This is a genomic window from Mesorhizobium sp. CO1-1-7 (genome assembly GCF_020164885.1).
GTDB lineage: Bacteria > Pseudomonadota > Alphaproteobacteria > Rhizobiales > Rhizobiaceae > Mesorhizobium > Mesorhizobium australicum.
On record NZ_JAIUHA010000007.1, the window covers coordinates 1 to 115,343 of the forward strand.

Consider the following 115,343-nt stretch of genomic DNA (forward strand, 5'->3'; position numbering starts at 1 on the left):
GAAGGCGGGCGATTTGGCTCGCAAGCACGGGGTCTCGGAGGCGACGCTGTATAATTGGAAGGCGAAGTATGGCGGGACGGACGCGTGAAGCTCGGATAGGCGATGGCACGCTTATTCGTTAGCGATGATCTGGACAGCTATGAACATGTGCCCAAAGTGGTCGTCCTGTGATGCTGGCACAATCAGGGGCCTGAGTGATTATCCTGTCCAGTTCCTCACTAAATGCTGTCCGGCCTGCACGTTTTGTGACAAACTCGACTTCCGGCCGTGCCGGTCGAATTGTCTCGGGCCGCAACCTTCAGAAGCAACACGAGCGTTTGGCTGTTCGGATTGAGCCTTCAATGTGTCAAGGAAAGATCGGCCCATGGCAACTCTTCCCAGCGCAAAGCATCTTTTTGGTATAATTGATCATATCTTAGAAGAGCCGAGCGTCTGGTCGTTGTCGTTTCGCGAGATGAATGAGGTGTTTATAACATTTTTCCAATCAACGTACGCTGAGATTTCGGCAAATGAGGGTCGGGCGTCGGTGTTGGCAATCCAGGCAATCGAGAGAGCGGTTGTAACACTGGACGAGTTATACGAGATGGTGCGCGCTAAGTCTAATTTGTACGACAAACGTTTTATCTCGCTAAATGAATTTATCGAGGGTCTGACAACCTCTCTAGTTCACAACTTTGGAGGAATGATCAAGTCTGACCAATTGCGGTTTGACACCTTTACGGGACTGCTGTCAGAAAGCACGAATCACCCAACGGTGGCTAATATTTTTTATTTTTTTATGACAAAGGGATACTTTACAACATGCACTCCGGAATCCGTCAAACGGCTGGTTTCAAGATTCTGGGATGTAGCCATGTCTGCGGAGGAAATACAGGCGTTTAGAAACAGCGGTAAAGCGCTCCCTTGGTATATGAGGCGAGTGGAAAAAATACTTGAGGAGCGCATTTTCGGAAGCGAATCGGAATTTCGTAATCGGTTCGAGTTGATCAGCAAAGAAGTCGCCGCGGAAAGTGATGTGGTCAAGAGCAACCGTATCCTGCATACTATGAGTATTTTTGGTTTTTCGTGGGAGAACGGTGCGTCGTTTCAAACACTGGCCACCCATGACCATCGGGTCCCCACAGGAAAGATTGGCGCTCTCGATGGTGGCGAGCATTCAGTTCCAGCCAATTTGTCCAGAGCAAAATCGATAATGTTAGGCATTGTACAGTTGGTCATTCGGCCGCTATTCCGGCACAAAACGTGACGTTAGGGTATCGTTGCCCCTTGAAGCGTACGTAGGGAGAGCAAAAACCCACTGTGTTGGCGAACTGGCAAGCGTTGTGAGTGCCACGCGATGAGCGGCTTCAAGCCGTGAGCGCTTCGAAAGGAGCCCTCAATGAGCGGAGCGATGCCAAGGGTATCGAAAGTGAGCGCTGTTGCGGCACCACCTTTCGCGCGTGGTCGTGAGCCACGATGCTCGGAGCCTTTGAGGGCTTCGACACATGACGATTTCAGAGCTTACGCTTAAGTCCAGGGACGAGGAGCCGGTTCGACGGCTTGAGATATTCACGGGTTCTGGACGGCGGCGCGGATGGTTGCCGGAGGAGAAGGCGCGGATCGTGGCGGAAAGCTACGATGCTGGCGAGACCGTGAGCGCGGTGGCCCGGCGATATGCATTGTTCCCGCAGCATTTGTTCGCCTGGCGCCGGTCCGCGCGGGTGCCGTTGGCGAATGCGCCGGCATCGGAGCCGTTGTTTATTCTAGCAGTGGTCGCGGCACAGGAGCCCGAACCAGGGGGGAAGCGCGCGAGATCGAGCTGCAGATTGACGGCGTCGCCATGCGGGTCGGTCGTGGCGCCGACGCCAGGACGGTGGCGGCGGTGATCCGTGCGCTGAAGGCGCCGTCGTGATTGGGCCGACGGGTGTGGTCAAGGTGTTAGTCGCGACGAAGCCGGTGGACTTCCGCAAGGGGGCCGAGGGTCTGGCGACGCTGGTGCGCGACACAATGGGCGCTGATCCGTTCTCTGGGCGGTCTACGTCTTCAGGGCCAAGCGCGCCGACCGGGTCAAGCTCGTCTACTTCGACGGCACCGGCGTGTGCCTGCTGGCGAAGCGTCTGGAGGACGGGAAGTTCTGCTAGCCTGCCATCACCATGGCGTGGTGAGGTTGTCGGCGGTGCACTTGCAGGCGCTCCTGGAAGGGTTGGATTGGCGGCGGGCTGCTTGGGCACCAGTCCGAGCCACGCGGAAAATGACGGCGTTTGCGGTCGGCCGGATCACGCATGGACGAAACCAAGGCACTCGCGGTGACAACGCCAACCCCGGGTATGGTCATCAATCGCCTGCAGGCGCTGGAACCTCTCGCGACGGCAACCAAGTTGCTGTCGATCCGGGCGAGTTTGGTCTTCACCTCTCTTAGTTGTTCGACGAGATAACGCAGCGCATGCCGCGCCACAGCCGGAATACGCGCTTCCGATTCATCTTCGATCAGAACGGTGAGAAGGCCGATGTTGTGTGCCCGGTTCGGACCAATTACCCCGAATTCGGCCAAGTGACCGCGGATCGCGTTGATCAACTGGGTTCTCTGGCGGATCAACATCGCCCGAACTCGGTGGATGACCAGGATCTCCTGCTGCATCTCTTCCTTGATGGGAACGAAGCGCATCGTCGGTCGCGTGACTGCTTCGCAGATCGCCTCGGCATCGGCGGCATCATTCTTATTGGTCTTTACGTAGGGCCGAACGTATTGCGCAGGGATCAAGCGGACCTCGTGTCCCATACTGCGCAGCAGCCGACCCGAGAAATGTGCACCCGGGCAAGCTTCCAGCCCAACCAAGCAGCTCGGAAGGACGCGAAAGAATTGCTCCACGTCATCACGCCTGAGCTTCCGTCGTACAATTTCTCTCCCATGCTGGTCAGCCCCGTGAACGTGAAAGACTGATTTGGCAATGTCGAGGCCGACCACGTGAACTTCATCTCGCATGGCAGTCTCCTTCTGTTTGACCACGCCCCATACTCCTCGCCACAGGACGGAAGCGGAAGGGGGAGTCCATGCCATCATGTGCGCCGCCGCTTTTACGAACTGGCCCAGTCCGGACCCGCGCCGATCGCCACGGAGGCGCTCCAGCGTATAGCCGAGCTCTATAAGATCGAGAGCGAGATATGGGGACGCTCGCCCGAAGAGTGGCGCACCGCCCGGCAGGAGAGAAGCCGCCCCGTCATCGATACCCTCCAGCCATGGCTGCGCGAGAAGCTCGCCCTGGTTAGCCAAAAGAGCAAGCTCGCCGAAGCTATCCGCTATCCGCCCGTGCGCTGGACTGGACTTGGCCGCTTCCTCGATGAAGGCCGCGTCGAGATGTCGAGATCGACTCGAACGTCGTTGAGCGCTCGATCAGGCCAATCGCCCTCAATCGCAAGAATGCGCTCTTCGCCGGTTCCGACGGCGGTGGCGAGCACTGGGCGACCATCGCCTCGCTCGTAGAAACCGCGAAACTCAACGGCGTCGACCCGTACGCCTAGCTCGCCGACATCATCACCCGCATCGTCGCCGGCCATCCGCAAAGCCAGCTCGATGACCTGCTGCCCTGGGCCTATGCCCCCGCGCCACTCAAGGCCGTGGCCTGAGAACAGCGGTTACACAAAATCCCACATCGCGTTCCGAAATTCCTCCAGCTACCCGAGTTACGAACGACCAGGACCAGGCCAATCCGGACGCCGAGCACTTCCCTGGTTCAAAGTCGAACGCTCAGGCTTGTCGGGAGGACCAATGAGCAGCGTGCGGGCTGCTTTTCTAACTTGGGGCTGGACGCTCCCTCAACGAATGGTGGCAGTGATATCGAGGGTGTCGCCGTTGGCCTTCTTCGACGCATTGTCTGCAAGTGGTGCGACAGAGCGGGCCGCTCGATTGGAAACCGGTCGTCTACGTGAGACACCCTCTCATTGCGCCTTCGCCACCGCAGGCTGTGAAGGCGTATCGTCCAACCCGATCGATTTGCGATATTTCTTTATATTCGCTTCTCTAGTGGCCGAAGCCACCTGCGCTCGCCAGGACAGAGAGATCTGCTCATTTTCGACCCTTGCTCTGGAGCCGTAGCCGATGCCGGCCGAAAATGATACGCAAAGCATCACAACAGACACGGCCGATGTGATCGCGGATCGTCCTCCCCTTGACACGAGGTACACTCCAACGCCGCCTACCAAGCTCAAGATGGCGGGGAGTACGGCGCCGACGGCTGACTCTCGGCTTAGGCTTGTCACAAAGCCTACCGTGACTCCGAGGACAGCAAAGGGGAATCCGAAAAACAACGCTTGCGCCAGTGCGACCTTATTGACATCCCGCCAACGCAAGAACAGGCCGACGACCCAAAACAGCAGCAAAATAATTGCAGCAGAGACCAGAAAACTACACAGCGCAACAGCTATCATTATCAACGCCGACGTCGCTGCAGAGTAGCTATAGTCGATCATTGTCACCCCGAAACAAGGTTGTTCCAATTCGTGCTGAGATCGCCAAATGGGCTCAGGTGTAAATAGTTTTTGGGAACATAGGCTTCGCACAGGGCACCCGGTGCACAAATGGGGCCCAGGTTGTCGCATTTGCTAAGATTTTGCATCTCATCGTTAGACAGTACGACGTTTTTGTCCATTTTCTGCTGCAGCGAGGCGCATTGGACCAGTTCTTGCTGATCCACTTTCGGTGCGGTTTGGCCCGGTCCGGTTTGCGATGTATCTTGGGCACACGCGCCGGCTATTGAAGAGAAAAATACTATCGCTATGCCCACAGTGCGAAGTTTCATGGCTGCCCCCAATAAACTCGGTCGACGCCTCTTGCTATTGTTGATCAGATTTTAGCAGATTAGGTGCTTGGATGCCAGGCATGGGGTGGATGAATCATGACGCCATCAGATATAATGGCGCTGCGAGACCGCCGAAGGTCTACTCCCCTTCGACCACTATAGCCGCAGGGCCGTAGCCATTGGACGATCAAAAAACGTCAGTGTGAAAGACTAATTTCACACTGAGAAGCGTGAGACAGACGTTCGCGGTCGCTTCAGACGGTGTGATCCTGAAGCAGTGGGGTAATTGCGGCGTCGAGATCTAGGACGGCTGATTTTAGCTGATCGCGCTCGACCGTTTTGGTCCAGTAACCGTCCTCAATAACAAATCCCTCTAGCACTAGAAGGTCTGCCACAGATTTGGCAGGTGATTCAGGATCGTAAAGCCAAAGATGGTATGGGCCGTCTTCCTGCTTCGACTCCGCAAGAAAGGCGTACTCGATGTCGCCAATCTGCGCATTCAGCCCAAGTTCCGGTTCATCCGCTGAGAAAGTTTCGTAGTAGTCGGGTTTTAAGGAGATCGACTCTCCCATTGCGGTCAGATCAGCGTGCAGGCAATACGTGTATAACTCCGCATGCGCCCCGTTCATCTGTGACCTTCTGAGCGGATAGATACCTTCGTCGTTGAATCGGATCATTCGCTCACCGCAATATTGGTAGATCGCCGGAGTATCGATGATGGCACGACGCCAATCGTCCACATCAGGTTGACTGTCGATGATCTGTTTGAGCATCGCCTGTGCATCGGTTGGCTCATCCAGCCGATCCCATAGATCTTTCAACACATCGCCTTGATAGTCGCCAGCACCGGCCAGTCGCAGGAGGCGCTTCCAACTACCCGGTCCTTCTTTCAGTCCAGGGAGTGCATGATTCCTGCCCACGGGCAAAAGAATGTCGCCCACCGCCAGCAACGCAAGTTCCCAAGCTCGTCCCGCTGCCCCCGCAGAATGGAGGTCCTTCAACATTTGGCTGGCGCAGGCAAAATAATGTTCGAAGCTTGGCACAACCTCTTTCGCCCTCGATAAGTCGAGTGAAGCGACCTCGGTACGTTCATCATCAAAACCCAGCTCGGAAAACCTGAGCAGGAACCCGATTTGCCCTTTTAGGTAATCATGCCGCTCGGCTCGCATTATACGGCTAGACCACCCGTCGCCTAGGTTGATTAAATGGGCCTTGAGCCGCTCTTCGGCCACTTGTGGTTGAGAAAAGCCCCTGATGTCTGCATCTGGTTTGACCAGGAACGTGTTGATCTTGGTCATCCATGGCTTCAGATCCGCTAGACCCGAAAGACTACGTCGCAGATCGTCGGGGCGGTTGTAATCGGTATTGATCACGAGATTGAAGACCACCCGCATCCAGTCCCCGAAGGCGTTCTTGTCTATTTCCTCTCCATAAGCGACGATAAACTGAACGTAGCCTGCGAAGAGGGCGAGATCCTGGAAGGTCAGTCTGGCTGGGTCGCCGATCATTTGCTTGAAAATCGCCGACAGATCGAAGGGGCTATCATCCGGCAGATGCGCTGGCAGTTTACCACCCTGCTTGCTCCAACTTTCCAGAAGGGAGATCAAGGCGACAACAAAATTTCGGTCGAGCCAGTTCTTCTCGTTGAACGCGGTAAAGGTATTGGGGACCGAGCCCCTGAGATCAGCGATGTCGGCATTGGTGGGGTCGATGATCTCAGGGTCGCGAGTCACGAGAATGACCACCCGCAACACATTCATGATGGCATTGTCGAATGTCGCCGTGGCATCATCTTTGTAGGGCCAAAAGAAGTCCGACCATTCCTTGTCCATGCGTCTGGCAAAGAAGTCGGCGAGCGGCAAAGAACCGCATAAGGGCAGCTGCAGGCTACTGAAATCGCCCTTTAGACGCTGCTCGAACCGGGCCTTGAACGTCTCAAATGACGTGAGTGGTTTCCCGCGCGCATTCATCTTGATGTAGAGCTCATCGGAAAGATCGAAGCGCTGCAGATCAAGGAGTTGAAAGGTTATTGCTGGGTTTTCGTCGTCAACGAGCCGGTCATAGAGTTCGGCTGGCTGGCCGAACACTTCATGCATTGCCCCAAGCATTTCAAGCGCCGAGCGAATTGTCTGATCGAACTGCCAGCTTCGAACGTACCATGGCTGGTCCTTGATAAGGGCAACTAGGTCGCATTCAGCCATAAACTGCCCAGGATCGAAATGGGCCATCTCATCGACAAAGTCCTTACTGCTGGGACGCACTTGGTAACCGAAGCGCGACTTTCCGCCCTCCACGAGGCGCTTGCGGAAGTCGGCGAGCTTTCCGTCCACCCATGCAAGGTACCAGTGCAGCAGAAACAGCGTGGTCAGCCGCTGCTGCCCATCGAGCGGCTGGAAAGCGTTGCCAACGACGCTGCCGTAGACGAAGTCGAGGTCGAGAGGCAGGCGCGGATCGTCAGCGGGAAGCAACAGCGCGCTATGCAGAGCTCTGAGGAATTCGTTGCGAACCTCCTTTTGATCAGCCCGCCCTTGGGCGTAGTCCCGCTGAATGATCGGGATCTGTACACGCCCATGGTGTGCGATGAATTGGGTGAAGGTAGTCCTCGAGTCCATCACACGACCTCCGACAAAACCAGAAACCTGGTCAGCGTGTGGCAAATTGCGTTGAAATAGGCGTTGGCGTCGTCCTTACTCCAGAAGGTCACGTTGCCGACGGCCGAGCTGTAGCATTTGAGGAAGACGTTCCGGGTGCAGAGGGGCACGAAGGTCCCCGCCTGATCGTTCTTGAGCAGGATATCGCGTTTGACGGCAAATACGGAATTCCTGTAGCCCCTGTTGGTCCGGCTATCGAGAAGGGTAAGGTTTGAAAGCGCGTTGTCGCCCCCCTCCTGTCCTTCCTTGAAGTAAGACAAGATCGCTCCGTCGATTTTTTCGAAGGTCAGCTCAGCCGGCCTAATGGTGTCTTCGTCGAGGTATTGAGAAATCGCATCAGCCAGTTCCGCTGCTTCAGCGGCGTTATCCGTGCGCAGATAGGCCAAGCAATGCTGCAGCCATGCCTTCTGCGCTGGGGGATTATCCGGCCTCTCGCCGCTGACCGAGCGGATATGCTCGATGTCCCACGTGTCTTTCTTGAAGTTATCGAATTGAAATCTGATGTTGGATTTCTCATTCTCTAGCAGCGTAGCGATATTGAAGAATAGTAAAAGCTTTCGAGCCTTTTGCAGTTTTGTGTAACTCACCGTCCGGCATTGCTCGTCCACCTCCTGCCTGATCTCACTGGTCGAGAGGTCTCGGCGATTGTCGAATACCAACCTAAGGACGTGCTTTCGCAAGCCTGATCGGAAATTCCGCTTGGACGACTGGCGACTGTCTTCCAGGAGCGCTCCGATCTCCATCTCGCTACGAGGGCTGTGATGAAGAATGAAGCCAATTACATGATAAAGGTATCGGTCCTCATACCACTCCTCGAGCGCCAGAAAGATGTCGTTGATCCTTTTCCAGTTTTCTTCAGCGGTTCCGTCGCCCTTCAACGCGTCGGCGAAATGGGAGAATGCGCTGTGATCATCGCCGACATCCGGGCGGTTCCAGAGTTCGGAAGCCAGATTAAAGATGAGGCCGATTCGGTTCGCCGTCGTGCCAGAATTCTGCAGGAAATACCAAAAGGCGTCATCCTGCAGACTGTGCTCGATGCGGTCCCATTGATAGGCAATACGCAATTGAAGGCTACCAGTGGGATCATCCTTGGCTGCCCGCCTCAGAAACAGGGCACGGATCAGTTCGGCTTCTGTAAGGGGAATCTTGCCCACATTGAGTCGCGTGAAGGCCGCAACAGCGTCATCTTCGGGGGTAAGCTCATACCAGATCACTTTCACGTTCTGACCAATTTCGTCGTCATTCAGAAGATGTTGAATGAGCTTAAGCGCATGTGGCCGGCCGTGCTTGGACACCCATTCGTCAACGGCGCGCAAGGCTTCGCCAATGTGGTAGAAGTCGACATTCTCTCCGGCCCGACCCAGATCGATAGCACGCAGGAAGGTTGGGTCGCGTGTTTCATAATCGATTTGGAAATTGGATTTGTCCAGTATGGCGACAATGTCCTTGAGGTAGGACAGGATGACATGAATTGTGGTCAGGCGTTGCTGGCCATCGACTACCTCGTAGCGCCCGTCATTCATTTTTTTTACGACAAGCGGCTGCAGACAGTAGAATGAGGATTTGGGTCTGCCGTCGCTGGCCTGAATGAATTCCCAGATATCATCCAGCAGCTGAAATACCTGGATCTTGTTCCAGCGATATCCCCGTTGGTATGAAGGAATCCAATATTTCGCCTGGTTGCCATTTTCATCCGTCAACAGCCGACCGACCGACCGCAATTCAATGGCTGCATTTGGATCAGGCATATGCGGACTCCGAACGATAGGCGTTTTCATTTGGCGGAGTTTAAGGCGCAGTGCAACCGGGATGTTTGTCTTTCGGACGGCACGTCACCTATCCCCCACAATAAAAAACCGTCCGGCCGAAAATAGTCCATTGTGCGCTGTCTCAACTCCTTCTGCAGATCGCAAGCGTCTTGTCTGAAAGAATGAATACCAGCTCGACGAAGATGAGAGGGCGGCCGCCGATCAGCTGCTGGCAGATGATTTGCGTCGACATTTTTGGAATTCAGATATGTGCGAAATCGACATCAAAAAAAGCTACGGTCCCGTTTGCGGCTCCGCTTGGTCATCCGCGCGTCGCTGACCACGGGATTTGTCGGCACAGCGTGTAACGTCTTAAGTAGGAGGAGGGACGTTCAGTGTGAAAACCCAATTTCACACTGAGACCGTTACTCTGCCGATCGAAATGATCGTGGTTGAACAGGGGCCTTTGTTAAGGGTCTGCTACCATCTGTGATTCAAGCAACGTTAAATCCGGACAATTGATTTTCAAATACGGTTTCCGAACACCGAAGGCCTACGCATTGCAGCTGAATTGCACTCTTTGACGGTTGTCCTGTAAACAGTCGAACGTCTCCACAGCGCGGCAACTGAAGCGTAGCTGTGTGGTATGGCCGGCTTGCGCGAAGGTCATTGGCGACTTCGCCCACGTTCCTTTGCGTCATCGCGTCTACGAAAGCGGCGGGACGACAAGTTCGTTGCAGCAACGTGTTCTGTGCCTTGGCGAGCTCTAAAAGTCTCCGTAAGCGCCGATTAGGCAACTTGAACTGCGAAAGGCTTGCTTTGCGCACGGGCGGCATAAGTCGCTATTGGTTTCGTTGGCGGCGTAACGGAGTTGCCTATCCACTCTGAACTGTGAAACATTTCACTCAAGCGGGTCGCTGTCGAACTGCGTAGAACAGCGAAGAGGCTCTGGGCCATTTGGTAAAGACACATGAATATCCCTTCATCCCGTTTGAATGCCATTTCTGCCGGAGCGCACCTCACGACGCAGCCCGAGTTTGAAACTCGCACGGACGTTGTTCCTGAGCTATGGCAGTTCATTAACGGGCTTCGGTCTGATGATCTGGTCGCGGAACTGATCCAAAATGAAATCGATGCGGGATCCACTCACACGGTCCTCACATTCGAGGAGGATCGCTTCCTCTGTAGCGGAAACGGGAATCCCGTTGACGAAGATGGGTGGGAGCGGCTGAAATATCTCCGCGGTGCTGGCGATCTCGTGCCTCGTAAGCGCAGCATGATTGGCGTCAAGAACCATGGCTTGAAGGCCTGTTTCAAGATCGGGGATGACATTTTTATCCGATCGAATGGTCGCTATGCTCATCAGACGCTCTACAAAAACGGGCACGATAAGCCAGCGATACCGGCTGCTAGCCAAAACTATATGGCGGATCCGACAGCACCTCCGGGCCGTGGTACCGTGATCGAAGTCCGCTATCGACTGCGTAAGATAGAAGTTCAGCAGGGTGAGCCAATCATACTGGATATCTGCAGTCCTGAATTGTTGGCGAATATTTTCGTGGCGGCGGCCTCAGATATCCCAGCTCGTTTCATGGGAACGACCGTCCCGGGGCTACGTCCCAAATATACGCTCGACCTCGTTCACCACTCGTTTGGGAGAGTGCAGTTCACTTTCCAGGCCGGGCGGCCGACCGCTAGGCGTGGGCTTAAGATCTATAAACGTACATGCATTATCGAATCTGACGCGCCGATGGTGGCGAGCAGATCATTCCACGAAAGGGTAGTCTCGACTGAGTTGCCGGTTCCAAAGTCCGGCGGCGACTTTCCGGACTTTTATCGGGAAGGAAAACGAATTCGAATAGAAGTTGCTTGGCAAGAAGGTTCCGCAGGGAGGCCGGTTCCCACGCAAGGACATTTCCGATATCCCATAGCCTATGCCGATACTGGCGCTTCTGCATTTACTGGGATCGGTGCGCACTATTCGGCGCCCTTTGTTTCCGACACGGAGCGGCACGGCCTCGCTGAGGGCGCGGCCAAGCGAAATGGCGATCTCGTCGATGCCTGTGACCGGCTGTTAATCCGCGCGATCCGTGAAGCTCTCCCGAAGGCAGGACCTCGATCCCTTGACCTGTTGATCGACCCCGCTCATCTCTCATTGGAGCGTACTTCTATCCTGGTCGCCCTGGCGCTCGAGGAAAAAGCGTTCCCGACCTTGGGAAGGGCTGGCCCGCGACATCGGAAGCCGACGCCTCTTCAGCTCGTGGTGCCGATTGTCACCAGCGACGTCCTTGTCATCGACAAGGATTTGGCGAGCATCGTTCCTCGGGAATTCGAACAGCTCTCTCCAGGGGTACATCCGGAAATTGTAGGCCTTCTCACTTCGCGCACCATGAGCGGATATGGCGAGACACACATCGTTTTTGATGAGATGGACGCCTTGCTGCGCCTGCGAACCCAATTGGATGCGAATCCACGATTCCCCTGGGCGGACAAAGCCGCGTATGAGAAGGCAATCGGGGACCCGACCGTTGCTAAGATACACTTGGACGTCATATGGAAGCCTGTGGCGGCGAAACGAAAAGCCACGAAGACCAAGGTGCGGGTACCGAAGCTTCCCGACACGCTAGCTTTGCCGGGTGCGGACGGAAAGATCTACCCGGCCAATTCGATGTTCATTGGCTCCGATGTTCCCACTCGCCTCCCGGGAAACTTGGTACCTCGACTCGTCGATCCGACCCTGGCTGCACACCCTTTACTTGGACGAAACGGTTGGAACCAGCCAACGTTCACGTTTGATGAATTCCTGCTTAGTTTCTCGGGTGCGGACCGTCCCGCTGCGACACGTTTGGCGATGTTTGTGTGGGTTCGTCAGAACTTGAAGAAATTACAATCAACCGCATGGCCGGCCATTCGAAAGCTAGCGATCTGGCCCGACGCTAATGAAACACCCCTCAGGCTCGAAGATCTCTGTCTACCTGTCGACAGGGCTGTGGACAGCGTCCTAGGTGGTGCAATCCGGAGGCCTTCCAAGAACCTTCTAAGTTTCGCCTCGGCCGTAAAGCAACGGAAACTCGGTTTCTCCTTCCGGCAGCACCCTACACCCGAGGAAATCGGGGTTTGGATTGACGAAAAGATTCAAGATCTGCCCAGGGATCGTCCTCTCAATCCAGCCGAGCGAACCAAGTTCCGCAACTTTGAGGACGACCTGGTCCACCTTCTGAGCAGCGCCAACATCGCTGACAGCTTCCGTCGAGTGGCCGATCTGGTTCCGGCTTTGAACATGGACGGGAATCTGGCTCGATGCTCTGAACTTGTCCGCGATCACGGCACCGTCACATCTCTGAAGCTGCAGGCTTGCCATCTTATAGATCGCAAGCAGGTCAGCTTGGACAAGTACCTCCCGCCTTTGGACGGGCCCAATTCGGAGATGGTCAGGCTCGCACTCGATAGCGACCCACATAATTCCACCGCGCTCATCCCACGGCTTCGGATTCTGGGTGAAGGCGGGCAGCCTGACCTCGGCGTCAGCCATCTGCAGTGTATCCCGGTCCATGGTGAATTCCGGCGACCGAATGAGTTGGCGTTCAAGGGCAACAAGGGAAACTTCTGGGGCGATTGGCGAGATCAGATTGGCGGCACCGGTCTGTCCGATGTCGACCAGCGTCTCTATAGACGCGCTGGGGTGATTTCATCGGATCCGACTCCAGATACCTCGTTGGCGTTTTTTCGTTGGTTGGCAATGGATCCGTCCCGGGCGGCTCCGCACCTGCCTCAAATCATCAGACATTTTGCCAGCGAGAGTGGGCCTCGAGCATGGTGGGAGATCAATGACGGAGTACCGTGCCTGCCGGTTTATGGTCCCGGCGGGTATCGCGTGGTCAGCTACGGGGAGGCCACAAAAAAGAACTCACTGTGTTTCGTCGACGACTTCCTTGAGCTGGGAGAGGCGCTTCAGCTAGGAAAGACTGCGGTCGACTTGGTCGTGACACAGAGCGAGGGAGTTCGCATGTCGATTGCCGAGCACCTCCTCCAAGCGGGTGTGAAATCTCTGAGAGCCGCAGCAGGTCAGCCGAAATCGGTCAGGGGTTCCGGGTCGAGAGCTGCTCCTGATTGGGCAATGGACATCTTGAGGGAGTACCAGTCGCGTCGTGTAGCCGAAGATCTACAGAAAGCGTTGGTCGGGCTGGGCGTATCCTCCAGTCTCATTAACACTCGCTGGTACGGCCACATAGGATCAGTGAAGCAGGTACTCGGCGCCACGGAAGTTATCGCCACATACAAGTTTGGCAGGATCAACGCCTTTGCCTCAGTCCGACATGCATTCGACCCGGATTCAGGTACGCTTTGGCTCGCTGAGCGCGACGAGATCGAGATGGAGGATGCTTTCTTCGACGCCCTTGCGGAACGAATATTCGTCCCGAACGCGCCAGGTTACTGCGCTACCACATTGGAGCGTGCTCTCCGCGCAAGAATACGGCAAGCCGAACGTCTGCAAAGGCCTTCGTCAGCGGGAGAAGACGATGGCGACCCCATAGAGCAAGATGACGAAGAGGTGGGCGAAGCCCCCTCGGCTCACTACGACTGGAAACCGGACCCGTCCAAGAATGTTCCCAAGTCAGGACCAATTTCCAAAAATCCCGGAAAACCACAGGCCAGCACGAATCCTTCTTCGGGGTGGCGGCCCCAGAGGGCGCCGGTTCCTAATGAGGCGGAGCAGATCCAGCAGCTTAAGGAACGGTATGCGTGGCACTGCCAGGCAGCGCTGGCAACTAAGATGCCGGCTGCTCTCGCACCCGCCGGAAGCTACGTGGAGTACCAGGAAAACCGGAAACGCCTGATCGATGCGCACCATCCAGATCTGGTCGAAGCCGGCGGGGCTAGGCACGCGGGAAACATCATTGTTCTGTCCCATATGACTCACCATCAGTACGGGCGCCATCTCAGTCGTCAGAAAATCACGGACGCCTTGAGGGCGGGAGGAGTACCAAGGCAGATTAAATTTGGGTCCGGTAAGGATGTTGCAACCGTAGATGGCGTGGTTATCAGCATAAATCTGGCGACAAACTCATCTTTGTCCCTATATTTCACTGATTGGCACCGCAAATACTGGCTCGAAAAAGCTTGAAGTTGGGTCAGGGCTAGACCAATGCGCTGGCCGCACTCCATCTGTCACTCACATAGATCTACAGAACGTCTGGTTCTGGCGCAACGGGCTCGTTCTTGCAGTTGCAACGAACGGTCGAGGCTGGCAGCCTTTCGGGGCCTTCCGACGGTCCTACCTTTGATTGGGCATGCGCAATTGTACCCGCCTAAAACTTCAGCCGGCCTAACCTCTTGGCCACCGTGACCATCTGGCCGTCGTCGCTCATAACAAGATAGGTGTTCAGTCGATCGGCAAGCTGCGCGTATTGTCTTCCAAGATCGTCCTGAGCGCGAGCGCGAGACCGGCTGTCCATAAAGTAAACATCTGCGCCATGCCGACGCCTGCGCCGGCCGTATGCCAGGATCGCGTCCACTACTTCAGGTCTTATACCTCTCTGTTGGCATCGAGCTTCGGCATGACGGGTGTACATTTGGTCCTCCTCATTCAGCGATATCTGAAGGATAAGAGGGGAAGGCGACAGAACCTGTCATGCAGCAACCTCACCAGGCGCGAGCAAAGCGTTGAGGGTGCCTCCGGCCGACGGTCCAAAAGCATCGAGCGCGCAGAGGGTGTTAACTAAACGCATGTCGCTCACACTTGTGCATGGCACTTCCAGAAGCTTGGGACTGGCGAAGACCAGCGCAAGAATTTGGGCTCGCGAGATAGCGACGTTGATCCGATTCAGGCTGAACAGAAAGTCAACTCCGCGCGGAATGTCGTTGGGAGAAGAGGTTGTCATTGACACGATGCACACCGGCGCTTCCTGGCCCTGAAACTTGTCTACCGTCCCAACTCGCGCTCCGTTAGGAAGCGCAGCCTTGAGCGCGTTCACTTGGGCGTTGTAAGGCGCCACGATCAAGATGTCCTGAAGGGTCAGGGATCGTTCATTGCCGTCCCGATCGGCGAACTTCTCACCCAATAGGCGCCTCATCTCGTTGTGAATGGCAATAATTTCTTCGCGCGAGGATTGGCGGTTTCCCGCGTGAGTAACTTTGACCAGATGCACACCCGACGCACGTGCCGAGTCAGCTAGAAGGAGTCGCTGCCGAGCTGCGCGTTCATCTGACGTTAGGCGGCTCTCATAGACGTTGTCCGAGATGAACCGGCAAACCTCGGGGTGCATTCTGCGCGACACCGGAAGAAAGATGCCCCTGTCAGGTGGAACGGTGTTGTAGCCTGTGAGAAGATATTCGAGCGCCGACAGACCACTTTCATCCGGATGTGCGCCTTGTATCGGCTGCGGCAATTGCATGGGATCGCCGACGAGGACTACGTTCTTCGCGCAGGTTCCCATCGCCACGACGTTCGCAACTGAAACCTGGCCCGCTTCGTCAACGAAGAGATACTCGAAACTCTGCTCGAAGTCGGGGCGGGCAAACAGCCAAGCGGTACCGCCGACAACCGATGCCGAAAATAGCTCAGCGTCATCGTTCTTGGACGTGTGGTGAATTGCAGATTGATACTCTGGGCTGAAGCCCTCCCCGCCCTTCTTGGCCACGCTTACTGACCTGCCGGCTTCCTTGGCTCGGTCCAGGACAGCGCAAAGAAGATTGTCAACCGCTTTATGGCTATTGGAGGCCACAGCAACACGCTTCCCGCGGACCACAAGATCGAGGATTGCGCATGAGCTGACATAGGTCTTGCCGGTACCCGGCGGGCCTTGAATGGCCAAGCTAGTACGATCCAAGTCACGGATCGCGGCCACGGCTTCGGGTACCACCCCAAGGGCGGGATCAATTATGCTGGCCAGCCTGCCGTTACCCAGGAAACGGGGTTTCGACCGGTTGAGAAAATCTGAAATCGCGGGATAGCGCCTATCATTGGAAACAATGGAGTCGACGACACGGCGGATAGCCCCCTCGATCACGCGCGTGTCCAGTGGTCCGGACGGCAACAGCGAAGTTGTCGCAGGAGCAACGTCAAACTTGGTCTTCGAGAATTTTACCTGTGCCGTTCTGGCAGGCCGACCCAGATCAACCACCGAAACGGATACCGGATATCCCTCGACTTCGACGTGACAGCCTCCCAGGTCCAGCTTCGTCTCCTGTTCAGGGAACGAATAGGTGCGCTGCCAATAGTTTCCATCATCGATTGTGGCCGAAACCGCTGTGAGTGCCCCGATGCATTCGAGGTCCTCAATAAGCTCCTCGGGGTCCTTGCCCATCTTGTCAAAGATCGACCACCAAGCAGGTTTTTTCTCTCGCGGGTGGAAATAGCTCAGATCGAAGAGCAGGTCGGGGAGCCTGTCGCCGCATCGGGCACGCACCGCATGCAACCTTCGGCGGAGTTCATCAGCTTCGGTTTGTTCTGCAGCGACACTTTCGAGATTGAAACCCGAGCTTGCATCTGCGGTCCCAAGAGGCCGCCAGGACATGTCTAATGGTCGCACCGTCGAGACCAGCCAGTCGCGGAGCATCTGCGTGGAGATGCAGTCGATCCGGTTGTAGTCTCGGATTTCATCTAGGATCTTCCGGTCGTTGGTCTCCCGCCATTTTTCGTAGGCAACCACACTGCCTCCGGCGGTGGTCACCTCGCCGGTCCGTGCTTCCATGTAGAAAACTTCCAGGTTCTTCAGCGAGTAGCGCGGTTCCGACGCAATCAATCCGCCGGACACTACGCTGTAGAGATCAACGAACCTGCTCTCCCTTAGCATCTGATCCAGCAGCGCTTCCCCTACGCCGTGACTGCTCGTGAGCTGACGCAGCGCAGAAACCTCATACGCAGCGTAGTGATAGATGTGGGCGTTTGGAAAATACTGTAGGCGGTGCTCGAAGAAAGCCATCAGCTGCCGCAGCGCCTCTTTCTCTTCGGCTCGATCGTGCGCCCAGAAATCTCTGAACTCCGCGATACCTTCGTTGTCGAGCCAGATCCCGTGGAGATATTCCAGTCCGCCCTCGTAGAAGGGGTCGCCTTCAATGTCATAGAACAGGTCTCCGGGGTCCGGCTTTGGAAGCAGAGCCAGACCCCGACTCGGGTCTAACTGCTTGAGCTCAAAGGAGGGTGGACCTCCAGCCCGCCGAGCCGTCTGCAGTCTCGCCTGGGTTGTCAGCCTACCTAGTGTGGTTTCCGCCATCTTCGGCACCCGCTCTTCACGCCGCCCAAGCGCAGCCATAGTGAGGACACCCGCATCAATCAGCTTGCTCCGCTGGCTCCTGGAAATGCCGGCTACAAGAGCAAGGCTGTCAGCTTCCTCCCAGTACGATTTGCAAACCTCGCGCCAGCGGCACAGGCCACACATCTTCACTGGATCAGGAGATGTTTCGTGCGGGTCGGCGACCTCCAGCCGTCCCCGCGCATGGCGGACATAGGCGGCGTAATCCTTGAGCCTGAAGGAGAAGCGCTCACCATTGCCCAACTGGATATGCGCAAATTCAGGCTCGATGCCTTGGGCTTCTGACAGAAGGTCCGAATACAGAACAAGCTGGAGGATGTGCTTCGGGTCGGGCTTCCGCTTCAGCTTGGTGTCCACGACTTCATACGAGAACGGACCGAGCAGCGACGGCTTGTCTATTTTGATAAGGAAGTCAGACCAACCACCCCACGGGGGAGAGAAGAAGGCGCCTTGGAACAGGACGTCAGCACCCTCGTAAAGGGCCGCCTGGGTCGCCTTCGCCGCAACTGATAAGTCCATGTCGCGATTGAATTCGATAGTGCGTAGGCCTTCGCCACGGAGCTTCGAAAGATAATCCGCTTCGTGTGCATCACCGTAGCGCTGGAGTATCTTTGCGTCTTCGGTGTCCTCTGCCGGCGCCAACGGCTCGCCCCGCAAGTAGCGCAGGTCCATCGCCGTCGCGTGGTTACAGCCCATGAACCGCATCAGGTCCGATGCGGAAAGCAAAATCTCCGAGCCTTTTTTTCTACTCCCCGCTCAATCCTAATAGAACCGTAAGCACTGATCGTGACAATAGCTGTCACCCGGATCGGTGAAGATCGTGTCATTTGAAAAGGCACAGCAATTGATTGAGCTCGCAACGTTTGTTGCGGCTCGAAGAATGGGCGTGACACTTGACGATGTCGGCGATCGGTTCTGCGTCTCCAAGCGCAGCGGATGCTGCACACTCTCGAATTTCAGTTTCCTGACACTCGACCCAGCGTAGATGAAGATGGGCGTAAACGTTGGCGATTACAGACAGGGGCGTTACGCGACCTGCTTACGCTAACTCCTGATGAACTGGCGGCGATGGACCTATCGATCGAGACCCTGGAACGGAATGCTCAAGGGCTGGAGGCAGACCACCTTCGTTCTCTGCGAGAGAAGATATTGGCGCTGGTGCCGGACAACCGGATCGCCCGCTTGGAAACTGACTATGAAGCGTTGCTTGAGCCCAAGGTCTCGCAGCGCGCCCGGGGCCTACGACAAGGCTGGCGCCGGGAGTAGGATCCACCATTGCTACGGCGCTGAAAGGATCGCAGCGGCTAAAGATCGTCTACCAATCCCGCGGGTCGGCAGCATCAAGCGAGCGAGTGGTTGAGCCTTACGGAGTCCTGATCGGAATTCGGCGGTACCTAGTGGCGAAGCCAACGACCGATCCCGCGGGAACGCTCCGGCATTATGTGGCTGAGAAGATCGAAAGTGCGGAACTGACAGGGGAGGTCTTTGAACGCGACCCCGGCTTCGACATCCACGCGCACGCAAAGAAGGCGTTCGGGGCTTTCCAGAACGACAGTGAATTTGGGGAAGTTGTCTGGAGGTTCAAACCTGACGCAGCTCCGCACGCGCGAAGTTTCCTGTTCCATCCGGATCAGGTGCTGGAGGACCAACCTGACGGCTCGCTCATAGTGCGCTTCTCTGCGTCGGGGCACCTCGAGATGTGCTGGCATCTTTATATGTGGGGCGACAAGGTAGAAGTGATAGGTCCCCAAGCCCTGCGTCAGATGGCGCAGGAGTATCGGCGATCGGATTTCCCGTCGTTTCCATAATCTGGCGATCTATCCTTCCGAATCATGCAACGTGCATGTCCAGTAGCTTGTGACAGGTTTTGTCACGGGACTATGGCAATGAGCACGCTCCTGGCTGTTTCGACGGCGGGCGTGTCAAGGAGCATTGAGTTTATGGTTTACGAGAGTGTGCTAACCTACGGGAATTTCGGGAAATCTGTTGCCAACAACCACTTCTATATAACTAGCTTCATTCACCAGCTGCCTGCTGACGTGTTCGGCGGCAGCACCAAGGATAAGCCGGCGCCGCGCAGGATGCTCCTTGAGTACGGCTCCCTTCAAACGGAAACCGACGTGCCTACTACCAAGGCCGGCAAGCCACGGCTCTTCTTTCGCGATCGAGCGTTCGTCGCCGACTTCTTTCGGCACACTATGGCAGAGCCGGGCGATGTAGTCGTCCTGGAACGGCTATCTGACTATCACCTGCGGTTGTCCCTGAGGAAGCAAGGCTCAGCCGCAGCGTGAGAAAGCGGTTGTAGAAAAGGCTCGAAGGAAAGGGAGGGCAAAATGGAACCGACGATCTGCTGTCCGAAATGCAAGACGGAAATCAAGTTGACGGAGTCTTTGGCGGCCCCATTGATCGACGCCACGCGGCGGGAATTCGAAGAGCGGCTGGCAAACAAGGATTCCGAAATCGGAGCGCGCGAAGAAATGGTCCGGCGACAGTTGGAAGACGTCGCGATTGCCAAGGAGTCTGTTGATGAACAAGTGGCAGCAAAGCTTGCTGCCGAATGTGAGCGGATTGCGGCGGAGGAGGAGAAGCGCGCCACACTTAAGGTTTCATCGGACCTGGAGCAGCGTGCAAAGGAAATTGGCGATCTGAAGGAACTGCTCCAGCAGCGCGATAAAAAATTGGGGGAGGCGCAGAAGGTCCAAGCAGAGACGCTCCGCAAACAAAGGGAGCTCGATGACGCTCGTCGCGAATTGGAACTAACTGTCGAACAGCGTGTGCAGGACTCGCTAGTCAGCGTTCGCGACAAAGCGAAGAAGGAGGCGGAGGATGGCCTTCATCTAAAGGTCCGCGAGAAGGAGGAGCAAATCAGCTCAATGCAAAAGCAGATTGAGCTTTTGAAGCAGCGAGCCGAGCAAGGATTGCAACAGCTGCAGGGTGAAGTCCAAGAAGTGGAATTTGAAGCGCTGCTGCGAAAAAAGTTTCCACGTGACGAGATTGAACCGGTGGGAAAGGGCGAATTTGGTGGCGACATCATCCAGCGGGTGATGGGACCGACGTCGCAGCTGGCCGGCACGATCCTATGGGAGATCAAGCGCACCAAGAACTGGAGTGGCAATTGGCTGGCAAAACTGCGGGACGACCAGCGCGCCGCCAAGGCAGATGTGGCGCTTATTGTGTCGCATGCCCTTCCGCAGGGATGGAGAATTCATTCGACCTCATTGACGGCGTTTGGGTGACCGAACCGCGGTGTGCGGCCCCAGTGGCCATGGCGCTGCGTGAATCGCTCATTTCCTTGCTTGGCGCCCGCCATGCCGGCGAAGGCCAGCAGACCAAAATGGAGATGATTTACGAATATCTGACCGGTCCGCGTTTTCGGCATCGCGTGGAAGCAATCGTCGAGAAGTTCACCGACATGCAGGAGGATCTCGAAAGGGAGCGCAAGACCATGACGAGATTATGGGCGAAGCGCGAGCAGCAGATCCGCGGCGTGGTTGAGGCTACGGCCGGGATGTATGGTGACCTTCAGGGCATTGCGGGGCGGAATCTCCAGGTCATTGAAGGACTCGATCCGCTGATGATCGAGAATTCGCTTGTGGGCGAATTTGAGTAGAGTTTCTGGCGATGGGCAGATATAGCATTGCGGCGACAATATGTACCGGGGGGTGCGCACACGTGTCAGGCAATCAAGAAGAAATCCAACGTGTTTCTGAAGACACGCTAAACATCCTTGAGAGGATTTCCTCGGCGGCGAAGAAAAAGCTGGGTGAGCCATATACAACAGGGCCATCGGCACTCGCGAACCTCAACACCTTGACGTCAAGCGAGGCGATTAGGGCCCTCGGCGCCATAGATGGCGCGAGTCGGCGCAGGCTGGAGACGCTCGCGCGCGAGCCTGCCATTGCCCGCGTCGTGGTGCTGTCGGACGAAGAAGAAATCCTGATCTATTATATTTGCCGAGACACTCCGGACGATAGTCCTGGCAATGGTAGGAAACTCGCTGGCCGCAATTCGCCGGCCGGCCGGTTGGCGTCGCTAAGTGTGGGGCAGCAGTTCGAAATCTCTACGCCGGGCGGCGGTATTTCTGGAGAAATCCTCGAAAAGGCCATCCTTCATCCCCTTTGGGCCGATAGCCTTTGGGATTCCCGCCAATCGATTCTGGCTGGCAAATCCTACGGACCTGTCACGGTTACTTCGATGCGCGATGCGTTAGCGCGAAGCGCGCCTACAGATGGTGACGATACGCTGCTGATGGAAATCATCGCAGCCGATGAACGCGCTACTAACATCATCGACGGAATTCGTCGCAGCGTTATCACAAAGATGGGCCTTCGGGATCAGCCGATCCTTGATCACTATCAAGATGAAATATTCAGGCTCCCACTCGACACACAACTCCTGATCGTCGGCCCACCTGGGACTGGAAAAACGACGACCTTGATACGCCGCCTCGGACAGAAGCTTGACCACGAATACCTTGACGACGACGAACGTCAGCTGGTCGAAGCTACTCGGACAGCTGGGACTCCTCATCACGCTAATAGCTGGATGATGTTCACGCCGACTGAACTCCTGAAGCTATACCTTAAGGAGGCATTTGCGCGGGAGAACATAGCAGCACCCGATCAAAAAATTTCAACCTGGTCACGATTTCGGTTGGACTTAGCCCGGAACCGTTTTCGGATTCTGCGAACGTCGAACGGCGGTGGTTCCTTTGTTCTCAAAGAACACGAGTCGTTCTTGCAGCCGAAGGTTATTGCGCATCAGACAAGTTGGTACGACGAATTCGAGGCTTGGCAACAGGAAGAATTTTGGAGCGATCTACGAGACGCAGCCAAGACATTGAAATGCGCTTCTAATGCGAGCGCACTACGACTTTCAGCATCGCTTTCGACAATTGCCACAGGTTCTCAATTAACTTCGATCGCTCGGGGTATCGGGGCGCTGGTCGGATCTGCCCCTACAGTTGATGAGCTCTTGCAAAGCTTGAAAGGAGAGACAACAAATGCGCTTCGTCGCAGCCTCACGGTGCAGCTGAATCGGAATCACAAGTTCCTCGATGAGCTAGCGGTGTTCCTGAATGGGTTGAGTTCCGCTGACGAGGAACTCGAGGAACAGGATGGAGAGGATGAGGATGATCAGACGCAATCGCCACGCACGGCGATTGCGGCGGCGGCAGCCGCCTATATGCGCAATCTTCGTGCGCAAGCCCGAGCAAAGTTCGCGCGCCGTGTCCTGAGCAAGACTTCGCGTACCGGGCTTATCGCAGATTGGATTGGTAAACGCGCTCTATCTGAAGCCGACTTGCGTCAGGTTGGTGAAAGTCTCCATACTCAAGCGGCGCTGCGCAAGTTTACGACCCCAGTTCGCCGGTATCTCGATGGGGTTGCAGGGCGGTATCGCCGGTTCCGGCGCCTACGCCAGACCGAAGGCAACTGGTACGTCGATAAAATTCAAGCAAACGATGTGGATCCGCTTGAGGTCGATCTGATGCTGCTCTGCATTATGCGCGCAGCGTCTGATCTGCTGCAGGACCGCTCGATCCGCCGCAATATCGGCGATCCAGCATACGTTTTCCTAAAGGACTTCATTGGCCTAACGCGTAATCAGATCATGGTCGATGAAGCGACTGATTTTTCACCCGTTCAGCTTGCTTGCATGGGTGCGTTGTCCAACCCAGACATTCAGTCTTTTTTTGCCTGCGGTGATTTCAACCAACGCATTACCAGCTGGGGCAGCCGGTCCATCGACCAGGTACGTTGGGCTTTGCCACACATCGAAGTCAGACCGATCGAGGTCAGCTATCGCCACAGTCGCCAACTCAATCACCTTGCAAAGGAAATTGTGCGACTTTGTTCGGGCGAGTCCATTGATGTGATCTTGCCCTCGAATGTCGACAACGAAGGCGTCGCACCTGTGCTCGGGACGGGGCTCAGCCAGCTCGACGATGTCGCCGATTGGCTTGGCACCCGAATAGCGGAAGTCGAGCAGTTCACAAAGCCGTTGCCATCCGTCGCCGTACTTGTGAACTCGGAGGCGGAAGTTGGCCCGTTGGCGGACAAGCTACAAACCGTGCTCTTGGACCAAAACCTAAACGTCGTCGCATGCTACAAAGGCCAGCTTGCCGGACAGGAAAACGACATCAGAGTCTTTGACGTTCAGCACATCAAAGGGCTCGAATTTGAGGCGGTATTTTTTGTCGGGATAGACACGCTGGCTGCAATGCAGCCAGAGCTATTTGACAAATACCTGTATGTTGGCACTACGCGTGCGGCCACGTATTTAGGGTTGACCTGTGAGGGGTCTGAGCTTCCAACAAAGCTCCAGCCGTTGAAAGATGCCTTCATCAACAACTGGTGAGCGATTCGGTGCGACGCTTTGGCCTTGGAGGGACGCTCCAGTGGTGGCTCGCGGCGAGCTGCGACTGGTTCCTCGGCTCGGGCGAGAATAAAGTCAATTCCACTCAGGGGTGGCCGATATGAAAAATGATGCATCCAGTCAAATCGAGACTGTCTCGCTACCCAACGTAGAATCGCTGACCAGCCAAGTGCACGGAGGCGTCTGACAGCTGATCGTGGGACTTCTGCCGGGTAAAATGCTCATAAAGTGGGCGGGGGAGCTTAGCTTGTCATACGTTCGGAATTTATCGATCCGCGTGCTTAGCGCGGCTGGAAGTGGGATGGGCATGTTTGTGATAATCCGGAAGGCAACAGTGCTTGCCTCGCGATCCGCCGCCAATCCTTCGAAAGTATCGAGTCGCAGGAGCGGACGCCTTGCCTTCGCTCCAGCGCGACGTTTTTGAGCGTGCGGGCGCATAACGCATAACTTTGAAAGCTTGATGGCCTATGATCATCGAATCGCCCATTGGTCGCATTTTGATTGCCGACGAGGTTGCTGAACGATCGGGAGAAAGAAGATCCTCGGCAGCAGCATATTATCGCCTCGAATAGCGACGAGGTGCAGCGAGCGCTCGAGCTGACGAAGTTGGCTCAACTAGGACCCAAAGAAGCGATCGAGATCGCCAAAGTTGAGTAGGGGACGGTGGAATGCGGGAGTCTCATCTTTCGACATTGCTGCACACGAGGTTGCTCGTCGCGTACCTGGGCGAGCGCGCTCAGTTCGCCTGGTGGCCAACAGCGTTCTATGAGCCTTCGGGACGGCTCTTTCTCGAACCAGTCTTTCCGAGGACGTCGCGGGTCGCACAGTATCATGGAGTCGTCGAAGCCGCCCGGCGACTTCACGACGAGCATTTGAGCGTCGGGTCTTACCATCTGTTCCGCATGCCCGAAGAGGTAGAGCAGGACCTGCACGGCCTGATGCAAAGTGGTCCTGACCAGGCGCCTGCCTCTAATGCTCTTCGAGACAAGGAAGCTGCTCTCGATGCACTGAGCACGCTAGCGGGCGCGAATGCACCTGATGGCGTCGGGCCCATCTTGATAGGAAATGTTCGGGACGTCAGCTCCGCAAGCGTCGTGGAGGCGATTGCCGCCATTTACCGCGCGGCCTTCTCACGCAATGCAAAAGCTTACCCCTACCTCGTCAGATAGAATGAGCGATCACGCACCCTACACGACACAGTTGCAGGCAGGCCTCGGCCTAGTAAACGAGACCAAGGCCCTGCTTGATCTTTGGGCGCCGGGCATGTCGGCGGCTCAACTCCATCGGATCGCGTTGGATTCCGGCCGATTCCCGAATGTCACAGCGCGCCGACTCCGAAACATCGTGGCCGAATGCTTCGCTCCTCGCTATCTGGTGGCAGGTGCTGCCCCTGCCACACATTTGAAGCAACTCTCGGGCTCGCTTGCCGTCGGCGAAGTAATGCAGCTGATGCTGATCTTCACGAGCCGTGCCAACCTCATCCTCGGAGACTTTATTCGCCAGGTCTATTGGCCGCGCTACGTCGGCGGGTACGGTGAAATCACCAATGAGGATGCGCGCGCCTTCGTGCAGCGGGCGATCGACGATGGGAAAACGTCCAAACGCTGGTCCGCGACGACCGTGCGCAGAGTTTCCGCCTATTTGACCGGTTGCTGCGCGGACTACGGCATGCTGGAGCGAGGCTCTCGCTCGGGCCGTCGCATACTGCCGTTTCGGATATCTACGGCGGCGGTCGCCTATTTGGCGTACGATCTGCACTTTTCCGGCATAGGAGACAATGCCCTTCTGGCCCATGAAGACTGGCAGCTCTTTGGATTGGCCCGTGAAGATGTGACGGAGGAAATGAAGCGCCTTTCCCTCAGGGGCCTTGTGATTGTCCAGGCCGCTGGCGACATCGTTCGGATAGGCTGGAAACAACCGAGCATGGAGACACTTTGCGATGTCCTCTCTCAGGGCTGATTTCGACGAGCTTCGCGAACGCGTTCGACATGGCCGCGAGCTTGGTCACGCTAGCTTCGAGCCCGTCTATTACCTGATCTTCCCTCCCGACCAAATTCTCGAGGTGAAGCGCCAGACCCCCGCTTGGGAGGCGAAGCTCCATCAAGAAGGGTGGGATGTACGCGTCTTTTCGATTGCGGATCAGCTTTGGGCCATCCTCGAGAGCGATCCATTGTGGTCGCTGTGCGTCTCGGAAGACAAAGCCTCTCCGCTGGATTGGGCGCGCACGAACAAATCCTTGGCCGATATCGTGACCTCTGGCGGAGGACTGCGGCGGCGGCTGGAAGAGACCCTCGAGCCACTCCAAGGAAGGCCGAATGCGCTTCTCCTGGTGACTGACTTGGAAGCCCTTCATCCGTTCCTGCGCATCGGCGTCATAGAAAGCCAACTCCAAGGGCAATTTCATGTGCCGACAATATTCCTGTACCCAGGAGTTCGAACCGGCAAGACACGGCTAAAGTTTCTCGGTTTCTATCCGGAGGATGGTAACTATCGCTCCGTACACGTTGGCGGTTAGAGACCGAGGAAGTTCAAGGACAGTACAATGAATATCAGATCGCTTTTCGATCCTACCAAGGACATCCACAGGACCATCGAGAAGGTTATCAGCTATGGGGCTGCACAAGAAGGGCGACTGAAGTCCGAGATTTCCGAATATTGGGTCACCGAGAGCATCGAGGAACAATTCCGAAAGCTTCTCGATCTCATGCAACGAGCAATGGAGTCAGGCGGGGAGAATGAGGTCGGCGTCTGGGTGTCGGGCTTCTATGGTTCGGGCAAGAGTTCTTTCACAAAATATCTTGGTTTCGCGTTTGACAACCAGCGAACGATCGACGGCACGCCGTTCATCAAATACCTGCAGGATCGCCTTCATAAGCCGCAGACGAAAGCGCTCCTAGGCACGGTGGCACAGCGCTTTCCTGCTGCCGTGGTCATGCTCGACTTGGCAAGCGAAATGCTCGCCGGCGCCACGATGGAAGAGGTCTCGACGGTCCTCTATTTCAAGGTACTTCAGTGGGCAGGCTATTCACGAAATCTCAAAATAGCAGCGTTCGAACGCATGACCGAGAAGGACGGGCGAACCGCTGAGCTGCATCGGCGCGTTGCCGAGGCGTTGCCCGGGGCGACGTGGGATCGCGTCCAGAACAATCCTCTCGTTATCGATGGGCTCCTTCCGAAGGTCGCACACGAAATGTATCCGGCCCTTTTTCCGGATTCGAAGTCGTTCTCGTCCAGCACCGAGGGCTTCTTCCAGTTCGAGGACCAGCGCGTCACCGAGATGATCGATATCGTCCGCGAAAAGAGCGGCAAGCAGAACATCATCTTCATCGTTGACGAGGTCGGTCAATATGTCGCTTCTCGCGACAACCTGATCCTTAATCTCGACGGTCTCTCCAAGAACCTCAAGCGCCTGGGCGACGGCAAGGTCTGGATCATTTCCACCGCGCAGCAGACGCTGACCGAGGACGATCCTCGCGCTGCCTTAAACTCCGACAAGCTTTATAAGCTAAAGGACCGTTTCCCTATCCAGATCGATCTCGAGTCCAGCGACATCAAGGAGATCTGTTACCGCCGCTTGCTAGGAAAATCGCCGTCGGGAGAAGAACAGCTGGGCAAGCTGTTCGACAGCAATGGCCAGGCGCTCCGCCACAATACGAAACTCCAGGACGCCAAATACTACGATGCCGACTTCAGCCGTGAGACGTTCACAAATCTCTATCCGTTCCTGCCCGCCCATTTCGACATTCTCCTGCACTTGCTCGGCGCTCTTGCGAAGTCGACCGGGGGCATTGGGCTTCGCTCTGCCATCAAGGTGATCCAGGATGTGCTGAAAGGCGAAGGCGGCTCAAAGGCCATGGCTGATCAGCCAGTTGGCTGGCTCGCGACCACCGTCACTCTCTACGATGAACTGGAGAAGGATATCGGTCGAGCCTTTTCATCCATCCACCAGGCAATCGGAAAGGTTTTGATCCGTTTTCCCGACAGCCCTCTGCATCAGGACATCGCGAAATCCGTCGCCGTCTTGCAGGTACTCGGCAATTTGCCAGTCAACGTGCAGAACGTCGCCAGCCTCATGCATCCGTCAGTCACCGCGGCCTCGCAGCTCGATGCGATCCGCAAGGCCGTCGAGGAGATGCTGAACGACGTTCATGTCCCACTTGGAGAGAAAGAGAGCAACCTCGTCTTCCTTAGTGAGAAGCTGCGAGACATCGAGCAGGAGCGCGGGGCCGTCGCTCTGCGCTCGGTCGACGTGAGGCGCATCTTGAACGACGCCTTGCGAGGGACCTTCGACCCTCTGCCGCGCGTGAGCCTACACGGCACCCTAGCTGTGGCGTCGGGTCTCAAGGTTCAGGCCGGCAGTGCAGTCACCAGCTTGGCCGGCGAGCCAAACGCCATTCAGACCGTTGTTGAATTTGTGGCGACCGGCGACTATGACGCGGCACGCAATCGCATTCTCGATGAGTCTCGGAGTCGGACTGGCCACAATGTCATCGGCCTAATCGCACGTTCGAACCCCGACCTTGACGACCTTGCCAACGAAATCTACCGCAGCCAGCGCATCGCAGAGCTTCACCGCAACGAACCTGATCAGGAAGTCAGGGACTATTGCGCCGGGCAGCTCGATCGGGCGGCCAAGCTTGCGTTGCAGCTTCAAGGCAAGCTCCGGCAAACGCTACAGGGCGGGTCATTCGTTTTTCGGGGTAACGCCACTGCCGTCTCGACCCTCAACCCGGATCTGCTAGAGGCGGCAAAGAAGCTTCTGACCGACGTCTCGGGTCAAGTGTTCGATCGCTACGTCGAGGCTCCGGTTCGGGCCGCGACAGACACGGCCGAGAAGTTTCTCAAAGTGGCAAACCCTGCCGCGATTGGCAGCAGCCTTGATCTTCTCGGCCTTATCCAAATCGTTTCCGGACGCGCGTCCTTCAAGACGGATCATAAGGCCATGGTGAGTATCCGCGACTACATCGACAAGCGCGGCACGGTCGATGGCAAGCGCCTCCTCGAGGACTTCAGCAGCGATCCTTTTGGTTGGTCGCCGGATACCACGCGTTACATTCTTGCAGCCATGCTAATGGCGGGAGAAATTAAGCTCAAGGTCTCCGGTCGCGAGGTCACTGCCGCAGGCCAACAGGCGATCGACGCTCTCAAGACTAACAATTCGTTCAAGCAGATTGGCGTGGCGTTGCGTGACGTGCGCCCATCTATCGAAATGCTGGGTCGGGCCGCTGAACGGCTGACTGAGCTCGTCGGCGACGTAGTCATCCCACTGGAGCAGGAGATCAGCAAGGCCACCGCGAAGCATTTTCCGCGTTTCCAGCACGACTATGGCTCGCTTGCTGAAAGGCTCAGTGGTTTGGGCCTCTCCGGAAGCCAACGCATCCGGGCCATGAACCAGGACATAGCGGATGTGCTGTTCACGGACGCTTCCGATGCAACCCAACGGCTGGGCGCGGAAAAATCGGCCATCTATGACAATTTGAAGTGGGCACGAGAGGTCCAGCGGGCTTTCGATGGGGGTCTCGACATGACCCTCCGCGAGCTCCAATCCCACGGCCGGGAAATCGAAGCCCTTCCGGAAACAAGTGTGCCTGGGGAACTGCGCCGTCAGCTGGGTGATGATCTCGCGACCCTGTCGGAGCGTCTGAAGCAAGACGATTTTTTTAGGCATAGCGCCGATTTCAACTCACTCCTCACGCACATCAAAAGCCGTGTGCGTGATGCGGCGATTGCCCTGTCGGAGCAGCAGAAGCTTCGCCTGAAGGAAGGCGCTGATGACATGCAACTGCTTCCTGAGTGGGCGGGACTCATACAAGAGGACCGGGGCAATGCCGTGGCACGCCTGGAAGCGCTGGAGCTTGCAGCGTCGCACGATCTGTCGGGACTGAAGCGGCTTCTGGCGCGAGACTACGAGATAAGTAGCACGATCGAGGAATTGAAGCGCGCGATCCATCGCCAGGGGCAGGAGAGACAGCGCCAAGAATTTGAGGAGGAGGCGGAGAAATTCAAGGAGCAAAAGAGCGGCAAGCTTTCAAGATCAATCGCGGTGCCGCCAATAATGTTGACGGTTCACGAGCTAGACGCGCTGATCGCCGAGCTCAGCGAACTCAAGTCTCAGCTCACGCTGTACGATGAGATCGAGGTGTCCTTCGTTGTCGCCGGGAATGAGTGACGATGGCGTTCGATCAGCCCACTCGTAACCGATTTCAGCGCTTCGTTACCGACGCACGACGTGCGCTGGAAGAGGAGTTCACCCGCCAACTACAGAATGACTATGGGCTCGATCCGGTTTCCGGCACGATGGCGCCCTTGGAGAGTCTTCGCCATCTGAACGACCAGGGGCGCGAGACTGCGCGGATTCTGCGCGACACTCTTGCCCACTACTGCGCCGACCCAGGCACTGACGCCAAGTCGGGGCTGGATCGCATCGTTCGGGAGCAGGCGTTCACGGTGCTCAACCGCCTCGCGGCCCTTCGGATGGCCGAGGCGCGCGGGCTTCTAATCGAGTCAGTCGGCAACGGCTACCAGGCTAAGGGCTTCCAGCTCTATGCACGCTTGGCTGGCACCGGCCTGGGCGAGACGGGCGATGCCTACCGCGTGTACCTACACGGCGTCTTCGACGAGCTTTCGGAGGACCTGCCCAGCCTCTTCGATCGCTACTCGCCTCAAGGCCGGCTATTCCCCCGTGAGGCGGCGCTGATCCAGGTCTTGGATCTCATCAACCACGGCGAGATCGAGCGGTTGTGGGCCGAGGACGAGACGATCGGCTGGATCTACCAGTATTTCAATTCGAAGGACGAGCGGAAGGCGATGCGCGATGCCTCACAGGCGCCGCGCAACAGCCGCGAGCTGGCGGTGCGCAATCAGTTCTTTACCCCGCGCTATGTGGTGGAATTCCTGGTCGACAATACGCTGGGACGGCTCTGGTTCAACTGGACCGGCGGGCAGACGGGCCTTCGCGACCTTTGCCAATATCTGCTTGTGAAGCCGGACGAGAAGCCTGAGCCCGCCAAGCGCCTGCGCGATCCGCGCACTATAAAGCTGCTTGATCCGGCTTGCGGTTCGATGCACTTCGGACTCTACGCCTTCGATCTTTTCTTGGAAATTTACCGCGAGGCATGGGAGTGGCAGCAGGCCCACGGCTCGGGCTGCCTCGATACGGAAATCGGCGGCAGCGCCGATATGAAGCCGCTCAGCCAGTGCTATGCTGATCAGGCGGCGTTCACGCACGATGTGCCGCGGCTAATTATCGAGCACAACATCTACGGCGTCGATATCGATCCGCGCGCTGCACAAATCGCCTCGCTGGCCCTTTGGTTGCGGGCGCAGCGGGCCTGGTATGAGGCGGGCGTGAAGGCGAAGGACCGGCCGCAGGTCGGCCGCGGGCATGTGGTGGCGGCTGTGGCTCCGCCGGCCGAGGTGGAACTGCGCAAGCGGTTCATGGAAGAGCTCGCCCCCCTGGATGCAGAGTTGTTCGAGAAGACGCTGTTCCTACTCAAGGGCCTTCCGGAGCTTGGGGTTCTGTTGCAGGTCGAACAAGAGCTTCCGGCCCTCGTCCGCGCGGTCTTTGGCGAGCATGGCGACCTCTTCCGCAAAGAGGACATGGTGCAGTGGCACAAGGCCGAGGCGCGGTTGCGGGAGGCGCTGACAGACTATGCCCGAGCGGCGCGGTCCACGTATCAGGGGCGGCTGTTTGCCGAGGATGCGCTTCAGGGCCTGCGGATGATCGACCACTGCCGCGAGGTGTTCGACGCGGTGGTAATGAACCCGCCCTTCGGCGCGCTGGCGGCGGGAACCAAGGCGCAGCTGGTCAAGGCCTATCCGCGCAGCAAGAACGATCTCCTGGCGATGTTCGTCGAACGTGGGCTGGACCTCATGCGCCGGGGCGGTCGGATCGGCGCCATCACCTCGCGCACCTGCTTTTTCCTCTCCAGCTTTCAGAAATGGCGTGAAGAGGTGGTGCTAGGCATCGCCCGGCCTGAGGTCATGGCCGATCTGGGGTACGGCGTCATGGATGACGCGATGGTGGAAGCCGCAGCTTACGTGCTGGAGAAACAGGCATGACTACTTTTCTGCGCCTGCTGGCGGATAAGGACAAAGGCAGCAATCTGCTGGCCAGTTGCACGGCGTTGCGTGCCAATGCCGACGAGGCTCGGGTCTTTCAGGTGGCGCCAGAATCCTTCCGCACCGTGCCGGGGGCGCCGTTTGCATATTGGGTAAGTGAGGCTGTGCGGGAAGTTTTTGAACGGCTGCCAGCGCTGGAGTGCGATAAGCGCACGGCACGACAAGGGCTGGCCACAGCTGACGATTTTCGCTTTGTCCGTGCCGCTTGGGAGGTCGAAGGGAGCCACGAAGGTTGGTGGGGCTTCGCAAAAGGCGGAGCATTCTCGCCATACTACTCGGATATCTACCTGGTTGCTAACTGGTCCGACGATGGAAAGGAAATGAAGGCATGGGCCGATCCTCTCTACGGCAACTCGGGATGGTCGCGAATACTCAAGAGCACTGACTGCTATGCTCGTCCGGGCCTCACCTGGCCGCGGCGTACGCAAGGCGGCCTTAGCCTGCGCGCCATGCCTCGAGGCTGCATCTTTGCCGACAAAGGCCCGGCCGCCTTCGTCGCGAACGATGCCCCCGACGCATTGTTGGCACTCCTTGCGATGGTCAATAGCCAAGCGTTCCGCCTTCTAGTGTCGCTGCAAATGGCGTTTGGCTCTTATGAAGTCGGCGTTATCCAGAAAACCCCCGTTCCCGACCTCACCGCCGACCAGGAAGCTACGCTCTCCTTGCTGGCCCGCCGCATTTGGTCGCTGAAACGCACCCTCAATACGATCGAAGAGACCTCACACGCCTTCGTGCTGCCCGCTGCGTTGCGCGCGCGCGCGGGTAACTACGACCCGCGCGCTATCGAAGCTGAGCTTTTGTGCATCCAGGCCGAAATCGACGCCATGGCGTACGACCTCTACGGCTTCAGCGAGGCGGACCGCACCGCCACGATGAAGGGCCATGGTGCCACGATGGAGAAGACGGCAGGGGACATTGAGGCGGCGGACGACGACGTCGAGGATGAGGACAGCGCCACCCCCATCGACCAGACGACGGGCTTGCTCAGCTGGGCCGTAGGTGTCGCTTTCGGCCGCTTCGATTTGCGGCTGGCCACCGGCGAGCGCCCTGCGCCGCCCGAGCCTCACCCTTTTGACCCGCTCCCAGCAAAAAGCTCGGGCATGCTGCCTGGCGGCGCAGAGCCGTTTTACACGCATCCCGGCATCCTTGTGGATGACCCCGGCCACCCGCACGACCTTGCCAGGTTGGTTGAGGAAGTTCTCACTCGCGTCGAGGCCGCCGTGCCATCTGACGTGCGCCGTTGGCTGCAACGCGATTTCTTCTCCTTCCATCTGCAGCGCTACAGCAGGAGCCGTCGGAAGGCGCCGATCTATTGGCCGCTCTCGACCACCTCGGCCAGCTACACGCTCTGGCTCTACTATCCCAGCCTGACCAGTCAGACGCTATACACCGCGGTCAACGACTTCATCGAACCGAAGCTGAAGCAGGTGGGCCAGGATGTCGCCGCGCTACGCAATAAGGGCAGCGCCCGCACCCGCGACGACGAGAAGAGCTTTGAGGCGCTCCAGGTTCTCGATCTCGAACTAGTCGAACTGCGTGACACCCTGTTGCAGATCGCCCCGACCTATCGCCCGAACCACGGCGACGGCGTGCAGATCACCGCCGCCCCGCTCTGGCAGCTCTTCCGCCAAAAGCCCTGGCATAAGGTGCTGAAGGACACCTGGGCCAAGCTGGAAAAGGACGACTATGACTGGTCTCACCTGGCCATGGCGTACTGGCCCGACCGCGTGCGAGAAAAGTGCAAGACTGACAAATCCCTAGCCATCGCGCATGATCTCGAACACCTCCATGTCGAAGCCAAGCCTGCAGCGAACAAAAGGTCGCTGCAGAATGGAGGCGGATTATGAGCATCGCCGGCTTCATCCGCGACATAATACTTAGCCCCCGCTTGCTGAAGGCAGGTAGCCTTGTCGTGTATGACCCGGACCGTCGCTATCAAGCGCTTTGCATGGGCCTGGAAGGCGACCGAATACGCATCATCGACGCTTCCGAGAGCGGCATCGAAAGCCGCCACGCCGCGATGATAGCACTGCGCGAGGTCGGCCGGCCGCAAAGCCAGCTCGACGCCATGCTGATCTACGTGCCCGCCAGGCGACCAGCAACCGACGAAAGTAAGCAAGTCGATCCGTTCTCCATCTATGCGGAGAGCGGCGCTGCATTTCCCAATGACGACGGCGATGAATATTTGAGCCTGTGCCTTCGCGCCAAGCCGGACCACGCGACCGAAATCCGCCGCGTCTTCGCCGGGTCGCGCGACGGTCCCTCCTTCTCCGTCATCGACGCGATCGGGAGCGGAGCCAGCTGGCCGCAGCTGCGAGCGGCGCTGAAGGTGGAGTCGGGGCGCGAAATCCTGACTGGCCTTCTCGCCCCTGCCGAGCGCCAGGCAGAAGCTCTCAAGGCTCAGCACAGCTGGATCGATGAGGCTCGCGAGTTTCTCCGAGCCACATTGGGAATGGACGTCAAGACGCGGGGAAAGGGTTGGAGTTCTCTCGCTGACGAGCTCTGGCGCTTTGTGCTCTTTAGCGAGTTCGTCTTCGACCTGCCCGAGGCGCTGCCCGAGGCGCTGAAGGGCGTACCGCACGCGCCGGTCGAAGCAAGGCCGATCGTGGAGGATGTGTGCGAGCGGCTTCGCACTGATGCCAAATCGCGCAACGTCTACATCGATCGCGCCGAGAACATCGAAGCCGAACTCGATTTGGCGGCGCAGTGCCGCGCGATCGAGGACCTCGGCGAGCGGGACACTTTCCCATTCGAGGAACGAACGTTCTTCCAGGCGGCGATCAAGGGCATCAAATCCAGTGACACCGACATCACGCGCCGGGTGCTGGCGCGCCACAAGAATTCCGTCTGGCTCGGAAAGGGAGAAAGCCAAGCACAGTGGGAATTGGTGCGCGCCGGTCTCAGTCTCATTGAGGCATGCGAGGATCTCGAGCGCCAACTACCTGAACACGTCCGAACCCAAGCCAACTTGCTGGATTTCTATCTCGGAAGCCTGCGCGAGGCAGATCGCCTGCAGCGCGAATTCGAGCAGGCGGTCGGGGATTTCCTCGACCCGCATGACTTAATGCACGAGGTCATCGATCAGGCGCGCGCTCGCTACCGCCGTCTCGCCGAAAAGGTGCAGACCATTTTTGTCAAACACATCGAGACGACGGGCTGGCCGCCGGCAGGCCGGTTTGCCAATGCCGATTGCTTCGATCGTCTTCTTGCCGGCCGCCTCAAGGAGAGCGGACGTCGCGTGGCTTACCTGATGGTCGATGCATTGCGCTACGAACTGGGAGTGTCTCTGGAGAAGCTGCTTGCCGAAGACGGCCCGGTCGAGCTGCAAGCCGCCTACGCCCAATTGCCCACAATCACACCGGTGGGAATGGCAAGCCTGCTGCCAAATGCCCGCACACACCTGACACTAGAGGTTGACGCCGGCTCGCTCCTTCCGAAGTTTTCCGGTGTTCCAGTCGGCAATGTCAGCCAACGCATGGAGATTTTGAGAAAACGTTTCGGTGACCGCTTCGCCGAGATGCCTCTCAACGATTTCGCGCGGGGAAAGCCGAAAATTCCTCCGACCGTCGATCTTCTGGTCCTCCGCTCGACGGAAATTGACAGCCATCTGGAAAGTAATCCCGAGACCACTTTGGGATTGATTATCGGGACGCTTAAGCTGATCCGGGTGGCGCTTCACAAGCTTCGCAAGGAAGGCTTCAAGGAGGCGGTCATCGTGACCGACCATGGCTTCTTCCTCAATGCTCAGGCCGAAGCTGGCGATGTCTGCGTCAAACCACAAGGCAAGTGGCCGGTCAACGCCCATGATCGGATGTTGCTGGGCGACGGCACAGCCGACACCCACAGCCTCGTCGTCAGCGCAGAGAAGATCGGCATCAGAGGTGGCTTCTCCCAGGCCGCTCTACCCCTGAGCATGGCGCCCTATCGCTCTGGACACCTGTATTTTCATGGCGGCGCGTCCCTTGCCGAGGCGGTCGTGCCGATTTTGGTGGCTCGCCTGGATACGAAAGAACAGAAAGCCACGGGCAAGGTGACGGTTGAACTTGCCTACAAGAGCGGAGCGAAACGCATCACCACGCGCGTCCCGGTGCTGGACGTCATTTTGCTTTCCGATGACATGTTCACACGCGACCTAGGCATTGAGATTCTCCTGGAGGCACAAAACTCCAACGGAGACGTCGTCGGTGAGCTTCGCCCCGGAGGCGACGTGAACCCAGCTACGCGAACGCTCTCATTGGCTCCGGGCCAGCGCAGGCAGATCGCCCTGCGCATGGACCCTGACTTCGAAGGCAAATTCACGGTGAGAGCGCTCAACCCCACCACTTTGGCGAGCTACAGCATGCTGCCCCTCGAGACGGACTACACCGTATGAGCGAAATGGATGAACTAGACCGGCAATTAACCACCGCGTTCGACGGAAAGGTCGTTCGCAAGGACCTGCTGCATCGAATCAAAAAAGGGACGAACGTGCCGACTTTCGTCTTGGAGTTCCTGCTTGCGCGCTACTGCGCCAGCAACGACCAGGCAGAAATGGACGCCGGGATGGAAGCGGTCCTAGCTACTTTGCAGGACAACTATGTGCGCCCGGACGAGGCGAACGCCGCGCAGTCGAAAGTTGCCACCAAGGGCAAGCATCGCTTTATCGACAAGGTGCACGTTCGCTATGTGGAGAAGGAAAAACGGCACTGGGCCTCACTGGAGAACTTCAACTCGCAGCGTATCGCCGTTGGCGAAAAGTTCTATCGCGATAATGATCGCCTGCTGGAGGGCGGCATTTGGGCTGAAGTGACACTGGCGCATAACAACATCGAGGAAGACGACTATGCTTTCTATATCGAGGAACTGCGCCCCATCCAGCTCTCCCGGTTCGATTTTCCGCAGTATGCTGAGAGCCGGAGTGCTTTCACGCGCGATGAATGGCTGGACGTCATCATGCGCTCGGTTGGACTGGAGCCGTCGAAAATCACCCAGCGCGTCAAATTGCACTACATCGCCCGGTTGGCCCCGCTGGTCGAGCCGAACTACAACTACATCGAGCTTGGTCCCCGCGGCACGGGCAAATCGTACTTCTTCAGCGAGTTTTCGCCCTATGCAACGCTGATCTCCGGCGGCCAGGCGACGAAGGCCACGCTCTTCTACAACAATGCGCGCCGCAAGGTCGGCCTAGTCGGTTACTGGGATACTGTTGCCTTCGACGAAGTCGGAGGGATCAAGGTTCGCGATCCGGATACGATTCAGATCATGAAGGACTTCATGGCCAATGGCCGCTTCTCGCGTGGCGCTGAGGTCATTGCCGATGCCAGCATGAGCTTCGTCGGCAATATCGACCTGTCGGTGCAGCAGGTTGTGAACTCCACTGAATACGATCTTTTCCAGCCGCTTCCTCCCGAGCTAGATCTGGCGGTGATGGATCGTTTCGCGGCCTACATCCCAGGCTGGGAGATGCCCAAGAACAGCAGTGAGTTTCTGACCAGTCGTTACGGATTCATCACCGACTATCTCGCTGAGGCCTTTCATCACCAGTTCAAGCACACCAACCGATATGAAGAGGTCAGCCGGCGCGTTCGCCTCGGTAAGGCGATCGAGGGGCGAGATGAAAAAGGCATCAAGAAGACAATCTGCGCTTTCCTGAAGGTCTTGCATCCAAAAGGACCGCCGACCGACCACGAGTTCGACGAGTACGTCTCCTACGCGATCGAGTGCCGCCGCCGCGTGAAGGAGCAAATGAACAAGCGCAAGCCGGATGATGAGTTTGCGCGAATCGACTTGTCATACTTCAAGACGGATGGGCAGGAGGTTATCGTCTTTTGTCCGGAGTCGAAGGACGCAGCCGCTACGCAGGATCCTACTCGCCGCAGAATCAGTCGCCAAGCAGGAGGGTCGGCAACGACTGCAGCAACCGGATCGCTCGCTGAACCCGCTCCGAGTATGGCGGCCCAGCCCACCCCTCCTGCGCCGCCCGCCCTTCCGACAACGGGCTCCGAGACGGCTGAGCCGGGTGAGCAGCATTTCACGATTTTGTACGGTGACACCGGGCACAGCTACGAGTCGATCATGGGACCGTATCTCTCCGGCACCAAGGAAATTGTGATCGAGGACCCATACATCCGGGCTCAGCATCAAATTCAGAATTTTGTTCGTTTCTGCGAGACGGTGTTGAAGTCGGGCTCGGTGAGAAAGATAAATCTCATCACTAGCTACGACGACAAAACACAGTTCGCCGATGTCGCACCGAAGTTGGAAGACCTCAAGCAAAGCCTCCTCGAATTGGACGTCGTTCTCGACGTGAAGCTCAACGCGAACATACACGATCGGGAAATTCGCCTCGACAACGGCTGGGTGATCAAGATCGGCAGGGGTTTGGATTTCTTCCAGAGGCCTAACAGCTGGTTCGAAGTGGGCGCAAATGACCTCAGTCTGCGAAAATGCCTGGAGACTAAGGTCGACATCTACCGGACAATTTGAAATCTCCTCGGCCGACGGGCTATCGTTTCACCCGCGACTCGCAAAGCGCCAATTGCCCACCAGGAAGCGACTCTGAATGGTTCAGAATGTGAAAGAACTCACTTGGAAAGCAGACGTCGAGCGCGCCCTGCGGGAGATTGGTCGTCCCGCCACCATATCTGAGATCTTTAGAGTCGTCCGAAAAAACCGACAGCTTGAGGGTCGTCAGATCACTACGCACTCTCGACACGGCGTCCGAAGAATATTGCTGAATGAATTTGAAATTGTTTCTTCAGCTAAATCTGAGACTATATTTTGGCTTAGAAATACAAATCTTTTGTAGATCATTCGGTTTATCGGAGTTGAACTTAAAATGTCAAAGACTTTAGGTGCTACGACACGGGTCAAGACGAGCCGCTAGCTGCCTAGCCAGAGGCCGGGCTTGTCGTGGTAGCAGCGCCGGGGTGGCTCGAGCTCGAGCCTGAAGGAGGCAATCATGGCAAGCGAAACGACAATTGCATCGGCCGCCATCGTGGAACGGGGCAAGATCGCGAGGAACAGGAAGGAAATCGGACCGGCTTTGCTGCCGGTGGAAAACGGCGACGCAGCACCCCTGGATGACTTGGTCCGAACGAGCGGCCTAGAGACTGAGGCCAAAACTTAGGCTAGAGAGTCGCGAAAATCGGTCTGCGCGCGAAATTTGTGATGCGAAATAACAACCTAAAGTCTATGAAATAACGAGGATATAAGGCTTATCACAAGATCTTCGAAAAAGGAGCGTGGTGGCTGGCTGGCCAAGCGTGTAGGGAGCCGGATCAGGCGCTAGTCCCAGCTCACGAGGTCAACGTGTCTAGTCTGTCCATCAGTGTAAAATTCCAGTTCACACCTAGGGTGTCCTAGCGGTCTCCGCGACGGGAATGTTGAGATGGTCGAAGAGATAATTCTGCCGAGGGGCGATAGGCATGTTCCGTATCGTTCGTTTGGGCCGAAGGGCAATCGGTGGGGCAATGCTGATTGCAGCGCTTGTTGCCTTCTTCTCCTCAAACAAATTTGCCGCCCTAGAGCTGGCATTTAATTTTTGGGATCCGTTCGCGATCTCACAATATCGTCTGAGTCGTCTTTCCACTCACGACTATGAGGTATCCATCGAACAAGCGCTGGAAGAGGGGGATGTTTCTGAGGCTAACAGCCTTGTGAAGCTCGCCCAGGACAACGGGATCCAATTGCCACCGGATCTGGTGGACCGGGCACACGAAAGCCCTTTTGAATTCGGATTGCGGAACAGCAAGGATTTCCTGGACGGCGCGATTACCGGACAAGTGACGACTCCAGCCTCTATCGGTGGTGTTCTGGCGGCCGATTACTTCGGTGTCGGCGATATCCGCGATGCAGTTATCCAAGGCAACCATCTTATCCGTAGAGAAGACTACGACAAGCTCACACTTGGGCTTTCCCTGGTCGGTCTAGCGACAAATGTCCCAGGTTCCGGACCGATCGATATCGGGTTCTCGCTTTTCAAAAACGCAAACAAGGCCGGGAAGCTGTCGAAAGCGCTGCGCACGCGCCTCGGAGCCATATCCGCTCGTCTGGTTGACGTTGACGGCTTGAAACGAGGACTTTCGCGGACCTCACTGCCCTCATTCAAGAGTCCTTCGGTAGCGGCCGTTCGCGCAGCATTCAGCGAGATCGATTGGCGCCGCGTCGCGAAGGGCGACTTCTCGGGATTCAGAAAACTGATCTCCGAAATGATCCCTGTCGACATCAAGGCTGCAAAAGAAGCCTTTAGCGGCGCGGTTCGCAAAGAGGTGGTGGAGGAGGTCGGTTTACTTGCGAGTTCTGCAACCGGAATAGCGTCGAGCGGAGGAATAAAGGCGACATTTCGAGCGCTGGAATATGCCGACGACGCCGAGGACCTATCCAGGTTCCGGTCCTTGGCAAGGCGTATGGGTGAGAAAACCTCTGCAGTCCTGAAAATGCTAGGCGAAGGAGCGATCAGGCTTGGGGAACTGGTTTATTTGGTCGTATCGGTTTTGATTGCGGCGATAGGTTGGGTCGCTGGCGCCTTGTGGTTCGTGTTTTCTCTGATCCGGACCTATTCAGCTTAGTAAAAGGCAAGGGGGCTAGCACATGAATTCGAAAGGACGTTCAAGACTGGCGTTGGTGGCGGCAGGGATCGGTGGGACAGCTGTCGCGGGGTTCGGTTTCGCGTTCGGCAGTGACATCTACAAGAAAACAAAGAAGAACGTCGAATTGATCGCGCTCGTTTTGGCAACAGTTTTTTGCCCGTTCATCGGCGGACGGGGTCTCGTCCGAGGACATGATCGAGGGATATTCGAAACCATCTTCCTGACCGTTCTTGCAAGCCTCCTTCTGATCGCGGCAGGCCTGTGCGCCGCCACCCTCCTGATGTTAGGGGTCCTCATGCTTGTCGCCGACGGCAAACTTGACAGCCCCTTCCTGCTTGCGCTGTTGGGCGGGTTTGTGCTGACCACGCTCCTGGCGGGAATGGGGATCGTGGTTGGCCTTGTTCAGCGACCTAAACGGCTTAAGGCAATCGCGGTTGGCAAGTTCAACGAGCGCTTCCTGGACGAAAATGGGTTTCGGGAAACAGACGGAGACGACGTCACTCACTATGATGACAGCGGCCAAGCGTTGCGCTTCCTTGAGGCTCACCAAAATCGTCTCGTCTTCATGGCTGTTGGCCGGCGCGGGAAACGGGCGTTTATCGATCTCGACCAAGACGGCCGGATGGTAAGCTACTCTGGCGTCAAATAACCAGCATTGAACCCCGGAGAGGGGTAACCGAGCTGCGTAAGGACTCGGTTGGGGAGAGGCAAATGAATGTCGTCGAGCTGCGGAATGCCATGAATGAAATCGAGCTTTTGAGAGAGCACCAAATCCGCAAAGTCCTGGTCGGCGCGGAAATTTCGCAGCCCCTGGGGGGATACACTTCGAGTGACAACCTTGGGTGACGAGTCGGCTCCCGAACCAAACATGCGCGATTTGATGGCCGCAGTCGCATATGTGCTCTTGCATTGGGGCTGGCTGGAAGAAGAAGTCCGCGCGCGTATCAAGGCAGTCGAGCCAGAGCGCCAATTGTCTGAGGGATCATTGTGGGTTCACTGGCGCGAAGTCGAGCCAGAGGCTTGCCGGCGGCTCCGGAGCAACATTCAGACGCTTGTCGATGTCCGAAATTGCCTTGCGCATGGGCTGTGCGGGGCAAAAGCAGACCTGCGCTCCGGCAGCGAGCCGCACGTTGTCTGTCGAACAGGGGCAGGCAGGCGCCAATTCAACATTTGCGAGTTGGAGCGAGTGGCTGACGCGCTCCACGTGGCAAGGAACGAGGTGCGCGACAGTCGCGTTTGATTGCACTGGTAGGAAAGCCGCGCCAGCGGAAACTAGATGTCAGAAATCCAGGACTTTGAGGGGTTTACTGACGGAGAGAGCGGGGTTGGAACCCTGACAGTCGGTTCCGTCAGTGTAAAATACCCATTTCACACTTATCCAGCACAGCCCAGTGCATTCGTGAGGTTGTGCTATTCTTCAGCGGGGTTGGTCGTTTGTAAGCTTACTCCCTGGATCCAGCGCGCGCGTTTACTCCGGCGTTCGTGTATCGCCAAAAACAGCGGTCGTCCGCTACTCACCAAGGCGAGCGCCTCACTAGCAAAGAGCGGGGAAACATGAAGCCACGCCATCCAACGTGGCTCGCCACGTACCTTGTCGATGAGTCCCATGCCTGAAGGAGGATTGTAGATAGGGATCTGCCTACCTCGGTAGGAACGAAACTTTAGCGATCCATGTTCGTCGCGTGCCTGTACGTCTTTGACCGTTGCCTTCATGCGCTGGCGGTCCGAATTCGATCCATAGATCGTCAATTCATAAGCTTCGCCCCCCGGCCTTCTGGATAAGTCGCTACGCCGGTGAATGTCAGTTGGGTTGTGGTCCGATACAAAGGGGCGTCATCATCCAAATCCCAAGCATATTGAGGCTGATATATTCCGGATTCGATGCGAGTTTCGACGCTCGCCTCGTGGTGCTCCACTTTGATGGCGAGATGCGTATATTCCTCTCCGGGTCGGGGCTTCCTCTTAGGGGGCACCGGATCGTTCGCCTCATTGGATTATGGTCGCGCGGTCGATGTTAACCCCGATATGGTCCTTCTGAGGGCAAAAGTTCGTATGGCGGATCTCCCGTGTGGCCTCTTTCCGCATGGTGGCCTACACGTTTTTGCCGAGACGCGTCGTCGCTGCCGTAACTACGATAGTGCTCGTCTTGGCCATGGCGAGTTGGCCCTATGGGCTGTTGAGGGTCATCGTTGCCGGGCCACTGCGGTGTGGAACTTCGCCGATCGCTGGTTGCGGATAATCAGCGCCCCGTCCGGATGCTCTTTGCGGCAGCATTCATCCTCAACCTCTTCTTTCGGTATTTCTATCCAGAGATGTTTGGGCGGTTTGGACCCTTCACGCCACAGGGGCTTGGACGGGCAGGAAGGGGGTATGCACCCCCTCTTGCAACGGATGGTTGTTTGGGATCCCGACATGCTTCCTCTGGCGCTCTAGGGTGTCATGCCAGTCAGTTTTCGTCTGCGGGCAATTGCGACCCGAGCCGCTTTTGTCGCCAATGAAGTAGATGAACAGGAGGTGGGCCGGGACGTTCTGTTCATGGAGGAAGTTTAAGACCGCAAGTCGGTTGCAATACTGATAGTAGCCCTTGAGCCAATCACGTTCAGGGCTTACGCCAAGAGCCTGCTTCGTGGCTGCTAGGGTCACCGCAATCTGAGCCCGACTGTGCTCGCTTGAGGCCGAGCACGAAGAAGCCACTTCCCCTTCATGCGCTTTGGCCTCTACCAGTAGCCATTGCCATTGGCCACCTATCCGGACCCTGCCAACACCATCCCAATTTGGGGGATTGCCGGTGCTTGGCCAGATTTTTCGCCACGCGCTTTGCAACGGAACATCATGACTGAGGAAATTGAGGCCTTTCCATTCCCGGAGCTTCCCTGGATTGTGCGGATCGGGCGGTCCGGGGAGCCATTCAACATCGTCTGAGCCGGTGGTCATTTGAATTGCGCTGTTCAGACTGACGCGATCAAATTCCAGATACCGGAGCAAATGAAATTCGCTCCCGTATCCATTGCCCAACTTGCCCATCTTTGCTTCCAACTGTGGCGATATCCTTGTCTAGGCTGGCGGTATCGTGGTGACGAGCCCTGCGGGCTGCTCCATGACTGCTTTGTGCGCTGTGAAGGTTTCGCCCTCCCTAGCTCGCATCGCAGCGCTCAAAATCGACCACGCCGGGCTTCTTATCAAGCTTCATATACTGATGATGCGCCCAGTCCAACTCCAGATGCCCCGATGAACGACCTCGTGATTGACCGGCGAGGGCCTCCAGATGCCCGGGCTCCAGCGCGATTGCGCCGGAGCGGAGGTTCCAGTCGAATCTGGACCGCGGACGGTCTGGTCAGCGGGGTGGCGCGCGACGCGGATTGGTTGGAACATGAGCGCTGATTTCTCCCAACGCCGCCTGAAGATGGTCGTTGGTCAGGTCCGCACCACCGACGTAACCAGCGCACCGCTCATCGACGCCATGCTGGTGACCCCGCGCGAAGCTTTTGTCCGCCCCGGGCAAGCCGATCTTGCCTATATCGATGAAGACATCCGCATCTCGGACGGCGCCAGCGGCGGCGGTGCGCGCTTCACGTCTGGGCATCCGGCATCCCTTCTCGTACTCGTTTGGCGACGGCGTCGTTTTACAATGACGCCGAATTCTTCAACCGCACGACGGGTCCAGCTCACACGCGCGATTAGCGAAATCGACGAAATGCGGGAGACGGGTCACGAGCTGATGTTTGCTAGCAGATAAGCTACATCATCAAGTTCGAAGAACACATCTGGCATGTTGTCGAGAGACTCTCTGCCCGTGCTGCCCCGTGACCGGCCGCCCTGGAAATCCCAAATGTCATGCCAAAGTTCCTCAAGCTCCCACGTCAGCCTGAACCAATCGCCCCGAACCCGGTCCTTGGCAAAGCGGTCGTTGACCATTTTTTTGGCTTCGAAATAGAAGTGGAACACCTCTTGAACGGATAGCTTGTTGACGTTCCCGCTGTTGAGCGCGGCGATCCGGCCATAAACATTTGTGGCGAAGCCGATCTTCACGAGTTTGCCGCACATCGCAAAATAGATGTACCCGCGCCGATTGCCGGCAACCGGCTCCGGCGAGGCTGGCCGCCACTCCCTAGCCTTCGGATCGAAAACTGCTGATTTGGTCGATTTGATAAGGTTTGGCGTTGACCTAATTTCAGTCATCCGCTGTTTAAAATATCGGCTCATATCTAACCCCATTTACGAAGTGCTCTTCGGTTCAATGAACCTGAAAAGCCGAACACAGGCAGAACAACATGCCTAAAACCGCATATTGCGAAGTGCTCTTTTCCCGGATTTCCAAGGGTTTCAGTGGGGAGCCCACCGTTTACACCGAAGATGTCGGCGGTTCGAGCCCGTCATCGCCCACCATTCAAACCCACATTTCAAGTCAGCTGAGACCCGGCCGCTAGCGCAGCGCGATATCACGGCGGCACCATCCGGAAATCCTTGCCCTCCGGCAGCAACTGCCCGCCATCGACCACGATGGTCGTTCCCGTGATGTAGCTCGCATCGTCCGAGGCGAGGAACAGGAAGGCGTTGGCCACGTCGCGTGGGCTGCCGAGCCGGCCGAGCGGGATGGAATCTTCCATGTTCTTGATATAGGCGGCGCCGCGATGCTCCTGGATGGCTTCGGTGAGGATATTGCCGGGTTCGACGCCGTTGACGGTGACGCCGTAGGCGGAGAATTCCAGCGCCGCGGCGCGAATGAAGCCGTTGATGCCTGCTTTCGTCGCGGAATAGTGGCCATGGCCGGGGCTGGTGACATGCGGGCCGGTGATGGAGGAGGTGTAGAGCATGCGGCCAAAGCGCTGCGCCTTCATCGGCACCAGGGCCGCGCGGCTGGCGTTGAAGGTGCCGCGCAAATTGACCGCCATGACGCGGTCCCAGTCGTCGGCGCTGGTGTTCTCGATCAACTGCCAGGGATAGATGCCGGCATTCTGGACGATGACGTCGAGGCGGCCATGGTGTTTCAGCGAAAGCGCCACGGCGGCCTCGGCGTCGCTCATTTGCGAGATGTCGGTGCGGATGAAGGGGACGCCAAGCTCATCCGCACTTGCCCGCCCGGCCTCGGTCTCGGAGTCGGCGAGCACCAGCCTTGCACCTTCCTCGGCGAAGCGCAGCGCGATGCCCTTGCCGATGCCGCGCGCGCCGCCGACGATCAGCGCCACCTTGCCTTCCAGTCGTCCTGTCATGCGAGCCGTCCTGTCACGCCAATCCCCGTCTCACGCCAATCTTTGGCGAATGGTTTGCTTGAATGCATCGAGCAGCACGGCCGCCAGCACCAGCAGGCCATGGATGACCTGGGTGAAGTTGGCGGGCAGGCCCATCAGGTTAATCGCCGTGTTGATGGCCGAAAGCAGGAGCACGCCGGCGTACACGCCGGGCAAGGTGCCGACGCCGCCCTTCAGGCTGACGCCGCCGATAACCACGGCCGCGAAGGCGTTGAACAGAAGGCCGACGCCCAGATTGGCGGTGGCGCCCGAGGTGCGGATCGCCAGCAGCCAGCCGGCCAGCCCTGCGATGGCGCCGGCGAGTACGAAGGCGATGATCAGGTTGCGGTTCACCCGGATGCCGGCACGGAAGGTCGCGGTTTCATTGCCGCCGATCATCACCAGGTGCCTGCCGAACGGGGTCTTGGCCATGATCAGCGAAAACACGACGAAACAGGCCACCGCGATCCAGGCGGTAAGCGGCAGACCGATCAGGCGCTGGATGCCGAACCAGCGGATGGCGGGTGCCAGATCCTGCGCCGAGCGGCCGCCCGAAATGACCAGCACCAGGCCGCGCACCCAGATGTAGGAGGCGAGCGTGATGATAAAGGCGCTCATCTTGACCTTGACCACGAGATAGCCGTTGAAGGCGCCGATGAGGCCGCCGACGGCCAGCGCCAGCAGCAGCGAGACCGGAACCATCAGCCATCCCGGGTGCAACTGCACGCCGAGGCCAATGCCCGAGGAACAAAACAGGATGCCCACCGCCATGGCGCTGAGAGCGGCGACGGATTCGACCGACAGGTCCATGTGCCCGGCAATGATGACCAGCGCCAGGCCGATCGACATCACGCCGAGCACGCTCGACGCCTCGATGATGTTTGCGAAGATGCCGAGCTGGAAATAGTTCGGGATGAACAGCGAGAAGACGACCAGGACAAAAAGCAGCATGAACCAGACGAGGTTGTCGAGGACGAACTCCAGGGCGTGGCGTGTGCGAGGGTTCATGTGTCGATCCGGTTGGCGTGCGGGATCAAGGCCGCGGCAGGTTGCCTGCGTCTCGTTTCATGCGGGCAGGGCAGGGCTCCGGGCCTGGTATGGCCCGGAGCGGTCGGGCCGCCTGTCTATTCGACCGGCTTGACGGTATCCGTCGGCGGCTTCTGGTTGCCCCAGAAAGCCGGGTTGTCGACGTTTTCCTTGGTGATGGCGGCACCCGGGATCTTGATGTTGGGGCCCCAGGCTTCCTTGGTGAGGGTCGATTTCAGGCCAAGCACATCGTATTCGCCGGGCTTGATCTCTTCCTTCTTGACGACCTTGTCCATGAACATGGCGACGGCGGCGGCCTGTGCGTAAAGCGGCTGCTCGACCTCGACGTTGAGCCAGCCCTTGCGGATCAGGTCGAGGCCGACCGGTGCGCCGTTCGAGCTCATCAGCATGACGTCGCCCGGCTTCTTGCCGGCGGCCTCGAGCGAGGCGACGGCGGCGACCGACAGGTGTGCGGCATGGCTGAAGATCAGGTCGATGTCGGGATTGGCCAGCATCTGGTCGGCAACGATGGTGCCGGCGTTGCTGGCCTCCCACTGCATGGCCGGCAGCGAGATGATCTTGACGTCCGGGAACGCCTTCATCTTCTCCTCGAAACCCTTCTGGATGTCGAGCGTGTAGGGATCGCCGGGATCGCCAAGTACCTGCAGGACCTTGCCCTTCACCGAGCCGTTCTTGGCTTTCAAAAGCTTTTCGGCCTGCTCGGCGGCGACGTAGCCGATCTCGACGGTGCCCGCGACCGACGTGAAGTCGGACGGTGTCGACGTGATCTGGCGGTCGAACTCGACCACCGGAATGCCGGCCGCGCGCGCTGCCTCGATCGATGGTTTCAGCGCATTGAAATCGACGGCGGCCAGGATGATCGCCGCCGGCTTCAACGCGATGACGTCGTTCATCTGCGATTGCTGCGCGTCGGTCTTGTTGTCGGCGTTCAGCGTCTTCATCTCGTAGCCGGTCTGTTTCAGGAACAGCTCCAGCGCGCTCACCGAGCCGGTCTGGAACTCGTCGAGCAATGTCGGCACCATGTAGTAGACGATACCCTTGGACTGGGCGAATGCCGGCGTAAGCGTGGCAAAGGCCAGTGCCAGGATACCGAAGACAGCAAGAAGTATTCGCTTCATGTGGTTGGCTCCCTGTTAAGCCGGACCCCTCTTTGTCCCTCAGCCCGCCGGTCCGGCACCGGCAAGCGTCTCTCCGGTGATCATGTTGATCACCGCATCGGGACTTGTCTTGTTGCGGGCGACATCGCCCGCCACGACGCCTTGCCGGATGACCACGATCCGGTCGGCGACCTGAAAAGCCTGCTGCATGATATGGGTGATGATGACGACGCCGATGCCCTGGCTCGCCACCTGGCGGATCATGTCGAGACCGCGCCGCGTCTGCTCGACGCCAAGTGCGGCGAACGGCTCGTCGAGCAGCACCAGCTTGCCGCCCCAATGCACGAAGCGGTTCAGCTCGATGGCCTGCCGCTGGCCGCCCGAGAGATGCTCGACATTGGTGCGCAGTGAAGGAATGCGGGTCCCGGCGCTGGCCAGCGCCTTGCCGACGACGGCTTCCATGGCGCGCTCGTCGAGCACCGGAATGCCGAGAACCTTTCTGGTGATCTCGCGGCCCATGAAGAAATTGGCCACCACATCGACATTGGTGCACAGCGACAGGTCCTGGTAGACGGTCTCGATGCCCGCCGCCTTGGCTTCCGCCGGCGACCGGGCCAGGAATTCCTTGCCCTCGAACAGCATGCGGCCGGAGGTCGGTTCGAGACCGCCAGCTATGATCTTGACCAGCGTCGACTTGCCGGCGCCGTTGTCGCCGAGCAGCGCCACCACTTCGCCCTTGCCGATGGAAAAGCTGATCCCCTTCAGCGCTTCGATCGCGCCGTAGTTCTTGGTCACGTTGTCGAGCACCAGCAGGGGTTCGCTCATGCGGCAATCTCCCTGGCCGAAAGTATGTCGCGGCCGCGCTCGCGTTCGGCGGCGAACATCTGGCCGAAGCGTGGCGACAACACCCCTGAAACGGCGAGCGCCGCCGCGCCGCGCAGCACGGCATGCTGGCCGCCGCTGGCGACGATGACGCGCGGCGTCTTGCGGTCCGCGCGGGCCGAAACCGAATTGTGCAGCGGTTCGGCCGCGTCCGCCAGGCGCTCGAGCAGTTCCGATGCCGCCAGGCCGCCGAGCACGACCGTCTCTGGATCGAAGAGGTTTTCGATGATGGCGATGGTGTTGCGGAAGATCGGGCCGACTTGCGCCACCCAATCGGCGTCGCTGCCGGCCCGGCGGCCTCGCGCCTCGAGCGAGAGGTAGCGCTCGAGGCAGCCTCGGTTGCCGCAGGGGCAAAGCTCGCCATCGGGGACCACGGGAATGTGGCCGATCTCGCCCGCATTGCCCCAGGCGCCGCGCAGAACGCTGCCGTCATGCATCATCGCGCCGCCAAGCCCGACGCCGAAATAGAGATAGTAATAGTCGGAATGGCGGGCTCCGATGCCATAGAGCCGCTCGCCCATCGCGGCCGCGGCCATGTCGCTCTCGAAGAACGCCGGCAATCCTGTCGCGGTCGTCAGCCGCTCACGCAGCGCCACATGCTTCCAGCCGGTCATCGTGGTCGGGCCGACAAAGCTCATGGAGTCCACATCGAACGGGCCGGGAAGCGCCATGCCGACGCCGATGACGCGGCCGCCGGGCCGCTTGCCCGTGAGGTCGCGGACCATGGCGCCGATCTGGTCGAACGCGTGATCGGGCGTCGCGTTGGACGCTTCGCGGCGTGAACTCTCGATAACGTCGCCGCTGAGATTGATCAGCGCGGCGTCTATTCCAAGCGGCGTCAGGTGGATGCCGACGGCATAGCCGCCTTCCGGGTTGATACGCAGCGTCGCCGGTGGCAGGCCACGTCCCTTCGGCTCTTCGCGCACGGACAGGATGTAGCCCTGTTCCTCCAGTTCGCGAACGATGGTCGACACGGTCTGCACGGTGAGCCCGACGTGCCTGGCGATGTCGCCGCGTGCAATCGGGCCATGACGGCGGATGGACTCAAGCACGATGCGCCGGTTGTATGGCCGCCCGAACTCCTGATTGGTCCCCCGCAATGCCATGCCTTGCGCCCCCACCTGACGTGAGGTTCGCATCAAATATTTATTCAGTCAAATGGAATTCAAAAATAATCCGGAACGCGGGAGGAGCCGCGATCCTATGGCGGTTTACGGGGTGCGGGATACCGCATGACGAGGAGAGGTGTGCTCGACCGGGACCGACGGCTCCGGATTCAGCAAGCGAGCGGTTGATCTTCCTAGAGGTACTGGGCGACTTTCTTGCCGACGGTCAAGAAGCGCAGCGGATCGATCGCCTCGCCATTGTGGCGCACTTCATAGTGCAGATGCGGGCCGGTCGAGCGCCCGCTGCTGCCGGTCTTGCCGATGACGGTGCCGGCGTCCACTTTCTCGCCTACCGTCACGTCGATCTCGCTGAGATGTCCGTAGCGCGTGGCAAAGCCATTGCCATGGTCGATCTCGACCATGCGGCCATAGCCGCCATTCCAGCCGGCCTTGGTGACGATGCCGGGCGCGGTGACCTTGGCCGCCATGCCGATCGGTGCCCTGAAATCCATGCCCGAATGCAACGCGGCCGTGCCGAGAATGGGATCGGTGCGCACGCCGAACGGACTGGTGACGGAGTGGCCAGGGGCAGGGTTTGCAAGCGGCAACCGGCGCGCTTCCTTCTTGAGGTGATCGAGCGTATCCAGCGCCTCGTCCAGTTCCTTGACCTTGCTGTCGAAGATCATCGACGAGTCGAGCGGAATCAGCGGTCCGCCGACATCGCTTTCGTTCTTGCCGAAATCACTGTCGACCGGCAGTCCGGCCGTCTGCAGCGCCTGCTGGATGGCATCGGCGCTTTTGTAGGCATTGTCCGCGAGCGTGTTGATGCGGCTGAGCTGTTCATTCTCGATGGATTTCAGCGACTGGTTGATCGAGACGAACAGCCTGTCGGCGCGATCGGCGGCTGAGTCGCTGGGCAGCGGATCGGTGCGGGTCGACCACAAGGAGAAGGGCCTTGTGTCGGCGGTGCCGAGGTCCGCGCCCAGGCTGGCAACCGCGTAGTTCCGCGCTGGCTGGCTGATGCCGCCGGTCACCTCGGCGCGCTTGTCCGGCTTGGCGGGCGCGGCCGGATCTTCGGCGGGCACCGTTCCAACGTCACTTTCGGCGCGTTCGAGCAGTGGGCCGAGACGGCCATGCCGCTGGCTGAGCTGCGTCTGGCGCTCGAGCAATTCGCTGACTTTGGTCTCCATCAGTTGCTGGTCGAGCAACTGCCTGCTGGTGATGCGGTCGACCTGGGCGCGAAGCGCCGAAATGCGGTCCTCGTAGGCCTGCTGCATGCGCGCCTGGCGCGCCGTGGTGGCGCCGATCAGGTCGTCGCGCAGCACGAGATAGGATGTGGCCAGGAGGTAGCCGATGGCAATGGCGGCGAGTGCTGAACCGATGAATGCCGCCAGCCAGGGACGGATCGTGAAGTGCCTGATCTCGTTGCCCCGGGCGATGATGATCGTGTGCGGTTCCTTGCGCCTGCCGAAGACTGCGGACTGACCGGTTGCGTTCACGGGACCAAGCTTTCGTTACGACACCACGACCGCCTGATTACACATTATTAGGGTTAACAAAGGCTTGCCGTATCGGCAGCGCGACGCCGAATGCACGCAATGCAGGCGAGAGGTTGCATGGAAATCGCCAGCTACGGCCGCTACGTCGCGAAATCGTTGGCGAGGAGCACCAATGTTCCGCCAGCAGCGGTCAGTCACGCGCTGAGCAAGCTCCAGGTTTCTTAACTGTATTCGATTGCATTTAATTGACTCTTTTCGAGTAAAGACCTGCTGGTATTTCGGATTCACCGTGGCGGTAGGAATGCTGGACGACCTGGTTGGCAAGATCCTCGACAAGATTTCGGGCACCAGTCTGCTGGCGACCGGGCTTTTGCTGCTGACGGCCCTTGTCAGCGCGCTCGTGGCTTATTGGCGCACGGTCGAGGAGAAGAGCTGGAAGGAATTTTTCGAGTTCGTCGTCCCCCATGAGGTCATCACCCATCCCTCCGCGAAGGCCGACCTGCTGTTCTGGATCACCAGGAAGGCCCTGATGCCTTTCCTGATGCTGCCCGCCGGAATTGTCTTCGTCACGGCGGTGGGCTACGGGACCAACTGGCTGTTTTCGACACTGTTCCAGTTTCAGCCGCCTCTGATCGAGGGGCCGGCAGGACCGGTGACGGTGCTGATCTTCACCATCAGCATGCTGCTCGCCTACGACTTTTCCTATTATCTCTATCACGTCGCCCAGCATCGCTACCCCCTGCTTTGGGAATTGCACAAGGTGCATCACTCGGCCGAGGTGCTGGTCGGGATCACCAAGGACCGGGTCCATCCGCTCGACGAGTTGATGAACCGAGCCTGGGACGGGCTCATCGTGGGGCTGTGCTTCGGCATTTGGTCGCTGATTTCGCTGAACCTTGTCGAACTGACCGTCTTTGGCGTCAACGTCTATGTCATGCGGAACATCCTGATGATGGATTTCGTCAGGCACACGCATTTCAAGATCTCGTTTGGCCCGCTCAACAACTTGATCCTGTGTCCTCATTGGCACCAGCTGCATCACAGCGTCGATCCGCGCCACTACGACAAGAATTTCGGACTGCTCTTCTCGTTCTGGGACCGGCTCTTCGGAACATTGTGCGTGCCGAGGCCCGACGAGGACTTCAAGTTCGGACTGGTCGACCGCGATGTGCGCGACTACCAGTCGCTCGCCGGCCTTTATGTCATGCCGCTGAAGCGGATGTGGGGCCATGTTGCCAGGCGCATCCGGCCTGGAAAGCGACAGCCACGGACCGAGCGACCATCGGAAGGGACACGGCCATGAACGCTCCCGTCACGCTCTCCATCCCGCGGACACGCACCTTCGAAATCGTGACATCGGCGGTGCGCCTGGCCGAGATCGCACCGGCCTGGAGCGCGCTCTGGCAGCGGGCTGGCGGGCTTGTCTTCCAGCATCCCGACTGGATCGCGGCCTGGTGGCGCACCACCCCGCATCAGGAGCGGCGCGCCCTCAGGATTGGGCTTGCCTGGAACGGCGACCGGCTCGAGGGCGTGATAGCGCTCGCGACCTTCAGGCGCTCCGGCATCCGCATGCTCGAATGGGCGGCGAAGGATCACAGTGACTATGGCGACGCGCTGGTTGCACCCGACAGCGACCCGCAGGCGATCTCCCGCCTTTGGCAGCATGTCTTCGATCAGGGCGGCTTCGACCTGATCTACCTCAACCGTCTGCTGCCGGATGCCGGGGTTCATGCCCTGCTGCACCCGGCCCATGGCAAAGCGCTTCGGCCCAACCACCGCGGTGAAATCAGCTATCGTGTCACTGGTCCCTGGCAGAGTGGGGCGGAATGGTTCGAGACGTTGTCGAAAAAGGGCCGGCAGAACTATCGTCGCGGCCGCAAATTCATGGAAGAGAGCGGCGCATTGCGTTTCCGCCTCCTGGATGCGGATGACCCGCGCGAGCCGGTGCTCGAGCGGGTCGCGACGCTGAAGCGGCTCTGGCTCGTTCGGCATGGCCGCGCTTCGGATCTGTTCGATGAGGGCTCGCCGGTTCTCGCCGCGCTTATTTCCGTGCTGGCCGACCTCGGGCTGTTGCGCATTTTCGTGCTGGAGCTTGACGACACGATCATCGCGGTCTCGATCAACTTCGAGCAGCACGGCACGATGATGGCTTTCGTCACCACCTACGATCCCGAACACGAGCGCGCCTCGCCGGGTATGGTGCTGATGATGGACTATATCCAGTGGTCGCTCGACCGTGGCCTTGCCACGATTGATTTTCTCTGCGGCGGCGAGGATTTCAAGCGCCGCTTCGCCACGCAATCAGTCGCGCTGTCGTCGATGATGGGTGCGCGCGGCTTGCGCGGTCATCTCGCCGCACTGGCCGATCATGTGGACCATGTTTCGAAGTCCTGGAAGACCCGGCGGCAGCCGAAAGCCGACGCGGTGCCTGACGAATAGCGCCACGATCGTCGTTTGCGTCGTGTGCTTTGGCGACGCTCAAAGCGCGCGAACGGCTTCCAGAACGGCCTCGGCATGGCCCTTGACCCGGACCTTGCGCCAGATCTTGGCGATCCGTCCGTCACGGCCGATCAAGAATGTCGCGCGCTCGACGCCCATGTATTTGCGGCCATACATCGATTTCTCGACCCACAGGCGGTAGGCCTCGATCACCTTGCGCTCCTCGTCGGCGGCAAGATCGATGGTTAGATCGTATTTCGATTTGAACTTGTCGTGTTTCTTGGCGCTGTCGGGCGACAGGCCGATGACGACAGCGCCGGCCTTCTCAAATTCCGGCTTCAGCCGCGAGAAGCTGATCGCCTCTTGCGTGCAGCTTGTCGTGTCATCCTGAGGATAGAAATAGAGCACGACTGGCTTGCCGGCGGATGCGGCCAGGCTGAGCGATCCGCCGCCGTCCCGCGGCAGATCGAATTGCGGCGCGGGATCGCCTACTTCGAGGTCAGCCATATCGATGCCCTTGTTTGAGGTTACGCGCGAAGCCACACCGATATAGTGTCGACCGGGGATTCGTCCACGAGCGAGTTTGTACAACGGAAGATTGCGTGGATCAGGAGCAACCGCAGCACGAGAAGATCCGGTTCAGGCGGGACGAAATCACCGACCTGGGGGCCCTGCCGTCCGCGTGCCGCGTCCCGCCTCTTGGCCAGGCGGCGATCGGCCGCGGCTTTCGCATCCTTTCGCGAGTGTTTGCCGGCGTGGTCGCGTTCATGCTGCTGGCCGCGACGGCGGTCTATCTCATCGGCCTTTCCGGCATTGGTTCTGACCGGCTGCGCGTCGAGGCGGAGAGCGCCATCGAGAGGCTGGCGGGCGTCGACGTCAATGTCGCTGTCGGGCCCGCCCGCATCACGCTCGACAGTTCGAGCTTCGTGGCGCTGCAGGTGAGCGATGTCAGCCTGAAGACATCGGACGGCAAACCCATGGCCGATGCCGGGCGTGTGCGCTTCGGCATCCGCCTGGTGCCGCTTTTGTGGGGCGAGGTGCGGCTGACCAGCGCCAGGATCTCCGATGCTCGCATCGTCATGGCGGCGATGCCGTCCGGCGGCGACTGGACGGCGGCACTGCGCAACGAGAACGGCCTCGTCGATCCGGAGAAGCTGTCGGACGCGGTGTTCGGCTACATCCATCGTGCGCTCGACGCCGTGCGGGAAGATTCGATGCGCCGGATCGATCTCAGCAATGTCGAGTTCGTGTTGCCCGACGCTGGATCGATCAAGCTGGTCAAGATCGCCGACGCCACCGTGGTTCAGTCGGGGCCGGGCGGCATGGAGTTCACCTCCGACGCGGACGTCGACGGCAGGACAGTCACCGTTGTAGCTTCCGCCACCCGTAACATCGCGGCGCATCGGGTGACGGCGTTGGATGCCAGCATCAATCTGGCGGATGCCGGCGCCACCGCTGCCGGTTCCGGCAAGCTTGGTGCCGTCGCGCTGAAGTTGACAGGATCGGAGGGGTCAGGTGCCACCGCATCACGCTTGACCGCCGCCCTTTCGTCCACCGGGTCCGTGCTGGATCTTGGCACACGCGGGCTGCTGCCGGCGGATGCCGATGTCAATGCGACGCTTGTCTATGGCTCCAACAAGATCCAGGTGGACAGGCTGCTCTTGAAAACCGGCAGGTCTTCATTCGATTTCGGCGGCTCGATCGGGCCAAAACCAGCAACCGGGGTGGCTGGTGAGGAACCCTCCTACCGTTACGATCTGACCAGCGACGGTTCGACCCTGGCGCCATCGGAATCGCCTGAGCCCGCGCTGATGTTCCTGGCGCGCATCGCCGGCGTCTACCAGCCGCAAAGCCATAAACTGGTGGCCGAGCAGATCGCGGTTCGGTCCGCCGGGAGCAGCGAGGTGCTTGGGACCGCGGCTGTGGAATTCGTCGAGGGCAAGGCTCCCGGGGTCAATCTGGCGCTCAACATCCATGACATGCCGGTCTCGCACGTCAAACAGCTGTGGCCGTGGTTTTCGGCGCGCAATGCGCGGCTCTGGGTGCTGAACAATCTGTTCGGCGGCCGCGTGGTCGACGCCAGCCTCCAGTTCCAGGTGGTGCCGGATCGCCTCGGCAATGGCGTGCCGCTTTCCGCCGACGAGGTCTTCGGCCGTTTCCAGATCGAAGGCGCGCGTTTCGACACTGCCGGCCGCATCCCACCGATCCGCGACGCGGTGGGCGTGGTCGGATTCCACGGCAACGACGTCGACGTTTCCTTGTCGTCGGGCACCGTCTTCATGCCGAGTGGCCGCACGGTGGCGGCCAGCAACGGCACGCTGACGGTCAAGGCCGCCAACCGTCCGCCGGTCATCGGCGCACTCGACATCGATGTCGAGGGGGAGGCGCCGGCCGTCGCCGAGCTTGCCTCCTACGAACCGATCAACGCCATGCGCCATGTCGGCATCCTGCCTGAGGATCTTTCCGGCAGCGTCACCGGCCACGTCAAGGCGGACATTCCGCTGCAGTCGGGCGTCGATACGGCGAAGCTCGATTGGCTGGTGTCGCTCGACTACACCGGCCTGTCCCTGGCCAAGCCGTTCGAGGGGCAGGCCGTGACGGACGCGGACGGCTCGATCACGGTCGACCCGCAAAAGGCTGTCATTTCGGCCAAGGCATCGCTGAACGGCATTCCGGCCGAACTCGATCTCGTCGAGCCGTTGACGGATGACGGGCCGGCGCGCAGTCGCAAAGTCGCCCTTGTGCTCGACGACAAGATCCGCGCCGCCGCCATGCCCGGCCTGACGCCGCTGCTTGGTGGAACGGTGAAGGTCGCGATCGACAAGAGCGGCAGCGGCAACCAGAACGTTTCGGTCGACCTGACCAATGCCAGGCTGGACATTCCCTGGGCCGGCTGGAGCAAGGGGGCGGGGGTTCCCGCCAGCGCCACCTTCGTCATGACCAAGGCCGGCGACACCACGACGTTGTCCGACTTCGACCTCGGTGGCAAGACATTCTCCATCGATGGCGGCATCGTGCTGGTCAACGGCGCGCTGTCGTCGGCCAAGTTCAGCAGGGTCACCCTGAACCGGGGCGATGATGTTTCCGTGTCGGTGAAGCGATCGGGCAAGGGCTATGCGGTCGGCATCAATGGCAATGCGCTTGATGCTCGTTCGTTGATCAAGCAGTTCACGTCCGATGTGGACACCGCGACCAAAACGACAGGAACAGACAATATTTCAGTCAGTGCGGACGTCAATCAGCTCACCGGTTTCCACGACGAGCAACTCTCCAACCTGAAGCTCGACTACAGTGCGGCCGGTTCGCGGGTGAACGGACTGAAGGTCAGCGCGACGGCGAGTTCGGGTGCCGCCATCGCCATCAGCAACACCACCGGCGACGGCAGGCGTTCGCTCAATGTGCAGTCGGCGGACGCCGGCGCCATCCTGCGGTTCCTCAACATCTATGAGCACATGGAAGGCGGATCGATCACGCTGGCGCTGACCGGGGCCAACGACGGGCCGATGAAGGGCAAGGTCGACACCAGCAACTTCTTCATCGTCAACGAACCCAAGCTCGCCTCCATCGTCTCGACCACGCCGGCCGGCGACAGCCGCAGCCTCAACCAGGCGGTGAAGGGCAAGCTCGACACGTCGCGGGTGAAGTTCGAGCGCGGCTATGCCGAAATCGACAAGGGCAGCGGCTATCTCCGGCTGACCAATGGCGTGCTGCGCGGCCCGCGCATCGGCACGACCTTCCAGGGCATCCTCTACGACCAGAACAACAATATGGATATGACCGGCACCTTCATGCCGGCCTATGGCCTCAACCGCATCTTTGGCGAACTGCCCATCGTCGGCGCGCTTCTGGGCAACGGCCGCGACCGCGGCCTGATCGGCGTCACCTACCGCCTCAGGGGCAATGCCAACAAGCCGGTGCTCGACGTCAATCCGCTGTCGGTGATCGCGCCGGGGATATTCAGGTCGATCTTCGAGTACCGCTAGAGCGAAACGGTTTTCCGCCCGGAATTGCCTCAAGACACATAGTTGGAGCCGTTTCCGGGAAACGGCTCCAAGGGCCTTAGGCCGGCCTGACCAGGATGTGTTTTTTCCTGCCCAATGAAAGCTTTATGACGTTTTCCGGACTCAAATCCTGAAGCGTCACCAGTCGGCGGTCGTCGCTGACCGGCTGGTCGTTCAGGCGCACGGCGCCGCCCTGGATGTGCCGCCGTGCCTCGCCATTGGATGATGCCAGCCCGGCGCTGACCAATAGCGACAGGATGCCGACACCGGCTTCGAGCGCGGCCTTGTCCGCCTCGACGGTCGGCAAAGTGTCGGCGAGAGCGCCTTCCTCGAAAGTCTTTCGCGCCGTCTCGCTGGCCTGTTCGGCGGCAGCGCGGCCATGCAGATGGGCGGTAATCTCGGTCGCGAGAATCTTCTTTGCCTCGTTGATCTCGGAGCCGCCCAGCCGCTCGAGCCGTGCGACCTCGTCCAGCGGCAATGTGGTGTAGAGTTTCAGGAACCGGGCAACGTCGGCATCCTCGGTGTTGCGCCAGTACTGCCAGAACTCGTAAGGGCTCAGCATCTGCGGATCGAGCCAGACCGCCCCCGACGCCGACTTGCCCATCTTGGCGCCGGACGAGGTGGTGAGCAGCGGCGTGGTCAGCGCATAGAGTTGGGCATCTTCCATACGGCGGCCGAGATCGATGCCGTTGATGATGTTGCCCCATTGGTCGGAGCCGCCCATCTGCAGGCGGCAGCCGAGGCGCTTGTAGAGTTCGACGAAATCATAGGCCTGCAGGATCATGTAGTTGAATTCGAGGAACGAAAGCGATTGCTCGCGATCGAGCCGCAACTTGACGGAATCGAACGCAAGCATGCGGTTGACGGAAAAGTGCCGGCCGACATCGCGCAGGAAATTGACGTAGTTGATCTCCATCAGCCAGTCGGCATTGTTGACCATGACCGCGTCGTTCGGGCCACTACCGAATTTGAGGTAGGGCATGAAGTTGCGGCGGATGCCGGCAAGATTGTCGTCGATGTCTTGCGGCGTCAGCAGCTTGCGCGCCTCGTCCTTGAAGGAGGGGTCGCCGATCATCGAGGTACCGCCGCCCATCAGCGCGATCGGCCGATGGCCGGTCTGCTGCAGCCAGTGCAGCATCATGATCTGGATCAGCGAGCCGGCATGCAGGCTCCTGGCTGTGGCGTCGAAGCCGATATAGGCCGTCACCGTCTCCTTGGCGAAGAGTTGATCGAGACCGGCATCATCCGAGGTCTGGTGGATGAAACCGCGCTCGCTCATCGTGCGCAGGAAATCGGATTTGAAGGCAGGCATGGTTTTTTCCCGAAAGCGTGTGCCCGTCCAGCGCGGGCATATGTGAACGCGCGCGTTTAGCACCCAAGCGCGATCAGCAAAAGTGGAATCCGGTTTTGCGGCCGGCGCGGATGGCATTTGCGAATCCTTGCCTCATCCATGCCGCTGGCGTAATGAGGCGCCGCGCAAGGGCAGCGCCCGCACGCCGCGACGGGGTCGTCCCGCAGATCAGATCCGGAAAGCTCCCGCGATGAACAGAAACTACCTCTTCCTCTTTCTGTTCAGCTTGGTGATGAGTTTCAGCGGCTTGGCGAGCCTTCCGCCGATCGACCGCGACGAGTCCCGCTTTGTCCAGGCGACCAAGCAGATGGTCGAAACCGGCGACTATATCGACATCCGCTTCCAGGATGTCTCGCGCTACAAGAAGCCGATCGGCATCTACTGGCTGCAATCGGCTGCCGTCGCATTGAGCGGCGAGGGCGCGGCCGCACCGATCTGGGTGTACCGCCTTGTCTCGATGCTCGGAATCGCGCTCGCTGTCCTGGGCATCGGCTGGACGGGCACAAAATTGTTCGGCGCCAATGCCGGCCTTGCCGCCGGCCTGATGATGGCGGCGATCTTCGCAACCGCGTTCGAGGGACGCGACGCCAAAACCGACGCCATGCTTCTGGCCTGTTGCGTGGCCGCGCAGGGCGCGCTGGCGCAAGTCTACCTGGCGTCGCGCCGCAACGAGCCGGTGGCCGGCCATCTGCCGTGGATATTCTGGTTCGCGCAAGGCGTCGGGATCCTCATCAAGGGGCCCGTGGCCCCGCTTCTGTCACTGCTGACGGCGGCCGCGCTGTTTGCTTTCGAACGCGACTGGCGCTGGCTTTTGAAGCTGAAGCTCGTGCGCGGCGTCGCGCTCGTTTTGCTCATCGTGCTGCCCTGGGTCGCTTTTATCGGCTGGAAGAGCGGCGGCGCCTTTTTTCAGGAAGCCGTCGGCAAGGATATGCTGAACAAGGTCGCGTCGGGAGAGGAATCGCACGGCCTGCCGCCTGGCTTCTACATGCTAACCTATTCGCTGTTCATGTGGCCGTTCGGCCTGATCGCGGTCGGCGCCGGCCTGCAGGCCCTCAATCGTGTGCGCGACGATTTCAGGCTGCGCTTTTGCCTGGCATGGTACATTCCGTTCTGGCTGGTGTTCGAACTCATCCCGACCAAACTGCCGCATTACGTCCTGCCGGCCTATCCCGGCATGGCGCTGCTGATCGGCTGGCTGCTGACGTTGTCGCCGCAGGACGCCAATGCGCCGCTCAAGCGCTGGCAGCAGTGGTTGTGGTGGTCGACCGCGTTCGGTCTGGTGGTGGTCAGCCTCGGGCTGGCCGCGGTTTGTATCGGGGCACCGATCTACCTTACGCACAGTTTCTCCTGGTGGAGCATTCCTGCGGCAGCGTCAGCGCTGGGCGCCGGTTATCTCGCATTCTCCAGGCAGTTGCAGGTGCCGCTGCCTCGCATTGGAGCCACCGCCGCCTGCGCGGGCATCACCTATGCCTTGCTGTTCGGGGTCATCGCGCCGTCGCTGAAGCCGATGTGGCTGAGCCCGGCGATCAGGCAAGCCGTGCTTGCCAACCAGGCATGCGACACAACGGTGCTGGCCTCGGCGCGGTATCAGGAGCCGAGCCTGGTGTTTCTGGTCGGCACGAAAACGGTGCTGACCGATGTCGGAGGCGTGGCGGAGCACCTGCTCGCCGATCCTGCCTGTGCCTTGGGGCTGGCCCCGATCGGGGATGAGCAGAAGCTGAATGGCATGCTGTCGGTGCGAGGCAAATCGGTGAACCGCGTCGCTGAAATCGATGGCCTCAACTATTCGTCGGGAGACAAACTGTCGCTCGGCCTTTATCGTGTGGCCCAATGACGGCTGGGTCGATGACAGAGTCCAGTTTCCAATGCTCGTGAAATCACGCCCACCAGTTACCAGCTCCCTCCTCGGGATAGGACGCCGGTCCCTCGACAATTTTCGCGACACCCTGCGGATCGCAAGGCGGCGCCTCGCCGTTCGGCCCGCTCGCTATCCCAACATCTCATGGTGGGCGTGGGGACTGGTCTGGGTCTTTCTGACGGCAGCCGCCTTTGTTCGTCTCGATACGCCGGCGGGGGTAGCCCATGGCCAATGGTCGGCGGGTGCCGCCAGGCTTGCCGAATTCTTCACACAGTTCGGACTGGGCGGCTGGTATCTCATCCCGTCCGCGCTTCTGCTTGTCGCGGCCAATCTGACGGATTGGCGAAGCCTTTCGCGGCGCGCGCTGATGCTGGTCTACAGTTGGACTTGTCTGGCTTTTCTGGTGCTGAGCGCCGTTGGCCTGTCGGGCCTGACCGTCAATGTCTTGAAATATGCCATTGGCAGGGCGCGCCCGCTCTACTTCCAGGATTTTGGCGTCCTTGCACTCCACCCCTTTGCCTTCGATGCGCGCTTTGCCGGCTTTCCGTCCGGCCACGCCACGACGATGGGCGCCGTGTTCGGTATCCTGCTGCTTTTGTTTCCGCGGCGTTGGTATATCGCCCTTGTGGTCACCGGCTGCATCGCCTCGACCAGGATATTCGTCGGCGCGCACTATCCGAGCGACACCGTCGCCGGCTTCGGCCTCGGCTGTGCCTTCGCGGTGGCCTGCGGACTGGTCTTTGCCAGGCTCGGTTTCATCTTCCGGCCGGCAGCTTCAGGATTGCCGGTCCGCAAATCATCGTTCCGGCTTATTGCCCCAGAAAAATAAGTCGCTGCCGAACCGTATCGTGGCAAGCCAAATGGCGAGGAGCGGACATTGTCCGCCCGCTCATAGCCCCACGAACACGCCTGGCCAGATGTCTTAACGCAGCCGCTTCGGCCTCGGATCGGACAATTCTCCCGCCAGCCGTCGATCGAGATAATCGGAGCATTCCTCGATCAAGAGATCGGCGTCGTTGGCGAAAAAGTGGTTGGCGCCGGGCAGGGTCTTCTGCGTGATGGTGATGCCCTTCTGCGTATGCAGCTTGTCGACCAGGCCTTGCACATCCTTCGGCGGCGCCACCTTGTCGGCGTCGCCATGAATGATCAGGCCTGAAGACGGGCAGGGCGCCAGGAAGGAAAAATCATAGGTGTTGGGCTGCGGTGCGATCGAGATGAAGCCCTCGATCTCGGGCCGGCGCATCAGCAGCTGCATGCCGATCCACGAACCGAAGGAATAGCCGGCGACCCAGCAGCTCTTGGAATCCGGATGCAGCGACTGCACCCAGTCGAGTGCCGCCGCCGCGTCCGACAACTCGCCGGTGCCATGGTCGAACTCGCCCTGGCTGCGGCCGATGCCGCGAAAATTGAAGCGCAGCGTGGTGAAATCACGCTTCTGGAACATGTAGAAGAGGTCGTAGACGATCTTGTTGTTCATCGTGCCGCCGAACTGCGGGTGCGGATGCAACACGATGGCAATTGGCGCGCTCTTTTCCCGCGAGGGCTGGTAGCGTCCCTCCAGGCGGCCGGCCGGACCGGTGAAAATGACCTCAGGCATGAAATACTCCACGTGACATACAAGTGCGCGGTGCCCGGAAAACTGTTCCTCTGGCCCCGCTTCCACAGACCTTGACGCAGGGCGAGCGTCTTCATAGAAGCTAGTTTAGAATTGTTCAAAACTGGGTGGCCGAAACGCAATCGCCCGGTCGCCCTCGCCGCAAGCCGCGTAAATAGGACGGCTTGCCTTGGAATTTCAAGGAAATAACGCCATACGTCGGCGGAATGGCTTCTGACGGGAAGAACTGGACAAAAATGGCCGCGAGACGCGCCTATCTCGACTATAATGCCAGTGCGCCGCTGCTTTCAGCGGCGCGCGAGGCCATGGTCGCGGCGTTTGATGCGGCCAACCCTTCTTCGGTCCATGCCGAGGGGCGCGCCGCGCGCAGGCTCGTCGACAATGCCAGGCGCGACGTGGCGGCACTGGTCAACGGCAAGGCCGAACATGTCGTCTTCACTTCGGGTGCGACCGAGGCCGCCTCGGCGCTTCTGACGCCGGACTGGCGGATGGGGCGCGGCGCCATTCGCATGAGCCGGCTCTACGTGTGCGAGGCCGACCATCCGTGCCTGCTGAATGGCGGACGTTTCCCGGCAAGCCAGGTAACGCGGATCGGTGTCGACGCCGATGGCATCGTCAACCTCGACGCCTTGACCGCGGCGCTCGCCGGCCACGACAAGGCCGACGGTCTGCCGCTGGTGGCGATCCATGCCGCCAACAACGAAACCGGCGTCATCCAGCCGATCGATCGCATCGCCGAAATCCTCAAGGCGGCGGGCGGCATTCTTGTCGTCGATGCCGTGCAGGCCGCTGGCCGCGTCTCGATCGACATGGCGGCTGGATACGCCGACTATGCAATTCTATCCTCACACAAGATCGGCGGCCCCAAGGGCGCCGGTGCCATCGTCGCCGCGGCCGACCTGATGATGCCGACGCCGCTGATCAATGGCGGCGGCCAGGAAAAAGGCCACCGTGGCGGCACCGAGAACCTGCCTGGCATTGCCGGGTTTGGCGCCGCTGCACGAGAAGCCCTGGCCGGACTGAAGGCCGTCGGTGCCGTGCGGCAGCGTCGCGATGAGGCCGAAGCCATCCTGAAGACGCTGGTGCCGGACGTGGAAATCTTCGGAACGGGCGCGCCAAGGCTTGCCAACACGACATTCTTCGCTATTCCCGGCGTGAAAGCCGAAACCGCGCAGATCGCCTTCGATCTGGCCGGCGTGGCGGTTTCCGCCGGCTCCGCCTGCTCGTCGGGCAAGGTCGGGCCGAGCCATGTGCTGAAAGCCATGGGATACGGCGACAGCCTTGGCGCCCTGCGCGTCTCGGTCGGTGCCGCGACCGCCGCCGAGGACATCGAACTGTTCCGCACCGCGCTGGCAAGCATTGCCGCGCGTCGGGCGGGTAGAGAGAAGGCCGCCTAGCGGTTGGAGCATCGGACGGAGAATCCGATGCTTGAGAAAAACGGATTTGGGCCTTTCGGCCTGGTAGAGCCGTGCGTTTCATGCTGGCCGGGTGAATTTCCGGTCGAGGCGCACTATATTGAACTTACGCTGCCGCGGATGCTGCTCGGTGTCCATTTGGCGGTGCCATAGTTTGAAAACTGTCGGGCCTTGACCCCGGCGTGGATGGAGAACGCTTATGCCTGCTGTGCAGGACACGATCGATCGGGTCCGAAAGATCGACGTCGACCAATACAAATACGGATTCCAGACCGAGATCGCCGTCGACAAGGCTCCCAAGGGCCTGAGCGAAGACATTATCCGTTTCATCTCGGCCAAGAAGGACGAGCCGTCCTGGATGCTGGAATGGCGCCTCGAAGCCTATCGGCGCTGGCTGACGCTGGAAGAGCCGACCTGGGCGCGCGTCAACTACCCCAAGATCGACTTCCAGGACATCTACTATTACGCGGCGCCCAAGAGCACGCCCGGACCGACTTCGCTCAGCGACGTCGATCCTGAGATCTTGAAAGTCTACGAGAAACTCGGCATTCCGTTGAAGGAGCAGGAGATCCTCGCAGGCGTCCAGAAGACCGACGCCTCGGAGTTCGAGGAAGCCAGCGACAACGTCTACAAGTCGGGCCGCGTCGCCGTCGACGCCGTGTTCGATTCCGTGTCCGTCGTCACCACCTTCAAAAAGGAACTGGCGCAGGCCGGAGTCATCTTCTGCTCGATCTCGGAAGCTATCCGCGAGCATCCCGAACTGGTGAAGAAATATCTCGGCTCGGTCGTGCCGACCTCCGACAATTACTACGCCACACTGAATTCGGCCGTATTCACGGACGGGTCCTTCGTCTTCGTGCCGAAGGGTGTGCGCTGCCCGATGGAGCTGTCGACCTATTTCCGCATGAACGAGAAGAACACCGGACAGTTCGAGCGCACGCTGATCATCGCCGAGGAGGGGGCCTACGTCTCCTATCTCGAGGGCTGTACGGCGCCGCAACGCGACGAGAACCAGCTTCATGCGGCGGTGGTCGAACTGGTCGCGCTCGACGATGCCGAGATCAAATATTCGACGGTACAGAACTGGTACCCCGGCGACGCCGAGGGCAAGGGCGGCATCTACAATTTCGTGACCAAGCGCGGCGACTGCCGTGGCCACCGTTCGAAGATTTCGTGGACCCAGGTCGAGACCGGCTCGGCAATCACCTGGAAGTATCCAAGCTGCATCCTTCGCGGCGACGATTCCTCGGGCGAATTCTATTCGATCGCGGTGTCGAACGGCTACCAGCAGGTCGACAGCGGCACCAAGATGATCCATCTCGGCAAGAACACGTCGAGCCGCATCATCTCCAAGGGCATCGCCGCCGGCTTCTCGCAGAACACCTATCGCGGTCAGGTCTCAGCGCACCGCAAGGCGACCAATGCCCGCAATTTCACCAACTGCGACAGCCTGCTGATCGGCGACCAGTGCGGCGCCCACACCGTGCCCTACATGGAAGCCAAGAACTCGACGGCGCAGTTCGAGCATGAGGCGACGACGTCGAAGATTTCCGAGGACCAGAAATTCTACGTCATGCAGCGCGGCATCCCCGAGGAGGAAGCCATCGCGCTGATCGTCAACGGCTTCGTCAAGGACGTCATCCAGCAACTGCCGATGGAGTTCGCCGTCGAGGCGCAGAAGCTGATCGGCATCTCGTTGGAAGGCTCGGTGGGCTGACCAGCCCAGATAAATATTCAGGAAACAAAGAATGCTTGAGATCAAGAACCTGCATGCTCGCATCGTCGATGACGGCACCGAGATCATCCGCGGCCTGAACCTGACGGTGAAAGCCGGCGAGGTCGCCGCGATCATGGGCCCGAACGGCTCGGGCAAGTCGACCCTGTCCTACATCCTTGCCGGCCGCGAGGACTATGAGGTGACCGAAGGCGACATCCTCTACAACGGCCAGTCGATCCTCGAAATGGATCCGGCCGAGCGCGCTACGTCAGGAATTTTCCTCGCTTTCCAGTATCCGATGGAGATACCGGGCGTCGCGACCATGGAATTTCTCAAGGTGGCCATGAACGAGCAGCGCAAGGCGCGTGGTGAAGAGCCGCTGAAAATCCCGGAATTCCTCAAGCGCGTGAAGGAAGCCGCCGCCTCGCTCAGCATGGACATGGCGATGCTGAAGCGGCCGCTCAATGTCGGTTTTTCCGGCGGCGAGAAGAAGCGTGCCGAGATCCTGCAGATGAAGCTTCTGGAGCCGAAACTCTGCGTGCTCGACGAGACCGATTCCGGCCTCGACATCGATGCGCTGAAGATCGTCTCCGACGGCGTCAACGCGCTGCGGGCGCCGGACCGGGCCTTCCTGGTCATCACCCACTATCAGCGCCTGCTCGAGCACATCGTGCCCGACAGCGTGCACGTGCTCTACAAGGGCCAGGTCATCAAGTCGGGCGACAAGTCCCTGGCGCTCGACCTCGAAGCCAATGGCTATGCCGGCGTGATCGGCGAAGCCGCGTGAGATGCCAGGTCATTTTGTGCCAAAAGACGGGGCAAAGCTGATGAATATGCACACACAACCGCAGCGCACACCGGCCGAGACAGCGTTGATCGACGCGTTCGGCGACCGGCTGTCGCTGTTGCCGGGCGACGGCGCGGTGATGCTGAAGCGCGACGATGCCATCGAAGCGATCAAGCACGGCTTGCCGACGCGACGCATCGAATCCTGGCATTATACCGACCTGCGCCGCCTTTTGAACGCGGTGCCGGAGTTCGACCCGGCCGCCGCGGCGAAAGCCATCGCGCCAATCGTCGACGGTTCGACAGTTCTGAGCCTGTTGAACGGCGTATCGAGTGCCAAGGCGCCGGTTGTCGAGGGCGTCAGCGTCCAGCGCCTGTCGGAAAAACTGACCGACGGCAGCATCGCGCCGGGGCTCGACCCCTATGGCAATGACGATGCCATCGGTGCGCTGAACACGGCTTTCGTTGCCGACGGCTACTTTGTCGACATCGCCGATGGCGCCGAACTGGAAAAGCCGGTCGAGCTGCAGAATTTGCAGGCCGGCGGCCAGACCCATGTGCGCTTGGCCGCTCGCGTCGGCGCCGGCGCCAAGGCCGTTATCGTCGAGCGTCAGGCGGGCGAGGGCGCGGCGCTGACCAGTTCGGTCAGCCAACTCGTGCTCGGCGAAGGTGCTGAGGTAACGTGGCTGATCGTGCAGGAGCAGCCGGAGACGGCGACGCATCTGGCACAGTTCAAGGCCCATATCGGCAAGAACGCGAAACTGACGCTGTTCGTCATGAACGCCGGCGGCAAGCTTGTGCGCCAGGAGATCATGGTCAAGACGACAGGTGAGGGCGCCGACTTCCGATTGCGCGGCATCAACCTGCTCGCCGGCGACACCCACACTGACGTGACCATGGTGCTCGACCACGCCGTGCCGCACACGACCTCGACGGAGATCGTCCGCAACGTGGTGACGGGCAAGGCGCGTGGCGTCTTCCAGGGCCGCATCAACGTCCATCAATATGCGCAGAAGACCAACGCCAAGATGGCCTGCAACACGCTGTTGCTGTCCGACGATGGCGAGTTCTCGACCAAGCCGGAGCTCGAAATCTTCGCCGATGACGTCGTCTGCGGCCACGGCGCGACGGTGACCGAGATCGACCACGACCATCTATTCTACCTGATGGCGCGCGGCGTCGACGAAAAGAGCGCGCGCGGTCTGCTGGTCAAGGCTTTCGTCGCCGAGGTGATCGAGGAACTGGACGACGAGACGATTGTCGAGGCGCTGGAAGCGAAGCTCGACGAGTGGTTTGTGACGCACGGGTGAAGCTGATGAACGCACCGGGCAAGATTGGAGATTTCTACGACGTCGAGGCGATCCGCCGCGATTTCCCGATCCTGTCGCGCGAAGTCTACGGCAAGCCGCTGGTCTATCTCGACAATGGTGCCTCGGCGCAGAAGCCGCGGGTGGTGCTGGACACGATCCAGCACGCCTATTCCCAGGAATACGCCAACGTCCATCGCGGCCTGCATTTCCTGTCCAATGCCGCCACCGACGCTTACGAAAAGGCGCGGGAAACGGTGCGCCGCTTTCTCAATGCGCCAAGCACCGACAACATCGTCTTCACATCCAACACCACCTCGGCGATCAACACCGTCGCCTATGGCTATGGCATGCCCAATATCGGCGAGGGCGACGAGATCGTGCTGTCGATCATGGAGCACCACTCCAACATCGTGCCCTGGCACTTCATCCGCGAGCGGCAGGGCGCCAAGCTGGTCTGGGTGCCGGTCGACGATCTCGGCGTCTTCCACATCGAGGAATTCGAAAAGCGGCTGACCGATCGCACTAAACTCGTGGCCATCACGCAAATGTCGAACGCGCTGGGCACGGTGACACCGATCAAGGAGATCGTGCGCATCGCGCATTCGCGTGGAATTCCGGTGCTTGTCGACGGCAGCCAGAGCGCGGTGCACATGCCGATCGACGTGCAGGATCTGGATTGCGATTTCTTCGTCTTCACCGGCCACAAGGTCTATGGCCCCTCGGGCATCGGCGTGCTCTACGGCAAGAAGGATAGTCTCGCCGGCATGCGGCCGTTCATGGGCGGCGGCGAGATGATCGAGGAGGTGACGGAAGACATCGTCACCTACAACGAGCCGCCGCATCGCTTCGAGGCCGGCACGCCGCCGATCGTCCAGGCGATCGGACTGGGCGCCGCGCTCGACTATATGGATTCTGTCGGTCGTGAGCGCATCGCCGCGCATGAGGAAGACTTGAAGACCTACGCCCACGAGCGCCTGCGCGCCATCAACTCGCTGCGCATCTTCGGCGATGCGCCCGGCAAGGGCGCCATAATCTCCTTCGAGCTGCAAGGCATTCATGCCCATGACGTGTCGATGGTGATAGACAGGCAAGGCGTGGCGGTCCGTGCCGGCACCCATTGCGCCCAGCCGCTGTTGAAACGCTTTGGCGTAACCTCCACATGCAGGGCATCGTTCGGCATGTATAATACCAGGGCAGAAGTCGACGCTTTGGCCGAGGCGCTTGAAAAAGCGCGCAAATTCTTCGGATGACGATTTTTTCGGGTGACGACCATGGATGATGTGAGCACCACCACCGAAGCTACGCCGGAAGCCGCCGGCAACAGCGTCGTTTCCGCCTCGGCCATTCCCGCCGATGAACTGGCGCGGCTGACCGACGACATCGTCTCGGCGTTGAAGACGGTCTACGACCCGGAAATCCCGGCCGACATCTACGAGCTTGGCCTCGTCTACAAGATCGACGTCGAGGACGACCGCTCGGTCAAGATCGACATGACGCTGACCGCGCCTGGCTGCCCGGTGGCCGGCGAAATGCCCGGCTGGGTGGAAAATGCCGTCGGTGCCGTCGAGGGCGTCTCCGGCGTCGAAGTCAACATGACCTTCGACCCACCCTGGACGCCCGACCGCATGTCTGAAGAGGCGCAGGTGGCGGTGGGCTGGTACTAGCGCCGCACCTGGCACACTTGCGCCGGTGATAAAACTTCACCATTTTAGGTGAGGAATCATTCGGCAGGCCTTGAACCTGCATGGAATGGAGAAGGAAAAACATGGGACGCTTTGCCGTCATCACGATGACCGAAAAGGCCGCTGACCGGGTGCGCGAGATCGTCGCCACGCGCGAAAACGCGCATGGCATCCGCCTTGGCATCAAGAAGGGCGGCTGCGCCGGCATGGAATACACGGTCGATCTGGTGACCGAGCCCAACACCAAGGACGACCATATCGAGCGCGATGGCGCCCATGTCTATGTCGCGCCGGAAGCCGCCCTGTTCCTGTTCGGTACCGAGATGGATTTCGAGCAGACGACGCTGCGCACCGGTTTCACCTTCTACAACCCGAACCAGAGCTCCGCCTGCGGCTGCGGCGAGTCGGTTGAGTTGAAGCCGGCCGATCTCAAGGCGCTGGCCGAGGCACGCGCTTCGGCCTGATCTTCCTTCGCCCCGTAAACGGGGCGAAGAAAGCTACTCCACCCACATACCCGTCCGCTTGTGCCAGTCCGCGATCGATTCCTGGGGATAGACGTCGAACGTCTTGTCGCCTTTGCCGATCTCAGGCTCGACCCAGTTCGCCTTGTATTTCAGCATCAGATGCACTTTTTCGGGTGGTTTCGGCAGGTCGCTGTCGATCGCCGAGGCGAAGGGATGCACCAGCTCCGGCCAGGTTGGGTCGTAGAGCCAGAGCGCCGACCCGCATTTGCGGCAAAAATTGCGCTCCCCGGTCGATATCTCGCAGTGGGGATGCTCGTCATCCTCGATCTCGGCGCGATAGACGCCGAGATTGCTCTTGCCCCTGATGTTCAGCGTCTCGTAGGCGGCGCCGAGATTGATGGCGAAACCGCCGCCGCCCTGCTGCTTGCGGCAGATCGAGCAGTAGCACAGCATGAACGGCACGGGCGTGTGGCTTTCCACCTCGAAACGCACGGCGTTGCAGCGACAGGACCCCTTGAGCAGCACAGGCATGGCTAAAACTCCGACAGGATAGCCACAACCTGTCAGCATGATTTTGGTTGCGGCGATGACAAGGCCAAATGCCGGTGACATGATCGCGGCATGGACAATGAGCGCATCGCGGAACTGTTCGAGGGCCTCGGTCCGGTCAGCATCCGAAAACTATTCGGCGGCAAAGGCATCTATTTCGATGGCGTCATCGTCGCCATCGTGCTGCGCGGCGAATTGCTGCTGAAAGCCGACGCGCAGAGCGCATCGGAGTTCGAAGCCGCGGGCTGCCGGCAATGGACCTACACCGGCTCTCGCCACGGCAAGCTTGTCGCCATGCCCTATTGGAGCATTCCCGACAGCGCTTTCGACGATCCCGACGAAATGACGGTGTGGGCGCGACGCGCCTACGAAGCTGGGCTGCGGGCGGGGAAGTAGGCTCCCGCCAGCGCGAGGCCACCCCCTCATCCGGCCGCTTCGCGGCCACCTTCTCCCCGGCGGGGAGAAGAGGGTTGCGTTGACGCTGCAAGCTCATCTCCCCTCGGGGAGAGGTCGGATTGCTCCGAATTGCCCTTTGCAATTCGGTCTTGGCAATCCAGGCGAGGGGGACTTTCGCAGTCCCTACAGCGCCTTGGCGATCTCAGCCGCCAGCCTTGCATTGTTCTCGACCAGCGCGATGTTGGTCTTGAGGCTGCGGCCGCCGGTGAGTTCGAGGATTTTTCCCAGCAGGAACGGCGTCACAGCCTTGCCGGTGACGTTGAGGGCTTCGGCCGCCTTTTGCGCGGCTTCGATGTAGCCCGCCATTTCTTCAGCGGGGATTTCGTGGGATTCCGGCACGGGATTGGCAATCAGCATGCCGCCGCCCAAGCCCAGAGCCAGGCGTGTCCGGTAGAAATGCGCGATATCTTCCGCTCCGTGCAAGGTCAAGGGCGCTCGGAACGGTGACTGCCGCGACCAGAAGGCCGGCATCGTCTCGCAGCCATGGCCGACCACGGGCACGCCGCGCGTCTCCAGCACTTCCAGCGTCTTTTCGATGTCGAGGATCGCCTTGGCACCGGCCGAGACGACGATCACCGGTGTACGCGCCAATTCATCGAGGTCGGCCGAGATGTCGAAGCTCTTTTCCGCCCCCTTGTGCACGCCGCCAATGCCGCCGGTGGCGAACACCTTTATCCCGACCATGTCAGCCGCGATCATGGTGGCGGCGACCGTGGTGCCACCGGTGCGGCCCTGCGCGACGGCGAAGCCGAGATCGGCGCGCGACAGCTTCATGGCGTCACCGGTCATCGCCAGCGATTCGCGTTCGCCGTCCGAAAGCCCGATCTTGATGCGGCCGTTCACCACCGCGATGGTTGCCGGCACGGCGCCGCCGTCAGCGATGATCTTTTCGACGTTGGCCGCCATGGCGCCATTGTCGGGATAGGGCATGCCATGGGTGATGATGGTGCTTTCGAGCGCCACCACCGGGCGCCCGGCGGCCAGGGCCTGCGCCACCGGTGCGTGGATATCGATGAAGGGGCGGGCGGTGTCTGGCGTCATCTCTGATCTCCAATCCGGAGTGCGGCGCATCCATCAGGAAAGCGTAGCTTCACCGCGCGTTATGAACTTGCCGGGTCTCATGCCACTTCCCTGGCATCCGGCACAAGGGCCAGCGCTTCCGCGAAGCTCGCCGCGGTGAATTCGGGCACCGCGTCGGCGCTTTCGATGGCCAGCGTTGCCGCGGCGACGCCCTCGCGCACGGCGTGGCGCAGCGGCTGGCCCCGCAGCAGTGCTGCGACCGTCGCACCTGCCAGCGCGTCGCCGGCGCCGGTGACATCGGCGACTTTTCTGGGGGCAGGCGGCAGGATCGAAAAGGCGCCTGTCTCATCGAAACCCAGCACAGGGCCGCTGCCGGCCGTGACCACGCCGCTGGCAAGGCCGCTGCACCGCAACCCGTCGACCATTTCCCGCTCGGCGGCCGCTGCATTGACACCGGCCAGCACGACGGCCTCTCGCCGGTTCATGAAGATCTGGGCCAGCCCGCCGAGAACCGGTATTAGCCGCGTTACCTTCGCCGGCGAAATCGCGATGGCGAAAACCGGTTTACCGGCGGCGAGCGACAGCAGCCGCTCCAGGGCGGCCGACGGCAGATTGGCGTCGCACAGGATGGCATCGGCGGCGGCCACCTCCTGGCGTATCTTGGAACGCCTGATCTGCTTGGGAAAAGCCAGGTCGTACAGTGCCATGTCGGCAAAGCCGACGATCAATTCGCCCTCGCGATCGATCAATGCCGTGTAGCTCGGCGTGGTACGGTCGAGGAACACCGCCGAAAGATCGGCGATGCCTGCCTCGGCGATGGCCCGTGAAACCGTATCGGCCGACGCATCGCCGCCCCGCATCGACACCAGGGAGGCCGACACGCCGCGCCGTACCATGCTGCGCAACGCATTGAAGACGCCGCCGCCGACATCCTCGCGCATCGTGCCGGGATTGGAGGCTGCCGGCACGTAGGGACCGTACACCTGGCCACGCCGGTCGATATGGGCGCCGCCCACGGCCAGGATCTTCGGGGATTCCACCATGGTGGCGATATGACCTTTGTTGTTGCGGCCGCACAAGCGCTAGAGTGCGCGACAGAGCTTCGCATGCTGGTCGGCGATTCGGTCGGGCGATACGATCGAGCCGTCTGGCCCAATGCGGAGCCCGTTCGTGCCAGGGTTTGCGAGACAAAAAAAGAACAAACCGCGATATCCTTTGTTTTTCAGTTGGTTGTCACCCCTTGCCAAATGAGAACAAAAAAGGTACAAAATGGCAGGGATCACGGATTGTCCGGCCTTCATTGACGACCAAGGGGTGATGTATCATGGCTCAGAATTCTTTGCGGCTGGTAGAGGATAAGGCAGTGGACAAATCAAAGGCTCTGGATGCGGCGCTGTCGCAAATCGAGCGGGCTTTCGGCAAGGGCTCGATCATGCGGCTCGGCGCCAACGAGCAGGTCGTCGAGATCGAAACGGTGCCGACCGGCTCGCTCGGTCTCGACATCGCGCTCGGCGTCGGTGGCTTGCCGCGCGGCCGTATCATCGAGATCTATGGGCCGGAAAGCTCCGGCAAGACGACCCTGGCCCTGCACACCGTGGCTGAAGCCCAGAAGAAGGGCGGCATCTGCGCCTTCGTCGATGCCGAACACGCGCTCGATCCGGTCTACGCCCGCAAGCTCGGCGTCGATCTTGAAAACCTGCTGATCTCGCAGCCCGACACCGGCGAGCAGGCGCTGGAGATTTGCGACACGCTGGTGCGTTCCGGCGCCATCGACGTGCTGGTGGTCGATTCGGTGGCGGCGCTGACGCCGCGTGCCGAGATCGAGGGCGAGATGGGCGATTCGCTGCCGGGTCTGCAGGCCCGCCTGATGAGCCAGGCGCTGCGCAAGCTGACCGCGTCGATCTCGCGCTCCAACACCATGGTCATCTTCATCAACCAGATCCGCATGAAGATCGGCGTCATGTTCGGTTCGCCCGAAACCACGACCGGCGGCAACGCGCTGAAATTCTACGCTTCGGTTCGCCTCGACATCCGCCGTATTGGCTCGGTCAAGGATCGTGACGAGGTCGTCGGCAACCAGACCCGCGTCAAGGTGGTCAAGAACAAGTTGGCGCCGCCCTTCAAGGTGGTCGAGTTCGACATCATGTATGGCGAGGGCGTCTCCAAGACCGGCGAACTGGTCGACCTCGGCGTCAAGGCCGGCGTGGTCGAGAAATCGGGCGCCTGGTTCTCCTATAATTCGCAGCGTCTCGGCCAGGGCCGCGAGAATGCGAAACTGTTCCTGCGCGACAATCCCGATACCGCGCGCGAGATCGAGCTGGCGCTCAGGCAGAATGCCGGATTGATCGCCGAAAAGTTCCTCGAAAATGGTGGCTCCGAGGGCAATGGCGACGACGGTTTTGAGGACGAAGCCGGCGCGATGTAGGCAACGGTCAGAATTTGGCCATAAATCCAGACTATTAGTCAATGCTTAAGTAACAGAGTTCTGTAGTACCGCGTTCCAAACCGCCGGCCTTCGCGCCGGCGGTTTTCGTTTGGGCGGCCCCGCAAGTGCCGGTGCAAAGCGCGAATTGGCCCAATTCCGTGTTTCTGGACAGGGTCAAGAGCTACGGCTAAAAGGCCAGCTCCATCTTCTAGAAAATACAGAGCCATCTCCCGCCGGTCCGGCCGGCGGCTCTCTTGAAAAGGCAGTATCCATGAGTGGCGTCAACGAGATCCGGTCGACCTTTCTCGACTATTTCCGCAAGGAGGGCCACGAGGTCGTGGCCTCAAGCCCGCTCGTGCCGCGCAACGATCCGACATTGATGTTCACCAATGCCGGCATGGTGCAGTTCAAGAATGTCTTCACCGGTTTGGAGAAGCGGCCCTATTCGCGCGCCACCACAGCCCAGAAAAGCGTCCGCGCCGGCGGCAAGCACAACGATCTCGACAATGTCGGCTATACCGCGCGCCACCTGACCTTTTTCGAGATGCTCGGCAATTTCTCCTTCGGTGACTATTTCAAGGAGCGCGCCATCGAGCTTGCCTGGAACCTCATCACCAGGGAGTTCGGGCTGAAGAAGGACAAGCTGCTGGTCACCGTCTATCACACGGACGACGAGGCGGCTGGCTTCTGGAAGAAGATCGCCGGTTTCTCCGACGATCGCATCATCCGCATCCCGACCTCGGACAATTTCTGGGCGATGGGCGACACCGGTCCTTGCGGACCATGCTCGGAAATCTTCATCGATCGTGGCGAGCACATCTGGGGTGGACCTCCCGGCAGTCCCGAGGAAGACGGCGATCGCTTCCTCGAATTCTGGAACCTGGTGTTCATGCAGTATGAGCAGGTGACGAAAGAGGAGCGCGTCGACCTGCCGCGCCCGTCGATCGACACCGGCATGGGCCTGGAGCGCATGGCGTCCATCCTGCAAGGGGTGGAGAGCGTCTTCGAGACCGACCTGTTCCGTCATCTGATCGATGCGGCGTCCTCGGCACTTGGGCGCGCGCCCGACGCCGAAACGGTTGCGTCCTATCGCGTCATTGCCGATCATCTGCGCTCGTCCTCCTTCCTGGTCGCCGACGGCGTGCTGCCGTCGAACGAAGGCCGCGGCTATGTGCTGCGCCGCATCATGCGCCGCGCCATGCGTCATGCGCAGTTGCTGGGGGCGAACGAGCCGCTGATGTGGAAGCTGGTGCCGGCGCTGGTGCGCGAGATGGGCCAGGCCTATCCCGAACTGGCACGCGGCGAAACGATGATCGCCGAGACCCTGAAACTCGAGGAGACCCGTTTCCGCAAGACGCTGGTGCGCGGCCTCGGGCTGCTGTCCGAGGCGACGGAGAAGCTCGGCGCCGGCGACATGCTCGATGGCGAAACGGCATTCAAGCTCTACGACACCTATGGCTTCCCGCTCGACCTGACGCAGGACGCGCTGCGGCAGCGCAGCATCTCGGTCGACCTTGCCGGCTTCACCAATGCGATGGAGCAGCAGAAGGCGGAGGCGCGCAAGCACTGGGCCGGGTCCGGCGAGGCCGCCACCGAGACGGTTTGGTTCTCCGTGCGTGAAAAGACCGGCGCCACCGAATTCCTCGGCTACGAAACCGAGCAGGCGGAAGGCCTCATCGAGGCGCTGGTCAAGGACGGCAAGACCGTCGACAGCGCCGGCAAGGGCGATGCGGTCGCCGTGGTCGTCAACCAGACGCCGTTCTACGGCGAGTCCGGCGGCCAGATGGGTGACACCGGCATAATCTCGGGCGAGGGCTTCTCGATCGAGATTTCCGACACGCAGAAGAAGGCCGATGGCCTCTTCGTTCATCTCGGCAAGGTGGTCGCCGGCACGGTCAGGCCGGGTGCCGCGGTCGAACTTAAGGTCGATCATGCCAGGCGCTCCCGGCTGCGCGCCAACCACTCGGCGACGCACCTGATCCACGAGGCGTTGCGCGAGGTGCTGGGCACCCATGTCGCGCAGAAGGGTTCGCTGGTCGCACCCGAGCGTCTGCGCTTCGACATCTCGCACAACAAGCCGATCTCCGCGCAGGAGCTCGAAGAGGTCGAGCGCATGGCCAACGAGATCGTCGTGCAGAACGGCCCGGTGACCACGCGCCTGATGTCGGTCGATGACGCCATTGCCGAGGGCGCGATGGCGCTGTTCGGCGAGAAATACGGCGATGAGGTGCGCGTCGTGTCGATGGGCACGGGCCTGCATGGCGCCAAGGCCAACCGCCCTTATTCGGTCGAGCTCTGCGGCGGCACGCATGTCAGGGCGACCGGCGATATCGGCCTGGTGCGCATCGTCTCGGATGGTGCTGTCGCCGCCGGCGTGCGCCGCATCGAGGCGTTGACCGGCGAGGCCGCGCGCAGGCATCTCGATGAGCAGGACCGACGCCTGAAGACCACGGCGGCAACGCTTAAGATTTCGCCCGCAGATGTGCCAGCGCGCGTCGAAGCGCTGCTCGAAGAGCGCAAGAAGCTCGAGAAGGACCTGGCCGAAGCGCGCAAGAAATTGGCGCTGGGCGGCGGGTCGCCTGCCGATGCTCCTGCCGCCAACGAGATCGTCGCTGGCGTCGGCTTTCTCGGCAAGGCGGTGTCAGGTGTCTCGCCGAAGGACCTGAAGCCGCTGGCCGACGCGGGCAAGACTTCGTTGGGCTCTGGCGTCGTCGTGTTTGTTGGCACGGCTGAGGACAACAAGGCGAGCGTCGTGGTCGCTGTCACCGATGATCTCGTCGGCCGTTTCAGCGCCGTCGATCTGGTGCGCGTGGCCTCCGCCGCATTGGGCGGGCAGGGCGGCGGCGGCCGCCCCGACATGGCGCAGGCCGGCGGCCCGGATGCGTCGAAGGCCGATGATGCGATCGCGGCGGTGAGGGCGGCGCTCGAAGCAGCGTAGCTACCATGCGTGGGCCCAGGCGGGATCCTTTCTCTTGGGGCAGCGCTGCCCCTCATCTGGCTGCCGCCATTTTCTCCCCGTAGAACGGGGAGAAGGGCGCTTTCGTCGCGCCCTTCGCCAATCGCCCTCGTTGCAGAAGAGCGCCGGCAACGCGACCAGCCTCTTTCTCCCCGTTCACGGGGAGAAATGCCCGCCAGGGCAGGGGCGGCGCGACGTCGAGGAAGCTCACCTCGAGTTATACGCTTTTTCGGTACGCACGAAGCTCGGGCGGCCAGCCATTCGCAAATACAAATCCCAGATGCCTGCAAACTGCGCCAGCAATCCCCGTCCTTCTGGAACCTTGACGAAGTAGCCGATGATCGGCGCCGCGTGCAGATCGGCCAGGGTCAGCTGGTCGCCGAGCAGCCAGGGCCCATCTTGCTTCAGCGAAGTCAGCGCCTTCAGCACCGTCTCGGCCTGCCGCAGGCCATCCACGATCAAGCTCTCGTCGGGCACTTCCTTCTCCAGACGCTCGACCGCGACATCCCAGACCATGGCACGGTAGGCGTAGGCGTCGAGCATGCCGATGATCTGGTTCATCCTTGCGCGGGCGCGTATGTCGGCGGGCTGCAGCGCCGGCCCGTCGAAGGCCTCGTCGACGTAGCGCGCGATCGCACTCGACTCGAACAGGCGGAAATTGTCATGCTCGAAGGCCGGGATGCGGCCGAAAGGATGGTGTTTGCCGTACCATGCCGGCGCGCCACCTTCTGCAAAGATGTCGACCGGCACGAGATCGTAGGCGATGCCTTTCTCCTCGAGCGCAAGCCGGACGATGCGTACATAGACGCTGTAATCCGCGCCGTAGACGACCGGCTTGCCCATTCGTCCGCGAGGCGGTTACGCCATCGCCTTCTGCAAATTCTCGTCGATCTTGTCGAGGAAGCCGGTGGTCGAGAGCCAGGGCTGGTCGGGGCCGATCAAGAGCGACAGGTCCTTGGTCATGAAGCCGCTCTCGACAGTCTGGATGCAGACCTTTTCCAGCGTCTCGGAAAAACGCTTCAGTTCGGCGTTGTCGTCGAGCTTGGCGCGGTGCGCGAGGCCTCGCGTCCAGGCGAAGATCGACGCGATCGAATTGGTCGAGGTTTCCTCGCCCTTCTGATGCTGGCGATAGTGGCGGGTGACGGTACCGTGCGCGGCTTCCGCTTCGACGGTCTTGCCATCCGGCGTCATCAGCACCGAGGTCATCAGGCCGAGCGAACCGAACCCTTGCGCCACCGTGTCGGACTGGACGTCGCCGTCATAGTTCTTGCAGGCCCAGACATAGCCGCCCGACCATTTCAGGCTCGACGCCACCATGTCGTCGATCAGGCGGTGCTCGTACCAAAGCTTCTTCGACTTGAACTCGGCCTCGAATTCAGCCTCGTAGACTTCCTGGAAAATATCCTTGAAGCGGCCGTCATAGGCCTTGAGGATGGTGTTCTTGGTCGACAGGTAGACCGGATAGTTGCGCAGCAGGCCGTAGTTCAGCGACGCCCGGGCGAATTCGCGGATGGACTCGTCGAGATTGTACATGGCCATGGCGACACCGGCGCCGGGCGCGTCGAACACGTCGTGCTCGATGACTTGGCCGTCCTCGCCGACGAACTTGATCGTCAGCTTGCCCTTGCCGGGAAAGCGGAAGTCGGTGGCGCGATACTGGTCGCCGAAGGCGTGGCGACCGACGATGATTGGCTTGGTCCAGCCGGGCACCAGGCGCGGCACGTTCTTCATGATGATCGGCTCGCGAAAGATGGTGCCGCCCAAAATGTTGCGGATGGTGCCGTTCGGCGATTTCCACATCTTCTTCAGCTTGAATTCCTCGACGCGCTGCTCGTCGGGGGTGATGGTCGCGCATTTCACGCCGACACCGTATTTCTTGATGGCGTTGGCCGAATCGATGGTCACCTGGTCGTTGGTGGCGTCGCGATGCTCGATGCCCAGGTCGTAATATTCGAGCTCGAGGTCGAGATAAGGGTGGATCAGCTTGTCCTTGATGAACTGCCAGATGATGCGGGTCATCTCGTCGCCGTCGAGTTCGACGACCGGGTTCGCCACCTTGATCTTCGCCATGGAAAGAATGCCTCGTTGCTGGGAATGGGACGGCCTTGCCCGCGTGGCGTCGGCCGGGGATGCCGCCCGTATATCAAAGCGCTTTTGGCCACGCAAACGGCGATCGGTCACGAATGTGAGCCCACGGCACCGTCATTTGCGAATGCTTCATTTTCGCGGCCGAATATGGCAGGGGACGCTGAAATGCCGCAAACAGCAGTTCATTGACAATCATGCCCATTACCAAAGATCCCGATAACACCGCAGCCGGTCCGGCGATCATCCTTGTCGAGCCGCAACTCGGCGAGAATATCGGCATGGTCGCCCGCGCCATGGCCAATTTCGGACTGTCGGAGCTGCGCCTGGTCAATCCGCGCGATGGCTGGCCGAGCGAGAAGGCGCGTGCCGCCGCCAGCCGTGCCGACCACGTCATCGATGCCGTCAAGGTTTTCGACGATCTGGCCTCGGCACTTGCCGACCTGAACTTCGTCTTCGCCACCACCGCAAGGCAGCGCGACGGTTTCAAATCCGTGCGTGGACCGGTGGAGGCGGGCAGGATGCTGCGCGCCCGTCACGCAATGGGGCAACGCACCGGTATCCTGTTCGGTCGCGAGCGCTTCGGCCTCTACAATGACGAGGTCGGCCTCGCCGACGAGATCGTCACTTTCCCGGTCGATCCTGATTTCTCCTCGCTCAACATCGCCCAGGCGGCCTTGCTGATGTCCTACGAGTGGATGAAGTCGGGCCTGGAGGACGAGACCAGGACCAATTTTTCGGGGCCGGAGATGAAGCCTGCAAGCAAGGAAGAATTGCACGGCCTGTTCACCTATCTCGAAGGCGCGCTCGAGGCGCGCGGCTATTTCAGGCCGGCGCCGAAGAAGCCGAAAATGGTCGACAACCTCCGCGCCGTGCTGACGCGGGCAGGCTTTGCCGAGCCGGAGCTCAAGGTGCTGCGCGGCATCATCTCTTCGCTTGACCGGTTCTCGCCGGCGATGCCGCGCGGCGATGGGTCACCTGGCGATGACCCGAGGCGTTTGCCCGCGGCGGCGGCGCGCGCCCGCAAGGCGGAGGCGACTGGTCGGGCGCCGGACGCTAGCGGCGACGACACGGACACGCCACTGCTCGGCGGCAAGGGAACCGACAATGACTGACCAGCCGATCCTGATGTTCGATTCCGGCGTCGGCGGTCTGACCGTGTTGCGCGAGGCACGCGTCCTGATGCCCGACCGGCGCTTTATCTATGTCGCCGACGATGCCGCTTTTCCTTTTGGCGCCTGGGAGGAGCCGGCCCTAAGGGAGCATATACTAGGATTATTTGCCAAACTGCTCGACCGCTTCGCGCCGGCCATCTCGGTTATCGCCTGCAACACCGCCTCGACACTGGTGATCGACGCGCTGCGCGAAAGATTTCCCGGCCATCCCTTCGTCGGCACGGTGCCGGCGGTTAAGCCGGCGGCCGAGCGCACGCGCTCCGGGCTGGTCTCGGTGCTGGCGACGCCGGGCACGGTGAAGCGCCAGTACACGCGCGACCTGATCAGCAAATGGGCGCAGAAATGCCATGTCCGCCTGGTCGGCAGCGACAGGCTGGCTGGCCTGTCCGAAGCCTATATGCGCCAGGGCTTCGTCGACGAAGAGGCCGTGCGAGCCGAGATCGAGCCATGCTTCATCGAGCGCGACGGCATGCGCACCGACATCGTCGTGCTGGCCTGCACGCACTATCCCTTTCTGGTCAATCGCATGCGCAAGACCGCTCCCTGGCCGGTCGACTGGATCGATCCGGCCGAGGCGATCGCACGGCGCGCCCTTTCGCTGCTGCCGCCGATCAATGGGGCGCTGCCGCAAGCCGAGCCTGATATCGCGGTCTTCACCTCGGGCAAGGCGGACTTCGCCGTCAGCCGCCTGATGCAGGGGTTCGGGCTGACCGTTCACTTGGACAGCGGCAAAGCCGCCCGCCACTCAAACAGGTTCGAAGACGATGCTGCGTTGATCCGGATCGGCCAGGACTAGCCTAAGCGTCAGACCATCACCCTGTCTGAGCCCCGAGGCCTTCACGGTGGCAACGACAGCCATGTCGGCAAGCTGAATGCGCACGCCATAGTCGACGAAGTCGGTGACGACGGCTTTGAACGTCTCGCCCTCGCGCCCCTCCAGCATTACCGCCTCGGCAAGGTCGATGGCCGCGTGGTTGATCTGCGAAGCGCGGCTATCCGCGCGTCCCATCGCCTTCGGCAGCCTGGCAAACGCGTCGGTAACAGCCTGGGGCACGGTCTGGCCGTTGGCGATAGCCAGCGCGCAGCGCACGACATAACGATCGGCAAGGCGCCTCAGTGGGGCGGTTGCATGGGCATAGGTCGCGGCCATCGCCTCATGCCATGGGACAACGCCGTCCTGATACGGTTGATAGGATGCGCCGGGGCTTGCATGGCGGATTTCCAGCATCAGCGCCGCCTGATGCGGATCGGTCGGATCGAGGGTTCGCTGATAGTCCCGCAAGCTGGTCGAGGCCGGCCAGGACAGTCCGAGAGCCTGTGCCGCGTTGCGCAGCCTTTGAACCTTGAAGGCATCCGGCCCCGACATCACCCGAAAAAGGCCGGTATGATGCGCAAGCATGGCATCGGCGATCGCCATGTTGGCGGCCAGCGAAAGCGCGGCGTTGTCCTGCTCGGATTGCAGAAGCGGCCTGAACGAAAGCCGGAATGTGCCGTCGGCAAGCCTTTCCACCTCCTGCTCGGGTGGGTCGACGCGGGAAGCCCCACGGCGCCGCTCATTCGCCGCCATGCGCCGCGCCATTTCGGCGAAGCCGGCCGGGACATCGGAGGCCTTCACGCTGTCATAGGCGAGCTTCGCGCGGCTTTGAATGATTGCCCGCTCCGCGCCGTCCAACTTCGTCGCGCCGTCCTGCGCAACCCGAACCGTGAAGATAGCAGCTGGACGGGGTCCATCCGGCAACAGGCTCGCCGCACCCTCGGCAATTACCGGCGGATAGAGCCCGGCCTTGCCGTCCGGCAAGTAAAGCGTCTCGCCCCGCGTCCAGGCTTCGCGATCGATCGCGTCGCCGTCCTCGACGAACCAGGCCACGTCGGCGATGGCGTAATGAAGCAGAAGATCGCCACCGCTGGCCTCGATCGAGAACGCCTGATCGAGATCGGTGGAAGCAGCCGGATCGAGCGTGACGAACGGCATTTCAGTTCGATCGGCATGCTGGTTGGGCACACGTTTGGCCGCCGCCTCCGCCGCGGCAAGCACATCGGCCGGAAATCCGTCCGGAACGTGGAATTCGGCGCGGATTTTCGCCAGTCCCGCGGAGAGAACCTGTGAGGGATCGGTCAGGGATTTCATTCAGCCGTCCTACACTGGGGTTCCGGACACGAGAAGGCTGCCGACGAAAATCGCCGAGCGCGGCCAAGGGTTGGCACCAGGCGGACGGGGAGCAGCGCCACTGGCGCTGGAACCGCCGCCGAAGCGTGGCGTTTCTCCTGACAGCAAAGGAGACCCGCCATGCCAGCCACTTCGAAAGCCCAGCAGAAAGCCGCCGGCGCCGCACTCTCCGCCAAACGCGGCGAGACCAAGAAAAGCGAACTCAAGGGCGCCTCCAAGGGCATGTATGAATCGATGAATGAAAAGCAGCTCGAGGAATTCGCCGAGACGAAGCGCAAGGGATTGCCGGAGAAAAAATCCTAAGGATTGAGCGCTCGAGCCAGACTACCTTGGAATGAAAAAGGGCCAGCGACGTTCGCTGGCCCGGGAATTGTGGCGTTGAACAGTCTTACCAGCGGCAGCGCCGTACTCTCTCGACGATCACCCTGCGATGGCCATGCCGCCACACCACTCGCTTCTTCACGACGATGCGGCAGACCTGCTTGTGGCCGTGCCAATGACGCGCCATGGCCGGCTCAGGGGCCACCGCCATCGACCCGGCAAGCACCGCGGCCCCTGCCAGGGTAAGGAAAAACTTCTTCATGCAATTAAGCTCCTCTAGCTCCAGTCCCTTCCTGGTGCCGCTGGCGCAAACCTCCCGCCACATCGGCATCGCATCAACGCCTTGGACGCTATACGGTTGCGTTGCGCCGCGCCACTCACAAGCTTGACACCGGTTAAATCTCGGTTTAACCAGCCGCCAACGCCGGGCAGCGATGTCCGGTGTTTGTTTTGTATACGCAAGATCTGTCACGACAATCGTTTCCGATCTTGTTTGAACTGACGTGTCCCGTGGGTTTTCCGCCGCGTTGCGTGGGAAAACCCTGTCAGGTCTCGAAAACGGAGGCCAGAGGAGGGCGCGTTTCCTTCACCCGGACCAAGAGGTGCCGGGTGTGTTGTCTTTGAAAGGGAATGCGATGAGCAAGCGCGAATCCGCGAAATACAAGATCGACCGCCGTCTCGGCGAAAATATCTGGGGCCGCCCTAAGTCCCCGGTCAACAAGCGTGAATACGGCCCCGGCCAGCATGGCCAGCGCCGCAAGGGCAAGCTTTCCGACTTCGGCCTGCAGCTCCGTGCCAAGCAGAAGCTGAAGGGCCACTACGGCGACGTGTCGGAAAAGCAGTTCCGCAAGGTCTATGAAGAGGCCGATCGCCGCAAGGGCGACACCTCGGAGAACCTGATCGGCCTGCTCGAATCGCGTCTCGACGCGGTTGTCTACCGCTCCAAGTTCGTGCCGACCATTTTCGCCGCCCGTCAGTTCGTCAACCACGGCCACGTCAACGTCAACGGCAAGCGCGTCAACATCGGCTCGTATCGCTGCAAGCCGGGCGATGTCGTCGAAGTGCGCGAAAAGTCGAAGCAGCTGGTGATCGTCCTGGAATCGGTTGGCCTCGCCGAGCGCGACGTGCCCGACTACATCGAAGCCGATCACAACAAGATGACCGCGACCTTCTCGCGCATCCCGGGCCTGGCGGACGTTCCGTTCGCCGTGCAGATGGAACCGAACCTGGTCGTCGAATTCTACTCGCGCTAAGCGAACGCTTTTTTTGCGATACCGGAAAGGCCGCCCTCGAGGCGGCCTTTTTGTTTCGGGCACCCGCTTGCGGCGTGTCGCTAAAATCAATTTCGATTTTCCAGACAATGCGCTAAGCCGGGCGGAAGTCACATCCGGGGCCGTCGCGCCATGACCATGCAGCTAGACATCGAAACACTCGAACCGGCCGCCGAAGGCGGCTCTCACCCGCTGTTCGCCGATGTACCGTCGTCGGTCGAGTTCAACAAGCTGCGCAAGCGACTGCTGCGGCTGACCCGCCAGGCGATCGAGGATTTTTCGATGGTGAAGCCGGGCGAGCGCTGGCTGGTCGCGCTGTCGGGCGGCAAGGATTCCTACGGTCTGCTGGCCATGTTGCTTGATCTCAAATGGCGCGGGATGCTGCCAGTCGAGTTGCTGGCCTGCAATCTCGACCAGGGCCAGCCGAATTTCCCCAAGCATATCCTGCCCGAATATCTCGACACCAACGACATAGCGCACCGTATCGAATACCGGGACACCTATTCGGTCGTGACCGACAAGCTCCCCGAAGGCAGCACCTATTGCTCGCTCTGCTCGCGGCTGCGGCGCGGCCATCTCTACAGGATCGCGCGCGAGGAAGGCTGCTCGGCCCTGGTCCTCGGCCATCATCGCGAGGACATCCTCGAAACCTTCTTCATGAACCTGTTCCACGGCGGGCGGCTTGCCGCCATGCCGCCGAAACTGCTCAACGACGAAGGCGATGTGATGGTGTTGCGGCCGCTGAGCTATTGTGCCGAAATCGATCTGGAGAAATTCGCTGCCGCGATGCGGTTCCCGATCATCCCTTGCGATCTCTGCGGCAGCCAGGAAGGGCTGCAGCGCAACGCCATGAAAGCGATGCTCGAGGACATCGAAAAGCGCATGCCCGGCCGCAAGGACACCATGATTCGCGCTCTGTCCAACACCAGGCCGTCGCATTTGCTCGACCGAAAGCTGTTCGATTTCGCCGCCCTCAATGAAACCCTCGCGATCAGGCAAGACATTTCCGATGACATTTGACGACACCGCGATCGACTGGCTGGCCGGCATTCTGGCCGAGGCAGCCCAAGCCGAAATCATGCCGCGCTTTCGCCGACTGGGCGACGGCGACATCAGGCAGAAGACTTCCGCCGCCGACCTAGTGACGGAGGCCGATGTCAACGCCGAGCGGCTGATCACCGCCAGGCTGCGCGATCGCTATCCCTCTGCCATGGTGGTGGGCGAGGAGGCCTGCTCCGAAGATCCGGCGCTGCTCGACGGCTTGGGCGATGCCGAACTGGCGTTCACCGTCGATCCGGTGGACGGCACCTTCAATTTCGCGTCCGGCGTGCCGCTGTTCGGCGTCATGCTGGCGGTCGTGGTCAGGGGGGAGACGGTCGCGGGCATCATTCATGATCCGGTGGGCAAGGACTGGCTCATCGCCGCCAGGGGTGCCGGCAGTCATATCAGGCATGCCCATGGCAACCTGGAGAAAGTGCATGTGGCGGCGCCCGTGCCGATCTCGCAGATGACCGGCGCGGTGTCCTGGCAATATCTCGACGAACCGGAGCGCTCACGCCTGGCGCGCAACCAGACCAAGGCACTGTCGCAGTTCGCCTATCGCTGCGCTGCTCACGAATATCGCCTGCTGGCGAGCGGGCATGCGCATTTTGTCGTCTACAACAAGCTGATGCCCTGGGATCATCTGCCCGGCGTGCTGATCCATCAGGAGGCCGGCGGCCATGCCGCTCGCATCGACGGCAGCGCCTATCTGCCCTCGCATGTCGATGGCGGTCTGCTTGTCGCGCCGGACCAGGACAGCTGGCAGGAACTGCGCCGCGAGTTGTGGGCGGAATAGGACCAATTCCTGTGGCTTGAACCGTTGTATGATCGAGTCGGGCGTTTTGGCGGAGGCTCTCGGATGAAACCTCGGTTCGCAATTTTCGCGGCGGCTCTTGCCGTGGTGCTGTTTGCGAACTCCAGCGCGGCAATCGCGCAAGAACGCCCCTGTCACAGTTCCGATCCCATCGACACCATCAAGGAGATGTCGGACGCTATCTATGCCTGCTGGAAGCCGCCACCCGGAACCGCGGGCATGTCCTTGACCATCCAGTTCTCGCTTCGTCGCAACGGGACGCTGATCGGGACGCCTCGCGCCACCTATTCCGATCTGGGGGTCGATCCGCGGCTCAGCCGAGCCTTCGTGGCGTCCATTCTCAAGGCGCTCGACGACGCTCTTCCATTGCCCTTTTCAAATGGCATGGGCGGAGCGATCGCGGGGCGGATGCTCTCTCCTCGCTTCACGGCGGCGCTTGAACGCGCATCCTGACGCCACCAGCAGACGACAATCAGTGCAGGTCGGTGACGTGGCCTGAAACGGGGGCGTTCTGCGGCTGGAACATCTTGCCGCGCTCCGCAAACAGGATCATCAGCAGCGCGGCCACCGAGACGCTGCAGAAACCGGCGGCCAGCGGCGTCACCGTGCCGTTGAAAGCCTGGCCGATCAGCGTGCCGAGAATGCCGCCGAGAAAAGTCTGCATGAAACCCAGGATCGATGACGCCGTGCCGGCCAGCTGGCCAAGCGGCTCCATGGCCAACGCATTGAAATTGGCTCCAAGACAGCCAAACGGCAGCATGGCACTGGCAAAGAAGGTGATGAACAGCCAGAGCGGCATCTTCGTTTCCAGTGAAACCACCAGCCAAGCCAGGCTGATCACCAGAAACAGCAACAGCGCGCTTTGAGACAGGCGGCGCATGCCGACGCGGCCGACAAGGCGCGAGTTCAGATAGTTGGAGAAGGCGAGTACGCCCGCGACACCGGCGAAGATGACGGGAAACATCTCGCCGACGTCGAAGATGTTGACGTAGATCTGCTGCGCCGAGGCGATGAAGCCGAACATGGCGCCGAAGATGAAGGTGCTGGCGAAGGCATAGCAGAGCGCGATGCGATTGGTGAGCACGATGCGGAAGCCGCCGAGGATGGATGAAACCGTCAGTGGCCGGCGATATTCGGGATGCAGCGTCTCGGGTAGGCGCAGCAGCGACCACGCCGAGACGATCATGGCTCCGACGGCCATTGTGACGAATATCCAATGCCAGGTCGCGAACAGCATGATGAACTGGCCGATGCCTGGAGCCACGACCGGGATCGCCATGAACACCATGAAGATCAGCGACATGACTTCGGCCATACGCCGGCCGTCGAATGTATCGCGCACGATCGAGACCGCTATGACGCGCGTGGCAGCCGCGCCAAGGCCTTGCACGGCGCGGCATATCAAGAGCGTTTCAAAGCTCGGCGCGATAGCGGCCGCGGCGGCCGCCGCCACATAGATGATCAGGCCGGCGACGAGCGGCGATCGGCGCCCGAACCGGTCCGAGATCGGCCCGAAGAACAGTTGGCCGCCGCCGAAACCCAGTATGTAGGCGGTGACCACATATTGCCGATGATTTTCGTTCTCGACCCCGAGCGAGGCACCGATCTGCTGCAGCGCCGGCAGCATGATGTCGATGGCCAGCGAATTGAGCGCCATCAGCGCCGCGCAGAGCGCGATGAACTCCCAGCGCGGAATCGGCAATTGGCTTGCCCGAGGCGAGTTGCTTGCCCCTTGCGGCGCTGATTTCTGCTGGTCCACGGCAAGTCCGATCTCTCAAACGAAAACGCGCCGGCGGGCCGGCGCATTTGGCTCGTCTTGGTCCCGGGATCCGGGCTTGTAAAATTGCCGAGGTGGGGCCGCCCCGGTGGCTTGGGCATGTCGATACCGACACGCCCAAAACTGAAGTCAGGCGGCGCCTTTGACGCTCACGCCCTTCTCGACCAGGAAGGTCTGCAACTCGCCGGCCTGGAACATTTCGCGGATGATATCGCAGCCGCCGACGAATTCGCCCTTGACGTAGAGCTGCGGGATTGTCGGCCAGTTGGAATAGTCCTTGATGCCCTGGCGCAGTTCGGCGGAGTCCAGCACGTTCACGCCTTTGTAGTCGGCGCCGATATAGTCGAGGATCTGGACGACCTGGCCGGAAAATCCGCATTGCGGGAAGCCGGGCGTGCCCTTCATGAAAAGGACGACGTCGTTGCCCTTCACTTCATTGTCGATGTAGTCGTTGATGCCGCTCATGGAATATCCTTTCACGCCTGTGGGAGTCAGGCTCGAAACATGTCCCTCAAATAAACCCATAGGTTGCCCGAAACAAGACTTTAGCCATGCCATCACCCGGATGGCGCAAAGAATGGGCGGTTTTGGGCCAAGCGTGTCGGGTGGAAATGCCTCAGTCGGGAACGCTGGTCTGCAGCGCCAGCGCGTGCAGCACGCCGCCCATATTGCCCTTCAGCGCGTCATAGACCATCTGATGCTGCTGGACGCGGCTTTTTCCGCGAAAGCTCTCGGCCACGACCTCAGCGGCGTAATGGTCGCCGTCACCGGCGAGGTCGCGAATCGTCACACGGGCATCCGGTATGCCGTCCTTGATCAGTTTTTCGATGTCGTGGGCGTCCATTGCCATTGCGGAAATTCCTGTTTCGGAAGGGCGGCGGTGCGGCGGCCCATATGATGAGAGTCGGGCAAGCCTAAAGCCTTTCCAATCCGGATTGAAGCGGTTCTGTCCAGTGTCCATTCTGTTGGTGTTCAGGCGATGGGTTCACCCGGCCCCTGCGCCGGCTCATCCTCGCGCATCGAGAAGGCGCGGCCAAGGCTGAAGACCAGCACGTAGAGCGGGAGGTTGACCGCCATGTTGGCGATCGGCAGATAGCTGGTCATTCGCCAGGCGGGCGAGAAGAACGGCTGGCTGTAACCATCGCAGACAAGCGAAGAGCCGTACTCCCACAAGGCCCCCAAAACGGCCGAGACGGCGAAGAGCTTGATGCAGGTGACGACGTGTCTCGTCCGCGCCTGGTCCGGCAGAAGCTGGTTCCAAAGCAGCAGGCAGATGATCGGAACCGCATAGATGAGGTTCTGCAGGACAAGCATCGGAAGCGTGCCGTTGGCCGCGGCGAGGAATTCTCCGCGCGTTTCCAGCCTGGGACAAACCTCGCTCGATGTCGTCGAGAGCAGGAAGAAGACGAACGGCCCGAGACACCAGAAGAAGAACAGCGACGGCCAGAAGACCACTGCAAGCAGCGCCCGGACGGCCAGTTTCTTATGATTGAGCAGGATCTCTGGACAAAACGGTTTTCCCTTTGTCCGAGAAAACCGGTTTCCACCTTTCAGGATCATGCCCTGGTCAACTGGCCTGATCCATGAAGCGCGGGAACCAGCCTTCATGGGCGGCGGTCAAGTCGCTGACCGGGATTGCCCTGGCATCGCCGAGCTTCAACGCGGCGCCGCCGGTCGAGCCGATCCACGGCGCGAAAATGCCGAGTTCGCCCTGCTGCTTGCGGATGGCGTCCCATTCATCGCCATGCGGATCGATCGACAACGTCAGGAGATAGCGGCCCTGGTCTTCACCGAACCAGACCGGGATCGGATCGGTACCGACAAGCCCGGGAACGGTCGCGCCGATGCCCGACGCCATCGCCATTTCGGCCAGCGCCACCGCAATGCCGCCATCTGAGACGTCATGCGCGGCCGTGACGATGCCGGCAGCGATCAACGAGCGTACGTGGTCGCCGACGCGCTTCTCGTGTTCGAGGTCGACCGGCGGCGGCGGGCCGTCGCTGCGGCCGTGGATATCCCTGAAATAGACGGACTGGCCAAGATGCGTTCCCCAGGAAGCCGGTGCGCCGACCAGCAGGATCATCTGGCCTTCCGCGGCGAAACCGATCCGCGCCATCTTCGACCAGTCTGATATCAGGCCGACGCCGCCGATGGTCGGTGTCGGCAGGATGCCCTGGCCGTTGGTCTCGTTGTAGAGCGAGACATTGCCCGACACGATCGGGAAACCAAGCGCCCGGCAGGCGTCGCCGATGCCTTTCACCGCGCCCACCAACTGGCCCATGATCTCAGGCCGTTCGGGATTGCCGAAATTGAGATTGTCTGTGGCGGCGAGCGGCAGCGCGCCGGTGGCGGTCAGGTTGCGCCAGCATTCGGCCACCGCCTGCTTGCCGCCCTCGTAGGGGTCGGCTTCGCAATAGCGCGGCGTCACATCGGAGGAGAAGGCCAGCGCCTTGGTTGGATGGCCCTCGACCCGCACCACGCCGGCGTCGCCGCCCGGAAGCTGCAGCGAATTGCCCTGGATCAGTGTGTCGTACTGTTCCCACACCCAGCGGCGCGAAGACAGGTCCGGTCCGCCAAGCAGCTTCAGCAGCGCATCGGCGAGGTCGGCCTGCGGGATATCGTTGGCGGCAAGCGGCGCCGGCTTCTTCGGCTCGACCCAAGGGCGATCGTATTCGGGAGCCTTGTCGCCGAGATCCTTGATCGGCAGGTTGGCGACCTCGTTCCCCTGGTGCCGCACGCGGAAGCGCAGATCGTCGGTGGTCTTGCCGACGATGGCGAAGTCGAGGCCCCATTTGTGAAAGATCGCCTCGGCCTCCTTCTCTTTTTCAGGGCGCAGCACCATCAGCATGCGCTCCTGGCTTTCCGACAGCATCATCTCGTAGGCGCTCATGCGCTCCTCGCGCACCGGCACCTTGTCGAGGTCGAGTTCGATGCCGAGGTCGCCCTTGGCGCCCATTTCGACCGCCGAACAGGTGAGGCCGGCAGCACCCATGTCCTGGATGGCGATCACGGCGCCCGAAGCCATCAGTTCGAGAGAGGCCTCCAGCAGGCATTTTTCGGTGAAGGGATCGCCGACCTGCACGGTCGGGCGCTTCTCGTCGATCTTGTCGTCGAATTCGGCCGAGGCCATGGTGGCGCCGCCGACGCCGTCGCGGCCGGTCTTGGCGCCCAGATAGACGACCGGCAGGCCGACGCCCTTTGCCTCGGACAGGAAGATGGCATCGGTCTTGGCAAGGCCCGCGGCAAAGGCATTGACCAGGATGTTGCCGTTGTAGCGGGCGTCGAAATTGACCTCGCCGCCGACCGTCGGCACGCCGAAGGCATTGCCGTAGCCGCCGACGCCGGAAACCACGCCCGCGACCAGATGCCTGGTCTTGGGATGGTCGGGCGCGCCGAAGCGCAGCGCGTTCATCGCCGCGATCGGCCGCGCGCCCATGGTGAAGACGTCGCGCAAGATGCCGCCGACGCCCGTCGCCGCACCCTGGTAGGGCTCGATGAAGGAGGGATGGTTGTGGCTTTCCATCTTGAAGACGACGCAGTCGCCGTCACCGATGTCGACCACGCCGGCATTCTCGCCCGGGCCCTGGATGACTTGCGGGCCGGTGGTCGGCAAGGTGCGCAGCCATTTCTTCGAGGATTTGTAGGAGCAGTGCTCGTTCCACATCGCCGAGAAGATGCCGAGTTCGGTGAAGCTCGGCTCGCGACCGACCAGGTCCAATATGCGCTGATACTCATCGGGCTTCAGCCCATGCGAGGCGATGAGGTCTGATGTGATCGGGACGGAATTGGAAGTGGTCATGGGCGGCGATTTATGTCCATGGAGCAGGGATTTTGAGTCTCCTCTTATCGCAAGCCTTGCGGTCGATACACCCGCCGGCTGAGGAAAAAGGCAGAAAGCAACAGGGCGATAGATCGCGGCAGGCCTTTTGGTGAGCAGCGAAAGGCGTCCACCCAGCTTTCAAGTCCCCGCAAAACCAAAATGGGGAACGCTCCGATGCCCCGGTCGTTAGGTCCCTATCACCGAGGAGACAGAATCATGGCTACCAAGCAAGGCAAGAACGACAATCGCCTCTCGGACAAGGAAGCTCTCCATATCGCGGAGACCACCGACGTTTCGCCGCGGCAGGCCAAGGAATTGGCTGAGAAGCACGGCAAGGAAAAAGCCGAGAAGGAAGCCAAGAACTTCAAGGCCGAAGGTTGATCCGGGTCTGGTTCTGACAAGTCCAGTGTCGCAAGTCGACGTCTCGAGGCAGCAGGGCGGGTGGCCGCGAACGGTTCAGGAAAAGCTGTCGTAGCCCGCGCGGCCCTCGTCCAGCAGCCGCCTGATCACCGCGACGCCGCCGGCAACATCCTCGCGCCCGCTCGGCTGCGAAACACCGAAGCGCACCCCATGGAAAACCCGCTCCGAGCGCCCCGCCTTGAATTCATCCTCATCGTCGATCAGCACGCCATGCTCCAGGCAGGCATTCTTGAACGTGCCGGAAAGCCAGGGATCGGGCAGGGTGAGCCAGACGAACGGCACCTTGTCGTGCGATCTGAATGAGAAGCCCGCCAAACTTTCGCGCACTATGGACATGCGGGCGCTGATCTCCGCGATGCTGCGCTTGCGGATTTCGCTGGCCTGGCCGGAAAGCACCAGCCGGGCATTCACCTCCGCCAGCAGGAATGGCATGCCGCCGGTCATCATCTTGTGGGCGACCCGGATGCGATGGCGATAGGCGGGCGGGCAGGAGAGCCAGCCGCCGCGCAGTCCGGCGGCGACCGACTTCGACAGGCCGCCGGCGATGATGGTGCGCTCGGGCGCGAATTCGGCAAGCAGCGGTGTCGGGTCGTCGGTCAAATGGCCGTAGAGGTCATCCTCGATCAGGATGACGTTGTAATCACGGGCGATACGCGCGATCGCCTCGCGTCGCGCCGACGACAAGGTCACCAGGGTCGGATTCTGCGCCGTCGGTATCAGGAAGATCATCTTGGGGTGCTTTTGCGCGCAGACGCGTTCGAAATCCGCCGGATCGAGGCCTTCATCGTCCGAGGCAACCAGCGCGGTGGGGGGGCCGATCAGGCCGGCGCTGCGGGAAATCTGGGAGTAGGTGAGGTGCTCGAAGGCGACATAGTCGCCGGGCGTGGTCAGGGCCGCGATCGCGGCCATCACCGCGGCGTGGGTACCGAGGGTAGGCACGATTGTATCGATCGTTGGTCGGAAGGCATTCCGCGACAGCCACCGGGCGCCGGCTTCGTACCAGCGATCCGGGAAGTCGCGCGTGTAACTTGAAATCTCATGCGGATGGTCCTGTGCGGTGCGCGACAGGACATCGGCTACAACGGCGCCCTGGCCGATATCAGGGGCTGCCGTGCTGTCGAACCGCAACTTGCCCTTGGGGGCATCGACATAGCGCGTGCCCTCCACGCTGGTGTCGGGCGCCTCCGGCTTCGTAACCCCGATGTTCTGGCTAAGCACATAGGTCCCGCGTCCGACTTCGCCGCTGACGAGACCGCGCTCGCGCAGCAACTGATAGGCCCGCCCGACGGTGCCGACCGTGGCGCCGATGTCGTAGGCAAGGTCGCGCTGTGGCGGCAGTTTTGCCCCCGCGCCGATCACTCCTCGGTCGATATCCGCCTCGATGGAATCCGCGAGACGCTGATACAGCGGTCCTGAACCGGTGAGATCTGGAACCCAATTTGTCATGGTGACAATTTTCTATATTGCACCGTTTTGGGAGTCAATACATATCGGCAGTGCACCCAACCAAGGGTGCAATTGACATTTGGCAGAAGAAAATGAATACAATCGGACCATTCCGCCATTCGGCAATCCAATTGCTCGGTCAGCCTGCTCGCCCGTCCGGGCAGCGCGGCTTCGCCGGCGGAATTGTGCAAGTGCTCAGTTCGCTGGCGAAATGGATCGACCGCCTGCTGGAGCGCCGGCGCGGCCGACTGGCGCTGCTGGAGATGACCGACGATCAACTCAAGGACATCGGCATCTCACGCTGCGACGCTCACCGCGAAGGCATCAAGCCGCTCTGGGAATAGCGGCCCGTCTACCGGGTGCCTTTGCTCCCGAGGCGCCCGATAGCGTGGTCGACGAAAACGGCGACGACGCATATCACCAGGAAAAGTGTGGTTATGGCGAGCGCGGCCACGGCGACGCTCTCAACGCCGTTCCTGGCGACATCGAGGAAGGGATAGGGCACTTCGCCCGCCAGCGGCGCGCGCGCCAGCGCATAGGCCAGATAGGCGATGGGATAGAGCACCCACCAGGAGATGTCGCTCCATCGCGTCCTGCCATCGGCGCCCGATATCAGCCACCACAGCACGAACAGCACCGGCGCCATGTAGTGCAGCAGGATGTCGCAGAGCAGGAACAGGCCTTGCGGCTGCCAGAGCCGCGCCAGAACCGTGGCATAGACGATGAACACCAGGGTGATCGAAGCCGCGACGCCCGCGCGCATCCGTGGTCCGGCAAAGGCCGGCAGCCACGCATAGAAGCTGGATGACAACAGCGAGGCGTGGACCAGCACGGCGCCAATGTTGGTCAGGATGGTGAAGAAGCTGAAATAGAACACGATCGAGCCGAGCAGGCCGCGGCCCGCTACCATCGAAGCCGGAATGGTGATCGAGAACTGCAAAGCGAGCGCTATCAGGCCAACAACCAATCCCGCGATCTGCAGGAACCGGCCCATGGCTGGCTCAGGCGGTGGCTGCGCAGGCCGGATTGCCCGCTTGCCAGCGCGCGACATCGGAGCTGATGCGTGCGCCAAGCGGGTCGTTCATCAACGGTCCGAAGACGTCGACACGGCTTGAATTGCCCTGTGCCTGCACGACCAGCAACGGTTTGCCGCCATAGTGCTTGGCCGGCACCAGAAGGAAGCGCGGCGTGCCGCTGAACGAGTTCAGTTCATTGGCCATCTGATACTGCCTGAAGGCCGGATCCTTGCTGGCGATCCAGCATTTGTGGGCCGATATCGCCACCTGTTCCATGGAGAGCAGCGCGGCGCTCTTGCCCGACGGCACGGGCGTGCTCTTGGGGCTCGATTGGCAAGATGCCAAGGCAAAGCCTGACACGGCGATCAGGGCGATCGTCCTGTTCTTGATCAAGCGGCACCCATTTCGAGTTCGGACAGAGAGATCTTCAGGCCATCGGTCATCTCGCCCCACACCCTGGACAATGCCGGATGCTGCGAAGCGATCTGCTCATAGGCATCGAATCTGGGATAGGCGTCGAGCAGGTCGTGGCGGCCGGTCATGGCGCGGAAATTGTTGAAGATGAACCGCGTCGGCGTCAGCCAGGCATCGGCGAAACTGATGTCGCTGCCGAGCGCGAAGGGGCCTTGCGCCATGCGTGCCTCGATGGCGGCCAGCCCATGGTGCAGACGGGCGAATTGGGCGTCGATCTCGGCAGTGTCGCGCTTCGGCACGAAATGCAGTTCGAAAAGCTTCATCGTCGGTGTGAGTACGTCGAGATCGACGATGCGGGCAAACATGCGCACCAGCGCGCGGTCCTTCGAATCGGGCGGCAACAGAGCCGGTTCGGGAAACCGTTCCTCGAGATATTCGGCGATCACCACCGATTCGACGATCGTTTCGCCCGAGCCGGTGATCAGAACCGGAATCCGGTTCATCGGCGAGATGGCGCGAAACGCCTCGGGGATCGGAAAACCGGGCGGCGGCGCGATGATCTTGATCGGCACGTCCTTGATATAGGCCAGCGCCCGCACGATCGAAGAGTAGGGCGACAACGGCCGCGAATAGAGTTTCATGACCGTCTCTCCCTCACGCTATGATCTTGAATTGCCGCAATTCTTAAGGTTGCGGTTGCAAACTTCAAGCGGCAATGCCCAAGGCGCCTTCGAACAGCGCTCTGCCGTCATTGCCGCCATGCGCTGCTTCTATCAGATTCTCGGGATGCGGCATCAGGCCGAGCACATTGCCTTGTTCGTTGACGATGCCGGCAATGTCGTTGATCGAGCCGTTCGGGTTGGTGCCTTCGGCATAGCGGAACACCACCTGGCCTTCGCCCTCGAGACGGGCAAGTGTGTCGGCGTCGGCAAAGTAATTCCCGTCGTGATGCGCCACCGGCGAGCGGATGATCTGGCCCGGCTGGTAGCGACGCGTGAACATGGTGTTGGCGTTGGCGATCTCGAGCTTGACCTGCCGGCAGACGAATTTCAGCGAGGTGTTGCGCATCAGCGCACCTGGCAGCAGACCGGCCTCGACGAGGATCTGGAAACCGTTGCAAACGCCGATGACCATGACGCCCTTGGCCGCCTTTTCGGCGACCGCCCGCATGACCGGCATGCGTGCCGCGATCGCGCCGCAGCGCAGATAATCGCCGAAGGAAAAGCCGCCTGGGATGGCGATCAGGTCGACATCGGGGATTTCAGTGTCGGTCTGCCAGACGGTTGCCGGCGCCTGTCCGGAAATCTTGGTCAGCGCCGCGATCATGTCGCGGTCGCGGTTGAGGCCAGGGAGAAGGACGACGGCTGATTTCATTTTGGTTCGTAAGGCCTTTGTGCTTCGGCAAGTTCGCGCGGGTCGAGACGGCGCTCGATATGTTGTAGCCAATCATCCCGGCGAGCGAGCACGCCATAGATGTTCATCACGTCACTCTCGGTGGCTATCAGATGACCGCGGATGGAGCCAAGCTCGGATTTTACCTCTCCGAGCGTCAAATCCATCCTGTCCAACCGTGATTGAATGGACTTGAGGCCTTCAAATATCAAGCTTCCATCGCTCTCGGCCATCAGTCCCTCCGGCACAACTTCAGGTAAGCGTCACACTATAATTCTCAATTACAGTGTTCGCCAGCAGCTTGTCGCACATGGCCTTGAGATCGGCCTCGGCCTTGCCCTTGTCGCTTTCCGAAAGCTCGACGTCGAACACCTTGCCCTGCCGCACTTGGCCGACGCCATCGAAGCCCAGCCCCGACAGCGCGTGTTCGATCGCCTTGCCTTGCGGGTCGAGCACACCATTCTTGAGGGTGACGGTAATGCGGGCCTTGATCACGCTGGACATGCTCCTGTTCTGAACGTTGGGGGCAAGCCGCTGTCAGTGCGGCTTGCCTTTGAGGCCATCGGTCGAGGCGACAAGCACCGGACCGGTAGGACGCGGCGGCTCGTTCTCGTTCATGATGCCGAGGCGGCGGGCGACTTCCTGATAGGCCTCGACGAGGCCGCCCATGTCGCGGCGGAAACGGTCCTTATCGAGCTTGTCCTGCGTCGCCACGTCCCACAGGCGGCAGGAGTCCGGCGAAATCTCGTCGGCCACGACGATGCGCATCATGTCGCCCTCGAACAGGCGACCGCACTCGATCTTGAAGTCGACGAGCTGGATGCCGACCCCCATGAACAGGCCGGAGAGGAAATCGTTGACGCGGATGGCCAGCGCCATGACATCGTCGATCTCCTGCGGGCTTGCCCAGCCGAACGCCGTGATGTGCTCTTCCGAAACCATCGGATCGTCGAGCGCGTCGGCCTTGTAATAGAATTCGATGATCGAGCGCGGCAGGACGGTGCCTTCCTCGATGCCGAGGCGCTTGGACAGCGAACCGGCGGCGACATTGCGCACCACCACCTCGAGCGGGATGATCTCGACTTCCTTGATCAGCTGCTCGCGCATGTTGAGCCGGCGGATGAAGTGGGTCGGGATGCCCATGCGGTTCAAATGATTGAAGATGTATTCGGAAATGCGGTTGTTGAGTACACCCTTGCCGTCGATGACCTCGTGCTTCTTCTTGTTGAACGCGGTTGCGTCGTCCTTGAAGAACTGGATCAGCGTGCCCGGCTCGGGTCCCTCATAGAGGATCTTGGCCTTGCCTTCATAAATGCGGCGGCGATTTTTCATTTGAATTTTTCTCTGGATTTGCGGACAGGCGGCAAGCGACCACTTCCTGTCCGTCCGCCTGAATTAATGCGGCGACGGTGACGTTCAATGCCGGGTCTATCCCAATCACACCGTTTGCTCAATCGGCAAATCCTTTCAATCAACCGCTTTCGGGACTGAAATGCCGCAGCGCAGCATATGACGAAGCATATTGACCGGCCCGCGACCTTTTGGTTTGTGCTTCGGCAACACACATATCCATTGCCAACGAATCGGATTTGACCGGAGGGACGCCATGAGCAGCATGAAAGACCGCGAAGAGGGCTTCGAGCGCAAATTCGCATTCGACGAGGAGCTTCGGTTCAAGGCTTCGGCGCGGCGCAACAAGGCGCTTGGTCTGTGGGCAGCCGAAAAGCTCGGAAAGTCCGGCGCCGATGCCGACGCCTACGCCAAGGAAGTCGTTGTTTCCGACATCGAGGAAGCCGGCGACCACGACGTGTTCCGCAAGATCCGCAAGGATTTCGATGCCGCCGGCGTCGAGCAGTCCGATCACCAGATCCGCCGCACCATGGACGAAATGATGGCGCAGGCGATCGAGCAGATCAAGAACACCTGATCCGGCCGCTTTCTGGCCCAATCCACCGCCCGGCCGATCCGGGCGGTTTTTCTTTGCCTTTGCGGCGGTTTCCGGCTGAAACTGCCGACGTTAACGAGGAAAGAGATTAGATGTCCCTGAAGTCCCGTCTTGCCGCAGATGAAACGCTGGTAACCGCCTGGTCGGGCGTGCCGGACGCCTTGACCGTGGAGATCCTCGCCAGGCAGGACTTCGATGCCGTGACACTCGACATGCAGCATGGCGGCCATCACGAGGACAGCGTCCTGCGCGGCCTGGCACCCGTGCTGGCCGTGGGCAAGCCGGCGCTGGTGCGCATTCCCGTTGGCCGTTTCGACATGGCCAGCCGCGCTCTCGATTTCGGCGCCGAGGCGGTCATTGCGCCGATGGTCAACTCGGTGGCCGATGCAAAGCTGTTCGCCGCGGCCATGAAATATCCCCCGCTCGGCGAGCGCTCGTGGGGTCCGACCTATGCCTTTCCCCGCCATGGCAAGGGCGACTATGCCGAATGGCTGCGCGACACCAATCAGCGCACCATGGCTTTTGCCATGGTCGAGACGCGCGCCGCGCTCGATGCGCTTGACGGTATCCTCGACACGCCGGGCATCGACGGCATTTTCCTCGGGCCGTCCGACTTCTCGATCGCCTGGACCAACGGCACCACGGTCAATTCGACGCTGGAAAGCATGATGGAGACGGTGGCTTCGGTTGCCGAGCGCACCCGCAAGGCCGGCAAGCATGCGGCGATCTATGTCGTCGAACCGGCTATCGCCGGCCGCGTCGTGTCGATGGGCTATCGCCTGCTCGCCACGGGTTCCGAGCACGCGCTGATTTCATTGGGAGCAAGGACCTTGCTCAAGGACATGCGGGACTCGATCGGATCCTGAACCAGCGGACTGCTGTCGCCAGCGTGTTGCTCAGGCCTTTGCACCGCGAGCGCCGTGGCGGCCGATCCGCCGGGTCTGATCCTGTCGAACAAAGCGCCGAGCGCCTGGACCCACCAGTTGTTGAAAGCCATCAGCGGCAATGCCGCGAGGATCGACCCAGATATCGCGGCGGCAGCGCCGAGTGCGGCGGAGTCGCTTGCCAACAGCGCCCATGATCCCAACGAGCAGATAACGGGTACATGCACGAGGTAGAGCGGGAAAGACAGGTCGCCCAGGAAACGTGCGGCCTTGCCGGAGAGCCATGACGGTGGGTCATCCATGCTCAGCACGGCGTAAACCAGCATGATGCTTGCCGGGATGGCCACGCAAGCTTGCCGCAAACCGATATCGGAAGCTGCAATATCGAGCACGGCGAAGGGCCGGTATATTCCGACAGCATCTCCTGCATAACCCAGCAGCACCAGCGAAATAATCGCCATGGCCCCTCTCACCCATCGATTCGGGCGAAATCCCATGGCGAGAAGCGGATAGAGTAGGAGGCTGGCCGGAAAGGCACAAAAAAAGAAGCTGACTTGCACCGCCAAGAATACGCCTGTTGCTATGCAAAGCCAGGACAATAGCGCCCAGCGGCCTTGGAAGAAAAAGACGATCGGGGCGAGGGCGAAGGTCAGCATGCTGCCCCAGAACTCGATCGTCATGGTCCACAGGCTGCTGTCGTAATATTTGTCGCCGTAAATGAATGTCCGCCACGCTCCTTGCAGGAATGCGTCGGAGAAACTCGCTGTCTCCCGCGACAGTACCTTTGAAGCATTGCCGAATCTGCCGAGCCACTCAGATTGAGCGACCGCCGCTGCATCCTCGAAGAAATACAGATCGAGCTTGAAGATGACACAGGACGATAGAACCACAACAAGCACGGGTCCAGCCAGACGAGGCAAACGTTTGATCGCACCCAGCCGAAGGTCTTGTGCGTCGCGGGACTGGAAATAACGCTTCACAAGCACATAGGAAGAGAGGACGAAAAACAAGTAGACGGCAGAGCCGCCATTGAAAGCGATGAAAGCCAGACTTGTCTTGAGCGATTGCGCAGCCTCCTCTTCGCCCGCCGCGGACGGCGCAAAAGCACACAAGATATGCCAATTGAGAACGATAAGCGCTGCGGCACCTCTCAAGAATTCGAGTGAAGCGTCCTTGCGCAAGCATTGACCTCTGTTTCAAGGCGAAGAATTGGCAGCCCGGTTCAAGCACGGATGATCATCCAGAAAGCAATTTCCACTGCTTCTGAATAGTTAACGCTGGCCCTCTTAAATTATTATTTATTCGAGTCCTGCAGTTTGATCGAATGCCATCGTGCGTTGATTTTGGCGCGCCTCAGAGGTCCGTCAGAAACTTGGCGAAGGTCATCGATCCCTCGGGCCAGGGGCCAAAGCCTGAATCCTCGCTGAGATGGCCGGTTTCTCCGGCATCGATGAACAGCGAGCCCCAGGCGCCGGCGATGTCCTCGGCGACATCGAAAGGGCAGAAGGGGTCGTTGCGGCTGGCGATCACGATGGAGGGAAACGGCAGCGGTTCGCGAGGATAAGGGCCGAAGGTCATCAGATGTCTTGGCTTGATCTTGGGATTCGCGACGTCCGGCGGTGCCACGAAGAAGGCGCCGGCGACCGGCTTCCGGAACTGCGGAATGGCTTGTACGGCCGCGGCCACTCCAAGTGAGTGAGCGACGAGAACGACAGGTCTCTCGGCCTCGTTGACCGCCTTGGCCACACTCGCCGTCCAGTCCTCGCGTACCGGCTTCGACCATTCCGCTTGCTCGACGCGGCGCGCCGTGGACAGTTTCGATTGCCAGCGGGTCTGCCAATGCTCAGGCCCCGAATTGGTGTATCCGGGAATGATCAGAATATCTGCGTCCTTGACTTTCATGGCGCTCAGATAGCGAGCGCGATTGCCTCATGCAACCGTTGATGGGCAGGCTTCCGGTCGCAACGGTGAACACCATGTTCGCTTTTCGCTGTCTTGTGTGAACGATGAAGATCGACGATCTCTGTCGGGAGAGAAACAGCCGTGGAGGACCGGGATTTTGGCGCTGACACGACGTAGAATGATCGGCGCCGCTGGCCTCCTGGCTTTGGGAGCTTCGCGAGACGTCGCCGCAACGGAGACAATGATGAGCGAACTGCCATTTGCCGCCACCACCCCGGTGAGCGTCGCCCGCGTCGGTTTGAAGGCGCGTGATGCCGAAAGTCTTGCCGCCTACTATCGTAAAGTCGTCGGACTGCAGGAATTGAGCCGTGCCGAAGGCGCGATCACGCTCGGCGCCGGCAGCCGTCCGCTGCTAGTGCTTGAGCCGGACAGCTCCGCCAAACCGGACGATCCGCGCAGCGCCGGCCTGTTCCATACGGCTTTCCTGCTGCCCAGCCGTGCCGATCTCGGACGCTGGATCAACCACGCCATCTCAGACAAGATCGCTATCGAGGGCGCTTCGGACCATCTGGTCAGCGAAGCGCTCTACCTGACCGATCCCGAGGGCAACGGCATCGAAATCTATGCCGACCGCCGCCCGCAGGATTGGAAATGGAACGGCGACAAGATCGCCATGGCGACCGAGCGGATGAACATTCCGTCTGTCGTTGCCGAAGTGCCGGCCGGCGATGCGGGATGGCAAGGCGCGCCGGAAAACAGCATTGTCGGCCATGTCCACCTGCGCGTCGGCAGACCGGAAGAGGCCGAAGCCTGGTGGAACCAGGAATTCGGCTTCGACACGGTCGCCAAATATGGCGGCCAGGCGGTGTTCCTGTCGTCGGGGCATTATCACCACCACATCGGCGCCAATGCCTGGCAAAGCGCCGGCGCCGGCCGCCGCGACCCCTCCCGCTCGGGCCTTGCCTGGGTCGAGATGCGTTCGGACAATGCGAGCAGCGAAACGACCCGTGAGGATCCTTGGGGCACGGTGATCAGGACCGTGCCGGGTAAGGCTTGATTGGACGTCATCACGGCACCTTCTCCCCATAAACGGGGAGAAGGAAAGCTCATGCTCCTCCGAACACCCGCTTGAAGATCGTGTCGACGTGCTTGGTGTGGTAACCCAGGTCGAATTTCTCGCGGATTTGCGCCTCCGGCAGTGCGGCTGTCACTTCCTTGTCGGCCAGAAGTTCCTCAAGAAAATCAGCGCCTTGTTCCCACACCTTCATGGCGTTGCGCTGCACCAGCCGGTAGGAATCCTCGCGTGACAGGCCGGCCTGCGTTAGCGCCAGCATGACGCGTTGCGAATGCACAAGGCCGCGAAACTTGTTCATGTTGTTCAGCATGTTGTCGGGATAGACGACCAGCTTGTCGACGACGCTGGTCAGGCGTGACAGCGCGAAATCGAGCGTCACGGTGGCGTCCGGGCCGATCATGCGCTCGACCGAGGAGTGCGAGATGTCGCGCTCATGCCAGAGCGCCACGTTCTCCATCGCCGGCAGCGCCATGGAACGCACCATGCGGGCAAGGCCGGTGAGGTTTTCGGTCAGCACCGGGTTGCGCTTGTGCGGCATCGCCGACGAGCCTTTCTGGCCCGGCGAAAAATACTCTTCCGCTTCCAGCACTTCGGTGCGCTGCAGATGCCGGACCTCGATCGCCAGCCGCTCGATCGAGGAGGCGATAACGCCGAGGGTCGCGAAGAACATGGCGTGGCGGTCGCGCGGAATCACCTGCGTCGACACCGGTTCCGGCTTCAGTCCGAGCTTACGAGCCACATGTTCCTCGACATAGGGCTCTATGTTGGCGAAGGTTCCGACCGCGCCCGAAATCGCACAGGTGGCAATGTCTTCGCGCGCGTGCACCAGCCGCTCGCGGCAGCGCGAGAATTCGGCATAAGCCTGCGCCAGCTTTATGCCGAAGGTCGTCGGCTCGGCATGGATACCGTGGCTGCGGCCGATGGTGACGGTGTCCTTGTGCTCGAAGGCGCGGCGCTTGAGCGCTGCAAGCAACGTATCGATGTCGGCCAGCAAAATGTCGCTGGCGCGGGTGAGTTGCACCGCAAAGCAGGTGTCGAGCACGTCCGAAGACGTCATGCCCTGATGGATGAAGCGCGCGTCGGGCCCGACGAATTCGGCAAGATGGGTGAGGAAGGCGATAACGTCATGCTTGGTGACGCGCTCGATCGCGTCGATCTTCTCGACGTCGAATTCGGCCGCGCTTCCCTTTTCCCAGATCGTTTTGGCCGCTTCCTTGGGGATGACCCCCAGTTCGGCCAGCGCGTCGCAGGCATGGGCCTCGATTTCGAACCAGATGCGAAACCGGGTTTCGGGCGACCAGATGGCGACCATTTCCGGCCGGGAATAGCGAGGGATCATCGGTCATTCCTGATGTATCGGAGGGATTTGTCCGCGTCCTAACAGAGGCGGGCCAAATGCTCAACGCTGCTGCCGTGCAAACCAGAGGCTGACGGCGAACAAGGCGACGAAACCAAGCGGGAAATAGAGCCGGATGCCCAGCACCACGAACTGGTAGGACGCCACCGCCATCGTGAAGGCGAGCTGAAAGCCCCAGGTGAGGGTGAATACGGGCGCATGCCATTCGGCATAGTAGGAGCGGTATTGCAGGGCATACAGCAGGGCGGTGAGGCCGATCGTTGCGGCAGCAAGCCCTACGAATATCGCCGCGAAGGCGACCTCCCGGCCCCTTCCGAGCGAAACCAGCCGTGCGGCAAAGAGGCCAACCGGAAAGGCCAGGGCGCCGCCGACGGCAAACAGCAGGGACACGGTGCGGATCTTGCCCGGCGTCACCCAATTGTCCAGCAACAGGTTGACGAGTGCGCTGGCGCCCATGGCGGCGGCCCACAGCAGCGCACCGAGAAGCGCTGCACGCAGTGTCGGCATGGCGCCGCGAAGGTGGTGCAGGGCGCGATTGCGCCTGACGGGTTGGACAAGCTCTGTCACAGGCGGCCGGTCACGGCGATCCAGCGAAAGTCCGGCCCTTCGAAGCCATACTGGCGCACCGCGATCAGCACCGCATAAGCGCTGAGGCTGTCCATCGAGAACGTCTGCACCGCGCCGATGCGGTAGCCGTTCGGGCAGCCCCGGCTCTTGGGGATCGCTTTGTCCTCGTGCAGCAATTTGGTGGTGCCGCCATCCCGCGCCTCGATACGCAGCAACCGGAAGCCATTGATCTCGCCCTGGCTGGCGCAACTTTCGGTGTCATTCATGCCGATCTCGTCGAGCCGGAACTCGAGCGGCTGGTCGACAGGGGAAAAGATCGGTCGCGGATTGACCACTATGCGATGTGGATCGGCCGAAAGCTCGGTCACCGGGTTGGAGCCGGCGGTGATGCCGCGGTTGGCACTCAGCTCGGCCTGGCTGACAATGGCCTCGCCCTTTTGCCGGGCCTGAAGGCGGGCAGCGTCGAGCGTTGCCTTCTCGTCGTCGAGCCGGACCCTGACCGGCGTGCCCTTGAGAAAGCTGTCGTTGCTCGTGTCGATGTAATACCGGTTGGCATAGGGAAAGCCCGACCCGTCCTGGATGCCGTACTCCTCGAAGGCGAACACGCCGCCATCCCGGGTGAAGCCCAGGATTTCGAGCTCCGCGACATCGCCGGCCTGGGCAATCGACGCCGCGAACTGCGTGGCCAGGCAAACGGCAAACAGGAAAAGCGTCCGCATTGTCATCGCTCCTTCGGCCTGATCGCTTCATCCCTAGCACGACGAGATCAAAACGTCGTGCGGACCAAGGCCGATGCATCCAAACCGCTCGTCATTTGTTATTGTCGGCAGTCCCAAGGGAAACCCACCCCAATGGAGAAGCTAACATGACCGACACCAGCAAAATTCGTGAGCACATGGACGTCGTCGGCGCCGACGGCGTGCATATCGGCACCGTCGACAAGGTCGATGGCCAGCGCATCAAGCTGACCAAGGCCGACAGTGGCGAGGGGGCTCACAAGGGCCATCACCACTATATTTCACTGGCCCTGGTTGCCGAGGTCGATGGCAAGAAGGTGTGGCTGTCCGCGAATTCCGATGTCGCGGTGACGTTCGAGGAAGAAAAATCCGATCCGGTTTGATCGACGGCTTTAGCCAGCCTAGTGACGTGACGACCAGACGGGAAACAGGTCGTTGTCGGCTGGCGTCGCGGCAAACACGCCACGGCTGATGGCGCGCGCCATAGTGGCGCCGGCGGCGGCGTAGAGGTCGATTGCCGCGTCGGCGGTCAGTTCGACCCCGCTATTGCCGGTGGCCAGCGCGAACACCAGGTCGCCGTCGGCCGGCGTATGGGTCGGCCAGATGGCGCGTACGAAGCCGTCATGCGCCGAAATTGCCAGGCGTTTGGCGGCGGCCTTGGTGAGAACCGCGTCCGTGGCAATGACCGCGATGGTCGTGTTGCCGCCGCTGTCCAACTGCCGTCCGTGATCCTTGTCCCGGTATTTCAGCAAAATCCGCTTCGCGTCCTCGGGCATGGGCGAGGGATAACCAAGCCCGCCGAATTCATCGCCGATTTCGAAGGGTGCCGCCCAGAAATGGCGGGTGCGGCCGACGGTCACCGAGCCGGTCGGGTTGACGGCGGCCAGCGCGCCGATGGTGATCCCATTGTCCAGCAGTGTCGAGGCGGAACCCAGGCCACCCTTCAGCCCCGACGTCAGTGCACCGGTTCCGGCGCCCGCCGTGCCAAATTGGAAATCGACAGCGGCAGTCTGCACCGACTCGTAGCCGAGGTCGCGATAGGGGGGATAGCGGCCCCAGTCCTTGTCGCCGCCATTGCGCAGGTCGAAGAGGATCGCCGCCGGCACGATCGGTACGCGGAAGCCGCCAACCTCGAAGCCGATGCCGCGTTCGCGCAGTGCGGCCTGCACGCCGGAGGCAGCATCGAGCCCGAAAGCAGAACCGCCCGACAGCACCACGGCATGGATCGTCTCCACCAAATTGTGCGGTTCCAGCAGATCCGTCTCGCGGGTGCCAGGCGCGCCGCCAAGAATCTGGACTCCCGCGACCGCCGGCTCGTCGCAAAGGACGGTCGTCAGGCCGGACTTCAGCCTCGCGTCGGAAGCATTGCCAACGCGCAGGCCCATGACATCGGTGATGAGATTGCGTGGACCGGTGCGGAACATCAGTTGTTTTCCAAGGGCACGAAGCGGGTGCCGTCGAAGCGGAAGACACGGTAGAGGCTCTGGCTGAGGTCGCCCTTGTCGTCGAAGCGGACCGATCCGATCGCCGTGGTGAAATCATGCCCGGTGAGTGCCTCGGCCAGCGGCCCGCCGGAGCCTGCTGCGTCCGACGATGCGGCCTTGGCGATCTCGACCGCAGCATAAGCCGGCAGGGCGTAGCCGTCCGGCACGATCTTGTGCGCGGAGAAGCTTTCCAGCACCTTGGGATCCGCGACATCGGCCCATTCGGGTGGCGCGATCATCAGCGTGCCGGTCGCGTAAGGCACGTCGCCGGGCGGCGTGCGCAGGTTTTCGCCGCCGGCAAGGACGATGCCCGTCTGGAGCTGGGCGGCATCGCGCCCCATAATGGCGATGTCGTCGCCATCGCCGCCGGCAAAGACATGCGTGGCGCCGGCCTTTTTCAACCGTCCCATCAGGCCGATCTGGTTGTCGAGCTGCGGCCGGAACGTGTCGACGAAGACCGGTTTCAGTGCCGCCTGCTCGGCAGCAGCACGAAATGTTTCCGCCATCTCGCGGCCATAGATAGTGCCGTCGTCAATGATCGCGAACAGCTCGTTCTGCCATAGGCGGGTAAGGGTGGAGGCGACGGCATTGCGCTCGTCGTCGCCTCGCGGGCCGAGGCGATAAACCGGCCAGCCGGTCTTGGCGCGGCGGTCGGTCAGGCTTTCGGTTCGCACACCAACGGTGATGGCGGGAATATTGGCGTCCTTAAGGACAGGCATCGCCGCCTCGATCGCCTCCGTGCAGAGGAAGCCGATCACGACATTGACCTTGGCTGCCACGAATTCCCTGGCCGCCGCGGCGCCGCCATCGCCGGTGCAGGCGTCATCAACAGTCTTGAGTTGGATGCCGTCCACCTCTGCCGCGAGCCCGGCGCCAGCCTCGATCTGCCTGCCGAGGATGGCCGATGGTCCCGACAGGGGTGCTGCGACACCAATCGTGAGCGTCTGTGCGCTGGCGGCGCCGGCCATGAACAGCCAGGCCAGCGCTGCGGTTATGGTTGCCCCGGATCGCATGCTGCCGAAGAATTCCTCCAAGCCCGCGACGTCGCGCAGGCGTCAAATTCCCGCCAAGACCTAAAGGCTGCCCGGCCTTGGTGCAACACGCGAATTCGGGATATGGGCCAAGCACTTCGCTTGTGGCATGTGATGTCTGGCCATATATGTCAGGTGAACAATGGCCATGGAATCTTCCAGTGCTGAAGAAGAACGATATTGGACCGCAGGCCTATCGCGACGCGATGAGTCATTTTGCCGGTCATGTCCATGTGGTGACCACCGACGGACCCGCCGGAAAGCGGGGGACGACGGTGATCGCGGCATGTTCTGTGTCGGATACGCCGCCGACCATTCTGGTCTGCCTCAATCGTGAAAATGCCAAGAATGAGCTGTTCGTGAAGAACGGCAAATTTGCCCTGAACACGCTGGCTTCGCACCAGGAGCCGCTGTCGATTGGATTTTCCGGCATGACTGGCCTGCCGGTCGAAGAGCGCTTCGCGCTCGGCGAATGGGATGTGATTTCCACCGGCGCGCCGACGCTGAAGGGCGCGCTCGCCGTGTTCGACTGCGAACTGATCGACACCAAGGACCTGGCCACCCATCGTGTGCTTTTTGGCAAGGTGACAGGTCTGCGTATGGGCGATAATTTGCGGCCGCTGATCTATCACGCCCGCGGCTACCACGTCCTGGAAAGTGGGGCCGCCGCACCCGCGGAGAAGGAATGAGCGACTTGAAACCGCGCCCCGTGCCGCGGACGATCGACGAAACGCTCGATCTCCTGACCGGCGCGGGCTATGTCGCGGACCGGTCGCTGGCAACGGTGCTTTTCCTGTCTCTGCGCATGAGACGGCCGCTTTTCCTCGAAGGCGAGGCCGGCGTTGGCAAGACCGAGATCGCCAAGGTGTTGGCCGAGGCGCTTGGCCGCCGGCTGATCCGTCTGCAGTGTTATGAGGGGCTCGACGTCTCCTCGGCCGTTTATGAGTGGAATTACGCCGCGCAGATGATCGAAATCCGCATGGAGGAGGCCGCCGGCAAGGTCGACCGCTCCGCCATGGAGCGTAACGTTTTCTCCGAAAAGTACCTGATCCGCCGGCCGGTGCTCGATGCGCTGACGGGCAAGGCGGGCGCAGCCCCGGTTTTCCTGATCGACGAACTCGACCGCACCGATGAAGCCTTCGAAGCCTTCCTGCTCGAAATCCTCTCCGACTTCCAGGTGACTGTGCCTGAACTCGGCACGATCAAGGCGGAAGAGCCGCCGATCGTCATCATCACCACCAACCGCACCCGCGAAATCCACGATGCGCTGAAGCGGCGCTGCCTTTATCACTGGGTCGACTATCCCAGTGCCGAGCGCGAACTGGAGATCGTGCGCCGCAAGGTGCCTCGGGCCAACCAGCGGCTTTCGGCCGAAGTGGTGTCCTTCATCCAGAAGCTGCGCCAGATCGAGCTGTTCAAGGTGCCGGGCGTCGCCGAAACCATCGACTGGGCCGGCGCGCTGACCGAACTCGACAAGGTGGCGCTCGATCCGGAGACCGTGTCCGACACGATCGGGGTGCTGCTGAAATACCAGGACGACATTGCCCGCATCGGCGCGGGCGAGGGCCGGCGCATCCTCGACGAGGTCAAGGCCGAGCTCGCGGCGGCGGAGTAGGGTGGTGAAGGCGTCCCGACCCGACCCTGGAGAGGCGACGGCGGACGGCCGGATCGCAGACAACATCGTCTATTTCGCCCGCGCCTTGCGCAAGGCCGGCATGCGGGTCGGGCCCGCTTCGGTCAAGGACGCGATCGAGGCGGTGCTCGTCGCCGGCATCGGCTCGCGTGATGACTTTTACTGGACCCTGCACGCCGTTCTGGTCTCGCGGCATGAGGATCATGCCACCTTCGACGAAGCTTTCCGACTGTTCTGGAAATCGCGCGAATTGATCGAGAAGCTGCTGGCGATGTTTTCGCCGGTGGCGCCTGACGTCAGGCAGAAGCAGAAACCGCGCGCGGCTGAAAATCGCGTCAGCCAGGCGATGTTCGAGGGTCATCAGAAAAACCAGACGCCTCAGGAAATCCCTGAGATCGAGGTCGACGCCCGCTTCACCTTTTCCGGCAACGAGCTGTTGCGGGGCAAGGATTTCGCGCAGATGAACGCAGTCGAGATGGCTGACGCCAGGAAGGCGATCGCGGCGTTGCGGCTGCCTGTCGACATGGTGCGGACCAGACGCTTCAAGGCGGATGCGCATGGCCGCCGCATCGATCCACGTGCCATGATGCGCTCGGCGGCGCGCACCGGCGGTGAATTGATCCTGCCGAAATTCCGTTCGGTCCGCGAAGTTCATCCGCCCCTGGTGGTGCTGGCCGATATTTCCGGTTCGATGAGCCAATACACGCGCATCTTCCTGCATTTCCTGCATGCGCTGTCGGAAAAGCGCCGGCGCGTGCACACTTTCGTCTTCGGCACGCGGCTGACCAACCTGACCCGGCAGATGCGCCACCGCGATCCCGATGCCGCCCTTGCCGATTGCTCGGCGGCGGTCAAGGACTGGTCGGGTGGCACGCGCATCGGCGATACGCTAGCCGAGTTCAACCTTGTATGGTCGCGACGTGTGCTGGGACAGGGCGCGGTGGTGCTTCTGATCACCGACGGGCTGGAACGCGACGATATAGGGGGCTTGGCGGAAGAAATGGAGCGGCTGCACAAATCCTGCCGGCGGCTGATCTGGCTCAATCCGTTGTTGCGCTTCGATGGTTTTCAGGCGCGCGCCCGCGGCGTCAAGGCGATGCTGCCGCATGTCGACGAATTCCGCTCGGTGCACAATCTCGACGCGCTCGCCGATCTCTGCGCCTCGCTGGACAAGAAATCGGTTCTTTCCGTCGATCCACGGCCGTGGATGGATGCTGGCGCAAGGCGCGCCGCATAGCCATATATTTTCCGGCTTTTGGAAAAACAGACCCTGAGAGAAGCAACGATGAGTGACAGTCTTTATCTCGATGAGGCCCGCGACCCGCTAATCATCGCGGAAGCCTGGATGAAGGACGGCAAGGATGTCGCAGTGGCGACCGTGGTCGAGACCTGGGGTTCAGCGCCGCGCCCGGTCGGCAGCCACCTTGTCATCGATGCCGATGGCAATTTCCACGGCTCTGTTTCGGGCGGTTGCGTCGAGGGCGCTGTCGTGACCGAGGCGGTCGACGTCATCGGCTCCGGCAAAGCCAGGATGCTGGAGTTCGGTGTTGCCGATGAGACCGCCTGGCAAGTCGGCCTGTCCTGCGGCGGCCGCATCAAGGTTTATGTTGAGCGATTGGGCTGACCTCCGATGGATCCTTATGCGCTGAAGACGCTCAATGCCGAGCGGCGCGCCCGCCGCGCGGCGATCCTCGTCACTGATCTCGGTGATGGTCGCGATCGTATCGTGCGGGAGGGCGATCAGGTCGCCGGCGATCTCGGTGCGGCGATCGCCAAGGCGTTTCGATCCGGCAATTCGGGGTCCGTCGAGGCGGAAGGGCGGACCTTCTTCCTCAATGCGCATCTGCCGCGGCCGCGTCTGGTGGTGATCGGCGCCGTGCATATCAGTCAGGCGCTCGCGCCGATGGCACGGATCGCAGGCTATCCCTTGGAGATCATCGATCCGCGCACCGCCTTTGCCACATCGGACCGCTTTCCCGATGTCGCCTTGCATGCCGACTGGCCGCAGGACGTGCTGGAACGCCAGCCGCTCGACGCTTACACCGCGCTCGCCGCCGTTACCCATGACCCGAAGATCGACGATTTCGCGCTGAAGGCGGCACTCGACGCCAACTGTTTCTATGTCGGAGCGCTCGGCAGCCGAAAGACGCATGCCAGGCGCGTCGAGCGCCTGCTGGCGCTGGGCGCGAGTGCGGACCAGATCGCGCGTATCCACGCGCCGATCGGGCTGGACATCGGGGCGGCAAGCCCCGCCGAGATCGCCGTCGCCATTCTCGCGCAGACCATTCTTGCCTTCCGCTCACGCGGCCTCGATGCGAAGGGCGCGGCGGCGTGAAATTCGGTCCGATCCCGATCGACGCGGCCGAAGGGGCGGTGCTGGCGCATGCGACCGCGGCCGGCGAAAAGCGATTTCGCAAGGCGCACAGGCTGAGCGCCGAAGATGTCTCAACGCTCAAGAGGGCAGGTGTTTCGCAGGTCGTTGCGGCCGTGCTGGCGCCGGACGATCTCGGCGAGGACGCCGCGGCGCAAAAAATTGCCGAAAGCATGACCCTCGGCGGCATCGAGGCGAAGCCCGCCGCTACCGGCCGGGTCAATCTCCACGCCAAGGCGGCTGGCATCTTCACCGTCAATGCCGCTGTCATCGATGCGATCAATGCGGTCGATCCCGCTATCACCATCGCCACGCTTGGCCAGCACGCGCCGGTCGAAAAGGGCCAGATGGTCGCGACGGTGAAGATCATCCCCTTCGCGGTCTCTTCCTCGTTGGTGGCCGCCGTGACGGAAATCTGTGCCAGCGGCGAAATTTTTGCCGTCAACGCCTATCGGCCGATGCGTGTCGGCGTCGTCCAGACGGTGCTGCCGGGCACCAAACCAACCGTGCTCGACAAGACGCTACGCGTCACCGAAGCCCGGCTGGCGCGCTCCGGCGGCAGGCTGACGGCGGAGCGCCGTACGCCGCATGAGATCGCCCCTGTCGCCGAGGCTGCCATCGCGCTTGCGCGCGACAACGACATGGTGGTGATCTTCGGGGCTTCCGCCATGAGCGATTTCGCCGACGTCGTTCCGGCGGCGATCGAGAGGGCGGGCGGTACCGTCATCCGCGCGGGCATGCCGGTCGATCCCGGCAATCTGCTGGTGCTCGGCACACTCGGCGGCAAGCGCATCATCGGCGCGCCTGGCTGCGCCCGCAGCCCCAAGGAGAACGGCTTCGACTGGGTGCTCGACCGATTGATTGCCGGCCTGGACGTCACCGCGCGCGACATCGCCGGCATGGGCGTCGGCGGCCTGCTGATGGAGATACCGACGCGGCCGCAGCCGCGCGAGCCGCTGCCGGCCAAAAGTCGGCTCAAGGTCGGGATCGTGCTTCTGGCGGCGGGCCGGTCGAGCCGCATGGGCGGGCCGAACAAGCTGATGGCGCTGTTCGACGGCCAGCCGCTGGTGCGCCGCACCGCCGAACGCGCGCTCGCCTCGAAGGCTTCGGGCACGATCGTCGTCACCGGTCATCAGCGCGAGCGGGTGCGCGCGGCATTGTCGGACCTCGACGTCACCTTCGCCGACAATCCCGATTTTGCCGATGGTCTGTCGACCTCGCTTAAGGCCGGCACTGCCTATCTGCCCGAAGACGCCGCTGGTGCGATGATCGTTCTGGGAGACATGCCGGGTGTCGCATCCGACGACCTCGACAGGCTTATCGATGCCTTCCGCAGGGCCGGCGGCAACTCGGTGGTCCGTGCCACGCACCAAGGCAAACGCGGCAACCCGGTGCTTTTGCCGCGCTCGTTATTCGCGGCAATCGCCCATCTCGAAGGCGACACCGGCGCTCGCCATCTGGTCGAGGCCGAAGGGCTCGATGTCATCGATGTCGAGATCGGGGAGGGCGCGTCCGTCGATGTCGACACCCGAGAGGCACTGGAAGGCGCGGGCGGCGTGCTGCAGGATTGACAAACAGAGGCGGCATTAGCATGCCTGCGGTATGGCTATTCGTACCGTCGCGTGCCGCGCTTTCGTCACGGCAATGCTTTTCTTGTTTTCCTCGGCCGCCAGTGCCGACACATTGTCCCTGAAACCTTTCAAGGACGATCTCTTCGCCTATCCGGCGACGCTCTCGTCCGACAGCAACGGCGCCTACACGGTCCTCGACTACCGCGAGATGCGCGACATCAACCAGCGCGACGAGGTGCCGGAAAAGCGCGTGCATGCCCAGTACACCGACACCGGCGTGCGCAAGGTGCAGCAGGATCTGATGCTGAAGACCGACGCGGGCGATGTCAGGCATGTCGCCGTCGGTAGGACGAAAGGAGCCGCCATCATCGTGCTTTACCTGCACGGGCAGGGCGGCAGCCGCAAGCAAGGCGTCGACGACTTCACCTTCGGCGGCAATTTCAACCGGCTCAAGAACCTGATGGCCGGCAATGGCGGGCTCTATATTTCTCCGGATTTCCCTGATTTCGGCGACAAGGGCGCGGCACTGGTCGCTGCCCTGATCGACCATTATGCCGAACAGTCTCCGGGCGCGAAAATCTTCGTCGCCTGCGGCTCGATGGGCGGCGCGCTGTGCTGGAAACTTGCCGCACGCAAGGATACTGGTGGTCGCGTGAATGGACTGCTGCTGCTCGGATCGCTGTGGGACGAGGGCTTTCTCGGCAGTCCCGCCTTCAAGCGTCGGGTGCCAGTGTTCTTCGGCCAGGGCAGCCACGACGTGGTCTTTCCCGTGGCGAACCAGGAAGCGTTCTTCCGCTCCATCCTTGCCAAATCAAAAAACTATCCGACCCGCTTCGTGCGCTTCGAGACCGGCACGCACGGCACGCCGATCCGCATGGTAGACTGGCGCGGCACGCTCAACTGGATGCTGTCGAAGGCACCATAAGCTTGATGCGCTAGAGGATCTAAGGCGCGGTGTTGTAGTCGACGACCGTCTGCGGGTTCTCCTCGCCGTCATAGGACGCGTCGACGTCATACTGGACCAGCGAGAAATCGCCGTTGCGGAGCAGATATGTCCCCGCATCCGAAGCATCGCCGACGCCGCGCCATTTGTTGAACGTGGTGATGGTGTGAGCGTTCTGGTCATAGTCGGAATTGACCGCCCACCCTGTGGTCCGGAAGCCGATCACCGTTACACTCAACAGCTTGCCGTCGCTGTCGTTGTTCTCGTAGCGTATATCGGTCTCCGGCTCGGCGAACTGCAATTGCCTGACACCGTCCACCTCGTCGGTCATGTAGTAGACCGAGCTTTCATTGTAGACGGCGGCCGAGCAGGAGAAGTGGAACAGCCGGGTCTCCTTGTCAGGATCGTTCGGCTGAGCAATCCTGTCCTTGTATTTGATCGAAAAGACCTCTGGCTCATTGGCCTGGCGGTCCTTGTCGCATTGGTCGCCATAGGTCGCCAGGAAGGCCTTCTTGGCCTGTTCCAGTGCGGTGTCCTTTTTCGGCGGCGGCGGGCCGTCGCCGCAGCTTGGCGGCAACGCCTCGTCAAAGCCGGCGGTGGAGGGCTTCAGCGCTCCCTTGTCGATGAAGATAGGCTGGAACGGCGGCGCCTGGATCTGGGCGTTGACCTGGCGCAGCGTATAGCAGCCGGCGAAAACCTTCGCCTCGCCCTTCTTATCGGTTGCCTGGATGGCGACCGGGACGTTGTAATAGATGCTGCCCGCCGCGCCCTCGTCCGAAATCGGACCGGTCTTGACCTCCACCTTGTCGGTGCCGTCATAGCCTTTGGCGAATGTGTCGAAATCCTTTGCCGGCTTTGTATCACCGAAGTAGCCCCAGGCGCGGGCGAATTCATGCCGGTTGATGGCGCTGTAGAGTGAATGCACGACCGCATCCGCGCTCGACCGATCATCGACGTAAGGCGCTTCGGGCGTATCGGCTGCGGCCAATGCCGCGTGGCCTGTCGTGGCAAGGGAGAGAAGGGCAGTCGCTGCGAAAAGGGCGCGTCTCATCGGGAATCTCCGCTCGATAACGAAGATTCTACCACGGCGATTGCGGCGACGTGGTGACGCCATGCGGCCGCGGCTTGAAGAATCGCGCCTGAGAGCGCTACGTCCTCGCGCCGGCGTTCCTGCCGGACAGGAGATCCGACGTGACGATATCGATGTATGAGGCATCCGTGCCCGTGTTTTCAGCCAGGCTGAAAGCACTTTCCAGTGTGCTGGCTGCAGCCGAACAGAATGCGCT

General features: G+C 60.6%; 103 protein-coding genes and 4 pseudogenes (1 of these 107 running past the window's edge). 61 read left to right on the top strand and 46 right to left on the bottom strand.

All coding sequences use genetic code 11. The annotated features are described in order from the left end of the window. From LB516_RS16160 to tnpB, 4 genes and pseudogenes are all read left to right on the top strand, one after another. Positions 1–82: pseudogene (locus tag LB516_RS16160) on the top strand (transposase); the annotation flags it as partial. Between the two features lie 282 nt (positions 83–364). Then, positions 365–1,246 (top strand): hypothetical protein, encoded by an 882-nt coding sequence (locus LB516_RS16165; protein ID WP_224719964.1) that lies wholly within the window; start codon positions 365–367, stop codon positions 1,244–1,246. A 238-nt stretch (positions 1,247–1,484) separates the two neighbouring features. After that, complete coding sequence (locus LB516_RS16170; RefSeq protein ID WP_224719965.1) at positions 1,485–1,865, top strand: transposase; 381 nt, start codon at positions 1,485–1,487, stop codon at positions 1,863–1,865. Positions 1,866–1,914: 49 nt separating this feature from the next. Then, a pseudogene (gene tnpB / locus LB516_RS29150) lies at positions 1,915–2,120 on the top strand (IS66 family insertion sequence element accessory protein TnpB). On the opposite strand, the gene LB516_RS16180 reads toward tnpB, so the two are convergent. Then, the gene (locus LB516_RS16180; protein WP_224719966.1) at positions 2,117–2,962 is read right to left on the bottom strand and encodes an IS110 family transposase; all 846 of its coding nucleotides are present in this window, start codon (positions 2,960–2,962) and stop codon (positions 2,117–2,119) included. The pseudogene tnpB and the gene LB516_RS16180 overlap by 4 nt on opposite strands. A 75-nt stretch (positions 2,963–3,037) precedes the next feature. Between LB516_RS16180 and LB516_RS16185 the strand changes: the two are divergent. After that, a pseudogene (locus LB516_RS16185) lies at positions 3,038–3,603 on the top strand (IS66 family transposase); the annotation flags it as partial. Positions 3,604–3,915: 312 nt separating this feature from the next. On the opposite strand, the gene LB516_RS16190 reads toward LB516_RS16185, so the two are convergent. The 4 genes from LB516_RS16190 to LB516_RS16205 form a co-directional block, all read right to left on the bottom strand. Next, positions 3,916–4,446: a hypothetical protein gene (locus LB516_RS16190; RefSeq protein WP_224719967.1), complete on the bottom strand. Its 531-nt coding sequence runs from the start codon at positions 4,444–4,446 to the stop codon at positions 3,916–3,918. 2 nt (positions 4,447–4,448) lie between these two features. Beyond that, positions 4,449–4,775 (bottom strand): hypothetical protein, encoded by a 327-nt coding sequence (locus LB516_RS16195; protein ID WP_224719968.1) that lies wholly within the window; start codon positions 4,773–4,775, stop codon positions 4,449–4,451. A gap of 254 nt (positions 4,776–5,029) precedes the next feature. Next, positions 5,030–7,387 (bottom strand): DUF262 domain-containing protein, encoded by a 2,358-nt coding sequence (locus LB516_RS16200; protein WP_224719969.1) that lies wholly within the window; start codon positions 7,385–7,387, stop codon positions 5,030–5,032. Next, a complete protein-coding gene (locus tag LB516_RS16205) occupies positions 7,387–9,174 on the bottom strand; it encodes a DUF262 domain-containing protein (RefSeq protein ID WP_224719970.1) in 1,788 nt (595 codons plus the stop codon). The genes LB516_RS16200 and LB516_RS16205 overlap by 1 nt, the downstream gene beginning before the upstream one ends. Positions 9,175–10,144: 970 nt before the next feature. On the opposite strand from LB516_RS16205, the gene LB516_RS16210 reads away from it, so the two are divergent. Then, complete coding sequence (locus LB516_RS16210) at positions 10,145–14,299, top strand: hypothetical protein (RefSeq protein ID WP_224719971.1); 4,155 nt, start codon at positions 10,145–10,147, stop codon at positions 14,297–14,299. Positions 14,300–14,804: 505 nt separating this feature from the next. Here the strand turns inward: LB516_RS16210 and LB516_RS16220 are convergent. Beyond that, positions 14,805–18,155, bottom strand: a complete 3,351-nt coding sequence (locus LB516_RS16220) for a TM0106 family RecB-like putative nuclease (protein ID WP_263492568.1) — start codon at positions 18,153–18,155, stop codon at positions 14,805–14,807. A gap of 210 nt (positions 18,156–18,365) precedes the next feature. On the opposite strand from LB516_RS16220, the gene LB516_RS16225 reads away from it, so the two are divergent. From LB516_RS16225 to LB516_RS28880, 17 genes and pseudogenes are all read left to right on the top strand, one after another. Beyond that, positions 18,366–18,695: a hypothetical protein gene (locus LB516_RS16225; RefSeq protein WP_224719973.1), complete on the top strand. Its 330-nt coding sequence runs from the start codon at positions 18,366–18,368 to the stop codon at positions 18,693–18,695. Positions 18,696–18,739: 44 nt separating this feature from the next. Next, entirely contained in the window at positions 18,740–19,237 is a 498-nt protein-coding gene (locus LB516_RS16230; RefSeq protein ID WP_411969403.1) for a helix-turn-helix transcriptional regulator, read from the top strand. A gap of 78 nt (positions 19,238–19,315) precedes the next feature. Continuing rightward, positions 19,316–19,720 carry a hypothetical protein gene (locus LB516_RS16235; protein ID WP_224719974.1) on the top strand — a complete coding sequence of 135 codons (405 nt, stop codon included), beginning with the start codon at positions 19,316–19,318 and terminating at the stop codon, positions 19,718–19,720. A 42-nt stretch (positions 19,721–19,762) separates the two neighbouring features. Further along, positions 19,763–21,039: pseudogene (locus tag LB516_RS16240) on the top strand (DUF2130 domain-containing protein). Positions 21,040–21,101: 62 nt separating this feature from the next. Continuing rightward, positions 21,102–23,786, top strand: a complete 2,685-nt coding sequence (locus LB516_RS16245) for an ATP-binding domain-containing protein (RefSeq protein WP_224719975.1) — start codon at positions 21,102–21,104, stop codon at positions 23,784–23,786. A gap of 686 nt (positions 23,787–24,472) precedes the next feature. Then, positions 24,473–24,973 (top strand): BrxE family protein, encoded by a 501-nt coding sequence (locus tag LB516_RS16250; RefSeq protein WP_224719976.1) that lies wholly within the window; start codon positions 24,473–24,475, stop codon positions 24,971–24,973. Position 24,974: 1 nt separating this feature from the next. Continuing rightward, positions 24,975–25,763 (top strand): BrxA family protein, encoded by a 789-nt coding sequence (locus LB516_RS16255; RefSeq protein WP_224719977.1) that lies wholly within the window; start codon positions 24,975–24,977, stop codon positions 25,761–25,763. Beyond that, positions 25,744–26,319, top strand: a complete 576-nt coding sequence (locus tag LB516_RS16260; protein WP_224719978.1) for a BREX protein BrxB domain-containing protein — start codon at positions 25,744–25,746, stop codon at positions 26,317–26,319. The genes LB516_RS16255 and LB516_RS16260 overlap by 20 nt, the downstream gene beginning before the upstream one ends. 27 nt (positions 26,320–26,346) lie before the next feature. After that, positions 26,347–29,973, top strand: a complete 3,627-nt coding sequence (gene brxC / locus LB516_RS16265; protein WP_224719979.1) for a BREX system P-loop protein BrxC — start codon at positions 26,347–26,349, stop codon at positions 29,971–29,973. Between the two features lie 2 nt (positions 29,974–29,975). Further along, positions 29,976–31,865: a BREX-1 system adenine-specific DNA-methyltransferase PglX gene (locus tag LB516_RS16270; RefSeq protein WP_224719980.1), complete on the top strand. Its 1,890-nt coding sequence runs from the start codon at positions 29,976–29,978 to the stop codon at positions 31,863–31,865. After that, positions 31,862–33,772, top strand: coding sequence for a BREX-1 system adenine-specific DNA-methyltransferase PglX (locus LB516_RS16275; protein WP_224719981.1), 1,911 nt, complete (start codon positions 31,862–31,864; stop codon positions 33,770–33,772). Before LB516_RS16270 ends, LB516_RS16275 begins: the two co-directional genes overlap by 4 nt. Next, positions 33,769–36,297 (top strand): PglZ domain-containing protein, encoded by a 2,529-nt coding sequence (locus tag LB516_RS16280; RefSeq protein ID WP_224719982.1) that lies wholly within the window; start codon positions 33,769–33,771, stop codon positions 36,295–36,297. Before LB516_RS16275 ends, LB516_RS16280 begins: the two co-directional genes overlap by 4 nt. Further along, the gene (gene brxL, locus LB516_RS16285; protein ID WP_224719983.1) at positions 36,294–38,390 is read left to right on the top strand and encodes a BREX system Lon protease-like protein BrxL; all 2,097 of its coding nucleotides are present in this window, start codon (positions 36,294–36,296) and stop codon (positions 38,388–38,390) included. The genes LB516_RS16280 and brxL overlap by 4 nt, the downstream gene beginning before the upstream one ends. Before the next feature lie 475 nt (positions 38,391–38,865). Beyond that, a complete protein-coding gene (locus LB516_RS16290; RefSeq protein ID WP_224719984.1) occupies positions 38,866–39,033 on the top strand; it encodes a hypothetical protein in 168 nt (55 codons plus the stop codon). A gap of 298 nt (positions 39,034–39,331) precedes the next feature. After that, positions 39,332–40,474, top strand: coding sequence for a hypothetical protein (locus tag LB516_RS16295; RefSeq protein WP_224719985.1), 1,143 nt, complete (start codon positions 39,332–39,334; stop codon positions 40,472–40,474). A 22-nt stretch (positions 40,475–40,496) separates the two neighbouring features. After that, positions 40,497–41,144, top strand: a complete 648-nt coding sequence (locus tag LB516_RS16300; protein ID WP_224719986.1) for a hypothetical protein — start codon at positions 40,497–40,499, stop codon at positions 41,142–41,144. 62 nt (positions 41,145–41,206) lie between these two features. Beyond that, positions 41,207–41,341: a hypothetical protein gene (locus LB516_RS28880; RefSeq protein WP_263492570.1), complete on the top strand. Its 135-nt coding sequence runs from the start codon at positions 41,207–41,209 to the stop codon at positions 41,339–41,341. A 1,488-nt stretch (positions 41,342–42,829) separates the two neighbouring features. Here the strand turns inward: LB516_RS28880 and LB516_RS16305 are convergent. Beyond that, positions 42,830–43,519, bottom strand: coding sequence for a hypothetical protein (locus LB516_RS16305; RefSeq protein WP_224719987.1), 690 nt, complete (start codon positions 43,517–43,519; stop codon positions 42,830–42,832). A 346-nt stretch (positions 43,520–43,865) separates the two neighbouring features. On the opposite strand from LB516_RS16305, the gene LB516_RS16310 reads away from it, so the two are divergent. Next, complete coding sequence (locus LB516_RS16310; RefSeq protein WP_224719989.1) at positions 43,866–44,231, top strand: hypothetical protein; 366 nt, start codon at positions 43,866–43,868, stop codon at positions 44,229–44,231. Here LB516_RS16310 and LB516_RS16315 read toward each other — a convergent pair. The 7 genes from LB516_RS16315 to LB516_RS16345 all read right to left on the bottom strand — a co-directional run bounded on the left by LB516_RS16315 (position 44,204) and on the right by LB516_RS16345 (position 51,354). Next, positions 44,204–44,698 (bottom strand): GIY-YIG nuclease family protein, encoded by a 495-nt coding sequence (locus LB516_RS16315; protein ID WP_224719990.1) that lies wholly within the window; start codon positions 44,696–44,698, stop codon positions 44,204–44,206. The genes LB516_RS16310 and LB516_RS16315 overlap by 28 nt on opposite strands. A 236-nt stretch (positions 44,699–44,934) precedes the next feature. Further along, positions 44,935–45,705, bottom strand: a complete 771-nt coding sequence (locus LB516_RS16320; protein WP_224719991.1) for an SDR family NAD(P)-dependent oxidoreductase — start codon at positions 45,703–45,705, stop codon at positions 44,935–44,937. Positions 45,706–45,735: 30 nt separating this feature from the next. Beyond that, positions 45,736–46,731 (bottom strand): ABC transporter permease, encoded by a 996-nt coding sequence (locus LB516_RS16325; RefSeq protein WP_140617016.1) that lies wholly within the window; start codon positions 46,729–46,731, stop codon positions 45,736–45,738. 116 nt (positions 46,732–46,847) lie between these two features. Further along, positions 46,848–47,888, bottom strand: coding sequence for a sugar ABC transporter substrate-binding protein (locus LB516_RS16330; RefSeq protein WP_015318183.1), 1,041 nt, complete (start codon positions 47,886–47,888; stop codon positions 46,848–46,850). A gap of 39 nt (positions 47,889–47,927) precedes the next feature. Beyond that, positions 47,928–48,692: an ATP-binding cassette domain-containing protein gene (locus LB516_RS16335; RefSeq protein WP_135864119.1), complete on the bottom strand. Its 765-nt coding sequence runs from the start codon at positions 48,690–48,692 to the stop codon at positions 47,928–47,930. Further along, positions 48,689–49,855 carry an ROK family transcriptional regulator gene (locus LB516_RS16340; protein WP_224719993.1) on the bottom strand — a complete coding sequence of 389 codons (1,167 nt, stop codon included), beginning with the start codon at positions 49,853–49,855 and terminating at the stop codon, positions 48,689–48,691. Before LB516_RS16340 ends, LB516_RS16335 begins: the two co-directional genes overlap by 4 nt. Positions 49,856–50,049: 194 nt before the next feature. Next, positions 50,050–51,354 carry a M23 family metallopeptidase gene (locus LB516_RS16345; protein WP_224719994.1) on the bottom strand — a complete coding sequence of 435 codons (1,305 nt, stop codon included), beginning with the start codon at positions 51,352–51,354 and terminating at the stop codon, positions 50,050–50,052. Positions 51,355–51,655: 301 nt separating this feature from the next. On the opposite strand from LB516_RS16345, the gene LB516_RS16350 reads away from it, so the two are divergent. Both LB516_RS16350 and LB516_RS16355 read left to right on the top strand, forming a co-directional pair. Beyond that, the gene (locus LB516_RS16350) at positions 51,656–52,657 is read left to right on the top strand and encodes a sterol desaturase family protein (RefSeq protein ID WP_224531438.1); all 1,002 of its coding nucleotides are present in this window, start codon (positions 51,656–51,658) and stop codon (positions 52,655–52,657) included. Beyond that, a complete protein-coding gene (locus LB516_RS16355; protein WP_015318178.1) occupies positions 52,654–53,793 on the top strand; it encodes a GNAT family N-acetyltransferase in 1,140 nt (379 codons plus the stop codon). The genes LB516_RS16350 and LB516_RS16355 overlap by 4 nt, the downstream gene beginning before the upstream one ends. A 39-nt stretch (positions 53,794–53,832) precedes the next feature. Here LB516_RS16355 and LB516_RS16360 read toward each other — a convergent pair whose 3' ends face one another. Beyond that, positions 53,833–54,300: a peroxiredoxin gene (locus LB516_RS16360; protein ID WP_015318177.1), complete on the bottom strand. Its 468-nt coding sequence runs from the start codon at positions 54,298–54,300 to the stop codon at positions 53,833–53,835. Positions 54,301–54,395: 95 nt separating this feature from the next. Here LB516_RS16360 and LB516_RS16365 point away from each other — a divergent pair, with 95 nt between their 5' ends. After that, the gene (locus LB516_RS16365; RefSeq protein ID WP_224682312.1) at positions 54,396–57,776 is read left to right on the top strand and encodes a DUF3971 domain-containing protein; all 3,381 of its coding nucleotides are present in this window, start codon (positions 54,396–54,398) and stop codon (positions 57,774–57,776) included. Positions 57,777–57,852: 76 nt separating this feature from the next. Here the strand turns inward: LB516_RS16365 and tyrS are convergent, their stop codons facing one another. After that, positions 57,853–59,106 carry a tyrosine--tRNA ligase gene (gene tyrS, locus LB516_RS16370; protein ID WP_224682311.1) on the bottom strand — a complete coding sequence of 418 codons (1,254 nt, stop codon included), beginning with the start codon at positions 59,104–59,106 and terminating at the stop codon, positions 57,853–57,855. Between the two features lie 229 nt (positions 59,107–59,335). On the opposite strand from tyrS, the gene LB516_RS16375 reads away from it, so the two are divergent. After that, positions 59,336–60,979 (top strand): ArnT family glycosyltransferase, encoded by a 1,644-nt coding sequence (locus tag LB516_RS16375; protein WP_015318174.1) that lies wholly within the window; start codon positions 59,336–59,338, stop codon positions 60,977–60,979. 31 nt (positions 60,980–61,010) lie between these two features. Then, a complete protein-coding gene (locus LB516_RS16380; RefSeq protein WP_224531434.1) occupies positions 61,011–61,832 on the top strand; it encodes a phosphatase PAP2 family protein in 822 nt (273 codons plus the stop codon). Positions 61,833–61,925: 93 nt separating this feature from the next. Here LB516_RS16380 and LB516_RS16385 read toward each other — a convergent pair whose 3' ends face one another. Beyond that, positions 61,926–62,600 carry an alpha/beta hydrolase gene (locus LB516_RS16385; RefSeq protein ID WP_015318172.1) on the bottom strand — a complete coding sequence of 225 codons (675 nt, stop codon included), beginning with the start codon at positions 62,598–62,600 and terminating at the stop codon, positions 61,926–61,928. A gap of 254 nt (positions 62,601–62,854) precedes the next feature. On the opposite strand from LB516_RS16385, the gene LB516_RS16390 reads away from it, so the two are divergent. From LB516_RS16390 to sufC, 4 genes are read left to right on the top strand one after another with little or no spacing between them, the layout of a single operon-like run. Beyond that, the gene (locus LB516_RS16390) at positions 62,855–64,015 is read left to right on the top strand and encodes a cysteine desulfurase family protein (protein ID WP_224719995.1); all 1,161 of its coding nucleotides are present in this window, start codon (positions 62,855–62,857) and stop codon (positions 64,013–64,015) included. Between the two features lie 27 nt (positions 64,016–64,042). Then, a complete protein-coding gene (locus tag LB516_RS16395) occupies positions 64,043–64,186 on the top strand; it encodes a hypothetical protein (protein WP_015318170.1) in 144 nt (47 codons plus the stop codon). Between the two features lie 46 nt (positions 64,187–64,232). Beyond that, complete coding sequence (gene sufB, locus LB516_RS16400; protein ID WP_224719996.1) at positions 64,233–65,750, top strand: Fe-S cluster assembly protein SufB; 1,518 nt, start codon at positions 64,233–64,235, stop codon at positions 65,748–65,750. Between the two features lie 31 nt (positions 65,751–65,781). Further along, positions 65,782–66,537 (top strand): Fe-S cluster assembly ATPase SufC, encoded by a 756-nt coding sequence (sufC, locus tag LB516_RS16405; RefSeq protein ID WP_015318168.1) that lies wholly within the window; start codon positions 65,782–65,784, stop codon positions 66,535–66,537. 210 nt (positions 66,538–66,747) lie between these two features. Here sufC and LB516_RS29155 read toward each other — a convergent pair whose 3' ends face one another. After that, on the bottom strand, positions 66,748–66,939 hold the full coding sequence (locus LB516_RS29155) for a PEP-CTERM sorting domain-containing protein (protein WP_411969399.1): 192 nt from the start codon (positions 66,937–66,939) through the stop codon (positions 66,748–66,750). On the opposite strand from LB516_RS29155, the gene sufD reads away from it, so the two are divergent. From sufD to sufA, 4 genes are all read left to right on the top strand, one after another. Continuing rightward, the gene (gene sufD / locus LB516_RS16410) at positions 66,854–67,846 is read left to right on the top strand and encodes a Fe-S cluster assembly protein SufD (RefSeq protein ID WP_411969400.1); all 993 of its coding nucleotides are present in this window, start codon (positions 66,854–66,856) and stop codon (positions 67,844–67,846) included. The two genes, LB516_RS29155 and sufD, sit on opposite strands and share 86 nt — an antisense overlap. Before the next feature lie 5 nt (positions 67,847–67,851). Then, a complete protein-coding gene (locus LB516_RS16415; RefSeq protein WP_140617006.1) occupies positions 67,852–69,096 on the top strand; it encodes a cysteine desulfurase in 1,245 nt (414 codons plus the stop codon). Between the two features lie 21 nt (positions 69,097–69,117). After that, a complete protein-coding gene (locus LB516_RS16420; protein ID WP_023773197.1) occupies positions 69,118–69,510 on the top strand; it encodes an SUF system Fe-S cluster assembly protein in 393 nt (130 codons plus the stop codon). Positions 69,511–69,611: 101 nt separating this feature from the next. Further along, on the top strand, positions 69,612–69,992 hold the full coding sequence (sufA, locus tag LB516_RS16425; RefSeq protein WP_224719998.1) for a Fe-S cluster assembly scaffold SufA: 381 nt from the start codon (positions 69,612–69,614) through the stop codon (positions 69,990–69,992). Between the two features lie 33 nt (positions 69,993–70,025). On the opposite strand, the gene LB516_RS16430 is transcribed toward sufA, so the two are convergent. Beyond that, positions 70,026–70,523 (bottom strand): GFA family protein, encoded by a 498-nt coding sequence (locus LB516_RS16430; RefSeq protein ID WP_140874123.1) that lies wholly within the window; start codon positions 70,521–70,523, stop codon positions 70,026–70,028. A gap of 90 nt (positions 70,524–70,613) precedes the next feature. Here LB516_RS16430 and LB516_RS16435 point away from each other — a divergent pair, with 90 nt between their 5' ends. Next, on the top strand, positions 70,614–70,937 hold the full coding sequence (locus LB516_RS16435; RefSeq protein ID WP_140662018.1) for a TfoX/Sxy family protein: 324 nt from the start codon (positions 70,614–70,616) through the stop codon (positions 70,935–70,937). 183 nt (positions 70,938–71,120) lie between these two features. Here the strand turns inward: LB516_RS16435 and LB516_RS16440 are convergent, their stop codons facing one another. Further along, positions 71,121–72,038, bottom strand: a complete 918-nt coding sequence (locus LB516_RS16440) for a pseudouridine-5'-phosphate glycosidase (protein WP_224719999.1) — start codon at positions 72,036–72,038, stop codon at positions 71,121–71,123. A 77-nt stretch (positions 72,039–72,115) separates the two neighbouring features. Beyond that, entirely contained in the window at positions 72,116–73,060 is a 945-nt protein-coding gene (locus tag LB516_RS16445; RefSeq protein WP_224720000.1) for a carbohydrate kinase family protein, read from the bottom strand. Between the two features lie 281 nt (positions 73,061–73,341). On the opposite strand from LB516_RS16445, the gene recA reads away from it, so the two are divergent. Continuing rightward, entirely contained in the window at positions 73,342–74,442 is a 1,101-nt protein-coding gene (gene recA, locus LB516_RS16450) for a recombinase RecA (protein WP_013895892.1), read from the top strand. Between the two features lie 271 nt (positions 74,443–74,713). Beyond that, a complete protein-coding gene (alaS, locus tag LB516_RS16455; protein WP_224682306.1) occupies positions 74,714–77,380 on the top strand; it encodes an alanine--tRNA ligase in 2,667 nt (888 codons plus the stop codon). A 225-nt stretch (positions 77,381–77,605) separates the two neighbouring features. Here the strand turns inward: alaS and LB516_RS16460 are convergent, their stop codons facing one another. Together LB516_RS16460 and LB516_RS16465 are read right to left on the bottom strand one after the other, a co-directional pair. After that, positions 77,606–78,241: a glutathione S-transferase family protein gene (locus tag LB516_RS16460; RefSeq protein WP_224682305.1), complete on the bottom strand. Its 636-nt coding sequence runs from the start codon at positions 78,239–78,241 to the stop codon at positions 77,606–77,608. A gap of 15 nt (positions 78,242–78,256) precedes the next feature. Beyond that, positions 78,257–79,468, bottom strand: a complete 1,212-nt coding sequence (locus LB516_RS16465; RefSeq protein WP_015318157.1) for an NADP-dependent isocitrate dehydrogenase — start codon at positions 79,466–79,468, stop codon at positions 78,257–78,259. Positions 79,469–79,680: 212 nt separating this feature from the next. Here LB516_RS16465 and LB516_RS16470 point away from each other — a divergent pair, with 212 nt between their 5' ends. Both LB516_RS16470 and murI read left to right on the top strand, forming a co-directional pair. Next, entirely contained in the window at positions 79,681–80,598 is a 918-nt protein-coding gene (locus LB516_RS16470) for an RNA methyltransferase (protein ID WP_140617001.1), read from the top strand. Next, entirely contained in the window at positions 80,591–81,454 is an 864-nt protein-coding gene (gene murI / locus LB516_RS16475; protein WP_140617000.1) for a glutamate racemase, read from the top strand. Before LB516_RS16470 ends, murI begins: the two co-directional genes overlap by 8 nt. Here the strand turns inward: murI and LB516_RS16480 are convergent. Next, positions 81,404–82,786, bottom strand: a complete 1,383-nt coding sequence (locus LB516_RS16480; protein ID WP_140616999.1) for an RNB domain-containing ribonuclease — start codon at positions 82,784–82,786, stop codon at positions 81,404–81,406. The two genes, murI and LB516_RS16480, sit on opposite strands and share 51 nt — an antisense overlap. 159 nt (positions 82,787–82,945) lie before the next feature. Here LB516_RS16480 and LB516_RS16485 point away from each other — a divergent pair, with 159 nt between their 5' ends. Further along, entirely contained in the window at positions 82,946–83,128 is a 183-nt protein-coding gene (locus tag LB516_RS16485; RefSeq protein ID WP_015318153.1) for a DUF3008 family protein, read from the top strand. 85 nt (positions 83,129–83,213) lie between these two features. On the opposite strand, the gene LB516_RS16490 is transcribed toward LB516_RS16485, so the two are convergent. Continuing rightward, positions 83,214–83,408: a hypothetical protein gene (locus LB516_RS16490; RefSeq protein ID WP_041163853.1), complete on the bottom strand. Its 195-nt coding sequence runs from the start codon at positions 83,406–83,408 to the stop codon at positions 83,214–83,216. Between the two features lie 373 nt (positions 83,409–83,781). Between LB516_RS16490 and rpsD the strand changes: the two genes are divergently transcribed. The 4 genes from rpsD to LB516_RS16510 all read left to right on the top strand — a co-directional run bounded on the left by rpsD (position 83,782) and on the right by LB516_RS16510 (position 86,725). Continuing rightward, complete coding sequence (gene rpsD, locus LB516_RS16495) at positions 83,782–84,399, top strand: 30S ribosomal protein S4 (RefSeq protein WP_015318151.1); 618 nt, start codon at positions 83,782–83,784, stop codon at positions 84,397–84,399. Between the two features lie 150 nt (positions 84,400–84,549). Beyond that, positions 84,550–85,437 carry a tRNA 2-thiocytidine(32) synthetase TtcA gene (ttcA, locus tag LB516_RS16500; RefSeq protein WP_224720001.1) on the top strand — a complete coding sequence of 296 codons (888 nt, stop codon included), beginning with the start codon at positions 84,550–84,552 and terminating at the stop codon, positions 85,435–85,437. Beyond that, the gene (locus tag LB516_RS16505) at positions 85,427–86,254 is read left to right on the top strand and encodes an inositol monophosphatase family protein (RefSeq protein WP_140787539.1); all 828 of its coding nucleotides are present in this window, start codon (positions 85,427–85,429) and stop codon (positions 86,252–86,254) included. Before ttcA ends, LB516_RS16505 begins: the two co-directional genes overlap by 11 nt. A 63-nt stretch (positions 86,255–86,317) precedes the next feature. Beyond that, complete coding sequence (locus tag LB516_RS16510) at positions 86,318–86,725, top strand: TonB C-terminal domain-containing protein (RefSeq protein WP_224720002.1); 408 nt, start codon at positions 86,318–86,320, stop codon at positions 86,723–86,725. Positions 86,726–86,744: 19 nt separating this feature from the next. Here the strand turns inward: LB516_RS16510 and LB516_RS16515 are convergent, their stop codons facing one another. The 5 genes from LB516_RS16515 to purL form a co-directional block, all read right to left on the bottom strand. Further along, on the bottom strand, positions 86,745–87,974 hold the full coding sequence (locus LB516_RS16515; protein ID WP_263484967.1) for a multidrug effflux MFS transporter: 1,230 nt from the start codon (positions 87,972–87,974) through the stop codon (positions 86,745–86,747). 204 nt (positions 87,975–88,178) lie between these two features. After that, the gene (gene grxD, locus LB516_RS16520; protein ID WP_013895877.1) at positions 88,179–88,514 is read right to left on the bottom strand and encodes a Grx4 family monothiol glutaredoxin; all 336 of its coding nucleotides are present in this window, start codon (positions 88,512–88,514) and stop codon (positions 88,179–88,181) included. A 151-nt stretch (positions 88,515–88,665) separates the two neighbouring features. Then, the gene (locus LB516_RS16525) at positions 88,666–88,899 is read right to left on the bottom strand and encodes a BolA/IbaG family iron-sulfur metabolism protein (protein ID WP_015318146.1); all 234 of its coding nucleotides are present in this window, start codon (positions 88,897–88,899) and stop codon (positions 88,666–88,668) included. Between the two features lie 122 nt (positions 88,900–89,021). Then, a complete protein-coding gene (locus tag LB516_RS16530; RefSeq protein ID WP_224720003.1) occupies positions 89,022–89,609 on the bottom strand; it encodes a hypothetical protein in 588 nt (195 codons plus the stop codon). 7 nt (positions 89,610–89,616) lie between these two features. Next, entirely contained in the window at positions 89,617–91,848 is a 2,232-nt protein-coding gene (gene purL, locus LB516_RS16535; protein WP_140787535.1) for a phosphoribosylformylglycinamidine synthase subunit PurL, read from the bottom strand. A gap of 237 nt (positions 91,849–92,085) precedes the next feature. On the opposite strand from purL, the gene LB516_RS16540 reads away from it, so the two are divergent. Further along, the gene (locus LB516_RS16540; RefSeq protein ID WP_015318143.1) at positions 92,086–92,250 is read left to right on the top strand and encodes a hypothetical protein; all 165 of its coding nucleotides are present in this window, start codon (positions 92,086–92,088) and stop codon (positions 92,248–92,250) included. Positions 92,251–92,325: 75 nt separating this feature from the next. On the opposite strand, the gene LB516_RS16545 is transcribed toward LB516_RS16540, so the two are convergent. Then, positions 92,326–93,735 carry a PLP-dependent aminotransferase family protein gene (locus LB516_RS16545; protein ID WP_224720004.1) on the bottom strand — a complete coding sequence of 470 codons (1,410 nt, stop codon included), beginning with the start codon at positions 93,733–93,735 and terminating at the stop codon, positions 92,326–92,328. Positions 93,736–93,827: 92 nt separating this feature from the next. Between LB516_RS16545 and LB516_RS16550 the strand changes: the two genes are divergently transcribed. Next, positions 93,828–94,079 (top strand): DUF1127 domain-containing protein, encoded by a 252-nt coding sequence (locus LB516_RS16550; RefSeq protein ID WP_224720005.1) that lies wholly within the window; start codon positions 93,828–93,830, stop codon positions 94,077–94,079. An 8-nt stretch (positions 94,080–94,087) separates the two neighbouring features. Here the strand turns inward: LB516_RS16550 and LB516_RS16555 are convergent, their stop codons facing one another. The 7 genes from LB516_RS16555 to purC form a co-directional block, all read right to left on the bottom strand. Continuing rightward, positions 94,088–94,729 carry a Pr6Pr family membrane protein gene (locus LB516_RS16555; protein WP_140874105.1) on the bottom strand — a complete coding sequence of 214 codons (642 nt, stop codon included), beginning with the start codon at positions 94,727–94,729 and terminating at the stop codon, positions 94,088–94,090. A gap of 7 nt (positions 94,730–94,736) precedes the next feature. Beyond that, positions 94,737–95,144 (bottom strand): hypothetical protein, encoded by a 408-nt coding sequence (locus tag LB516_RS16560; protein ID WP_015318139.1) that lies wholly within the window; start codon positions 95,142–95,144, stop codon positions 94,737–94,739. After that, entirely contained in the window at positions 95,141–95,806 is a 666-nt protein-coding gene (locus LB516_RS16565; protein ID WP_015318138.1) for a glutathione S-transferase family protein, read from the bottom strand. The genes LB516_RS16560 and LB516_RS16565 overlap by 4 nt, the downstream gene beginning before the upstream one ends. 64 nt (positions 95,807–95,870) lie before the next feature. Next, positions 95,871–96,539, bottom strand: a complete 669-nt coding sequence (gene purQ / locus LB516_RS16570; protein ID WP_015318137.1) for a phosphoribosylformylglycinamidine synthase subunit PurQ — start codon at positions 96,537–96,539, stop codon at positions 95,871–95,873. Further along, positions 96,536–96,790, bottom strand: a complete 255-nt coding sequence (locus tag LB516_RS16575) for a hypothetical protein (RefSeq protein WP_140874103.1) — start codon at positions 96,788–96,790, stop codon at positions 96,536–96,538. The genes purQ and LB516_RS16575 overlap by 4 nt, the downstream gene beginning before the upstream one ends. Positions 96,791–96,809: 19 nt before the next feature. Then, on the bottom strand, positions 96,810–97,052 hold the full coding sequence (gene purS, locus LB516_RS16580) for a phosphoribosylformylglycinamidine synthase subunit PurS (protein ID WP_015318135.1): 243 nt from the start codon (positions 97,050–97,052) through the stop codon (positions 96,810–96,812). Positions 97,053–97,094: 42 nt separating this feature from the next. Further along, positions 97,095–97,889: a phosphoribosylaminoimidazolesuccinocarboxamide synthase gene (purC, locus tag LB516_RS16585; protein WP_013532127.1), complete on the bottom strand. Its 795-nt coding sequence runs from the start codon at positions 97,887–97,889 to the stop codon at positions 97,095–97,097. A 274-nt stretch (positions 97,890–98,163) separates the two neighbouring features. Between purC and LB516_RS16590 the strand changes: the two genes are divergently transcribed. Continuing rightward, positions 98,164–98,484: a DUF1476 domain-containing protein gene (locus LB516_RS16590; RefSeq protein ID WP_015318134.1), complete on the top strand. Its 321-nt coding sequence runs from the start codon at positions 98,164–98,166 to the stop codon at positions 98,482–98,484. Between the two features lie 110 nt (positions 98,485–98,594). Further along, the gene (locus tag LB516_RS16595; protein ID WP_140823620.1) at positions 98,595–99,368 is read left to right on the top strand and encodes an HpcH/HpaI aldolase family protein; all 774 of its coding nucleotides are present in this window, start codon (positions 98,595–98,597) and stop codon (positions 99,366–99,368) included. Here the strand turns inward: LB516_RS16595 and LB516_RS16600 are convergent. Both LB516_RS16600 and LB516_RS16605 read right to left on the bottom strand, forming a co-directional pair. Continuing rightward, positions 99,275–100,567 (bottom strand): acyltransferase family protein, encoded by a 1,293-nt coding sequence (locus LB516_RS16600; protein ID WP_224720006.1) that lies wholly within the window; start codon positions 100,565–100,567, stop codon positions 99,275–99,277. The genes LB516_RS16595 and LB516_RS16600 overlap by 94 nt on opposite strands. 172 nt (positions 100,568–100,739) lie before the next feature. Next, entirely contained in the window at positions 100,740–101,288 is a 549-nt protein-coding gene (locus tag LB516_RS16605; RefSeq protein ID WP_140616988.1) for an RBBP9/YdeN family alpha/beta hydrolase, read from the bottom strand. A 244-nt stretch (positions 101,289–101,532) separates the two neighbouring features. Between LB516_RS16605 and LB516_RS16610 the strand changes: the two genes are divergently transcribed. Beyond that, positions 101,533–102,345 carry a VOC family protein gene (locus LB516_RS16610; RefSeq protein WP_224720007.1) on the top strand — a complete coding sequence of 271 codons (813 nt, stop codon included), beginning with the start codon at positions 101,533–101,535 and terminating at the stop codon, positions 102,343–102,345. Between the two features lie 49 nt (positions 102,346–102,394). On the opposite strand, the gene purB is transcribed toward LB516_RS16610, so the two are convergent. From purB to LB516_RS16625, 3 genes are read right to left on the bottom strand one after another with little or no spacing between them, the layout of a single operon-like run. Then, positions 102,395–103,702 (bottom strand): adenylosuccinate lyase, encoded by a 1,308-nt coding sequence (gene purB / locus LB516_RS16615; protein WP_141906852.1) that lies wholly within the window; start codon positions 103,700–103,702, stop codon positions 102,395–102,397. 60 nt (positions 103,703–103,762) lie between these two features. Then, positions 103,763–104,227 (bottom strand): hypothetical protein, encoded by a 465-nt coding sequence (locus LB516_RS16620; protein ID WP_015318128.1) that lies wholly within the window; start codon positions 104,225–104,227, stop codon positions 103,763–103,765. Between the two features lie 56 nt (positions 104,228–104,283). Then, positions 104,284–105,006 carry a DUF2259 domain-containing protein gene (locus LB516_RS16625; RefSeq protein WP_015318127.1) on the bottom strand — a complete coding sequence of 241 codons (723 nt, stop codon included), beginning with the start codon at positions 105,004–105,006 and terminating at the stop codon, positions 104,284–104,286. A gap of 146 nt (positions 105,007–105,152) precedes the next feature. Between LB516_RS16625 and LB516_RS16630 the strand changes: the two genes are divergently transcribed. After that, positions 105,153–105,407, top strand: a complete 255-nt coding sequence (locus LB516_RS16630; RefSeq protein WP_015318126.1) for a DUF2171 domain-containing protein — start codon at positions 105,153–105,155, stop codon at positions 105,405–105,407. An 18-nt stretch (positions 105,408–105,425) separates the two neighbouring features. Here LB516_RS16630 and LB516_RS16635 read toward each other — a convergent pair whose 3' ends face one another. Further along, complete coding sequence (locus LB516_RS16635) at positions 105,426–106,448, bottom strand: P1 family peptidase (protein WP_141906853.1); 1,023 nt, start codon at positions 106,446–106,448, stop codon at positions 105,426–105,428. After that, a complete protein-coding gene (locus LB516_RS16640; RefSeq protein WP_141906854.1) occupies positions 106,448–107,521 on the bottom strand; it encodes a branched-chain amino acid ABC transporter substrate-binding protein in 1,074 nt (357 codons plus the stop codon). The genes LB516_RS16635 and LB516_RS16640 overlap by 1 nt, the downstream gene beginning before the upstream one ends. A gap of 179 nt (positions 107,522–107,700) precedes the next feature. On the opposite strand from LB516_RS16640, the gene LB516_RS16645 reads away from it, so the two are divergent. The 7 genes from LB516_RS16645 (at position 107,701) to LB516_RS16675 (ending at position 114,039) form a co-directional block, all read left to right on the top strand. Further along, entirely contained in the window at positions 107,701–108,228 is a 528-nt protein-coding gene (locus LB516_RS16645) for a flavin reductase (protein WP_015318123.1), read from the top strand. Next, positions 108,225–109,154 (top strand): AAA family ATPase, encoded by a 930-nt coding sequence (locus LB516_RS16650; RefSeq protein WP_224720008.1) that lies wholly within the window; start codon positions 108,225–108,227, stop codon positions 109,152–109,154. Before LB516_RS16645 ends, LB516_RS16650 begins: the two co-directional genes overlap by 4 nt. Positions 109,155–109,158: 4 nt before the next feature. After that, positions 109,159–110,409, top strand: coding sequence for a vWA domain-containing protein (locus tag LB516_RS16655; RefSeq protein ID WP_224720009.1), 1,251 nt, complete (start codon positions 109,159–109,161; stop codon positions 110,407–110,409). Between the two features lie 48 nt (positions 110,410–110,457). After that, complete coding sequence (locus LB516_RS16660) at positions 110,458–110,796, top strand: XdhC family protein (RefSeq protein WP_015318120.1); 339 nt, start codon at positions 110,458–110,460, stop codon at positions 110,794–110,796. A 6-nt stretch (positions 110,797–110,802) separates the two neighbouring features. Then, positions 110,803–111,507 (top strand): XdhC family protein, encoded by a 705-nt coding sequence (locus tag LB516_RS16665; RefSeq protein ID WP_140717416.1) that lies wholly within the window; start codon positions 110,803–110,805, stop codon positions 111,505–111,507. Continuing rightward, complete coding sequence (locus tag LB516_RS16670) at positions 111,504–113,114, top strand: NTP transferase domain-containing protein (RefSeq protein WP_224720010.1); 1,611 nt, start codon at positions 111,504–111,506, stop codon at positions 113,112–113,114. The genes LB516_RS16665 and LB516_RS16670 overlap by 4 nt, the downstream gene beginning before the upstream one ends. Positions 113,115–113,187: 73 nt before the next feature. Next, positions 113,188–114,039, top strand: a complete 852-nt coding sequence (locus LB516_RS16675) for an alpha/beta hydrolase family protein (protein ID WP_411969404.1) — start codon at positions 113,188–113,190, stop codon at positions 114,037–114,039. A 19-nt stretch (positions 114,040–114,058) separates the two neighbouring features. On the opposite strand, the gene LB516_RS16680 is transcribed toward LB516_RS16675, so the two are convergent. After that, entirely contained in the window at positions 114,059–115,108 is a 1,050-nt protein-coding gene (locus LB516_RS16680; protein ID WP_224720014.1) for a DUF1176 domain-containing protein, read from the bottom strand. A gap of 140 nt (positions 115,109–115,248) precedes the next feature. On the opposite strand from LB516_RS16680, the gene LB516_RS16685 reads away from it, so the two are divergent. Further along, on the top strand, positions 115,249–115,343 hold the beginning of the coding sequence (locus tag LB516_RS16685; protein ID WP_015318115.1) for a DUF1993 family protein. 412 nt of this gene lie beyond the right edge of the window; only the first 95 of its 507 coding nucleotides appear in the window; its start codon is at positions 115,249–115,251; its stop codon lies beyond the right edge, outside the window.

Coding starts and splice junctions, on each gene's coding strand:
- LB516_RS16165 (WP_224719964.1), top strand. CDS start 365: ATGGCAACTCTTCCCAGCGCAAAGCATCTTTTTGGTATAATTGATCAT.
- LB516_RS16170 (WP_224719965.1), top strand. CDS start 1,485: ATGACGATTTCAGAGCTTACGCTTAAGTCCAGGGACGAGGAGCCGGTT.
- LB516_RS16180 (WP_224719966.1), bottom strand. CDS start 2,962: ATGCGAGATGAAGTTCACGTGGTCGGCCTCGACATTGCCAAATCAGTC.
- LB516_RS16190 (WP_224719967.1), bottom strand. CDS start 4,446: ATGATCGACTATAGCTACTCTGCAGCGACGTCGGCGTTGATAATGATA.
- LB516_RS16195 (WP_224719968.1), bottom strand. CDS start 4,775: ATGAAACTTCGCACTGTGGGCATAGCGATAGTATTTTTCTCTTCAATA.
- LB516_RS16200 (WP_224719969.1), bottom strand. CDS start 7,387: ATGGACTCGAGGACTACCTTCACCCAATTCATCGCACACCATGGGCGT.
- LB516_RS16205 (WP_224719970.1), bottom strand. CDS start 9,174: ATGCCTGATCCAAATGCAGCCATTGAATTGCGGTCGGTCGGTCGGCTG.
- LB516_RS16210 (WP_224719971.1), top strand. CDS start 10,145: ATGAATATCCCTTCATCCCGTTTGAATGCCATTTCTGCCGGAGCGCAC.
- LB516_RS16225 (WP_224719973.1), top strand. CDS start 18,366: ATGCTGCACACTCTCGAATTTCAGTTTCCTGACACTCGACCCAGCGTA.
- LB516_RS16235 (WP_224719974.1), top strand. CDS start 19,316: ATGAGCACGCTCCTGGCTGTTTCGACGGCGGGCGTGTCAAGGAGCATT.
- LB516_RS16250 (WP_224719976.1), top strand. CDS start 24,473: ATGCGGGAGTCTCATCTTTCGACATTGCTGCACACGAGGTTGCTCGTC.
- LB516_RS16255 (WP_224719977.1), top strand. CDS start 24,975: ATGAGCGATCACGCACCCTACACGACACAGTTGCAGGCAGGCCTCGGC.
- LB516_RS16260 (WP_224719978.1), top strand. CDS start 25,744: ATGTCCTCTCTCAGGGCTGATTTCGACGAGCTTCGCGAACGCGTTCGA.
- brxC (WP_224719979.1), top strand. CDS start 26,347: ATGAATATCAGATCGCTTTTCGATCCTACCAAGGACATCCACAGGACC.
- LB516_RS16270 (WP_224719980.1), top strand. CDS start 29,976: ATGGCGTTCGATCAGCCCACTCGTAACCGATTTCAGCGCTTCGTTACC.
- LB516_RS16275 (WP_224719981.1), top strand. CDS start 31,862: ATGACTACTTTTCTGCGCCTGCTGGCGGATAAGGACAAAGGCAGCAAT.
- LB516_RS16280 (WP_224719982.1), top strand. CDS start 33,769: ATGAGCATCGCCGGCTTCATCCGCGACATAATACTTAGCCCCCGCTTG.
- brxL (WP_224719983.1), top strand. CDS start 36,294: ATGAGCGAAATGGATGAACTAGACCGGCAATTAACCACCGCGTTCGAC.
- LB516_RS16290 (WP_224719984.1), top strand. CDS start 38,866: ATGGCAAGCGAAACGACAATTGCATCGGCCGCCATCGTGGAACGGGGC.
- LB516_RS16295 (WP_224719985.1), top strand. CDS start 39,332: ATGTTCCGTATCGTTCGTTTGGGCCGAAGGGCAATCGGTGGGGCAATG.
- LB516_RS16300 (WP_224719986.1), top strand. CDS start 40,497: ATGAATTCGAAAGGACGTTCAAGACTGGCGTTGGTGGCGGCAGGGATC.
- LB516_RS28880 (WP_263492570.1), top strand. CDS start 41,207: ATGAATGTCGTCGAGCTGCGGAATGCCATGAATGAAATCGAGCTTTTG.
- LB516_RS16305 (WP_224719987.1), bottom strand. CDS start 43,519: ATGGGCAAGTTGGGCAATGGATACGGGAGCGAATTTCATTTGCTCCGG.
- LB516_RS16310 (WP_224719989.1), top strand. CDS start 43,866: ATGAGCGCTGATTTCTCCCAACGCCGCCTGAAGATGGTCGTTGGTCAG.
- LB516_RS16315 (WP_224719990.1), bottom strand. CDS start 44,698: ATGAGCCGATATTTTAAACAGCGGATGACTGAAATTAGGTCAACGCCA.
- LB516_RS16320 (WP_224719991.1), bottom strand. CDS start 45,705: ATGACAGGACGACTGGAAGGCAAGGTGGCGCTGATCGTCGGCGGCGCG.
- LB516_RS16325 (WP_140617016.1), bottom strand. CDS start 46,731: ATGAACCCTCGCACACGCCACGCCCTGGAGTTCGTCCTCGACAACCTC.
- LB516_RS16330 (WP_015318183.1), bottom strand. CDS start 47,888: ATGAAGCGAATACTTCTTGCTGTCTTCGGTATCCTGGCACTGGCCTTT.
- LB516_RS16335 (WP_135864119.1), bottom strand. CDS start 48,692: ATGAGCGAACCCCTGCTGGTGCTCGACAACGTGACCAAGAACTACGGC.
- LB516_RS16340 (WP_224719993.1), bottom strand. CDS start 49,855: ATGGCATTGCGGGGGACCAATCAGGAGTTCGGGCGGCCATACAACCGG.
- LB516_RS16350 (WP_224531438.1), top strand. CDS start 51,656: ATGCTGGACGACCTGGTTGGCAAGATCCTCGACAAGATTTCGGGCACC.
- LB516_RS16355 (WP_015318178.1), top strand. CDS start 52,654: ATGAACGCTCCCGTCACGCTCTCCATCCCGCGGACACGCACCTTCGAA.
- LB516_RS16360 (WP_015318177.1), bottom strand. CDS start 54,300: ATGGCTGACCTCGAAGTAGGCGATCCCGCGCCGCAATTCGATCTGCCG.
- tyrS (WP_224682311.1), bottom strand. CDS start 59,106: ATGCCTGCCTTCAAATCCGATTTCCTGCGCACGATGAGCGAGCGCGGT.
- LB516_RS16375 (WP_015318174.1), top strand. CDS start 59,336: ATGAACAGAAACTACCTCTTCCTCTTTCTGTTCAGCTTGGTGATGAGT.
- LB516_RS16380 (WP_224531434.1), top strand. CDS start 61,011: ATGCTCGTGAAATCACGCCCACCAGTTACCAGCTCCCTCCTCGGGATA.
- LB516_RS16385 (WP_015318172.1), bottom strand. CDS start 62,600: ATGCCTGAGGTCATTTTCACCGGTCCGGCCGGCCGCCTGGAGGGACGC.
- LB516_RS16390 (WP_224719995.1), top strand. CDS start 62,855: ATGGCCGCGAGACGCGCCTATCTCGACTATAATGCCAGTGCGCCGCTG.
- LB516_RS16395 (WP_015318170.1), top strand. CDS start 64,043: ATGCTTGAGAAAAACGGATTTGGGCCTTTCGGCCTGGTAGAGCCGTGC.
- sufB (WP_224719996.1), top strand. CDS start 64,233: ATGCCTGCTGTGCAGGACACGATCGATCGGGTCCGAAAGATCGACGTC.
- sufC (WP_015318168.1), top strand. CDS start 65,782: ATGCTTGAGATCAAGAACCTGCATGCTCGCATCGTCGATGACGGCACC.
- LB516_RS29155 (WP_411969399.1), bottom strand. CDS start 66,939: ATGCTGCCGTCGGTCAGTTTTTCCGACAGGCGCTGGACGCTGACGCCC.
- LB516_RS16415 (WP_140617006.1), top strand. CDS start 67,852: ATGAACGCACCGGGCAAGATTGGAGATTTCTACGACGTCGAGGCGATC.
- LB516_RS16420 (WP_023773197.1), top strand. CDS start 69,118: ATGGATGATGTGAGCACCACCACCGAAGCTACGCCGGAAGCCGCCGGC.
- sufA (WP_224719998.1), top strand. CDS start 69,612: ATGGGACGCTTTGCCGTCATCACGATGACCGAAAAGGCCGCTGACCGG.
- LB516_RS16430 (WP_140874123.1), bottom strand. CDS start 70,523: ATGCCTGTGCTGCTCAAGGGGTCCTGTCGCTGCAACGCCGTGCGTTTC.
- LB516_RS16435 (WP_140662018.1), top strand. CDS start 70,614: ATGGACAATGAGCGCATCGCGGAACTGTTCGAGGGCCTCGGTCCGGTC.
- LB516_RS16440 (WP_224719999.1), bottom strand. CDS start 72,038: ATGACGCCAGACACCGCCCGCCCCTTCATCGATATCCACGCACCGGTG.
- LB516_RS16445 (WP_224720000.1), bottom strand. CDS start 73,060: ATGGTGGAATCCCCGAAGATCCTGGCCGTGGGCGGCGCCCATATCGAC.
- recA (WP_013895892.1), top strand. CDS start 73,342: ATGGCTCAGAATTCTTTGCGGCTGGTAGAGGATAAGGCAGTGGACAAA.
- alaS (WP_224682306.1), top strand. CDS start 74,714: ATGAGTGGCGTCAACGAGATCCGGTCGACCTTTCTCGACTATTTCCGC.
- LB516_RS16460 (WP_224682305.1), bottom strand. CDS start 78,241: ATGGGCAAGCCGGTCGTCTACGGCGCGGATTACAGCGTCTATGTACGC.
- LB516_RS16465 (WP_015318157.1), bottom strand. CDS start 79,468: ATGGCGAAGATCAAGGTGGCGAACCCGGTCGTCGAACTCGACGGCGAC.
- LB516_RS16470 (WP_140617001.1), top strand. CDS start 79,681: ATGCCCATTACCAAAGATCCCGATAACACCGCAGCCGGTCCGGCGATC.
- murI (WP_140617000.1), top strand. CDS start 80,591: ATGACTGACCAGCCGATCCTGATGTTCGATTCCGGCGTCGGCGGTCTG.
- LB516_RS16480 (WP_140616999.1), bottom strand. CDS start 82,786: ATGAAATCCCTGACCGATCCCTCACAGGTTCTCTCCGCGGGACTGGCG.
- LB516_RS16485 (WP_015318153.1), top strand. CDS start 82,946: ATGCCAGCCACTTCGAAAGCCCAGCAGAAAGCCGCCGGCGCCGCACTC.
- LB516_RS16490 (WP_041163853.1), bottom strand. CDS start 83,408: ATGAAGAAGTTTTTCCTTACCCTGGCAGGGGCCGCGGTGCTTGCCGGG.
- rpsD (WP_015318151.1), top strand. CDS start 83,782: ATGAGCAAGCGCGAATCCGCGAAATACAAGATCGACCGCCGTCTCGGC.
- ttcA (WP_224720001.1), top strand. CDS start 84,550: ATGACCATGCAGCTAGACATCGAAACACTCGAACCGGCCGCCGAAGGC.
- LB516_RS16505 (WP_140787539.1), top strand. CDS start 85,427: ATGACATTTGACGACACCGCGATCGACTGGCTGGCCGGCATTCTGGCC.
- LB516_RS16510 (WP_224720002.1), top strand. CDS start 86,318: ATGAAACCTCGGTTCGCAATTTTCGCGGCGGCTCTTGCCGTGGTGCTG.
- grxD (WP_013895877.1), bottom strand. CDS start 88,514: ATGAGCGGCATCAACGACTACATCGACAATGAAGTGAAGGGCAACGAC.
- LB516_RS16525 (WP_015318146.1), bottom strand. CDS start 88,899: ATGGCAATGGACGCCCACGACATCGAAAAACTGATCAAGGACGGCATA.
- LB516_RS16530 (WP_224720003.1), bottom strand. CDS start 89,609: ATGATCCTGAAAGGTGGAAACCGGTTTTCTCGGACAAAGGGAAAACCG.
- purL (WP_140787535.1), bottom strand. CDS start 91,848: ATGACCACTTCCAATTCCGTCCCGATCACATCAGACCTCATCGCCTCG.
- LB516_RS16540 (WP_015318143.1), top strand. CDS start 92,086: ATGGCTACCAAGCAAGGCAAGAACGACAATCGCCTCTCGGACAAGGAA.
- LB516_RS16545 (WP_224720004.1), bottom strand. CDS start 93,735: ATGACAAATTGGGTTCCAGATCTCACCGGTTCAGGACCGCTGTATCAG.
- LB516_RS16550 (WP_224720005.1), top strand. CDS start 93,828: ATGAATACAATCGGACCATTCCGCCATTCGGCAATCCAATTGCTCGGT.
- LB516_RS16555 (WP_140874105.1), bottom strand. CDS start 94,729: ATGGGCCGGTTCCTGCAGATCGCGGGATTGGTTGTTGGCCTGATAGCG.
- LB516_RS16565 (WP_015318138.1), bottom strand. CDS start 95,806: ATGAAACTCTATTCGCGGCCGTTGTCGCCCTACTCTTCGATCGTGCGG.
- purQ (WP_015318137.1), bottom strand. CDS start 96,539: ATGAAATCAGCCGTCGTCCTTCTCCCTGGCCTCAACCGCGACCGCGAC.
- LB516_RS16575 (WP_140874103.1), bottom strand. CDS start 96,790: ATGGCCGAGAGCGATGGAAGCTTGATATTTGAAGGCCTCAAGTCCATT.
- purC (WP_013532127.1), bottom strand. CDS start 97,889: ATGAAAAATCGCCGCCGCATTTATGAAGGCAAGGCCAAGATCCTCTAT.
- LB516_RS16590 (WP_015318134.1), top strand. CDS start 98,164: ATGAGCAGCATGAAAGACCGCGAAGAGGGCTTCGAGCGCAAATTCGCA.
- LB516_RS16595 (WP_140823620.1), top strand. CDS start 98,595: ATGTCCCTGAAGTCCCGTCTTGCCGCAGATGAAACGCTGGTAACCGCC.
- LB516_RS16605 (WP_140616988.1), bottom strand. CDS start 101,288: ATGAAAGTCAAGGACGCAGATATTCTGATCATTCCCGGATACACCAAT.
- LB516_RS16610 (WP_224720007.1), top strand. CDS start 101,533: ATGAGCGAACTGCCATTTGCCGCCACCACCCCGGTGAGCGTCGCCCGC.
- purB (WP_141906852.1), bottom strand. CDS start 103,702: ATGATCCCTCGCTATTCCCGGCCGGAAATGGTCGCCATCTGGTCGCCC.
- LB516_RS16620 (WP_015318128.1), bottom strand. CDS start 104,227: ATGCCGACACTGCGTGCAGCGCTTCTCGGTGCGCTGCTGTGGGCCGCC.
- LB516_RS16625 (WP_015318127.1), bottom strand. CDS start 105,006: ATGCGGACGCTTTTCCTGTTTGCCGTTTGCCTGGCCACGCAGTTCGCG.
- LB516_RS16630 (WP_015318126.1), top strand. CDS start 105,153: ATGACCGACACCAGCAAAATTCGTGAGCACATGGACGTCGTCGGCGCC.
- LB516_RS16635 (WP_141906853.1), bottom strand. CDS start 106,448: ATGTTCCGCACCGGTCCACGCAATCTCATCACCGATGTCATGGGCCTG.
- LB516_RS16640 (WP_141906854.1), bottom strand. CDS start 107,521: ATGCGATCCGGGGCAACCATAACCGCAGCGCTGGCCTGGCTGTTCATG.
- LB516_RS16650 (WP_224720008.1), top strand. CDS start 108,225: ATGAGCGACTTGAAACCGCGCCCCGTGCCGCGGACGATCGACGAAACG.
- LB516_RS16660 (WP_015318120.1), top strand. CDS start 110,458: ATGAGTGACAGTCTTTATCTCGATGAGGCCCGCGACCCGCTAATCATC.
- LB516_RS16665 (WP_140717416.1), top strand. CDS start 110,803: ATGGATCCTTATGCGCTGAAGACGCTCAATGCCGAGCGGCGCGCCCGC.
- LB516_RS16675 (WP_411969404.1), top strand. CDS start 113,188: ATGCTTTTCTTGTTTTCCTCGGCCGCCAGTGCCGACACATTGTCCCTG.
- LB516_RS16680 (WP_224720014.1), bottom strand. CDS start 115,108: ATGAGACGCGCCCTTTTCGCAGCGACTGCCCTTCTCTCCCTTGCCACG.